This window comes from Achromobacter sp. NFACC18-2 (genome assembly GCF_900108985.1).
Classification (GTDB): domain Bacteria; phylum Pseudomonadota; class Gammaproteobacteria; order Burkholderiales; family Burkholderiaceae_B; genus Achromobacter.
Genome location: NZ_FNYM01000023.1, coordinates 1 through 100,055 on the forward strand (window position 1 = coordinate 1; position 100,055 = coordinate 100,055).

A 100,055-nucleotide genomic window follows, 5' to 3' on the forward strand; every position below is an offset into this window, starting at 1 on the left:
GCCGTGATGCTGGACGCCGCCAGCAAGCACCAGGGCGCGCAGCAGGTCCGCCGCGACCTCACCACCTACGCCGCCTGCCTCGCCTCCAACGAATGGCCGGGACACGGCACCGGCATCCATCAAGTCTCCCTGCCCGCTTGGGCGCTCACCGACGAATAACAGGACCGATCATGTCCCAAACCACCTCCCTCGCGGATCTCAAGAAGACCTCCAAGATGGTCGCCGCCCAGGCCGGCATCGGCCAAGTCAAGGCGTTCATGGAATCGCAGAAAGCCACCCTGGCCGCCGTGCTGCCGCGCCACGTGAGCGCCGACCGCATGCTGAAGATCGCGCTGGGCGCCATGCGCACCACGCCGAAGCTGATGAATTGCACAGTGGAATCGCTGATGGGCGCCGTTGTGCAAGTTTCGCAGTTGGGCCTGGAACCGAACACGCCGCTGGGCCATGCCTACCTGATCCCCTTCGATAACCGCCAGAAGCAAATCACGGAAGTGCAGATCGTGCTGGGCTACAAGGGCCTCATTGACCTTGCGCGCCGTTCCGGCCAGATCGTGAGCATCGCCGCGCATGAAGTCTGCGCCAACGACCATTTCGAATACGCCTACGGCCTGGATGAACGCCTGGAGCATCGTCCGGCAATGGAAGACCGCGGCGAGATCATCGCCTTCTACGCGGTCGCCAAGCTGGTTGGCGGCGGCCACGCCTTCGAGGTCATGAGCAATCAGCAGGTGCTGGACATCCGCGATGCTTCGCAGGGCTGGAAGCAGGCCAAGCGCTACGGCAAGACCGAGAACAGCCCCTGGGGCGCGCACTACGCCGAAATGGGCCGCAAGACCGTCCTGCGCCGCCTGTTCAAGTACCTGCCCGTCAGCATCGAACTTGCCAATGCCGCCGCGCTGGACGAACTGAACGCCCGCGGCGAATCGCAGGCGCTGGACAACGTGCTGGATGGCGACTACATCACGCCCGCGCCGAACGATGACGACGATGCACCGGCCGTCGCCGCGCCCACCTTCGACCCCGCGCCCATCCTGCAGATGATCGCCGCTGCGGCCGACCTGGACGCGCTGGCGCTGGCCGGCGAAGCGTTCCGCGACGCGCCCGACGAGCATTACGACGCGCTGAAGAAAGCCTACGACAACCGCCGCGCCGAGCTGGATCCGGCCGCCTGATCTCCCCTGGGCGGCGCCACCACAACGGAGGCATCCCCGGCGCCGCCCGCCCTATTTCCCTACCTGGAGCAACCCGAGCATGCAAACGTCCTTCCAGCTTGACCGCCAATCCGTGACTTTCACCGCCATGCGAATCCGTCCTGAACTGCAGGACGAGAACCCCTTGCCGGACATCGACCTGTTCTTCAGCGCCCGCATGGGCAACGACTCCCTGGCGCTGCTGGCGCCCGACATGCGCTCGCTGCTCTACAAGAAGGGCGACCAGCAGACCACGGACGGCTCCGAACCTGGCTTGACCGTGCTGCGCTTTCCCGAGCTGGGCCGTCAGCGCATCAAGAAGGAAATCATCGGCGCCGAGGTCACCGTGCATTACGGCGTCGGCGAGTCGAACGGCAAGACCACGGACATCGTGATAGCCGAGGCCATCGTTGATCGCTTCTTCGTGGATCCGATGGAAGGCGGCACGATCATCCTGGGCTGGCGCGTGCGCGGCAAGCCTACCGGCGAAGAAAACGGGCGCCTGACCCTGATTCTGGGCCGCGAAACCACGCTGACGGTGGTGCCGCCCGAGGAAAAGCAGGGCTCGCTGGGCCTGGACCAATAACCCCTTTCCCCAACGCAGCACCCTTAGGAGCAGTCCATGAACAACATCACCTCCCCGCGCACCGATGACGGCGGCATCGAGCAGGAAATTCAGGCCAAGGGCAAGACCGCGCCGCGTGTCACGCCGGCCGACATCGAGGCCAACATCAAGGAGTGCCACTACTTCACCGCGCTGGACGGCGTGGACGGGCATTTTCGTGGCGGCCCCGAAGCCCAAGCCTGCGACGCTACCGCGCTCGGCCTGCTGACCTTCTGCGTGCTGGTGCTGCGCAACGGCTTCACCGTCACCGGCGAAAGCGCGTGCGCCAGCCCGGAGAACTTCGACGCCGACATCGGCCGCAAGATCGCACGCCAGAACGCGGTGCAGAAGATCTGGCCGCTGATGGGCTACGAGCTGCGCTCGCGTCTCGCCGCCCAGGCATAACCCCTTTCGGCCGGCCCGGCGGCGGGACTCCCTCCCCCACCTCCCCAAACCGCTGCCGGTGACCGGCCACCCTATACCGAGAACGACATGCCCCACGCCCGCAAGCCCCGCAACAAGGCGTACCGGCTGCGCCCGGCTCGCCTGCCCATGCTCATCAAGACCCAGCAGACCCTGGCGCCCCTGGAAGCCATCATCGACCAGATGGAGCGCGACGGCACGGTGACGGTCGATCCGCGCGGCGTGCCGGTCTTCCACTGCGTCGCGGACGGCGAGTGGTACGCCAGCGCGCCGGCGATTGCGGGCATGGCGGACTTCTTCGACATGTGGGCGACGCGCCACGACAGCCCGTTCAAGGCCACGGCGCTGCGCCAGCTCGCCAAACGGCTGGACGTTGGCATGCCCATCGACGGCCCGCTGATGGCCGCGCTGCACGCCGAGATACCCGCGCTGCGCCGCATTGGCGCCGGGCTGACGCAGGCCGACGCGTCCGACCTGCTGCGCCAGACGCAGATCCTGGCAGAAATGGAGGCCCGCCCGTGACCGCCGACCCGACCGAAAGCCCCGCCGACCGCGCCTTCCAGCGCCGGATCCTGTGCATCGGCGCCCTCATCACCCTGGCCGCCGCTGCCGCAGCGGCCTACTTCCTCTATCCCATCATCACCGGAGCCTGAGCATGCTGAGCCCGCAGTTTGTCCTCGGACTGAACAACAAGATCGTGGTCGACATCTTCGCCGGCGGCGGTGGCTGGTCCACTGCCTATGAGCAGGCCACTGGCCAGCACGTGCACATCGCCATCAACCACAATGCCGACGCCTTGAGCATGCACGAGGTGAACCACCCGCAGGCCAGGCACTACATCGCCGATGTTTGGGAGGTCTGCCCGCGCCAGGCGACCGACGGCATGCCGGTGGGCTGGCTGCACCTGTCGCCGGACTGCACCGACCACAGCCAAGCCAAAGGAGGGCAGCCGCGCCGCAAGAACATCCGCGCGCTGGCATGGGTGACCGTGCGCTGGGCCGGCACGGTCACGCCCGACATCATCAGCCTGGAGAACGTGGTCCAGATCCTGAAGTGGGGCCGGCTCATCGCAAAACGCGACCCGGCGACCCGCCGCGTTGTGAAGCTGGATGGCACGGTTGCCGGTCCGGGCGAGCGCGTACCCGTTGAACAGCAATACCTGGTCCCCGATCCCAAGCAACAGGGCAAGCACTGGCACCGCCTGGTGGCGATCCTTCGCGGCATGGGCTACATCGTCGAATGGCGTGAGCTGAATGCTGCCGACTACGGCGCCGGCACGACGCGCACGCGCCTTTTCATGATGGCGCGCCGGGACGGCCTGCCGATCGTCTGGCCGCAGGCCACGCACCACAAGAAGCCTTCCAAGGGTCAGCGCGGCTGGCGCCCGGCCGCTGACGGCATCGACTGGAGCATCGAGGGTAAGACGATCTTCGGGCGCAAGAAGCCGCTGGCGGACGCCACAATGCGCCGCATCGCGCGCGGCATGAAGCGGTACGTTCTGGATAGCGCAGATCCCTTCATCGTGCCGATCGCCAACTGGAGCCGCGACGGATCGCATTCCGCGCGGCAGCCGATCAGCACCATCACGGCAAAGCCGCGTGGCGGCGCGCATGCCGTCGTGGCGCCCGCGCTGGTGCCGGCGACTCATCACGGTGCGGACCGTGCTTACGATCTGAGCGAGCCGGCCAAGACGATTACCGCCGCCCACCGCGGCGAGTTCATGCTATCTACCCCGGTTCTGATCCAAGCAGGCTACGGCGAGCGCGAAGGTCAGGCACCCCGCTCGCTGGACCTGCAGCAGCCGCTGGGCACGGTCACGGCCGGCGGCATCAAGCACGCCCTCGCGTCTGGCTACCTTGTCCAGGCCGGGCACGGCGAAGGGAAGCCCGGCGCGCGTCGGTGGTCCTACGGTTGCAAGAACCCGGCTGACCCCGTTGGCACCTTGACCGCCAGCAATGGCGGTTTCTCAGCCGCGACGGCGTTCATGGTCCAGGCGAACGGCGGATACAACGCCACACCGGCCCATGACGTGCGCCGGGCCGCATCGACCATCACGAACAGCGGCAGTCAGCAGCAGCTCATCACTGCGCACCTGACGACGCTGCGCCGGCATAGCACCGGCACCGATGCCAGCGAGCCCGTGGCAGGCATCGCGGCGCGCGGACAGCACCATGGTCTCGTTGCCGCGCACCTGACCGCGATGAGCCAGAACGTCATCGGATCGGACATGCGCGAGCCCGCGCAGACCGTCCTGGCGGGCGCTGCGCGCTTCGGCCTGGTGCAGTACGACCTGGCCCCCGAAGACGAGGCCGGCGCGCTCCAGGTCGCGGCGTTCCTGATGCGCTACTACGGCGAGGGCGGCCAATGGGGCGATCTGCGCGAGCCGGCCAGCACGCTGACAACCCGCGACCGCCTGGCGCTCGTCACCGTCCACATCCAGGGCACGCCTTACGTCATCGTGGACATCCGCCTGCGGATGCTCACGCCGGCCGAACTGTACGACCTGCAGGGATTCCCACCCGAATACATCATCACGCACGGTCACGACGGTCGCCTGTTCACGAAATCCCAGCAGGTCCACATGGTCGGCAACAGCGTCAGCCCGCCGCCTGCGGTTGCGCTTATCCAGGCCAATGCCCCGCACGAACTTCTTTTGAGGAAGGCAGCATGACCGATCACACCCCCGCCGCCGAGGCGGCAGATCAAGAAATCGAAGCCATCATGGAACAGGCGCAGGTATTCGCATCGGCCTGGGCGTTCCTTGGCGGCCCATTCGACAACGGCAGCGGGCTAGAAACGGCCGAACGCGAAAAAGCGAACCTGCGCGCCCTGCTGTCCAAGCTGCGCGCCCCTGTAGCCGATGAGCCGGTGGCCGGACAAGATCGGCTTTTGCGCGCGGCAGCGACCCGAGAAGCAAAGGACGGGATCGGTGCGCTGGACGCCCTGTATGACTTGGCGGTCAAACACGGCGCGAGCAAGACCGCAGCATCAGGGTTTGCTCATGTCGCAAGCGGGGCATTCGCCATGCTTGAGGGGCAAGTCCACGATGAAATACGCCGGCGTTCACTTGTTGCACGGGCAAGCGCCCCTGCAGCCGGGGAGGCGCAGCCGGTAGGGTATATCCATCCAGACACGCTGGCGCAGCTTGCCTTCCCGATGACGCCCTATCGCGAAGTTCCCCTGTACCGTGTGCATCGCCCGCACGTTGAATTCGACGCCAAGCGCCCTGCGGGATTGGTGCCTATTTACACCGCTCCCCCTGCCGCGCCCCAGGCCAGCGAGGCGGTGCGCGATGCCCTGATGGCTTTCGATGAGGCCATGAGCCTCTGCGACGACTTCCCCGAACTGCAACACCATCGGGATGCGCTGTTATTTGCCGTGCAGAAGGCTCGTGCCGCCCTGTCCGCGCAACCGGGCGCGCAGAAGAACGGAGGCAGCGATGCATGAAGCCACGATCCTGGACCCGTGCTGCGGCGGTCGCATGATGTGGTTCGACCGCCAGGACCAGCGCGCCCTATTCGGCGATATCCGCAGCGAGGAACACACGCTGTGCGACGGTCGGGTCTTCAGCATCACGCCCGACCTGAACATGGACTTCCGCGCCATGCCGTTCCCGGACGAGTCGTTCCGGCTTGTGGCATTCGACCCGCCGCACCTTCGGCATGCAGGCCGGGATTCCTGGCTGCGCGCCAAGTACGGCATCCTCGGGGACGATTGGCAGGAGGATCTGCGGCGGGGCTTCGCGGAGTGCTTCCGCGTCCTGAAGCCTGAAGGCGTCCTGATTTTCAAGTGGAACGCCATCCAGATCCGCACACCGCAGATTCTGGCGCTGACGCCGCACAAGCCTCTGTTCGGCCACCCCAGCGGAAAGCGCGCAGACACGCACTGGATGACGTTCATGAAGCCCCACCCCGACCACAAGGACGGAGGCGCAAATGGCGACGTCTAAGCAGGATTGGATCGCACGGTGCCGTGAGAGGTTCATTTCTCACGGGGGGCTGACTGAACCGCACGCTGACGACCTCGCAAGCTGGTGCTGGGAAAACCGCTTGAATGGTCAAGGCCCCGAAGCCGCTGCCGATGAAGACATGAAGCATTGGGATATTTGATGACTGACCAAACCGTCGTCCGCCTGCAAGCAGAGAACCGCGCGCTGGCCGCCCAGCTCCGCGAGTGCGCCGAAACCCTCGGGGCCGACCAGATCGACGAGCAGCGCGCCATGCGGGCCTATGCCGATGCGATGGCGCTGCTGGCGGAATTGCCTCATATATCGCGCACGCCGAGCGGCGTTGCATCATTAAAGGAGCAGTAATGGCACACGCAGCCCAACACCAAGCACCCGCCGCGGCGCCGAAGCTGCTGTATCGACTGCGGGAGGCCGAGGAAGCCCTTGGCCTGTCCCGCACCATGATCTACCGGCTGGTCAAGCGCGGCGACTTGGAAAAGGTCGTGATCGGCGACGCCACCAGGATCACTGTCGCCAGCGTCCAGGCGCTGATCGAAAGGAGCAAACAGAAGAAGGCAGCATGAGCAGGTATCATCTGGCCTTGTCCCCGGCGACCGCCAACCACGCCCCGGATGAGTAGCCAGATGAGTAGCTAGGCCGGGTTTTTGGAAGGCACCACCGCCAAGAACCGCATGAATAAACGGTCTGCAAAAATTATGAAATTAGCCACCTGGAACGTCAACTCCCTGAACGTGCGCCTGCAACAGGTCCTTGACTGGCTCGCCGCCAACCCCGTCGACGTGCTGTGCATCCAGGAACTCAAGCTCACCGACGACAAGTTCCCCGAAGCGGCGTTCAAGGAAGCCGGCTACCACGCGGTCTGGGCCGGCCAGAAGACCTACAACGGCGTCGCGATCATTTCGCGCGTGCCCGGCACGACCATGGTGCGCAACATCCCCGGCTATGAAGACGCCCAGCAGCGCGTGCTGGCCCTGACCTTCCCCAGCCCCGAGGGCGACGTGCGCGTCGTGTGCGCGTACTGCCCCAATGGCCAGTCGGTGGGGTCGGACAAGTACACCTACAAGCTGGAATGGTTCGAGGCCATGCGCAACTGGCTGGCCGAAGAGATCAAGCAGTTCCCGCGCCTTGCCGTGCTGGGCGACTACAACGTCGCGCCGGCCGACGAGGACGTGCACAACCCCGAGAAGTGGGAAGGCCAGGTCCTGGTGTCCGAGCCGGAGCGCCAGGCGCTGCGCTCCCTGCTGGACCTGGGCCTGACCGACTCGTTCCGCCTGTTCGAGCAGCCGGAGAAGTCGTTCAGCTGGTGGGATTACCGCCAATTCGCCTTCCGCCGCAACGCCGGCCTGCGCATCGACCACGTGCTGCTGTCCGCCCCGCTGGTCAAGCGCTGCGTCGCCTGCGTCATCGACAAGGAACCCCGCCGCAACGAGCAGCCGTCCGACCACGCGCCGGTCATTGCGACGCTCGAGTTCGCCTGACGCGGCGATGCGCTGGAACGTGTTGCGCAGGCCTACTGAATTCCTGTATATTTCTGGTCTTGCTTGATTTGGGGCGGTAGCTCAGCTGGGAGAGCGTCGCGTTCGCAATGCGAAGGTCGGGAGTTCGATCCTCCTCCGCTCCACCAAATTCCAGACGGAAAAGCCTTGGACCTTGTGGTCCAGGGCTTTTTTGTTTTATGCGGCCCATCGGGGCCGCGTACTTCTCAGACCTTTAGACCCTGTCCTGATCCAGCCTGCGCACTGCCGCGCTCAGCGTCGAGAAATCGAATTCCTTGCGCCCGCGCAGCACCAGACGGATCAATACCGTCACCACCACCGGCACAAATGCCGCCAGCAGGAACGATTCCAAGAGGAATACCGGCTTGTCCCCCGGCGCGGGAAAGAAGAACAGCCCGGCGATCAGGCCCGCGATCGTGGCGGCCGTGGCGGTGAAGCCGTCGTGCTTGCGGCTGAACAGGCCGTAGAAGACGGGAAAGGCGGCGGCCGAGCACAGCAGGTCGGCCAGCAGGAACAGATACAGCACGCTGTAGCCCTGCGAGGCCACGATCATGACGGGAATCGCCATCAGCAGCACCAGCCAGCGCGCCAGGCGCTGCATGGTGCCGGCCTGGGCGTTGGGCATCAGGCGGCGCAGGTCGACCGCGATGATGCTGGACACGGCGCTGATGGCGGTGTCGGCGGTGCTCATGACCAAGGCCAGGCCGAGTGGGATCAACGCGATGACGAACCAGGCCGGGGCGTGCGGCATGATGACGCTGAACAGCGCGATCGAGCTGTCGCCCGCGGGCGACAGGCCGACGAAGGCCAGGCCGAACAGGCCCATCAGGAAAATGAACGGCGCAGCCAGCGCCCCGCCCAGCAGGAAACCATTGCGCATGGAGCGCGCATCGCGCGCGGCGTAGATGCGCTGCCAGTTGCCCTGGTGGAAGATGCCGGTCAGCAGGATGGCGACGAAGAACGTCAACCCCGCCTTCACGCCGACCGGATCGGTCAGGTCCAGCAATTGCGGCGCCTTGGCCTGCAGCGCCTCGATGGTGGGCACGGCCCCCCCCGCCACTTGCCAGCCGAAAAAGCACAGGATCACCAGCAAGGGCATGATGATGAGCATCTGCACCTGGTCGGTGAAGATGGACGAACGCAGGCCGCCATAGCTGGTGTAAAGCAAGGTCGTCCCCATCACGATCGCGGCGGTGCCCCACAGCGGCACGGGGGCCAGCATGGCGACCAGCTTGGCGATGGCCGTGATCTCGGCCGACAGCGCGATGAACAGGTAGAACAGCATGATGAAGAGCGCCAGCCCGTACATGGGGCGGCCGTAGCGCGCCATCAGGAATTCGGTCAGCGTGTGTCCGTGGGGAATCAGTTCGCGCATGCGCCGTCCCAGCGGGATCATGACCAGGCGCGGCGACATCGATCCCAGCGCGTAGCCGATAATGGCCGCCAGCCCGCCCCACGTGGCCGCCTGGGCGGGCGAAAAGAGAATCCAGGCGCCCAATGTGGAGGCCATCAGGGTCAGGATCGTGCCGAAAGACCCCTGGCTGTTGCGCGCCACGATGTAGTCCTCCAGCGTCCCGCGCTTGCGGCGCGTATAGAGCACGCTGGCGATGGCAAAGCCGCCGGAAAACAGCAGCAGCCACATCAGGGCGGTGGTTTGGGTCAGCATGAAAGTCGGTCCTCCCGCGGACGGCCTGGAGCCGGACGCGCAACGCGGCGGCCCGCCGTGCGGAGGGCCGAATGATGAATGGAATCAGGGAGGGCGCGCGAGACTTGCGGAGTCCTTCCCTTCGCCGGCATTACCCGGATCAGGTTCAAAGGGTTACCGCGTTGGCGCGGAATCTCAGCCCGTACAGGGCTCCCCCAGGAATTGCCGCAAGGTTAGGAGAGCGGCGCGACGATGTCAACGCGGCACGCCCTGGGCGCGCGGCCGCTGGCGCACGCCCGCGCAGCGGTTTTATGCTAAGTTCGCCCGCTTGCGGCGCCCGAGGGCGGGCAGGAAAACGCCCAGGCGCCACGCCCCCGCCATCGCTGCCGCCCCGACGACGCAACCGACGAGCCGATCGCCATGATGCACCTGAACCTGTTCATTTTCGGCTGCGGCCACCACCGCGCGGCCTGGCGCCACCCCGACTCGGCGGCCGAGCGCCTGGGCGACATCCGCTACTACGAGGAACTGGCCCGCACGGCCGAGCGCGGCAAGCTCGACGCCATTTTCTTTGCCGACGGGCAGTCGATGGACAACATCGGCGATGGACCGCGCTGGTATCTGGAACCGCTGACCACCATGGCGGCCATCGCACGCACCACCACGCACATTGGCCTGATCAGCACGGTCTCCAGCACCTTCTTCACGCCCTTTCACGCGGCGCGCATGGTCGCCTCGCTGGATCACATCTCGGGCGGCCGCATGGGCTGGAACGTGGTGACGTCGATGTTCGACGCCGAGGCGCGCAATCACGGCTACGAATCCATGCCGGACCACGACTGGCGCTACGCCCGCGCCGAGGAATTCGTCGACGTCGCGCTGCGGCTGTTCGATTCCTGGGAAGACGACGCGCTGGCCATTGATCGCGCGGGCTTCTATGGCGTGCCCGACCGCCTGCACAAGATCCATCACCATGGCGCGCATTTCCTGGTCGACGGCCCCCTGACCGTGCCGCGCCCGCCTCAGGGCCACCCGGTGCTGTTCCAGGCCGGCGCCTCGGACCAGGGCCGCGATCTGGCAGCGCGGCGCGCCGAAGCCATCTACGCGGTGGCCTACGACCTGGCCGCGGCGCAGTCTTATTACCGCGACATCAAGCAGCGCGTGCGCGCCGCGGGCCGCGATGCCTTCGTGCCCATCATGCCGGGACTGGTGACCTACGTGGGCTCGACCGAAGCCGAGGCCCGCGCCAAGCAGCGCGAACTGGACGAACTGCTGCCCAGCGACGCCTCGCTGCGCCAGTTGGGCATGTTCGTGCTGCAGGACTGCACCGGCTGGGAACTGGATGCGCCGGTGCCGCCCCTGCCCCCCTTGGCCGAATTCACCGGCCCCAAGGGCCGCTACGCCACCATCCTGCGCATCATCGAAACCGAACAGCCCACCGTGCGCCAGTTGCTGGGCCGGCTGGCGGCCGGCGGAGGCCACTGCACGATGGTGGGCACGCCCGAGCAGATTGTGGACCGGATGGAGCAATGGTTCAGGAACGAAGGCGCCGACGGCTTCAACCTGATGCCGCCGTCATTGCCGGGCGGGATCGACGACTTCGTGGAGCAGGTGGTGCCCGTGCTGCAACGGCGCGGGCTGTTCCGCACCGAATATGAACATCGCACGCTGCGCGGCCACTTGGGGCTGGAAAGACCCCAACGCTGAGCCGTAGCCCAGCCTTCATTGTTGCCATTCCGGCAATAGATCGACCCACAAGGCCCCATATTTATATCGCCGCGCGGTCGCTAGAATCGTCCGGGCGGCGACGCGGGGTTCGGCTCAGGCGTTGCGTCCGCTACCCCACAGTCGTATCCCTGGTTTTTTGAATGCAATCGTTCCTGGAATTTCTTGCGCACGGCCTGTTTCATTTCAGCATCTGGCAGATCGTCCTCTTCACGCTCGCGGCCACGCACATCACGATTGCGGGCACCACCCTCTACCTGCATCGCAGCCAGACCCATCGCGGCGTGGATTTCCATCCCGCTGTCGCCCACTTCTTCCGCTTCTGGCTCTGGCTGACCAGCGGCATGAAGACCCGCGAATGGGTCGCGGTCCACCGCAAGCACCACGCCAAATGCGAACGCGAAGGCGATCCGCATTCGCCCGCGGTGTATGGCGTGATGCGCGTGTTCCTGCGCGGCGCCGACCTGTACCGCGTCGAGGCATCGATGGCGTCCACGCTGGAACGCTACGGCCGCGGCACGCCGGACGACTGGCTGGAGCGCAATGTCTACACCCCCCACAGCACCTGGGGCATCCTCATCATGCTCGTCATCGACCTGCTGGCATTCGGCGCCCTGGGCCTGACGGTGTGGGCCGTTCAGATGGCGTGGATCCCCTTTTGGGCGGCGGGCGTGGTCAATGGGCTGGGGCACTTCGTCGGCTACCGCAATTTTTCCAGTCCGGACGCCAGCACCAACCTGTCGCCCCTGGGCCTGGTAATTGGCGGCGAAGAGCTGCACAACAACCATCATGCGCATGCGACCTCGGCCAAGTTCTCCAGCAAGTGGTATGAGTTCGACCTGGGCTGGATGTATATCCGCATCCTCCAGGCCCTGGGCCTGGCCAAGGTGCGCCGCGTGGCGCCCAAGCGCGTGCTGCGCGACCGCACGCAGGCCGGCCTTGCGGCGGACCTGCGCACGCTGGAGGCGGTGCAGACCCACCGTTACGACGTGATGCGCCGCTTTGGCGCGCTGCTCAAGCAGACTGCCTTGCGCGAACTGCGCGAGCGCAGGAAGGTGGACGCGCGCGCCACGCTCAAATGGCGCCGGTCGGTGCTGCGCAAGTTTCTGTTGCGCCAGGAAGCGCTGCTGAGCGAGCCCCAGCGCAGCCAGCTGGACTCCGCGCTCAGCGGGATGGAGCAGTTGCAGCGGCTGGTGGACATGCGGCAGGCGCTGGCCCGACTGTGGGAAAGCTCGTCCGCAAGCAGCGACCAGTTGCTGCAGCAACTGCGCGCGTGGCTGGCACAGGCCAGCGGCAGCGGCATCACTGGCCTGTCCCGATTTGCGCGGGACCTGTCGCGCTACGCCTGAGCGCCGCCGCGGGCGGGCCGGCGCGGCACAGGCAGCCCGTCAGCCGGCCTGGGTGGCCGGCTTGGGCGCCTTGCCGTCAGGCTGCGTCTGGTCAGCGGTTGCCGGCCTGCGGGCCCGCGTGGCGAACCAGTCGTAGAGCACAACGCCGGGACGGCGCACCAGCGCCATGACGAAACCCATGGCCGCCAAGGCGCCGACGACCCAGAATACCCAGGCCGTCATCGCGGCCTCCGGCATGGGCAGGCGCGCGCGCAGGCCGTGCGACGGCTGCCGGCAACGGCGGTCACGGAAGCAATGCAAAAGGCGTAACTGGAGGGATGCGACAAGTCAGGATGCAACATCGGCCCGGGGCTGGTCCCCGCGTCCGACTGAACGAGGTAAGCAGTCATGATTCGGTCTTGCAAGACCGCTGCAACGCGTAGCCAGGCAGCCACGCCATTGCGAAATGAGTTTCAACACCGCAATGTACTCCACATTACCTTGTTACAGCAGCCAGCCAAGCCCGTTTCGGACCTTTTCGGACAAAAGGGAGGGCTGTTCACACGTTCGGATATTTGCCGATGATTTCGAGCACGCCGTTAATGACGAACTGCACTCCCATGCACACCAGCAGGAAGCCCATGACGCGCGAAATGGCTTCGACGCCGCTCTTGCCGATCACCGCCACGATTCGGCCCGCCCAATGCAGGCAGACCCAGAACAGCACGCCCAGCAGCGAAAACACGATGATCGGCGTCACGGCCACGACCCACCTGGCGTAATCGGGCGCGATGGCGGTATCCACCGACGCCGCGCCGCTGATGATCATGGCGATGGTGCCTGGCCCCGCCGTGCCCGGCAGCGCCAGGGGCACGAACGCGATGTTGGGGCTCTGGCGCTCGAGCGCGTCGGCCGCCGCCTCGGCTTCCAGCGCACGCGGCTGGTCCGAGGGGAACAGCATGCTGAAGCCGATGGTCACCACGATGAGGCCGCCCGCGATGCGCAGGCCCGGAATGGAGATGCCGAAGGTATTCATCAGCAGCGCGCCGGCGTAGTACGTCACCAGCATGATGCCGACCACGTAGAACGCCGCCTGGGTGACCTGGCGTTGCCGCTCCTTGAAGGGAATCTGCTGGCCCAGCGACAACAGGAGCGTCATGGAGGTCAGCGGATTGGCCAGCGGCAGCATCAGCGCAAGGCCCAGGCTGACCAGCTTGGCCAGTTGGATCAGTTCATCGGTCATGGAGGCTCGCTAGAGTGGGCGCGGCACGCGCCCGCACAATCGGACCCCGGCCGGCGGGGTGCGCCACGCGCCTCTACCTTACCAGCCTTTGCGCATCATTCCCCCGGCGGATGCCAGCGGCGCGCCGCCAGCGCCAGCAAGGCCTCGTCGGCGCCTGCCGCCGCAACCAGCTGCAGGCCGACGGGCAGGCCGTTCACCCAGCCCGCCGGCAGGCTGATGGCCGGCAGCCCCAGCACATTCCACGGATTGGTCAGGCCCAGCAGGGTCTCGCGCACGCCTGCGCTGCCCGGACCGGCCACGCTGCGCTGCTGCAGCGCGGGCGCGGTGATGGCAACGGCGGGCATGGCCAGGACGTCGAATTCCTGGAACAGGCGCGCGAACTCGGCCTGCAGCCGGGTTCGTTCCTTCAGGGCGCGTACGTATTCCCAGCCCAGCACCCCGCGCGACGCGCGCAGGCGCTCCAGCACTTCCGGGTCGAATTTCTCCGGCTGGCTGTCGACGCGTTCGGCGTGCACTTCGTAGGCTTCGGCGCGCTGGATGGCGCCCAGCGCGGTTTGCAGCGCGCGCGCATGGCGGGTGACCTGCGGGGCCTCGTTCAGCGGGCCGCCGGCCAGGCGCTGCGCCGCCGCGCGCACGCAGGCCGTGACCGCCGCATCGTCCATCGCGAATGGCGCGTTGGGCACCCAGGCCACGCGCGGCGCGTCATCGCCGCCAGCCGTTGGGGCCATGGCGCCCGCGCTCAGCGCCAGCATGAACATTTGCGCGTCCTGCACGCAATTGCCCAGCACGCCGGGATCTTCCAGCGTGGGCGACAGCGGGAACACGCCCTCGGACGCAATGCGGCCATGCGTGGGCTTGAAGCCGACCAGGCCGCACAGCGCGGATGGCACGCGCACCGAGCCGCCGGTGTCGGTGCCCAGCGCCACCGGCACCATGCCCGCGGCCACGGCGGCGGCGCTGCCCGCGCTGGAGCCGCCGGTGATCTGGCTGGTCCGCCAGGGATTGCGCGAGGCGCCCTGCGCGCTGCGATCGCCAGTGGGACCGTAGGCGAATTCGTGGGTCAGCGTCTTGCCCACGACGATGGCGCCGGCCTCGCGCAGCAGCGCCACGCAACGCGCGTCCGCCCCCGGACGGTGGCCCAGGAAGTGGGCCGCCCCCATCGTGGTGGGCATGTCCGCCGTATCGACGTTGTCCTTGATCGCGACCGGAATGCCGTGCAGGGGCCCGCGGACCCTGCCCTGCGCCCGTTCGGCGTCGCGTTCGCGCGCCGCGGCCAGCGCGGCGTCGATGTCCACGTGGACGAAGGCGTTCAGCTGCGGATTGAGCCGTTCGATCGCCGCGCCGGCGTGGCGCACCAGATCCTGCGCGGTGAGCCCGCCGTCGGCCATAGCCTGCTGCAGGTCGGCGACGGTGCGGCCACGGAAGAAGCCGGGCTCGACGGCCAGCGGAGGGACGGAAACACTGCGGTCGGTCATTTGGCGGCTCCAGGTTGCAGCGTCGGGCGGGCGGGCATGCGGGGCCCGACGCCGGGACGCACCTGAAGCATAGCGAACATGCCGACCGCGGTGGCGACCGATGCCGCAATGAACATCACCGAATAACCGTGGCGGGCGGTCAGGTAGCCGGTCAGCGTGGGCGCCAGGATGGACGCGATATTGGCGAAAAAGTGCATCAGGCCGCTGAAGGTGCCGACGCGGTTGGAGGGCGCGGTGTCGATCACCACGGCCCAGTAGACCGAGTTCGGCAAGGCGTTCAGCGCATTGGCCAGCGTCATGAGGGCGATCACGGCGAACACCGACTGCGCCTGCGACACCAGCAGGAAGCACAGCGTGGTGGCCAGCAGGCACCCCGCGGCGAACCAGCTGCGCGCGACTTTCAGGCTGCCCGTGCGTTTGAACAGCAGGTCCGAAATGCGGCCGCCCAGCAGCACCGTGAAGCAGGCGCCCACCCACGGGATCATGCCCATGTACCAGAGCGAGGACAGGCTGTAGCCGAAGTTGTCCTGCAGGTACTTGGGCGTCCAGGTCAGCAACAGGAAATTCACGTACATGAACGAGAAATAGCCCAGCGTGTTCAGCACCAGCGTCTTGCTGCGGAAAAAGCTCCACCAGGGCAACGCCGGCGCGCCGGGCGCCTCGGCTGCGGCGGCGGCCGACTGCACGCGCGACGCCTGGATCTCTGCCAGTTCCTGCGGGGAAACGCGGGGATTGGTTTCGGGGCGGTCGGTGAAGATGCGCATGAAGAACACCAGCACGACCAGCCCTGCCCCGCCCAGCACGAAGAACATGGCGCGCCAGCTGTCGGTCAGCGTCAGCAGGCCCACGGCCACCGGCGCGGTCAGCAAGGCGCCCAGCGGCGTGCTCAGCAGGCCAAAGCCCACCACGAAGCCGCGTTCGCGCGTCGTGGCCCAGTTGGCGATGGTCTTGTTGATGATCGAATACGCCGGTCCCTCGGCGGCGCCGAACAGGATGCGGATGGTGGCAAAGCCCGCCAGCGCGGACCCGCCCAGGAAGGCCAGGCCGAAGTCCCCCGCCCAGGCGGTGGCGATTTCGAAGAGCGACCATGCGATGCCGGCCACGATCCAGACCTTGCGCGGGCCGTAGCGGTCGGACAGCATGCCGCCGAACAGCGCGCCGACCATGTAGCCGTAACCGAAGTAACCCAGCACCGAGCCCCACTCGCCCCGGTCCAGGCCGTATTCCCCGGTGATGTGCGCGGCGGCATAGGACATGGCGCCGCGGTCGATGTAGTTGATCAGCGCCAGCAGCACGACCATGGTGAAGATCCGGTACCTGAACCGGGAGTTCTGGCTTTCAGTTGTCATAGCGTTTCGATCCAATCGGTTTACCCAAACGTTTGGGTCGGGCAATGCTACGGGGTAAAAAACCAAAAATCGATTCGGTGTAAACCCTAGGTTGCCGCCATGCGCGCCCCTGCGCTATTTCCGCGTGTATCCTCCAGCCCCATGAACAAAACGCGCCCCGTCACCCTGCAAAGCCTGGCGCGGCAGCTCGGTTTGAACGTTTCGACCGTGTCGCGGGTCCTGAACGGATCCGAAGACGACGCGCGCGGCGCCGCCGCGCCGGACACCGTGAAACGCATCCGGGCGCTTGCCGCCGAGTTGCACTATCAGACCAATCCCCATGCGGCCAGCCTGAAAACGCGGCGTAGCCGCACCATCGGCGTGCTGGTGCCCCGACTGTCCGACATGGTGCTGGCCACCATCTACGAAGGCATCGACGAAGCCGCGGCCGAACACGGCTACCTGACCTTCGTGTCGAACACCCAGGACGTGCCCGACAAGCAGCGCAAGCTCATCGACATGGCCGTCGCGCGCCGCGTCGATGGCCTGATCCTGGGCGACGCGCACAGCGGTCCGGACGACGCGCCGCCCAATCCGCTGCTGGCCGACCTGGCGGCCCGCGACGTGCCGTTCGTGCTGGTCAGCCGCCACGCCGGCAGCCATTGCGCCGTCACCTGCGACGACATCGAGGGCGGACGCCTGGCTGCCGAACACCTGCTGGCCATGGGCCACCGGCGCATCGCCGTCATGATGGGCGAACCCTTCGCCAGCACGGGCCGGGACCGGTCCAATGGCTTCCTGGACTACTGCTCGCGCCACGGCGTGGAGGTTCCGGCGCACTGGCGCATCGCCAGCCCCTTCGACACCGATGCGGGCCGGGCGCTGGGCGCCCGGCTGCTGGACACGGCCGACCGTCCCACCGCCATCTTCGCCGTCAACGACTTCCTGGCCGTCGGCGTGATGGGCGCCGCGCGCGACCACGGCCTGGAGGCGGGCCGCGACGTCGCCATCGTGGGCTACAACGACACGCCGCTGGCGGGCGCCCTGCCCATCGGCCTGACCACCATTCATTCGCCGATGCACCAGATGGGCCGGCTGGGGCTGGAGCTGCTGCTGCAGAAGCTGGCCGGCGGCCAGCCGCCAAGCCAGCGGCTGGCGCCTTCGCTGGTGGTGCGCGACAGCAGCAACCGCAGGATTGCGGGCTGACGCGCGCCGCGGCTCCCCGGCCCATTGCATCAGCGGGGCTGATCATCAACATCCATTAAACTGATGCAAAACGCGCGGCGGGCCGTGCTGCCTAGCATACGAACGTCCGCCGTCCGCGGCTGTGCCGCGGCGCATCGCCATTGCCTTAGCCCTTGCCACCCCGGAGTTTCCCTTTGAGCGACCTCTATCACTTCAGCCGCGGCGCCGCGCCGCTGCTGATCTCCATTCCCCATCTCGGCAGCCAGATTCCCGACGCGCAGCGTCCGCAGATGACGCCGCTGGCCCTGCAGTCCGGCGACACCGACTGGCACCTGGACACGCTGTACCGCTTCGCCGAGGCGCTGGGCGCGTCCGTGTTGGGCGCGCGCTACTCGCGCTATGTGGTGGACCTGAACCGCCCGCCCAACGATGAAAGCCTGTACCCCGGCCAGACCAAGACCGGCCTGTGCCCCACCCAGACGTTTCGCGGCGAGGCGCTGTACCAGGACGAGGCCGTGCTGACGGACGCGGAACGCGCGCACCGCCTGGACGCCTACTGGAAGCCCTACCACGCCAAGCTGCGCGAAGAACTGGACCGCATCAAGGCCGAGCACGGCACCGTGCTGCTGTGGGAAGCGCATTCCATCGCCAGCGTGCTGCCGCGCCTGTTCGAGGGCAAGCTGCCCGACCTGAACATCGGCACGTCCGACGGCGCCGCCTGCGCGCCGGACATCCTGGCCGCCGTGCAGGCCCGGCTGGACGATTGCAAGGACTACACCTGGGCCGTCAACGGCCGCTTCAAGGGCGGCTACATCACGCGCCATTACGGCGCGCCGGCCGACAACGTGCATGCCATCCAGCTCGAGATGTGCCAGTCCACCTACATGGACGAGACCCACCCGTACGGCTATCGCCCCGACCTGGCCGACAAGGTCATTCCGGTGGTCGAAGGCATGGTGACGGCCGCCTTGCGCCAGACCGTCGCGCGTCCGCGCTGACACCCCGCGCAGACACCGATTGCGCGCCGCGAGCAGGACGCCGCCATGAACCGCTTTTCATTCAGCACCACGGAAAACTATCCCGAGTGGAGCCTGCTGCTGACCTGGGTGGCGGTGGTCGAAGCCGCCTCGGTCTCGGGCGCGGCGCGTCTGCTGGGGTTTTCGCAGGCGGCGGTGTCGCAGCGGATCAAGCAGCTCGAGGCCGCCATGTCGACCGAGCTTCTGGACCGCAGCACCCGCCCGGCGCGGCCCACGCCCGCGGGCGAGCTGCTGTTCGAACACGCCGCGCGCCTGCTGGCGCAGGCCGGCGACATGACCGAGAGCGTGCGCAATCTCAGCCGGGCCAAGCGCAACATCGTGCGGTTCGGCTGCGTGGACTCGTTCGCGGGCACGCTGGGGCCGACGCTGATCCACGGGCTGTCCGGCGCGTCGCGCCAGATCCGCCTGTGGTCCGGCATCACCCCGGTGCTGGACAAGCAGCTGGAAGACCGTCAGCTCGACCTGGTGGTGACCACCAGCGCGTCGGCCGGCAAGCCCACGATCCGCAAGTACAGCCTGTTCAGCGAACCCTATGTGCTGATCGTGCCGCGGTCGATGAACATGGACCGGCTCGACACGCTCAAGGAACTGGGCAAGCGCGCCCAGTTCATCCGCTACAGCGCCCGCTCGTTCATCGGCGCCGAAATCGACCGGCTGGTCGAATCGCACGGCGTGATGATCGAGCGCACCTACGAATTCGACAACACCGATCCGTTGCTCAGTCTGGTCACGGCCGGCCTGGGATTCGGCATCAGCACCCCGCTGTGCATCTGGCAGTCGCGCCACTTCCTGGATCAGTTGCGCGTGCTGCCGCTGGCGCCCTACCTGGGCGCCACGCGCGCGGACGATCCCAGCCTGTCGCGCACGCTGTACCTGGCCGCGCGCCAGCAGGAAGTGGGCAAGCTGCCCGCCGAGGCGCGGGACGTGATCCTGATGGCGATGGAACGCCTGATCCACAAGGAGCTCGCCCCGGCCCTCGGCCTGCCGCCGGCCACGCTCTGGCGCAGCCTGCGGCGCTAGGCGCGCGGTTCAGGGCAGCGAGGACGTCAAGGCCGGCACGGCCTCGAACAGGTCGCCGACCAGGCCGTAGTCCGCCACGCCGAAGATCGGCGCGTCGCCGTCCTTGTTGATCGCGACGATGACCTTGGAATCCTTCATGCCCGCCAGATGCTGGATGGCCCCCGAGATCCCGACCGCGACGTACAGGTCGGGCGCAACGATCTTGCCCGTCTGCCCGACCTGCCAGTCGTTCGGCGCGTAGCCCGCGTCGACGGCGGCGCGCGAGGCGCCCAGGGCCGCGCCCAGCTTCTCGGCCAGCGGATCCAGCAGCTTGAAGTTGTCGGCGCTGCCCAGGCCCCGGCCGCCCGACACCACGGCGCGGGCGCTGCCCAGGTCGGGGCGTTCGGACACCGCGATCTCGCGGCTGACGAAACGCGACAGCCCGGCCCCGGCCACGGCCTCGATGGCTTCCACCGCCGCGTTGCCGCCCTCGGCGGCGGCCGGGTCGAAGGCCGTGGGCCGTATGGTGGCCACGATCACCGGGTAGCCGCTCTTTACCGTGGCGATGGCGTTACCGGCGTAGATGGGACGCTTGAACGTGTCGGGCGCCAGCACCTCGATCACGTCCGAGACCTGCGCCACGTCCAGCAAGGCGGCAACGCGCGGCGCCACGCCCTTGCCCTGCGCCGTGGCGGCGAGGAACACGTGCGAGTAGCCCGCGGCCACGGCGGCCGCCTGCGCGGCCAGGTTCTCCGCAAGGCCGTCCGCAAGCTGCGGCGCCTGCGCCAGCAATACCTTGTCGACGCCGGCGACCCGCGCGGCGGCCTCGGCCGCCGCGCCGGCCTCTGCGCCCGCGACCAGCACATGCACCGGCATGGCCAGCGTCGCGGCCGCGGCGATGGCGTTGAGCGTGGCGCCGTTGAGCGCCCGATTGTCGTGTTCGGCAATAACTAGGACCGTCATCAGATCACCTTGGCTTCGTTCTTCAGTTTGTCGACCAGCGCGGCCACGTCGGCGACCTTGACGCCGGGCGCGCGCGCCGCGGGTTCCTCGACGCGCAGCGTTTGCAGGCGGGACACGGGGTCCACGCCCAGGGCCTGCGGCGTTTCGACGTCCACCGGCTTTTTCTTGGCCTTCATGATGTTGGGCAGGGTGACGTAGCGCGGTTCGTTCAGGCGCAGGTCTGCCGTGACGATGGCCGGCAGCGTCAGTTCCACCACTTCCAGGCCGCCGTCGACCTCGCGCGTCACGCGCGCCGTGCCGGCGCCGATCTCGATGGCGCTGGCATTGGTGGCCTGCGGCCAGCCCAGCAGGGCCGCCAGCATCTGGCCGGTCTGGCAGGCGTCGTCGTCGATGGCCTGCTTGCCCAGGATCACCAGCGCGGGCGCTTCCTTCTGCACAACGGCGCGCAGCAGCTTGGCCACTTCCAGCGGTTGCAGCGCCACGTCGGTCTGCACCAGCACGCCCCGGTCGGCGCCGATGGCCAGCGCGGTGCGCAAGGTCTCCTGCGATTGCGCCGTGCCGCAAGACACGGCCACCACCTCGGCCGCAATGCCCTGCTCTTTCAGACGCACAGCCGCCTCGACGGCGATTTCATCGAACGGGTTCATCGACATCTTGACGTTGCCGATGTCCACGCCGCTCTGGTCGGCCTTGACGCGCACGTTGACGTTGTAGTCAACCACGCGCTTGACCGCGGCAAGTACCTTCATGGGATCACTCCTGCGTAAATGAGATCAATGAGGAATCAATGAGGAATCAATGAGGAATCAATGAGAAATCAAGGCCCGCCCTCCGCCTGGCGGACGGGCGTCTCCGGGTCAGCCAGCGCCGTGCGCGTGGACCGCGATGTCCAGGCCCACGGCGAACGGGGCGTCCGGGGCGGGGGCACAGGCCGGGCCGGGCGGCGCCATGGGATCGGCTTCCGAAGCCGGCGCCCACGCCGAGTCCCACGCCGCCCCCCACGCCGCGCCGATGTCCGCGTCCCACGCATAGTCCCCGCCGTCCAGCACCCAAGGCGCGCCCCCGGGCGCCCCCGGGAACCGGCCGGCGTCCACCGCCACGACGATCCGCGTCACCCGCCGCCCGCCCGCGCCCGCCAGCGAACCCGCCCTGCACGCCGGGCCCGCCGCGCATTCCACCCGCGCCTCGGCCGAGCCGCGCAGCACGAACAGGTTCAGCACCCTCACCGGCCCGCGGACCAGGCGCGACTGCAGCACCTCGTCCCCGGCAAACACGGTGGGCGACCGGGGCCGCAGCGCCACGGCAACACCCTCGCCTTGCAGCGCCACGCCCTCGCCCGACAGCACGACCGACACGCGGTCGTAGCCGGGAAAGCGCGAATACGGTCCGTCCTGCCCGATGTCGGCGATGCTGACGCGCCAGCGCCCGGCCGGGTCGGCGGCCAGCGTGCGCGTGACGCCCCCGCCGTTCTTCCAGGGCTCAGGCGGCAGCGCCAGCCAGCTCGCGCGCACCGGGGCGCGCGGATCAGGAGACCGCGCCAAGGCCGTACTTCCCGGTCAGCAGCGCGCCGCGCTGGAAGCGGCCCAGCTCGTAGGGCGTGAGCGAGACGTCCGTCGCCAGTCCCAGCGCCTCTTGCGCCAGCACGCGGCCCACGGTGGGCGACAGCTTGAAGCCGTGCCCGGAGAAACCGAAGCCCACGATCAGCCCCTGGACGCCGGGCACGCGGCCCAGCACCGGGTTCCAGTCCGGCGTCACGTCGTACACGCCGGTCCAGGACGAGGCCAGCCCCGCGGTCTCATAGGCCGGGAACCGGTCCGCCACCTGCGCACCCACTTCGGCCACGTAGTCCAGCGGAATATCGCCCTGCTCGGCATCGCTGTTCTGCAGCGCTTCGCCCACGACGCCTTCGCTCACCAGCATCTGGTTGCCGCCATAGCTGCGGCAATACAGCATGCCGGGCGAGGCCAGGTCCTTGAAGACCGGCATCGAATACGTGTAGGGCGCCGCGTCGCATTCCAGCGCCAGCACGGCGTGGCGCTCCGGCACCACCGGCATGGAAACGCCGGTCCAGCCGGCGAGCTCCGGCGTCCAGATGTTCTGGGTGCTGATGACCAGCGGGGCGGCGTAGTCGCCCTCGGACGTGGACACGCCCGTCACGCGGCCGTTGTCGATGAGCAGGCGCTGGACGTTGACGTTCTCCCGGATGGTGACGCCGCGGCGGCGGGCGCCGCGCGCAAAGCTGGTGGCCACCAGATACGCGTCGGCAAAGCCCGCCTCGGGCTCATAGCCGATCAGCGCGGCATGGTCGAAGGAGGCAATGGGCAGCAGCTCGCGGGCCTGCGCGGCGTCCAGCAGTTCCAGCGCGATGCCTTGCGCCTGCTGCTGCGCCAACGCGCCGCGCAGGGGCTCCAGCTTGTCGTCATCGGCCGCGGTAATGAGGTAACCGCACTTGACCAGGCCGCAGGAGGCCTCTTCGTCGCCGAGATAGCTGGCGAAGTTGTTGAACACGCTCCACGACCGCTGCGCCAGCTCCACGTTCTCGCGCACTGAATAGTGCGTGCGCAGGATGCCGGACGACTGCGACGTGGTGCCCGCGCCGATGGTCGCGCGGTCCAGCACCAGCACGTTCTTCGCGCCGAGCTCGGCCAGGTGAAAGGCCACCGAACTGCCGATCACGCCGGCACCAATCACGATCACGTCATAACTTTTCACGACAAGGCTCCAAGGACAAGTGCCGCGAGTGTGGACCCGGCATTTCGGAGCCGCCGCAATATAAGCGCCGCGAATACTTAATAAAAGCGCGCCGTGCAGCGCGGCGCCCCCGCGCTGCGCTCAGGCCGCCGCGCCAACGGCGCCGCGCATCGCCTCGGCGTCCTTGCCGGGCGGCAGGCCGAACATCCGGCGGTACTCGCGGGTGAACTGCTGGACGCTCTCATAGCCCACCGCAAACGCCGCGCTGCTGGCCGAGGCGCCTTCCACGGTCATGCGCCGGCGCGCCTCGATGAGGCGCAACTGCTTCTGGAACTGCAGCGGCGACAGCGACGTGGCCGCGCGGAAGTGCTGGTGGAACGACGAGGGGCTCATCCCGGCCACGGCCGCCAACCGCTCGACCGGCAGCGGCTGCGCGAACTCGGCCCGCAGCAGCGCGACGGCGCGCGCGATGCGCTGGGTCCCGCTGCCGGGCCAGCCCAGCTGGCGGATCGCCTGCCCGTGCCGGCCCACCAGCAGCCAATAGTGCATTTCGCGCACAAGCTGGGCCTGCAGCACGGGCAGCGCCGCCGGCCGCTCGAGCAGGCGCATCAGGCGCAGCGCGGCGTCGGCCACCTCGATGTCGGTCTGTTCCATCCGCACCGGCGCGCCGGGGTCCTCGGGCCCCAGCTTCATCTCCAGGGCCAGCTCGGACATCACCGCCAGATCCAGTTCCAGGACCAGCGAAAAATAGGGCTGCACGACGCTGGCGCGCGTGATCTGGCTGACGGTGGGCACATCGGCCGTGATCAGCAGCGAATCGCCCGCCGTGAAATCGAAGGACTGGGCCCCCAGCGCCACGCGCTTGGCGCCCTGCAGCACCAGGCACGCGAGCGGCCGCGATATCGCATGGTCCAGGCCGCTGGGCTGCAGCGCCCGGATGACGGCCAGGCCCGCGATGGGCGTCAGCGCCACGCCGTCCGGACCGGCATGCGCCTGGAGATAGCGGCTGACGGCGGCGAGCAAGGTGTCGTTCATGGGCAGAAATGGCAAGGATTTTCCACGAGGCCATCGTAATGGGTTCTGGTCCGTCCGCACGCACATTTGGAGGATCAGGCCAACAACGCCAACGTTCAGGCAAAGGGGATCCCCCGCCCGCGCCGCAGAATCAAGCCTCCCCCCACCGATCACCAAGGAGCCGATCTATGAGCAAGATTTCTCTCGTCACGGGTTCAAGCCGGGGCCTGGGCCGCAACGCCGCCCTGGCCATCGCCCGCAAGGGCGACGACGTCGTCATCACCTACCAGAGCCGCGAGGCGCAAGCCCAGGAGGTCGTCGCCGAGATCGAGCGGCTCGGCCGCAAGGCCGTGGCGCTGCAGCTCGACGCGGGCAATGTCGCCGCCTTTCCCGACTTCGTGGCGCGCCTGAAGGCCGCGCTGGCCCAAACCTGGCGGCGCGACACCTTCGATCACCTCGTCAACAATGCCGGGCACGGCGACATGGCGCCGATCGCCGACATGAGCGTGCAGGCCTTCGACAAGCTGATCGACGTGCATTTCAAGGGCGTGTTCTTCCTGACCCAGAGCCTGCTGCCGCTGCTGGCCGACGGCGGCCGCATCGTGAACCTGTCCAGCGGCCTGACGCGCGTGTCGGCGCCAGGCTGGGCGGCGTATGCCGCGGCCAAGGGCGCGGTCGAGGTACTGACGGTCTACATGGCCAAGGAACTCGGCCCGCGCAGGATCGCCGTTAACGCCGTTGCGCCCGGCGCCATCGAGACCGACTTCCTGGGCGGCGCCGTGCGCGACACGCCCGAATTCAACCGCGCCTTTGCGGACATGACCGCGCTGGGCCGCGTCGGTGTGGCCGACGACATCGGGCCGATGATCGCCAGCCTGCTGTCCAAAGACAACCGGTGGGTCAACGCCCAGCGCATCGAAGTGTCCGGCGGGCAAGGCATCTGACGCCTGCCGGCCGCGGACGGGCCGCGCCGTGCGGCCCGCCATCCCCCCCCCTGCGAAGGCATGCGCCTCTTAAGCGCTGCTGATGTTGACCATCGCCGCTCCTTATATTCACGCCGCCGCCAGGCGCTCGGGCGAAAGTCTCGTCTGCCGCACCCCAGAGTGCTGGCGACATGGAATCTATCGGTCAATCTACATTCAAGTAGGGGAAAAATATGAACATGAATCGCCGCGCCATGCTGGTGCGCACCGCCGCGCTCGCAGGCGCAAGCGCCCTGGGCTTCCCGATGATCGGCCGCGCCGCGGGCGCGTCCTACACCTACGGCGGCTCCGCGTGGCTGGGCCATTACTCCGCCTACATCGCGCTGAAGACGGGGCTCTTCGCCAAGCAGGGCCTGGACATCAAGTGGCAGAGTTTCGCCACGTCGTCGGACCGCATGAGCGCGGTGATGGCGGGCAACATCGACCTGGCCGGCACCGGCGTGGTGTCCTCGCTGGCGCTGATGGCGGCGGGTGCGCGCCAGTTCCAGGTCATCGCCACCCCGAACAACTTCGGCCGCGCCGAGGGCGTGCTGGTGCGCGACGACGTCAAGTCGGTCGCCGACCTGAAGGGCAAGAAGATCGGCGTCACGTATGCATCCAGCGCCCATGTGCTGCTGCTGGACGTCCTGCGCCAGGCGGGCATGAACCCGGACCGCGACGTGTCCATCATCAACCTGCCGGCCACCAACCTGCTGTCGGCCTACCAGGGCGGCCAGATCGACGCGGCCGTGGCCTGGACGCCGGCCTTCGACCGCATCAAGGCCGTGCCGGGCACCCGCGTCCTGCTGGACGACACCGCGTTCTCGCTCTACAAGCAATACGCCATCACCCCCGGCCCCGACGTGCTGCTGACCCATGCGAAGCTGGGCAAGGAAAATCCGGAAGCGGTGCGCAAGTTCCTGGCGGCGGTGTTCCAGGCCAACGCCATGCTGAGCAACCAGCCCGAGGAAGCCGCCGCGGTGCTGCTGGAACTGACCGGCCTGTCCAAGGACGAGCAGCTTGCCGTCATCAAGCAGACGCAGTGGTACTCGGCCGAAGACCAGAAAGCATTGATGGTGGAACCGGGCAACTTCGTCAACGGCATGCAGAAGCTGGCCGACATGCTGGTGTCGCTCAAGCAGATCGACCGCGCGCCCGCCGTCAGGGACTGGGTCCAGTCCTCGTACCTCTGAACCCCGGACAGCCTGCCTATGTCCTCGCGTTCGTCTTCACGGGAAACACGCCTGCTCTGGGTCAGCGTGTTTTCCCTGCTCAGCTTTCTCTTGCTGTGGGAAGGCCTGTGCCGCGCCGGCGCGGTCGATCCCATTTTCCTGCCCGCGCCGTCCCAGGTCCTGGCGCGGGCGCTGTCCATGTCGGACCAGGGCACGCTGTTCTACAACGTGCTGGCCTCGACGCGCCGGGTCATGGTCGGGTTCCTGGCCGCGGTGATGGTCGCCATCCCGCTGGGCATCCTGCTCGGCACGTCGAAGGTGGCGCGCGCGGTCTTCGACCCCATCATTTCGTTCCTGCGCCCGCTGCCGTCCATGAGCTGGATTCCGCTGTCGCTGTTGTGGTTCGGGATCACCGAAACGCAGAAGTACAGCATCGTGTTCATGGGTTCGTTCGTGCCCGCCCTGCTGTATGTGATGGAGGCCTCGCGCAGCATCGATCCAGTGCTGGTGCGCGCGGCGCGCAACCTGGGCGCCAATCGCTGGCAGGTCATGCGCGAGGTGCTCTTCCCGGGCTGTCTGCCGCAGATCCTGTCGGGCATGAAGATCATCCTGGGCCTGTCCTGGACCTGCGTCATCTCCGCCGAGCTGGTGGCCTCCAAGGAAGGCCTGGGCTTCATGATCATGAACGGCAAGGAATTCTTCCAGACCGACACCGTGGTGCTGGGCATGGTGCTGATCAGTTTCACCGTGCTGGTGACCGATCTGTGTTTGCGGCTTCTTGAACGATGGGTGCTGGCATGGCAGCGATGAACGACACGATGATCCGGCTGACGGATGTCTCCAAGGCCTACGGCGAGGTGACCGTGCTGGACAAGGTCAACCTCGAGGTCAAGCGCGGGGAGTTCCTGGTCCTGCTGGGCGCCTCGGGCTGCGGCAAGTCGACGCTGCTGAACCTGATGGCGGGCTTCATCACGCCCAACACGGGGTCGGTGGAAATCAACGGCAAACAGGTCACCGACGTGACCGCCGCCTGCGGCATGGTGTTCCAGCAGTACGCGCTGTTTCCGTGGCGCACGGTGCAGGAAAACGTGGAATTCGGCCTGAAGATGCGCGGCATGTCGCGCCAGGAACGCGCGCCGATCGCCCGCAAGTTCATCGAGATGGTGGGCCTGAAGCATGCGGCGGACAAATATCCGCACGCGCTGTCGGGCGGGATGAAGCAGCGCGTGTCCATCGCGCGCGTGCTGGCCAACGACCCGGACGTGATGCTGTTCGACGAGCCCTTCGCCGCGCTGGACGCCATGACGCGGCAGGTGCTGCAGGACCAGCTGCTGTCCATCTACGAGCAGAGCGGCAAGACCATCGTTTTCATCACGCACTCCATCGACGAGGCGCTGACCCTGTCCACGCGCATGGCGGTCATGGGTTCCAAGCCGGGACGCATCGTGCAGGACATCCAGAACGACCTGCCGCATCCGCGCAGCGCCGACGTGCAGTTGTCGCCGCGTTTCGTGGACCTGAAGCGCGCGATCTGGGAACGCGTGCAGGAAGAGGTCACGCGCAGCATGGAGCTGACCGCCGACTAGGCGCGCCCCGCTCGGCGTGCCCCACTAGTTGCGCCCCGCTCGGCGCGCCCCACTAAACCCGGCGGCCTTCCTCGGCCAGGAATTCCACCAGCGCGGGCAGGGACGGGTCCATCGGCCGGTTGGCGTGGATGCGCATCACATACCCCCACGACCCGGCCATGCGCAGGTGCGGCACCAGCGGCACCAGCCGGCCGCTCGCCAGGTCTTCGTCGATCAGCGGGGCGCGGCCCAGCGCGATGCCCACGCCCGCCGCGGCGGCGGCCACCACGGTGCTCAGCCCGCTCAGCACCATCGGATCCTGCCAGTCGGCATCGGCCAGGCCCAGCCTGGGGCTCCAGGTGCGCCAGTCGGTCTCCGGGCTGTCGATGTGTTTCTCTTCCAGCCAGCGGTGGCGCAGGAACACGCGCGGATCATTCCGGTCGGCCTCGGCGACCAGCGCCGGGCTGCAGACCGGCACGACCGTCTCGGTCATGAGCGGGATGTCGCCGGGCTCGGCGGTGTGCGGCCCCCGCGCCCGCACGTGCAGGAAGGCCAGATCGATGTCCTGGGTTTTCCAGGCCGGATCCTGGCTGGCGTGCAGATAGACCTGGATGTCGATGTCCGGATGCAATTCGATGAAGCGGCCGATGCGCGGCGCGAGCCACAGCGCGGCCAGCGACGGGTTGGCGGACACATTCAGCGTGTAGCGGCGCTTGCCGCGCGCGGAGGCCCGGACGTTGCGGCAGGCGGTTTCCAAAAGGGTCAAGGCCTGTTGTACGGAAGCCAGCAGGGCGGCCCCGGCTTCGGTGGTCTGCGCCCGGCGCACCGTGCCGCCGCGCAGCAACAGCGGCGTCCCCAGATCCGCCTCCAGCGCGCGCAACTGATGGCTGACGGCGCTTTTCGTGACGTTCAGCTCCGCGGCGGCGCGGCTCAGGCTTCCCAATCGGGCGACGGCTTCGAACGCGCGCAAGGCGGCAAGGGGCGGAGTGCGGTGGGGGGTGTCGGGCATCGGTTGAGTTTATCTCAACCCAAGATTGAAAAATCATCGCTTTCGCGCGCGCGCCGGATCGGGGACCATGCAGGCTCTGGATGGAGTAATGGCTATGTATTTCGATTCGAGGCTGTGGCGCCTGACCGAGGGTCTGCGCGCCGGCATGGCGGGCGGCATATTCCTGGGTCTGTTGGCCCTGGCGGCCGGCATTGCGCGCTACGTGTTCCTGGGACAGTTGCTCGCGCGCGTGTTCGACGGCGCGCCCTGGCAGGACTGGATGGCGCCCGCGCTGTGCGTGGCGGCCATGGTGCTGTTGCGCGCGTTCTTCGACGACTGGCGCACGGTGCAGGCCAATCGCACGTCCGCCGCCATCCAGCACACGCTGCGGGCGCGGCTGTACGACCGCATCGTCGCGCTGGGGCCGGCGTGGTTCGCCAACCAGCGCACGGGCGGCGTCATGCTCACCGTGGTGGACGGCGTGGAGCAGTTGCAGACCTTCTTCGGGCAATACCTGCCGCAAGTGGCCATTGCCGCGGCCGCGCCCTTCGCCATCTTCGCGGTCATTGCGTTCTGGGACGTGCCGACCGCGCTGGTCTTGCTGGCCGCGGCGCTTTTTGCGCTGTTCGGGCCGATGGCGGTGCACATGCTGGACCGGCGCGCCAGCCTGGCGCGCACGCGGTCGCTCAATGATTTCGGCGAAGAATTCCTGGACGCCGTGCAGGGCCTGCCCACCCTCAAGTCCTATGGCCAGGGCAAGGCCTGGGGCCAGCGGCTGGCCGCCCGCGCGCGCGCCTTGTCGGACAACACGTTCTGGGTGCTGTCGGTCAGCCTGCTGACACGCGGCATCAGCGACCTGGGCGTGGCGCTGGGCGCAGCGCTGGCCTTGACGCTGGGCGCCTGGCGCGTGGCCTCGGGCGACATGAGCATCGAGGCGCTGCTGATCGTGCTGATGGCGGGAACCGAAATCTTCCGCCCGCTGCGCGACCTGCGCGCGGTGCTGCACCGGGGCATGCTGGGGCAGTCGGCCGCCGCCAGCATCCACGCGCTGATGGATGCGCAGCCGCTGACGCCCGCGCCGGATGCGCGCGCCGCGCAATCGGCTCCCGCCCGTCTCGCGCCGACCATCGCGTTCGACGGCGTCACCTTCTCGTACACGCCCGAGCGGCGCGCCCACCAGGGCCTGGACTTGCACATCGCGGCGGGCGAGCGGGTCGGCATCGTCGGACCCAGCGGCGCGGGCAAGTCCACCATCGTGCGGCTGCTGCTGCGCGAATGCGTGCCGCAGGCGGGGACCGTGCGCGTCGGCGGGCACGACATCAACACGCTGGACACGCAGGCGCTGCTGTCGCACATTGCGCTGGTCAGCCAGGACATCACCCTGTTCCACGGCACCATCGACGACAACCTGCGCCTGGGTCGGCCGGACGCCACCCATGAACAGGTGCGCGCCGCCGCGCGCGCCGCCAACATCGATGACTTCATCATGGCGCTGCCCGAGGGCTACGCCACGCGCATCGGCGAACGCGGCCTGCAACTGTCGGGCGGGCAGCGCCAGCGCGTGGCCATCGCCCGCGCCCTGCTGCGCGATGCGCCCATCCTGATCCTGGACGAGGCGCTGTCGTCCGTGGACACCGAAAACGAAGCGCTGATCCAGCAGGCGCTGGACCGCCTCATGGCGGGCCGCACGACGCTGATCCTGGCGCACCGGCTGGCCAGCGTGATCGGCGCCGACCGCATCCTGGTGCTGGACCAGGGCCGCGTGGCCGAAGCCGGTCCGCATGCCGACCTGATGCGCCAGGGCGGGCTGTACTACCGCCTGATGCACGAGCAGGCCGCGGCGCACCGCAATCCGGCCGCCGGGCAGCCCGCGGCGGCGCCGCGGCCGGACGCCACGGCCACGCCCGTCGGCGACGGCGGCCAGGGCCCTGCCCTGCGCCCGCTGGACGCCGACGCCGGCCAGGTCGGCTGGCGCGCCACGCTGGGCACCCTGCTGTCGGTGGTGCGGCCCTGGCGCGGCACGCTCATCGCAACCATTCTGCTGGGCGTGGCGCGCGTGGCCGCGTTCATCGGCGTGGGCGTGTTCAGCGCGCTGATCGTCGCGGCCATCCGCGACGGCCGCGACACGTCCGCCTTGATCGCGGGCCTGCTGATCGCGGCGCCGCTGGCCGCGCTCTTTCATTGGCTGGAATCCTGGCTGGCGCACGCCATGGCCTATCAGTTGCTGGCCGACATGCGCGTCAAGCTCTACGACAAGCTGGAGCGGCTGGCGCCCGCGTATCTGCTGCAGCGCCGCTCGGGCGACCTGGTCGCGCTGGCCACGCAGGACGTGGAGATGGTGGAGTATTTCTACGCGCACACCATCGCGCCCGCCATCGTGTCGGTGCTGGTGCCGCTGTCCGTGCTGGGATTCCTGGGCGTCTACAGCTGGCCCGTGGCGCTGGCGCTGCTGCCGTTCCTGGCTTATGCGCTCGTCTCTCCGGTGCGCGGCCGGCGCCGCGTCGACGCCCTGGGCGACAAGGCGCGCGGGGCCCTGGGCGACATGAGCGCCCACACCACCGACACCATCCAGGGCCTGGCCGACCTGACCGCCTTCCAGGCCACCGGCCGCCGCCGCGACCAGTTCCTGAAGGTCGCCGACCAGTACCGCGCGCGACGCCTGGAGATCCTGCGCGACCTGTCGCGCCAGACCGCCTGGTTCGAGACCGCGATGGGCCTGGGCGGCTTGGCCGTGGCCGTCGTGGGCGCCCTGCAGGTGCAGGCGGGCGCGCTGGCCGCCGGCATGCTGCCCTTGCTGGTGCTGATCGCCCTGGCGACGTTCCTGCCGGTGTCGGAGATATCGCAGGTCAGCCGGCAACTGGCCGACACCATCGCGGCCACGCGCCGCCTGCACGTGGTGGCCAACGAACCCGAGCCGGTCGTGGACGGCCCCCTGCCCGCCCCGGTCGCCGCGAACGGCCTGTCGCTCGCGTTCGAGCATGTCAGCTTCGCCTACCCGGGCAAGACCGAGGACACGCTGCGCGACCTCAGCTTCTCGGCGCCCGCCGGCGCCACGGTCGCCATCGTGGGCGCCTCGGGGGCCGGCAAGAGCACGGTCGCCAGCCTGCTGCTGCGCTTCTGGGATCCGCGCGCGGGCACCGTCAAGCTGGACGGCATGGACGTGCGCCAGCTCAAGCTGGACGGCCTGCGCGAGCGCGTGGCGTTGGTGACGCAGGACACCTACCTCTTTAACGACACGCTGGAAGGCAACATCCGGCTGGCGCGCCCCGAGGCCAGCCCCGAGGACCTGGCGCGCGCGCTGGAACAGGCGGCGCTGACGGACTTCGTCAAGAGCCTGCCCGACGGCCTGGCGACGCGCGTGGGCGAACGCGGCATGCAGCTTTCGGGCGGCCAGCGCCAGCGCATTTCGATTGCGCGGGCCTTCCTGAAGAACGCGCCCGTGCTGATCCTGGACGAAGCCACGTCGCATCTGGACACCCTGTCCGAGATGCAGGTGCGCGGCGCGCTCGACGTCTTGATGCGCCACCGCACCACGCTCGTCATCGCGCACCGCCTGTCCACCATCCGCGACGCCGACCTGATCCTGGTGCTGGACCGCGGCACGCTGGCGGAGGCCGGCACGCACGACCAGTTGCTGCGCAGGCAAGGCGTGTATGCGCGCCTGGCCAGCCATCAAGGCGGCTACGCATCCGCGGGCGCGGCCTCGTTGCGCGGCTAGCCGCGTTGAAAAAAACCGACAGCGCCCGCCGTCGCCCGCGCAAGGCCCGTTGATTCGCCCGGACCGCTTCGCTAGAATCGGCAGTTCGGGCCTTCGCCCTTCTTTTTTTCCCCTCACCCACCGACAGGGAGGCTGCATGATGTACCCCATGCCGAACGCCGTCCCGCGCGTGTCCCCGCGACGCCATTAAGTCGTCGCCCGCGCGGCTTCCTCGCCAGTTCCCTATCTGGCGACGGGTCCGCCGCGCCCATCTGAACCCTTGAACGCAGTTGCCGACGCCAGACAGGCGTGCGGCATGTTTTCCCTCCTTTCTTACAAGGAACCTGGCGCGTCTCCTGGCGCCGGGCCATGCCAATGGCTAGAAAAAAAATCGACTTTCGAGGACAGGCCTTCAAGGATGTCCTGGGCTTTACCTTCCGTTATTGGGGCCGGCAACCCCTGCGCATCGCGCTCATCGTGGCGCTGGCGCTGCTGTCCGCCGTGGCCGACGTGCTGACCCCGATGTACGCCGGCCGCCTGGTCGACGCGGTGGCGTCGGGCGCGGCCGGCGACACGCTGGCGTGGGACGCCGCCATCGCGGCCTTCTGGCTGCTGGTCGCGCTGGGCGTGGGCGGCACCTTGCTGCGCCAGGCCGTGTTCCAGAACATCATCACGTTCACCTTGAAGATGATGAACGGCATCGCCTCCCATGCCTTCTACCGCGTGCAGCGCTTTTCGACCGACTGGCATGCCAACAGCTTCGCCGGCTCCACGGTGCGCAAGATCACGCGCGGCATGTGGGCGGTGGACCTCCTGAACGACACGCTGCTGGTGGCGCTGCTGCCGTCCGTCGTCATGCTGGTGGGCGCCACCGCCCTGCTGGGCGCGTACTGGCCCCTGATGGGACTGGTGGTGGGCCTGGGCTCGGTGCTGTATATCGCCGTCACGACGGCCCTGTCGCTGGCTTACGTCGCGCCCGCCGCAAGGCTGGGCAATGCCTGGGACACGCGCATGGGCGGCGCGCTGGCCGATGCCGTGAGCTGCAACGCCGTGGTCAAGGCCTTTGGCGCGGAGACGCGCGAAGAGGCCCGTCTGGAGCGCGTGATCGACAAGTGGCGCCGGCGCACGCGCCGCACCTGGATCCGGGGCACGCTCAACGGCGGCATCCAGGGCGCGATGCTGGTGGCCATGCAGGCGGCCATCCTGGGCGCATCGCTGCTGCTGTGGTCGCGCAACCAGGCCAGCGTGGGCGACATCACGTTCACGCTGACCATGTTCTTCGTCCTGCAAGGCTATCTGCGCGACGTGGGCATGCACATCCGCAACCTGCAGCGCTCGGTCAACGACATGGAGGAACTGGTGTCGCTGGAAAAGCAGCCGCTGGGCGTGGAGGACCGGCCGGGCGCGGGCGACATCGCGGTGACGGCGGGCGAGATCCGTTTCGAGGACGTGACGTTCCGCTATGGCGCGCACGAGACGGCGCTGTACGAGCGGTTCTCGGCGCGGATCGCGCCGGGCGAACGGGTGGGTCTGGTGGGCCACTCGGGATCGGGCAAGACGACATTCATCAAGCTCATCCAGCGCCTGTACGACGTGAACGGCGGCCGCATCACCATCGACGGACAGGACATCGCGCAGGTGAAGCAGGCGTCGTTGCGCAGCCAGATTGCCATCGTGCAGCAGGAGCCGGTGCTGTTTCACCGGACGCTGGCGGAGAACATCGCCTATGCCCGGCCCGGCGCCACGCAGGCGCAGATCGAGCAGGCGGCCCGGCTGGCCAGCGCGCACGACTTCATCGTGGCGCTGCCCAAGGGCTACGACACGCTGGTGGGCGAACGCGGCGTGAAGCTGTCGGGCGGCGAACGCCAGCGCGTGGCGATCGCGCGGGCATTCCTGGCCGACGCGCCGATCCTGATCCTGGACGAAGCCACCTCCAGCCTGGACAGCGAAAGCGAAGTCCTGATCCAGCGCGCGATGGACCGCCTGATGCAAGGCCGCACGACGCTGGTCGTGGCGCACCGCCTGTCGACGGTCCGGGCGCTGGACCGCCTGCTGGTGATGGACCATGGCCGCGTCATCGAAGAAGGCAGCCACGACGCGCTGATCCGGCTGAAGGGCGGCCTGTACCGGCGCCTGTTCGAGCGCCAGGCGCTGGAGCTGACCAAGGGCCTGGACCCTGCCGACCTGCTGGAAGACGGGGCCGCGGCCCCGCCTGACAGGACACAGGTGGAGGACGCCTCGTCTTATGCCTTCGGCAAGTGAAGCCGGCGCGGCAAGCGCAAAATGCCGGGCGCAAGCGGCAGCCGCTCTCCGGTGTTGCACTGTCCAATTTGCGGGGCAAGGTCAGAGGCCTTCGGGCTCTACTTCGGGCTCTAGCTTCTGACCTTCCAAGTTCCGAGGGTCAATGCATACGCGCCAGGCCTTTTTTGCGCCGCGCAGGCTTGCTTCAGGCCGGACGGTTGGCGAAGGTCAGGCGCAGCCCGAAGCCGATCAGCGCGGTGCCGAACACCATGCCCTGGATCTTCTGCGCACGCGGGCTGGCCGCCATCCAGCGGCCCACCGCGCCGCCTGCCAGCGCGCACAACACGTCGAAGGTCAGGCCCAGGCCGACGAGGATGACGCCCAGCACTGCGAACTGCTGGCCGATCGGTCCCTGCCCAGGCGACACGAATTGCGGCAGGAGCACCGAGCAGAACAGCAGCGCCTTGGGATTGAGCACGTTGGTCAGCACCCCGCTCATCAGCGCCGCCCCCCAGCCCGCATGCCGCGCCGCGCCCTCGCCCACCACGGCCGGCGCCGCGGGCGGCGCGCGCAGCAGGCGCACGCCCAGCCACACCAGGTAGCAGCCCCCCACCGTGCGCGCGGCGTCGAAGGCCCAGGGATGGGTCTTGAAGAGGGCCGCCAGCCCCAGCGCCGCCAGCGTCACGTGTGCCGCACGCGCGATCGCCAACCCCGCGGCCACGGCCAGGGCCTGGCCGCGGCCGCGCAACAGGCCGGTTTCCAGCAGCAGGATCATGTCCGGCCCCGGCACCACGTAGACAATCAGCAAGGCTCCCAGAAACAACGCCATATCGGCCATGACCGCGCTCCCACGCAATATTTCAATGGCGGGATTCTAGGAAAAAGGGGCTGGCATGTGCTTGCTATTACTGCTAACTCAATTACCATTTCTGGCATATCAAGCCAATCCTTTCCCACTTAATAGACATTCATGCCAAACCGCCAGCTTGACGCCTACGACCGCCGAATTCTGGAGGCCCTGCAGAAGAACGGCCGGCTTACGAATGTGGAACTGGCCGAGCAGATCGGCCTGTCGCCATCGCCCTGCCTGCGGCGGGTGCGAATGTTGGAAGAAGCCGGCGTCATCCAGGGCTACGAAGCGCGGCTGGATCCGCACGAGGTCGGGCTGGGACTGACGGTGTTCGTGGGCGTGAAGGTCGAGCGCCACCACGAGCGGGACGCCGAGCTGTTCCGCCAGGAGGTCAGCGCGCTGCCGGAAGTGATCGCCGCCCACCTCGTGTCAGGCGAGTCCGACTTCCTGTTGCAGGTGGTGGTGCCGGACCTGCGGGGGTACGAGCATTTCCTGCTGCATACCTTGCTGAAGCTGCCGGGGGTGAAAGACATCCGCAGCAACTTCGCGATCCAGACCGTCAAGCCCCAAAGCCCGCTGCCGCTGGACCACCTGGGCCGATAAGGCCGGCCTTCAAGGCATGGCCGCCGCCGCCCGGTCCACCGCCGCGCTACGCCGGTCGAAGCGGGCCTGCGACATCGCCAGGTAGCGCTCGACGATGGCCGGCTCCGAGGTCTTGGGCGTGCCGCCGGGAAACGGCGGCTTCGGGTCATATTCGATCTGTAGCTGGATGAGCTTGGCCACGTCTTCGCCGCACAGCGCCGCCACCACCTTCAGGCCCATGTCGATGCCCGAGGTCACGCCGCCCGCCGTGAACACATTGCCGTCCACGCACAGGCGCTCATCGCTCGGCGTCGCCCCGAAGCGGGCCAGCAGTTCGCGCGCGCGCCAATGGCTGGACGCCCGCTTGCCCCGCAGCAGCCCGGCCGCCCCCAGCAGCAGCGACCCCGTGCAGATACCGAACAGGTATTTCGCGCCCAGCCCCTGGCGGCGCGTGAAAGCCACCCAGTCCGGGTCGACGATGGCGTCGTCCGTGCCGGGGCCTCCCGGCACGACGAGCAGGTCGCAAGGCGGGGCGGACGCCAGCGTCTGGGTGGGCACGAAACGCAGCCCCCGGTCGCAGCGCACCGGCTCCGCCGTTTTTGCGACAAAGTCCACGGTAAAGCCCGGCGCGTTCGCCAGCACCTCGTAGGGTCCGGTCATGTCGAGCTGGGTCAATCCTTCGAACAAGACGAAATTCACATGCATGACGATGCTCCGTTGAAAACGCCAGCGTCCAGCATAGGCGAGCGCGGCCCCAAGCACACGGCGCATTGCGCGGGGCCGGCCCCGTGCTACCCCGCCAATCCCACCGACATCCCCCCGCACACGTAAAGCACCTGCCCCGTCACGAACCCGGCCCGCGGGTCCAGGAACATCGCCACCGTGTGCGCTACCTCGTCCGGCCGGCCGACGCGGCGCATCGGAATCGAAGCTTCCAGCGCCACCGTCCTGGGCTCGCCCGGCGGATTGGACTGATTGAAGAGTTCGGTCGCGACCGGCCCCGGCGCCACGGTATTCACCGTGATGCCGTCGCCCGCCAGTTCCAGCGCCCAGGTCCGGGTCATGCCCGCCAGCCCGGCCTTGGATGCGCCATACACGGAGCGGCCACCCTTGCCCAGCGCAGCCCGGCTGCCGATGTTCACGACGCGCCCGTATTTCGCCTGGCGCATGCCGGGCAGCAACGCCTGCAACAGCAGGATGGGCGCCACGAGGTTCAGCGCCATCGTCCGCGCCAGCGCTTCCTGCGTGATGTCCTCGATGTTGGCGACCTGGATCATCCCGGCGTTGTTGACCAGGTTCAACACGGGCTGCTGCGCCGCGAGTTCGCGCGCGGCGGCGGTCGTCGCCGCCGCATCGCCCAGGTCGACCGAGCGGAACGTTTCGCCGCGCAGCAACGCCTCGGGCGCCGTGCGGCTGAAGTTGACGACCTGATAGCCGTCTTCGACGAGCCGCGCGACGATGGCGCGGCCGATGCCCCGGCTGCCGCCGGTGACGAGAGCGATGGGCGTGTTCATTGCGCTTTGATCCCCTGGTCCTTGATGAGTCCGCCCCATTTCTTGCGCTCGGTGGTTTCGAACGCGGCAAGGTCCGCGCCAAACAGCGTGCCGGGCTTGGCGCCCATGGTGGCGAAGCTGGCGGCGATGGCCGGCGTCTGCAGCCCGCTGCGGGCGGCGGCGATCAGTTGCTCGACGACCGGCGCGGGCGTATTGCGCGGCGCGTACAGGGCGAACCAGGCAGTAACGTCGAAGCCCGGCAGGCCGGATTCCGCGACGGTGGGCAGGTCGGGCACCGACGGATCGCGCGCGGCCGAGGTCACGGCCACGCCGCGCACCAGGTTGCCGTCCTTGATCTGCGCCAGCGCGCCAGGCAGGTTGTCGAACAGCAGGTCGACCTGCCCGCCCGCCACCGCCGGCAGCGACGCCGATGAGCCCTTGAAGGGCACGTGCAGCATCGTCACCCCGGCCATGGCCTCGAAGTAGGCCCCCGTCAGGTGCACCGACGACCCGATGCCGGGCGATGCGTAGGTCAGCTTCTTGTCCTTGGACTGCTTGGCCGCTTTGATCACGTCCGCGACCGATTTGTAGGGCGATTTCGCGCTGACGGCGATGACGTTGGGCGTGGTCGATACCAGCGCGATGGGAACCAGGTCGCGCTCGGGATCGAAGGGCATGTTGCCGTACAGAAACTGGTTGATGGTCTGCGTGCCGATCGTGCCCAGCCCCAGCGTGTAGCCGTCGGGCTTGGCGCGCGCCACGTAGGCCATGCCGATGTTGCCGCCCGCGCCGGGCTTGTTCTCGACCAGCACGGTCTGTTTCAGGCCGGGTTGCAGCGCGTTGGCGATGGCCCGGCCGAAGAGGTCGGCGCCGCCGCCCGGCGGATACGGCACGACGACCGTCACCGGGTGGTCGGGATACCCCGCCGCGTGGGCGGCGGGCAGCGCCAGAACGGCCAGCGCGGCGAAGGCGATGCGCCAGCCGGCGCGCGGATGCTGCGGTTGCGTCATGGTCTTGTCTCCTATCGAACCCGCTGAATGCGGATTTCTTTTATGGGGCTTTCTTTTATGGGGTATTTCTTTAAAGTACGTAAATACGTACTATGCTCACAAGCGCATCCATAAGAACATACAAAACCGACAGGAGACAAGCAGATGAAACGCTGGACGCAACGCCCCGAAGGTTCCACGTGGGGCGACTTCGGCCCGGACGACGAACTCGGCCGCCTGAACCTGCTGACCGAGGAAAAGGTGCTGCAGGCGGTGCGCGAAGTCCGCGCCGGCAAGGTCTTCTGCCTGTCGCTGCCGCTGGATCTTCCCGGCGGCAACGTGCTCAATCCCCGCCGCCACGCGCCCACGCTCAAGCCCACCTTCCGCGAAGGCACGCCCTACCTGAACTTCGCCATGTCGCAGGTGCAGCCCGAGGCCATCGACGTGCTGTCGGACGACCAGGTCACGCTTTCCATGCAGTACTCCACGCAATGGGACGGCCTGTGCCACGTGGGTGCGATGTTCGACATCCAGGGCGACGGGCAGGCGCGCCGCGTCTATTACAACGGCTACGCGGCGGGCGTCGATGTGTTCGGCGGCGCGGATACGGACAACGCGGTGGATGCCTGCTGCCCGCCGGGCGGGTCGTATGCGCGCAAGCTCAGCGTCAGCCGCTACGCCGAAAAAGGCATGCAGGGACGCGGCGTGCTGGTCGATCTGGCGCGCGCCTTCGGCCCGGGACGCACGGTGGTGGGCCACGACCAGTTGCAGGCCGCGATGCGGGAGCAGGACGCCGTGCCCGAAGCCGGCGACATGCTGGTGCTGCGCACGGGCTTTGCCGAAGCCGTCGTGGCCATGGGGGGCAAGCCCGACCCGCACCGCCTCGAAGAGACGGGCGCGGTGCTGGACGGCGCCGACCCGGCGCTGCTGGACTGGATCACGCAATCGGGCATTGCCGCGATCTGCGCCGACAACTATGCGGTGGAGTCCTATCCGGCGCGCACGTCCGGCCCCGGCCATTCCATCCTGCCGCTGCATCATCACTGCCTTTTCAAGCTGGGCGTGCCGCTCGCCGAGCTGTGGTATCTGAAGGACCTGGCCGGCTGGCTGCACGAACACGGCCGCAGCCGGTTCCTGCTGACCGCCCCGCCCTTGCGCATGCCCGGCGCGGTGGGGTCGCCCGTGACGCCCATCGCCACGGTGTAAGCCATGCCCCTGCCGTACTCGACGTTTTCCGAACACCTGGACGCGCTGGCCGCCCGCCAGCCCGGCGCCGCCGCGCTGATCGACCAGGACCAGCCCATTTCCGTCGCAAACCTGCGCGCGCGCAGCCGGGCGCTGGCCGCGGGCCTGGCCCGCCTCGGCGTGCAGCCCGGCCATCGCGTGGCCGTCTGGCTGCCCAATTGCGCGGCATGGGTCGAATCCTTTCTGGCATGCGCGCACCTGGGCGCGCTGGTGCTGGCCGTCAACACGCGTTTTCGCGCGCTGGAAGTGGCCGACATCCTGGGCCGCGGCCGGGCCGACTGGCTGGTGTACTGGCCTGGCTTCAAGGGCATCGACTTCCAGGGCATCCTGGACGGGGTGGCGCCCGAGGACCTGGCGCGGCTGCAGGGCGCGGTCGCCCTGTCCGGCGCGAACGAGCTCTCTCCCGCCGCCGTGCACGGCAAGCCCGTGCACCGGTATGACGCCCTGCTGGCCTGCGCCGACCCGGCCCCCGCCGCGCAAGGCAACGCGGGCGTGCTGTGCTTCACCACGTCCGGCACCACGTCCAAGCCCAAGTTTGTGCTGCACGATCAAAAGACCCTGCTGCGGCACGGCGCGATGGTGGCGCGGGCCTTCGGCTACGGCGACGACGCCTGCGTGCTGGCCAGCGCGCCATTCTGCGGCGCCTTCGGCTTTGCGACGCTGGTGGGCGGCCTGGCGCGCGGCGTGCCCGTCGTCTGCGCGCCCGTGTTCGATGCGGCGCAATCGGCCCAGGCCGCCGCCCGCCACGCCGTCACCCACACCTATGCAAACAACGAAGCCCTGGTCGGCATGATGCAGGCCGCCGCGCCCGGCGCGTTCTCCCGCGCGCAGTTGTTCGGTTTTGCCAGCTTCACGCCCGCGCTGGACAATCTGCTGGACCTGGCGGGCGAGGCGGGGGTGCCGCTGACGGGCCTGTACGGCTCCAGCGAACTGATCGCGCTGGTGGCCGGCCAACCGCGCGATCCCGCCGAGGGCGACGTGTCGGCCCGCCACCAGCCCGGCGGCACGCTGATCTACCCCGATGCCCGCGTGCGGGCCCGCGATCCCGAAACCGGCCAGATCCTGCCGCATGGCCAGTCCGGCGAAATCGAGATCCGCTCGCCCAGCCTGATGCGAGGCTACCTGGACAATCCCGAGGCCACCCGGGCGGCCCTCACGGACGACGGCTATTTCAAGACCGGCGACCTGGGCTATACGCTGACCGAGCGCCAGTTCGTGTTCCAGACCCGGATGGGAGACTCGCTGCGGCTGTCGGGCTTTCTGGTCAATCCGGTCGAAATCGAACAGGTCGTCGAGACGCTGCCGGGCGTGCGCGCCTGCCAGGTGGTCGGCGCGACGCGCCAGGGCCGGATCGTGCCCTACGCCTTCGTCCTGCTGCACGCGGGTGCGCAGGCGGACCCCGCCGGCTGGACGGCCGCCTGCAAGGCGGCGATGGCGGGATTCAAGGCGCCCGCGGGCTTTACCGTGCTGGAGGCCTTTCCGTCGGTCGAGAGCGCCAATTCGGTCAAGATCCAGAAGCACCGCCTGCGCGAGATGGCAGACGCCATACTCTCGGATTGCGCTTCGTAGCCCCACGCCTCGCCATGACCGCCCGCAAGCTTTTCTCGCACAGCCCCCAGCCTCTCTACCTGCAGGCCGCGGCGCTGTTTCGCAGCCATATCCAGAACCGCACCTGGCGCCCCGGACAGCAGATCCCGCCGCTGGAATCGCTGATGCAGACCTACGGCATCTCGCGCGCGACCATCCGCCAGGCATTCGGCCTGCTGGAAGAAGACGGCCTGATCCGGCGCTCGCGCGGCTCGGGCACCTTCGTCAACGCCGAGCTGCCGGAAACGCCGACCCTGCTCATCCCCAAGACCTGGGCCGAAACCGTCGAACTGAGCAACCAGCTCGGCACGGTGTCGCTGGTGGAGTCCAGCGCCGATTCGCCGCTGCCCGACACGCTGGGCATGCCTTGCCAGGCGGACCGCAGCGGCAGCTTCCAGTACCTGCGCCGCGTCCACACCACCGACGCCGGGCCGTTCTGCTATAGCGAGGTCTTCCTCGAAAGCGGCCTGTTTCGCAAGCATCGCGCCCGCATCCGCAAGAGCACCGTGGCGCCGGTGCTCGACCAGTTCTACGGCGCGCGCATCTCCGAGGCGCGCCAGGTTCTCAACGTGATCGAAGCGGGCCAGGAGTCGGCCGAATCGCTGCAGATTCCGGTGTCCTCGCCCGTGGCCGAGCTGCGCCGCTACGCCTGCATCGACGGCCGCGTGGTGTATTTCGCGCGGCTGGAATTCCCGTTCCGCAAAGTGCGCATGGAATTCGACCTGCTCGGCAGCCGCTGAGCGCATTGCCCACCCCACCAAGGAGACGATCGCCACCCCACGCCATCACCGCCGTCCGACCCCACATGGCGCATCCTCAAAACAGAACAAGCGCCCGCAACATCCGAAAAGAATCCGGCATACAGGGAGACAACCATGAGACATGCCGACAGGACCCGGATTTCATTGCAGTGCCGCAGCACGATCGCCCGATTGTTCGCCACCGCGGCGTTCGCCGCCTCGGCCGGTGCGCAAGCGCAGGCCCAGGCGCCCTCGCCCGCCATTTCTGACGACGTGGTCCGGCTTGGCCTGATCCTGGACATGAGCGGCGTCTACGCCGACGTGACAGGCAAGGGCAGCGCCACCGCCGCCGAAATGGCGATCGCCGACTTCGGCGGCAGCGTGCTGGGCAAAAAGGTGGACTTGCTGGTGGTGGACCACCAGAACAAGGCCGACATCGCCGCCGCCAAGGCGCGCGAGTGGTTCGACACCCAGAAGGTGGACGCCATCATGGACGTGGCGGCTTCCGCGCCCGCGCTGGCGGTGCTGGAAGTGGCGCGGGAAAAGAAAAAGATCGTGGTCTTCAGCGGCCCCGGCACCGAGCGCATCACCAACGACCTGTGCTCGCCGTATTCCGTGCACTACACCTACGACACCTGGTCGCTGGCCAACACCACCGCGCGCGCCACCGTCGAGCAAGGCGGCAAGAGCTGGTACTTCTTGACGGCCGACTACGCCTTCGGCCACACGCTGCAGGCATCGGCCACGGAGGTCGTGAAAGCCAACGGCGGCACGGTCTTGGGCGCATCCCGGCATCCGCTGGGGTCGGCCGACTTCGCCTCGTACCTGCTGCAGGCCCAGGCGAGCAAGGCGCAGATCGTGGGGCTGGCCAACGCGGGGGGCGATACGGTCAACGCCATCAAGGCGGCCAGCGAATTCGGGCTGACCAAGGGCGGACAGAAGATGGCCGGCCTGCTCCTGTACATCAACGACATCCACGCCATCGGCCTGGACGCGGCGGCGGGGCTGACGCTGACGGAAGCCTTCTACTGGGACATGAACGACCAGACCCGGGCCTGGTCGAAGCGCTACTACGACAAGCTCAAGAAAATGCCCAACATGAGCCAGGCCGGCACGTATTCGTCCGTGATGCACTATCTGAAGGCGGTGCAGGCGGCGGGCACGGATGAGCCCACCGCGGTCATGAAGCAGATGAAGGCCACGCCCATCAACGACTTCTTCGCCACCAATGGCCGCATCCGCGAAGACGGCCGCATGGTCCATGACATGTACCTGTTCGAGGTCAAGAAGCCGTCGGAATCGAAGGGGCCGTGGGACTACTACAAGCTGGTGGCAACGCTGCCGGGCGACCAGGCCTTCATGCCGCTGTCCCGGTCCACCTGCCCGCTGGTCAAGAAGTAGCGCGCGCAGCACGGGGCGCCTGCGACCAAGCGGCGTGGCCGGACCGGCGTATTCTTGCGGGGTGAACGACACCCCCAAGGAAACCCGCATGACCACGCCCGCTTCGCGCCCCATCGCCGCCACCATCGCCGCCGTTGTGCGCGACGGCCACGTGCTGCTGGTGCGCCGCGCCAACCCGCCCGACCAGGACCGCTGGGCATTCCCGGGCGGCAAGATCGACGCGGGAGAAAGCCTGCAGGCCGCCGCCGCGCGGGAATTGCGGGAAGAAACCGGTGTGACGGCCGAACCGCTGCACGTCTTTGACGCCGTCGACGTGTTCGACCGCGACGAGGCGGGCGCCCTGCGCCGCCACTTCATCCTGATTGCGGTGCTGTGCCGCTGGCAATCCGGCGAACCGGTCGCGGGCGACGATGCGCGCGATGCGCGCTGGGTGCCCCTGGCCGACCTGGACGCCCATGCGCTGGCGACGAGCTTCGGCGTGGCGGAACTGGCGCACAAGGCGGCGGACCTGATGAGGGAAAGCCTGCCAGGGGAATGACGCACTATCAGTGCCAAGCTGCCAAAGCATCACTTGGCGTCGCCCGAGCTCTCAACCGGACTCAACGCCCGCCGCGCCGCCGATTCTCTGGCGCACGCCCCGGGCGCAACGCCCAGCGGTGGGCATTGGCCAGCAATTGCACCTGCACCTCTGGCGGATAATCTTCCACCGTCGTAAAGGCCGGCACCGCCTTGCCCGGTTGCCCGGCCTCTCGGATGATGCGCGGCCAACGGGGACGCCAGCACAGCAGCAGCGATGCCCAGTGCGACAGACCGAGGATGACGAAGGCCGGCGAGATCAGCAGGCAACCCAGCCATACGACAGGGCCGCTGTTGCGCAGGAATGGCCCCAGGGCGTCGAACTGCGCGGTGAAGGCCGGCCACGGCAAAGGCAGTTGCGAGCTGATGCGCGGTTTCTCGACAGCCGGGACGCCGCCCTCGTCCATGTAGCGCCGGATGAATTCCCATTCGGATTGTAGGTCCGATAGACGACTGCTTTGCCTGCCAATGAAGACCAAGGTGGGAAAGGGCAAGTCTGTGCTGTCACCGGGATACCAGCCCATCACCAGGCTCAGCCCTGCCACTTCTTCGGTCTGAACGCCCTCCCAAGGCAAGACAAGGATGCCGCCGCAACTTGGCGGTCTATGGAGAAAGACTTGGCGCGTGATTCGGTTGAAGCGGATGAGTTGATGGCGGGAGGTAAGCGCTTCAAGCCGAGTTATACGAAGGGCGTATTTGTAATAAAGCCAGAGCAGGACGACAGTACCCACCGTTGTTACCAAGGAGAACACAACGATGCCGATACCCCAAGCTTTATACCCGTCTGGCTCGGCCACCACAGACCACAAGACAGGTGCGTCAAAATCAATCCACATCCCGACTAGAAAATACAAAAAAATCGATGAACAGAGCGTAATCAAGCCGCGCTTGTCCTCCATGCCGCCACACCGCATCTCCAGGTAAGTGTCGTTGCATGCATAGACAGGTCCCATGGATCGGGCATGCTTGAACCGCTTTGCCGCCTGGCGCGCCCGGTCTTCCACGATGCTGTCCACATAGGCGGGCTGGATGATTGGCGTCGCCGGATTCTTAAACTCATCCAGGTTCTTCCTGAACCAGGAATCGGATTTCAGGCAACTTAACCACATGATCCACTCTGCGACGTACATCAGATAACCTCCGACAAGGCGCCATGCAGCGGCTCGCCGCCGGCGACGGCGCCAACGGCGAAGGAAAAGCGCGGATCGGATTGGGCGTGCACGCGGCGCTCCTGCAGCGGCGGCCCTGTGCGTCAGCATCCGCGTCCGGGCCATGTGGGGAATGAGCATCCACTGCCGCGCGCGGGCGTACGCGATATTCGCCTCTGACAGCACTGGACGTCCAAGAACTTGGGTCCAGATCGTGCATGCCAGATTCCGCCGCGTACATAAGAAGGTTCTTATTTACGCTTGCGATACTGATGGACAGGCGCCGGGTAGCGCCGACCCGGTATCGGCCCTCGCCATCTTGCCTGGCCGTCCGCGCCGCGTAACGAAACCGCCGGGACGATGCGTTAAGGTGTAGCCCCACACCCCTTGTCACATCATTCCTGGAGTACCGAATGACCGGATTGTTCATCGTGGTGGCGGCGCTGGCGTTTCTGATGCTGGCGGCGTATCGAGGCTATAGCGTGATCCTGTGCGCGCCCATTGCAGCCATGGGCGCGGTGCTGCTGACGGACCCGTCGGCGCTGGCGCCCGTGTTCTCGGGCATCTTCATGGAGCGCATGGCGGGCTTTGCCAAGCTCTATTTCCCCGTGTTCCTGCTGGGCGCCGTGTTCGGCAAGCTCATCGAGCTGTCGGGCTTTTCGCGCGCCATCGTGCGGGCCGTGCTGCGCCTGATCGGCGCCGAGCGCGCGATCGTCGCCATCGTGCTGGTATGCGCGGTGCTGACCTATGGCGGCGTGTCGCTGTTCGTCGTGGTGTTCGCGGTATACCCGTTTGCCGCGGAGATGTTCCGCCAGGGCGGCATTCCCAAGCGCCTGATGCCGGGCGCGATTGCGCTGGGCGCCTTCACCTTCACCATGACGGCGCTGCCCGGCACGCCCCAGATCCAGAACATCATCCCCACGACGTTCTTCGAGACCACGACCTGGGCCGCTCCCTGGCTGGGCCTGATCGGTTCGGCGTTCACGCTGTGCGCCGGCATCGCCTACCTGGAATGGCGCCGCAAGCGCGCCGCCGCAGCCGGCGAAACCTACGGCACGGACCTGCGCAACGAGCCCGCGACGCCGACCGGCGAACGCGACCATCATCCGTTGATCGCGCTGCTGCCGCTGGTGGTGGTGGGCGTGATGAACTTCCTGCTGACGCGCTGGATCCCGGGGTGGTATCCGGCGGGCTCCGAAGTCGTCCTGCCCGGCCTGCCCAAGCCCCTGCCTGTCAACGCGGACGAACAGGTGGCGCTGTGGGCCGTCATGGGCGCGTTGATCGCGGGGATCGTCACCATCCTGCTGTTTTCGTTCCGGGCCATCAAGTCGCATTTCGCCGAAGGCAGCAAAAGCGCCGTGTCGGGCGCGCTGCTGGCCTCCATGAACACCGCGGCCGAGTACGGTTTCGGCGGCGTCATCGCGGCGCTGCCGGGCTTTCTGCTGGTGGCCCAGGCCTTGAAGGCCATCCCCGATCCACTGGTGGGCGAAGCGGTGGCGGTGACGACGCTGGCCGGCATCACGGGTTCGGCCTCGGGCGGCATGAGCATCGCGCTGGCCGCGATGTCGCAGACCTTCATCGACGGCGCGCTGGCGGCCGGCATTCCCATGGAGGTGCTGCACCGCGTGGCCGCCATGGCGAGCGGCGGGATGGACACGCTGCCGCACAACGGGGCGGTCATCACGCTGCTGGCCGTCACTGGCCTGACGCACCGCCAGTCCTACGGCGACATCTTCGCCATCACGCTGATATCGACCCTGTCGGTGTTCGTGGTGATCGGCGTCTTCTACCTGACCGGCATCGTCTGATCGAAAGCGGCGGCGAAGACGCCCGCCAGCCACTGCGTGAAGACACGCACCCGCGCCGACACCTGCCGGTTCTGGGGATACAGCACCGATACCGGCATGGGCGCGGGCGGCGCGTGGGGCAGCACGATCCGCAGATGCCCCGCCGCCAGTTCGCGCTCGATCCGGTAGCGCGGCACCTGCGCCAGTCCCAGCCCCGCCAGCGCGGCGCTGGTGTAGAGTTCGGCGCCCGTCACGCTGACGACGGAACGCGGGCGCACCTGCACGCTGCGGCCCTCCACCATGAAATCCAGCGGCACGGCGCGGCCCGTGGCGCTGGACACGTAATCCACGGCCCGGTGCCGCTCCAGCTCCTGCAGGCTGGCGGGCACGCCATGGCGCGCCAGGTAGGCGGGACTGGCCACCGTCACCTGCGGCATCTGGGCGATTTGCCGGCCGGCCAGGGTGGAATCCTGCAGGACGCCCGCGCGCAGCACGCAATCCACGCCTTCCCGGACCAGGTCCACCAGCCGGTCGTCTTCGCCCAGGTGCAGCACGATGTCGGGATAGCGCTGCAGGAAGTCCGGCAGGCCCGGCATCACGAAGAACCGGGCAAGCGTGCCCTGCGCGTTGACCCGCAACAGGCCCTTGGGCGCGGTGTCGAGAAAGGCGCCGTCGGCTTCTTCCAGGTCGGCCAGCAGGCGCACGCAGCGCTGGTAATGCGCCTCGCCGTCGTGCGTCAGGCGCACCTGCCGCGTCGTGCGATCGAGCAGGCGCGCGCCCAGCCGGGCCTCCATGCGCTTGATCAGGTTGGTCACCGTGGCCCGCGGAATGCGCAGGTCCTCCGACGCCTTGGAAAAACTGCCGCGCTCCGCGATGCGCACGAACACCTGCATTTCCTGGAAGCGATCCATGCCTATTGCCGCCCGTTGTCCATGGTCTTTGGTCTGTAATCTGAGGTGTGGGGCCTGAGATCCGGAGCCGTAGATCCGGGGTCTGAGATCCGGGGTCTGAGAACCGATCCCATTGTTAAAGCAAATGAAATTATCTTAGCAAAGCAAAGGTAATTATCTTTGCTCAGGAATAGTCGATCATACGTCCCACCCCTTTCGACGGAGAGTTTCCATGAACGACCAAGCCCCCCAGCGCGTTGCCCTCGTCACCGGCGGATCGCGCGGCATCGGCGCCGCCATCGTGCGGCGCCTGGCAAACGACGGCTTTGCCGTCGCCATCAACTGCGCCGCGAGCGAAGCCGAGGCGCAGGCCCTGGCCGCCGAGATCCGCCAGGCCGGCGGACGCGCCCTGGCCGTGCGCGCCGACGTATCCAAGGCGGCCGAGGTCCGCGCCCTGTTCGACGCCGTGCTGGCCGAATTCGGCCGGATCGATGTGCTGGTCAACAGCGCCGGCGTCCTGCAGGTGCTGCCACTGGCCGAGACCAGCGACGAGCTCTATGACAGGACCTTCGACATCAACACCCGCGGCACCTTCAATACGCTGCGCGAAGCCGCCACGCGATTGGCCGATGGCGGCAGTATCGTCAATGTGTCCAGCACCACCGTCGCGCTCAACCTGCCCGGCTACTCGGTCTACATCGCCAGCAAAGCCGCGGTCGAAAGCCTGACGCAGGTCTTCGCCAAGGAACTGCGCGGGCGCCAGATCCGCGTCAACGCGGTGGCGCCCGGCCCGGTCGCCACCGAGCTCTTCTTCAAGGGCAAGAGCCCCGAGCTCATCGAGCACTACACCAAGATGCCGCCCCTGGAACGCCTGGGCCAGCCGGATGATATTGCGGGCATCGTCTCGTTCCTGGCGGGGCCGGACAGCGGCTGGGTCAACGGGCAGATCGTGCGCGCCAACGGCGGCGTGGCCTGAGCAGGCGCCCGCGACGCGGCCTGGCCTATTTCGGCATCGCGTAGCCCAGGTCGCGCAGGTATTGGGTCACGACGGGCTGCCACTTCTGCGGTGAACGGGTAAACAGCAGATGGCCGTTGTTGCCATCGGGCCCCATCCCCATGAAGGTGGCGGCACCGCCCGCGGCGTTGTAGGCGTCCACCCACCGCGTGGGCCAGTCCGCCCCCCAGAAGAGGTCGTTCTCGGCGTAGATCCAGAGCGTGGGCAAGCGGGAAGTCTTGCCATAGGCCGCAAAGGTCTGCTGCAGGCGTTCGGGTCCGCAGGGTTGGCCCGGCGACTTGGCGTCCCCGCCCGCGCCCCCCGCGAAGTTGATGGCGGTACTGACGCCGGGCGGATTCTGCGCCGCCAATGCGATGACGGCGGCCCCGCCCACCGACTGGCCCACCAGCACGACGCGGGAGGGCTCCACGGCCGGGTGTTGCTGCAGCGCCTTGACCACCTGGCCGATCTGGCTGGCGACCCGGTCGAACATCGGCGTGAACTGCCGGTCGTCGCAAGGTCCGCTGTCTTCCAGGTCGGGGCCGCCCGTTTCTCCATAGCCCAGCCGCTGCGGCACGGCGACCACGAAGCCGGCGTCGGTGAAGAATTTGACCGCCTGCGGATACGGCGTGCGGTTCATCTTCGCCCGCTCTGCCGCGCTCGCGCCCCGGCCATGGTTGAGGACCAGCAGCGGATGCTTGCCCGCCGCCGCGGGCACATGCACGCTCACCACCAATTCCCCCGTGACGACGCCGCTGTCCGTGGGCACCGTTACGGGCACTTTCTGCACGCTTGTGCCGCCGCCCGTACCCGTTGATGTGGACGCACAAGCCGTAACCAGCCCGGCCAGGCAGACAAGCGCGAATCGTTCGAGCATGTTCATGTCGTTCCACCTTCTGGATAGGACCACCGTTCAGGGTGCGCAACACGTTACGCCCTCCATCTGGCCTGGACCAGTCGCACGCGCACGGGTGCGGACGGACGATTTCACGGCCCGCGCGGCGCGCTGGGACCGCAGAAGCAACGCAGACACAACGCAGACCCCTCATCCCTACGCATGAACGCGGCGCCCTTGCCGCTTGCGCGCGGCATCGCCCGGAACGCCGCGGATTTGCTGGCCCCCCTCATCCGTTCTACCCATGCGGCCATCCCCTGATGGGGTGAGGCGTCACCGCCAGTTTTGAAATTTTTGATTTGCGCGACCCGGACTTTGATTTACGGAAAAGTCTGGCCAGTTGGACGAGGTTTGCATGAGACGGACTCCGTAAGCCGTGGTTTAGCCTGACCCGGCAGTACTCCGACTCACCTTGATCGATTGGACGAAAGCAATGAATCAACTCATTCATCCGGACTGCCACCCCTTTACCGCAGCAGGCAATCTGAAGCAGATCTCCGCGTTCTACGAGGAGGGACGCCGTGTCATGTGGATGATGCTGCGCGCGCAACCGCGCCCGTGCTTTAACCATGAACTGATCGACGAGATCATGACCCTGGCGCGCGCCGCCAAGGATTCCGGCCTGCCCATCGACTTCTGGGTCACGGGCTCGCTGGTGCCGCAGATCTACAACGTCGGCGGCGACCTGAATTTCTTCGCCGAGGCCATCCGCACCGGCAAGCGCGAAGCGCTGCGGGCCTATGCCCGCGCCTGCGTCGACTGCGTGCACGCCGCGACGCGAGGTTTTGACACGGGCGCCATTTCGCTGGCCATGATCGAAGGCACCGCGCTGGGCGGCGGCTTCGAGGCCGCGCTGGCCCACCACTTCGTGCTGGCGCAGAACAATGCGCGCATGGGCTTTCCCGAGATGGCGTTCAACCTGTTCCCCGGCATGGGCGGCTATTCGCTGGTCGCGCGCCGCTCGGGCATGAAGCTGGCCGAAGAGCTGATCGGCACGGGCGAATCGCACACCGCCGAGTGGTTCCACGGCCGGGGCCTGGTGGACGTGCTGTTCGAGCCGGGCGAGGCCTACAAGGCCACCCGCACCTTCATCGACGTGATGCGGCCCAAGCTCAACGGCATGCGCGCCATGCTGCGCGCCCGCCAACGCGTGCTGAGCCTGACGCGCTCGGAGCTGATGGACATCACCGAGGACTGGGTGGAGGCTGCGTTCTCCATCGACCCGAAGGACCGCGCCTACATGGAGCGGCTGGTGATGGCGCAGAACCGCCGCACGGCGAGCAGTTCGGAGGCCACCGAAGTGGCGACCATGCACTGACCCGGCGATGCGTCGCCGGTTGCATCACGCGATGAGATGCAGCCGGCGGCGCTTGGCCAGCCAGGCGGTGAACTCCTCCGCGGGCATCGGCTTGGCGTACAGATAGCCCTGCTTGGCGTCCACGCCCAGGGTGTCCAGGAAAGCCGTTTCCTCCTGGGTCTCCACGCCCTCGGCGATGACCTTGAGCTCGAGCGTGCGCGCCACCGCGACGATGGCGCGCGCCAGCGCCTGCGACACCGGGTTCTCGTTCACGCCGCGAACGAAGCTGGCGTCGAGCTTGATCGCGTCCAGCGGAATGCGCGCAAGCTGCGACAGCGACGAGTAGCCGGTGCCGAAGTCGTCCAGGTGGACGCGGGCGCCGAGCTGGCGGAACTGCTTGATCAGTTCGATGGCGGCGTCTTCATCGTCGATCAGGCAGCTCTCGGTCAGTTCGATGTCGAGCAGGCAGGGATCGAGGTTCGCATCGTTGATGGCCCGCATGAAATCGCTGACCACGCCCTTGTCGTCGAGCTGGCGGGCGGACATGTTGATGGCGATGCGCAGGTTCAGGCCATCGCGCTTCCAGGCCGCCGCCTGCCGGGCGGCTTCGCGCATGACCCAGACGCCCAGCGGCGAAATGAGGCCTGATTCCTCGGCGTAGGGGATGAAGGTGTCGGGGCCCACCATGCCGCGCTCCGGCGAGCGCCAGCGCACCAGGGCCTCCACGCCGTCGACCTCGCCCGTGCGGCCCACCAGCTTGGGCTGGTAGTAGAGCATCAGGTGGTTCTCGGCCAGCGCCTTGCGCAGATTGGTGTCCAGCCAGACGTAGTCCGCGTTGCGGCGGTCCATCTCGCTCTGGAACACGCGGTACGTGTGGCGGCCCGCTTCCTTGGCGACATACATGGCGATGTCGGCGCTGCGCACCACGCTATCCAGGTCGGCCCCGTGGTCGGGATACATCGCAATGCCGATGGAGCAACTGGTGTAGACCTCGATGAGGCCCTGGCGGAAGGGCTCGCGCAACCGTTCGATGATGCGCTGCGCGGTGGCCTCGAGCTGCCAGGCCTGCGCCTCTTCCTGCAGGACGATGAATTCGTCGCCGCCCAGGCGGGCCAGGGTCTGGCCTTCGGACAGGCAGTTCGAAATGGCGACCGCCACCGCCTTGAGCAGCCGGTCGCCGAAGCCGTGGCCGTAGTGGTCGTTAATGCGCTTGAAATTGTCCAGGTCCAGGAACAGCACCCCGCCGCGCCCTTCCTTGCCGGCCGCCAGCGCGCCTTTGAGCCGCGAAGTGATCGCGTGGCGGTTGGGCAGGTTGGTCAGCATGTCGGTGTTGGCGAGCACGCGCAGGCGCTCCTGCGCCTGGCGTTCCTCGGTGATGTCGGTGCCCGAGCAGATCAGGTAGACCCGCTTTTCGCCGCTGCCGCTGGTGACGAACTTGTTGCGGAACAGGAACAGGCGCGGCCCCTTGACCGTGTTGATGGTGCGCTCGACCTCGTACGACTGGCCCCGCTTGTAGAACTCGGCGATATTGCGGCGCGACGCGACGGCCTCTTCGCGCGTCATGAACATATCGAAGACGCTGCGGCCCACGATGTCCTGTTCGCGCTTGCCGGTGTATTCCTCGCAGAGCTTGTTGAAGCGCTGCACGCGGCCGTTCTGGTCCACGATGGCGATGACCGAATTGGCTTCGGACACGACCGTTTCCGCGAACGACAGGCCTTCGACGAGGTCCTTGGCGACGGAATCGGTGTCGGTGTAGGCGGACGCGGTGCCGGCCCATTCGTTGGGGTTGATCTTGCGCCCGACCAGGTGCAGGTGCAGCAGGTCGCCATACAGCATGATGTCGATGCGCACGCTGGACGTGATGCCCGTCAGGCTGCGCACGGCATCGGCCTGGTCCGGACGCAAGGCCATCGCGATATTGGTGGCGCCTTTGACCGCGGCGAGCTCAATGGCATCGCTATCGGCGGACAAGCGCCAATATGGGCTATACGTACCGAAATGCGTATGCAGGATCGACTTTTCGTCCTGGTTCTCAGTCATTGGTATCCCCCCCGCCGTCCTAAGGCCCGCAAAGCACATTACGGGCTACTGAATTTGGGGTCAACCACCGAGCGGTGCGCCCCGAGGCGATTATTGCGATTTATTGCATAGCGGTCGGCTCGGGTATTGCAACTCTCTGAAATACAGGATTTGTCCCGGCGCACGGGCGGCGGACGGGGAATCGATTATTTCGGTTCTTTTCCGTTGCCATAAAAACGACAACGCCGGAAATCCGTGTCGGATCTCCGGCGCAAGGCGTATATGGCGCGCAACGCGCCGGACGGGGCGGCTTACTCGCCCTTCACGCCGGCTTCGTCGATCACCTTGGTCCAGCGGGCCACCTCGGCCGACACGCGCGCGCCGGCGTCGGCGGGCGTGGTCCAGGTGGCGACGGCGCCCTGGTTCAGCAGCGATGCCTTCACCTCGGGCTTGGCCAGGATCTTCTTGAGCTCGGCGTTGAGCCGCTCGATGACCGGCGCGGGGGTATTGGCGGGCGCCACGATGCCGAACATCGAGCTGACCTCGAAGTCCTTCAGGCCGGCTTCGGCCGCGGTGGGCACGTCGGGCAGCGCATCGACGCGCTGCGGCGAGGTCACCGCCAGCGCGCGCAGCTTGCCGGCCTTGATGTTGGCCTGCGCCGCGGGCACGGTCTCGATCATGCTGAGCACCTGTCCGCCCATCAGGTCGGTCATCGCGGGGCCGCTGCCCTTGTAGGGCACGTGCAGGATGTCGACGCCCGCGGTGCGCTTGAACATTTCGCCGGCCAGATGCTGCGGCGAACCGTTGCCGGCCGAGGCCATGGTCACGTAGCCGGGCTTGGACTTGGCCAGCGCGATGAATTCGGACAGCGTCTTGGCCTGCACCGAGGGATTCACCACGAATACCAGCGGCACCGTGCCCACGATGGCCACCGGCGCGAAGCTCTTTTCCACGTCGTAGGTGACGCGGCCGCGGTACAGCGCCGCGTTGATGGAGTGGCTGGTCAGCGCACCCATCAGCAGCGTGTAGCCGTCGGGCTGGGCCTTGGCCACCTGGTCGGCGCCGATGTTGCCGGCGGCGCCGGCCCGGTTTTCGACCACCACGGTCTGGCCCAGCGCGCCGGTCAGTTCCTGCGCGAGCACGCGGCCGATCACGTCGGTGGCGCCGCCGGGCGGATACGGCACGATCAGGCGCACGGGCTTGTCGGGATAGGCGTCGGCGGACAACGCCGGGGCGGACATGCCGGCGCACAGGGCCAGCAGGGAAAAGAGCACGGCGCGGCGCGGCCGCAGACGCAGGTCTGACATATCAGTCTCTCCAGCCGGGATGGGTATAGGAATGATCGGACGCCCGGTTCGTCAACCGCGCCAGTGTAGGGGGCCAAGCTTGATTGAAGAATCACCATTTTTCTATCGACTGATCTTCCAGACAGATCAATCACAACCCGCTGGATAAACCGCTTGCGGGCCTCGCCACGGGCTGGATATGATGTCGGCCCAGGATTATCAATAATATTATCGGGACTGAAAATGACGGACGAGACCAAGGGCGGCAAGCCCGCCAAGGGCCCCTTTGACAGCGACGGCGCCACCGCGCAGGGCGTCGCCCGCGGGCTCACGAACTACGGCGACAAGGGTTTTTCGCTGTTCCTGCGCAAGGCCTTCATCAAGGGCGCCGGCCTGTCGGACGACGCGCTGGCCCGTCCCATCATCGGCATCGTCAACACCGGCAGCAGCTACAACCCCTGCCACGGCAACGCCCCGCAGCTCATCGAGGCGGTCAAGCGCGGCGTCATGCTGGCGGGCGGCCTGCCGATGGACTTTCCGACCATCTCGGTGCACGAAAGCTTCTCGCAGCCCACCAGCATGTACCTGCGCAACCTGATGTCCATGGACACCGAGGAAATGATCCGCGCGCAGCCCATGGACGCGGTCGTGCTGATCGGCGGCTGCGACAAGACCGTGCCGGCGCAACTGATGGGCGCCGCCTCGGCCGGCGTGCCCGCCATCCAGCTCGTCACCGGCTCGATGCTGACCGGCTCGCACCGCGGCGAGCGCGTGGGCGCCTGCACCGACTGCCGCCGCTACTGGGGCCGCTACCGCGCCGAGGAAATCGACGCCGTCGAGATCGCCGACGTCAACAACCAGCTCGTCGCCAGCGTGGGCACCTGTTCCGTGATGGGCACGGCCAGCACCATGGCCTGCATCACCGAGGCCCTGGGCATGATGGTGGCGGGCGGCGCGTCCGCCCCGGCCGTCACCGCCGACCGCGTGCGCGTGGCCGAGCGCACCGGCGCCACGGCCGTCGCCATGGCGGCGTCGCGCCTGACGCCCGACCGGATCCTGACCGGCAAATCCATCGAGAACGCCCTGCGCGTGCTGCTCGCCATCGGCGGATCCACCAACGGCATCGTCCACCTGACCGCCATCGCCGGCCGCCTGGGCATCGACATCGACCTGGCGGGCCTGGACCGCATCAGCCGCGAGACGCCCGTGCTGGTCGACCTGAAGCCCTCGGGCCAGCACTATATGGAAGACTTCCACGACGCGGGCGGCATGCCCGCCCTGCTGCGCGAGCTGCGCCCCTTCCTGCACCTGGACGCGCTCACCGTGTCCGGCCGCACGCTGGGCGAAGAACTGCACGACGCGCCCCCGCCTTTCAAGCAGGACGTCATCCGCACCGCCGCCGCGCCCATCTATCCGGTGGGCGGCCTGGCCGTGCTGCGCGGCAACCTGGCCCCCGGCGGCGCCATCATCAAGCAGTCGGCGGCCAATCCCGACCTGATGGAGCACGAAGGCCGCGCCGTGGTGTTCGAGGACGCCGAGGACATGGCGCGCCGCATCGACGACGACGCGCTGGACGTGACCGCCGACGATATCCTGGTGCTCAAGCGCATCGGACCGACCGGCGCGCCGGGCATGCCCGAAGCGGGCTACATGCCCATCCCCAAGAAGTTGGCGCGCGCCGGCGTCAAGGACATGGTGCGGATCTCGGACGGCCGCATGAGCGGCACCGCGGCCGGGACCATCGTGCTGCACGTGACGCCCGAGGCCGCCATCGGCGGACCGCTGGCCTATGTGCAGAATGGCGACCGCATCCGCCTGTCGGTGGCCCGGCGCGAAATCGCGCTGCTGGTGGACGACGCCGAGCTGGCGCGCCGCACCGCGGCCCAGCCCATTACCCGGCCCGCCGCCGACCGCGGCTACCGCAAGCTGTTCCTGCAGTCCGTGACGCAAGCCGACCAGGGCGTCGACTTCGACTTCCTGCGCGCGGGCGTCACGCACGACACCGTTCCCAAGAAGTAAGCCATTCTCAGTAAGCCATTCTCGACACGCCCTGCCTCGCCATGAACGCCATCACGCCCGCCGCCCTGCAGGAACCCGCCGCCGACGCCGTCCAGGCGGCCGTGGCCGCGCTGGAAGAAGACATTGTCTTCGGCCGGCTGCACCCCCGCGAACGCCTGACCGAAGACGAGCTGATGGCCCGCTTCGGCATGAAGCGGCATGCGGTGCGCCAGGTGCTGGTCGACCTGGAATTGCTGGGCGTGGTCGAGAAAAAGCGCAACGTCGGCGCGGTGGTGCGCGCGTTTTCCGTGCGCGAGGTGATGGAGTTGTACGCCCTGCGCGAAGTGCTGGAAGTGCACGCCGCCCGCCAGATGCCGCTGCCCGTGCCCGAAGCGCGGCTGGCCGCGCTGGTGGCGGTGCAGCGCGAGCACGACGCGGCGGTGGCCGCGGGCGACGCGCGCCGCGTGTTCCGCAGCAACCAGCGCTTTCACCGCGAATTCTTCGGGCTGCTGGACAACGCGGTGCTGGGCCAGGCCATCGAGGAATACGCGCGCCGCACCCACCCGATCCGCTTCGGCTCGCTGGTGACGGCGGGCCATCGTGAACGCGCGCGCCAGGAGCACTGGACGATGATCCAGGCCTTGCGCGACGGCGACCGGCAGGCGCTGATGACGGTCTGCCGCGACCACCTGATCCCCTCGCGCGACGCCTATCTGGCGTCGCAGCAGGCGTACGCCCAGACCCACGGCGCGACCCTCGCCGCCAGCGCCGCCTCCTGACATCGGCGCAACGCCGCGCGCCCGCGCCGGCAACAATTTGACAAGACCCGCCCCGAATCGGTAATAATAACAATTACTATTTCCCGTAATTCGCATGAGCAGTTGGCCCGCCTCGGCCTGCGAGGCGCCGGCGGCTTGATCAAAAGGTTGGATCTTGAGTACGCCGGGATGCGCCTTCCCCTCCTCCATCGAAACGCTCTATAGCGACCACCACTCGTGGCTGCGCGGCTGGTTGCGCCGCCGCCTGGGCAACGCCGACCAGGCCGAAGACCTGGCCCACGACACCTTCATCCGCCTCTTGAGCAGCGAACGCGTGCCTGCCACGCTGGCCGAACCGCGCGCCTTCCTCACCACCGTTGCCCAGCATCTCGTGTCCAACCACTGGCGCCGCGAAAAGCTGGAGCGCGCGTACCTCGAGGCGCTGGCCCAGGCGCCGCAGGCGGTGTACTGGTCGCCCGAAGACCGGGCCATCGTGCTGGAAACGCTGCTGGAGCTGGACCGCCTGCTCGACGGCCTGCCGGCCCTGGTGCGGCGCGCCTTCCTGCTGTCGCAGCTGGAGGGACGCACCCATGCCCAGGTGGCCGAGACGCTGGGCATCTCGATCCCGACGGTCAAGCGTTACCTCGTCAAGGCCTTGCAGCGCTGCTGCTTTGCCGACCTTACCTTTACCCGATGAGCCGCATGGCCGCCTCGCCCTGGTACCGGAGCACGCGCGATGCCGGCGCCCTGTCGCCCGCCGTGGCGCAACGCGCGCTGGAATGGCTGGTGGAACTGCAGGGCGACGCGGTCGCGCCGGAGACGGTGCGCGAATGGGCGTCCTGGCGCGCCGCGCACCCGGACCATGAACGGGCCTGGCTGCGCATCGAATCCGTCCAGGGCACGCTGCAGCCGCTCGCCGGCGCGGCGGGCGCCGCCATCGCGCAGGCCGCGCTTGCCGCGCCCGCCTGTGCGCAGCGCCGGCGCGCGCTGAAGGCCGTGAGCGTCCTGGCGATCACGAGCGGCGCGGCCTGGGGCGTCGGCCAGGTCACGCCCTGGCGCGAATGGACATCGGACCACCGCACGGCCGTGGGCGAACGCCGCGGCCTGACCCTGCCGGACGGCACACGCGTCGTGCTGAACACGGACAGCGCCATCGACGTGCGCTACGACGCCCTGCAGCGCCGCGTGGCGCTCATCGCGGGCGAGATCCTGATCGCGACGGCACCCGACACGGCTGGGCCGGCGCGCCCCTTCCTCGTCGAAACCCCCCATGGCACGGCGCGCGCGCTGGGCACCGAATACACCGTGCGGCTGCTGGGCGCATCGACCGAGGTCAGCGTCTTCCAGGGCGCGGTCCAGATCCAGCCGCGCAACGACGCCAACCCCGGACTGACCCTGCAGGCGGGCCTGCGCGCGCATTATTGGGCGCGCGGCGTCGACCAGCCGGCCGCGGCCGAGGAAAACCAGATCGCCTGGAAGGACGGCTTCATCGTAGCGCGCGGCATGCGGCTCGATGACTTCATCGCCGAGCTGGGACGGTATTGCCGGGACACGCTCAGTTGCGATGCCGCCATCTCGGGTCTTCGGCTGTCGGGCTCGTTTCCCGTCAACGACGTGGACAAGGTGTTGGCCGCGCTCAGCGCCACCCTGAACATCCGCGTGCAAGCGGAAACCCGCCTGTGGCGCGGGCGGCGCCTGCACCTGATCGCCGGACCCGAGGCGGCACGCCCTTCGGCGCTGTTACAAAAAAGCTGATCCGTTTTGCGATCTGGGGGGTCATGACAGGTGAGCACACAGCAACCTCACCTCTCTGAAAGGCCAGTACATGACCCACGTCCGGGCGCCCAAGCGCCAGTCCCCTCGATTCCTGCGGCGCGCCGCCACGGCGCGCCTGGCCGGACGCATCGCCACCGCCTCGCTGCTGGCGGCGCCGGTCCTCGGCGTTCCAACCGCGGCCCACGCGCAGGCCGCCGCGACCCGCAGCTATGACATTCCCGCGGGCACGCTCGAGGACGCGCTGGGCCGCTACGGACGCGAAGCTGGCATCGTGCTGTCGTTCCGGCCCGATGTGACCGCCGGCCTGCAAAGCAACGGCCTGCGGGGCAACTACGGCGTGCGCGGCGGACTGGACGCGCTGCTGGCCGGCACCGGCATCCGGGTGCTGCCGCAGGCGAACGGCAGCTATGTGCTGGACCGTCCCGCGGGCGCGGGGATCGCGACCACGCAACTGCCCGCCGTGACGGTGACCGCCTCGGCCGCCGATCCCGCCCTGCCCGCGCCCTTTGCGGGCGGCCAGGTGGCGCGCGGCGGCGGCCTGGGCGTGCTGGGCACGGCCGACATCATGGACACACCGTTCAGCACCACCAATTACACCGCGCAGATGATCGAGAACCAGCAGGCCCGCACGCTGGCCGACGTGGTGATCAACGAGTCGTCGGTGCGCACCACGACCTCCAGCGGCGGCTTTTCCGACGAGTTCCAGATCCGCGGCTTTTCCGTGTCGGCCGGCGACGTGGGCCTGAACGGCCTGTACGGCCTGGCCTCCGCCAGCCGCATGCCCGCCGCCATGATGGAGCGCGTGGAAGTCCTGAAGGGCCCCGGCACGCTGATGAACGGCATCGGCCCCAGCGGCAGCATCGGCGGCGGCATCAACATCGTCACCAAGCGCGCGGGCGACGAGCCCCTGACCCGGCTGACCACCACGTACCAGAGCAAGTCGCAGCTGGGCGGCCAGCTCGACATGGGCCGGCGCTTTGGCGAGAACAACGAATGGGGCATCCGCGTCAACGGCGTGTACAACAACGGCGACACGACCATCGACGAGGGCAAGCAGGAGCAAGGCGTGGGCGCGCTGGCGCTGGACTATCGCGGCGCGCGGCTGCGCTGGTCGCTGGACGCCTACACGCAGCACGAGGACATCGACAATTTCCGGCCGCAGATCGGGTTCCAGTCGAACGTGACCTCGCTGCCGTCGCCGCCGTCGGGCCACCGCAATTTCTACCCTGGCACCGAGCTCACGCTCAACGATTCCACCGTCGCCACGCGTCTTGAATACGACATCAACGACCACCTGATGGTCTATGGCGCGACCGGCTACCGCTATGGCACCGCCGAGCAGACGTTCCCGTCCGGCCCCGCCGATGCGCTGGGCAACTTCACGGTGACGAACGCCTACTACGATTCGTACTCGCGCACCTGGACGGGCGACGTCGGCCTGCGCGCGCGCTTTGACACCTGGGGCGTCGGCCACACCCTGACCCTGTCCGCCACGCGCCTGGACCAGGAATCCGGCAACGCCTACGTCACGTCCGGCACCTCGGTGCCGTCCAGCATCTTCCGTCCCGCGCCGCTGCCCCCGGTCACCGCCGACCGCGGCGCGCCGCAGAAGGCGTCCAAGACCGAGCTGACCAGCTACACCCTGACCGACACGCTGTCCTTCGCCGACGACACCCTGCTGATCACGGGCGGCCTGCGCGACCAGCGCGTGGCCCTGGACAACTATTCGACGGCCACCGGCGCGCGCACCAGCTCGTATGACGAAAGCGCGATCTCCCCGGTCGCGGGCATCGTGTTCAAGCCCATTTCCAACGTCTCGCTGTACGGCAACTTCACCTCGGGCCTGACCCGCGGCGGCATCGCGCCGGCCACCGCGGCGAACGCCGGCCAGGTCTTCGCGCCGTACAAGTCCAAACAGTACGAAGCGGGCGTCAAGGTCGACTGGGGCAAGGTCATCACCAGCGCGTCGGTGTTCCAGATCACGCGTCCCAACTCGATGACCGACCCGGACACCCGGATCTACAGCTTCGACGGCGAACAGCGCAACCGCGGCCTGGAATTGTCGGCCTTCGGCGAAGCCATGCCGGGCCTGCGCATGATGGCCAGCGCCACGTTCTACGACGCGACGCTCAAGCGCACCGCGGGCGGGGTGAACGACGGCAACGAGGCCAACGGCGTGCCGAAGAACACCTTCAACCTGGGCGTGGACTGGGACACGCCGTGGGTGCGCGGCCTGAGCCTGAACGCGCGCGTGATCCACACCTCGTCGATGTATTTCAACGCGGCCAACACGCTGACCCTGCCCTCGTGGACCCGCTACGATATCGGCGCGCGCTACAACACCGAGATCCTGGGCCGCGCCGTGGTGTTCCGCGCCAACATCGAGAACCTTTTCAACAAGGACTACTGGCTGGCCAGCGGCTCCTACGCCACGGTCGCCGCGCCGCGCACGTTCCTGCTGTCGGCGCAGATCGACTTCTAGGCGCCACGGACCTCCAGCGGCGAACCGCGGCCGGCGCCGCGGATTGCCCAGCTTGCGCCAACGACAGCCGGCCCCTGCACAGGGGCCGGTTTTTCATTGGCGCGGCGGGGCCGCCACGTATTCCCGCAGGGTCTGCACCAGCGCCACGGCAGCGGGCGACAGGCTGCGGTTGCGCGCGGTCACCAGGCCGATGGAGCGCTCGGCCACCGGCCCGGTCAGGCGCCGCTGCACGATGCCGTTCTGCGCCACCGCCCCCGCCGCGATCTCGGGCAGCGCCGCGACCCCGAATCCGCATTCCACCATCGCCACGATGGTGGTCAGGTGCTCGGCCTCGAAGGCGGGCGCAAAGCGGATGCGGTTCTGCAGGAAAGCCCATTCCGTGTACTGGCGCACGCTGCTCGGATGCACCATGGACACGTGCTCGGCGCCCGCCGTATCGGCCCAGCGCAGCGGCCCCTTGGACCGCGCCAGCGGGTGCGCCTCGGGAATCAGCAGGATGAAACTGTCGGACATCAATGGCACGTAATGCAGGTCCGCATGCTGCGGATCGGCCGCGGTCAGCGCAAAGTCCACCTCGCCGGCGCGGACCAGGTCGAACGCCGGGCCGGACAGCGTATCGCGCACCTTGAGCGCGACGTGCGGATGCGCCTGGCGATAGGCCATCAGCACACGCGGCAGCAGCCGCGCCGCAAGGGACGGCAGCGCCGCCACCGACACCTGCCCCTGCTCCGCGCTGGAAATGCCGCCCACGGCGGCAATGGCGTCGCGAAACGCCGCCTGCAGGGTCGCGGCCTGCTGCAGGAAGACCTCGCCCGCGGCCGTCAGCCGCACCGTGCGCGTCGTGCGGTCGAACAGGCGCACGCCCAGCGCGTCCTCGATCCGCTGGACCTGCGTGGACAGCGCGGACTGCGACAGATGAAGCTGGCCGGCGGCCTGCCGGAAATTGAGGGTGCGTCCCAGCACCAGCGTCGTGTCGATGTCGCGCATCGACAGATTGATCTGCATGATTCGTCCCCCACCTCAAGCATGGATTTATTGATCTGATTGGCCGATCATTCTATTCAAAAATTCTGATTCATCAATCAACCGCGCTTCTCTACACTCGCCCCCAAGCAGGGTTTCAGAACCAGGAGAACAGCATGCAGAAGGACGCAAAGGCGCTGCCCAACCCGGGCGCGGCGCATGCGGTGGTGGTGGGCGGCGGCACGATGGGCGCCGATGTCGCGGTGGTGTTGACCCGCGCGGCCTGCCGCACGACCGTGATCGAATCGAATGCCGACAGGGCGGCCGGCCTGCCCGCGCGGGTGGCCGAAAACCTGAAGACCATCGGGCGCGAGGCGAACGCCGCACTTCTGGCCACCGCGCCCTCGCTGGACGAGGTGGACTGGTCCACAGTGGACCTGGTCATTGAATGCATCCCCGAGCGCCTGGACATCAAGCAGGCGCTGTTTGCCGACCTGGCGCGACGCGCCCGGCCCGACGCCATCCTGGCCAGCAACAGCTCCAGCTTTCCGATCAGCGCGATCAGCCAGGGCCTGGACATCCGGGGCCGCATGCTGGGCCTGCACTTCTTCATGCCGGCCCACCTGGTGCCGCTCGTCGAGGTGGTGCTGGGCGAGGCCAGCGACGACGCCTGCGCCGACACGCTGATCGCCTTCATGCGGCGCTGCGGCAGCGTGCCGGTCAAGGTGAAGCAGGACCTGCCGGGCTTTCTGGCGAACCGCCTGCAGCACGCGCTGTCGCGCGAGGCCTTCGACCTCATCGACCGCGGCATCGCGTCGCCGGAGGACGTGGACGCCGCCGTGCGTTTCGGTTTCGGCTTCCGGTTCCTGGCCGCGGGCCCCGTCATGCAGCGCGACCACGCCGGCATCGACGTGCACGCCGCGGCCGGCGCGACCATGTACCCGACGTTCTGCAACGCCGACCACCCGGCGCGCTGCCTGACCGAACGCGCGGCCGACGGCCGCCACGGCATGAAGACCGGCGAAGGCTTCTATGCCTGGACGCCGGAAACCATCGCGGCCGAACGCGCCCGCTACGACAGGCTGCTGCGCGCCGGCCTGGACCTGATCGCTCCCGAACTGCCGGAGATCCAGCCTTGAACGCTTCCGTCCCGCCGCGCACCGCGCTGGCCGATTCCCCCGTCATCATCACCGTCGCGCCCAACGGCGCCTACAAGAAGACCGCCGACCACCCGGCCGTGCCGCTGACCGCGGCCGCGCTGGCGTCGGAAGCGCGCGCCTGCCTGGAAGCCGGCGCCGCCATGATGCACATGCACGTCAGAAAGCCCGACGGCAGCCATCTGCTGGATGCGCAGGCCTATCGCGATGCGCTTGCCGCGGTGCATAAGGCGGTCGGCGACGAACTGCTGGTGCAGGTGACCAGCGAAGCCGCCGGCGTCTACCAGGCCGCCGAACAGATCGCGATGGTGCGCGAGCTGCAGCCCGAGGCCGTCTCCATCGGCCTGCGCGAGATTGCCGTGCCCGGCATTGCCGAGGCGGACCTCGCCGCGTTCTTCGCGTGGCTGGCCGAGCGCCGCGTGATGACGCAGATCATCCTGTACGACGACGCCGACGTGCGCCGCTGGCTGGCGCTGCGCGCGCGCGGGCTGGTGCCGCCCGGCGCGTGGTCGGTGCTGTTCGTGCTGGGCCGCTACAGCGCGGGCCAGACGTCGTCCGCCTACGACCTGCTGCCTTTTCTCGCGGCCTATGACCACGCGCTGCCCTGGGCCATCTGCGCCTTCGGCCCCGAGGAAAACGCCTGCGTCACGACCGCCGCGGCTTTCGGCGGCCATATGCGGGTCGGGTTCGAAAACAACCTGAAGCTGCGCGACGGCACGATCGCGCCGCACAATGCCGCGCTGGTGGCGCAGGCCGCACAGGGCGCGCGCGCGCTGGGCCGGCCGCTTGCCACCGCCGCCGACGCGCGGCGGATCTACGGGGCCATCGGCTGACCTGCCCGCCCTGTGACGCCGGGCGTTGCGCCCGCCCGGCGTCCCTGCGTCCATTTCCCTGCACCGGGCGCATTGCGCCGTGATGACAGTTTTTCGCTGTGCCGCAACATTGACGCTGCGCAAAGTCCTCTGCTAAAAGTTCCGCATCCGCACGTTCTTCGCAATACCCCTGAAAGTTCCAACTGAGAGGTGGTGTGTGCAAAACGAGTCTGATGGCTATACAAAAGCCCAGGAACTCCGAAGTTTCCTGTTCCTGGCGGCAGTCATGGCCCCGGTGTTGGCGGTTCTCATCGTGGCCGGCTACGGTTTTGCCGTCTGGATCTACCAGATGTTCGCAGGCCCCCCGGGAAGCTGATGCAGCCCCTGCGCCCCCCCTCCCCCCAAGCTCAGCCCTCCTCCGCATCCTGTAGCGCGGCGCCCGAGCTGCATATCGCCAGCATGGTGGTGCACGCCATGCCGCGCCGGCTGACCGACGTGCGCGCCGCGATCCAGGCGATCGCGGGCGCGGAAATCCATGGCGCTTCCGACACCGGCAAGCTGGTGGTCACCCTGGAAGCCTCCTCCACGGACGACATGATGGCGCAGATCTCCGCGATCCAGCGCCTGGATGGCGTACTGGCGTCGGCGCTGGTCTTCCAGGCCGCGGATACGCTGGACGCGATGAATCAGGAGATCGACGATGGCCATCGCCCGTAGGGAATTCATCAAGCAGTCCGCCGTTGCCGCCGCAGCCACCGTGGCCGGCATCCCGATCGTGGGCTACACGCAGAACATCGTCACCGAATCCGAGGCCGCCAAGCTGAAATGGTCCAAGGCGCCCTGTAGGTTCTGCGGGACCGGCTGCGGCGTGAACGTCGCGGTCAAGGACAACCAGGTCGTGGCCACGCACGGCGATTTCAATGCCGAGGTCAACAAAGGCCTGAACTGCGTGAAGGGCTATTTCCTGTCCAAGATCATGTACGGCAATGACCGGCTGACCACGCCGCTCTTGCGCATGAAGGACGGCAAGTACGCCAAGGACGGCGAATTCGCGCCCGTGTCCTGGGACACCGCGTTCGACGTGATGGCCGAGCAGTTCAAGCGGGTGCTGAAGGACAAGGGCCCCACCGCGGTCGGCATGTTCGGATCGGGCCAGTGGACCGTCTGGGAAGGCTATGCCGCGCTCAAGCTGATGAAGGCGGGCTTTCGGTCCAACAACCTGGATCCCAACGCGCGCCATTGCATGGCGTCCGCGGCAGTCGGCTTCATGCGCACCTTCGGGGCGGACGAGCCCATGGGCTGTTACGACGACATCGAGAACGCCGACGCCTTCGTGCTGTGGGGTTCGAACATGGCCGAGATGCACCCCATTCTGTGGACGCGTGTGACGGACCGGCGGCTGTCCGCGCCCAAGACCAAGGTGGCGGTGCTGTCCACCTTCGAGCACCGCTCGTATGAGCTGGCCGACCTGACGCTGACCTTCACCCCCCAGACCGACCTGGCGATCCTGAACTACATCGCCAACCACATCATCCAGACCAAGCGGGTGAACCGCGAATTCGTGGCCAAGCACACCGTGTTCCGCGAAGGCAACACCGACATCGGCTACGGACTGCGTCCGGACCATCCCCTGCAGAAGGCGGCCAAGAACGCCGACAAGGCGGGCGGGTCCAAGCCGATCACCTACGAGGAATTCGCCAAGTTCGTCTCCAGTTACGACCTGGACTACACCGCCAAGCTGACGGGCGTGCCGAAGAAGCAGCTCCAGGACCTGGCCGAGCTCTACGCGGACCCCAAGGTGCGCGTCACCTCGTTCTGGACCATGGGGTTCAACCAGCACACCCGCGGCGTGTGGGCCAACAACATGGTCTACAACATCCACCTGCTGACGGGCAAGATCTCGACGCCGGGCAACAGCCCGTTCTCGCTGACCGGCCAGCCCTCGGCCTGCGGCACGGCGCGCGAGGTCGGGACGTTCTCACACCGCCTGCCCGCCGACCTGGTCGTCACCAATCCCAAGCACCGCGCGCATGCCGAAGAGATCTGGCAACTGCCCGCGGGCACCATCCCCGACAAGGTCGGCGCCCATGCCGTGCTGCAGAACCGCATGCTCAAGGACGGCAAGATCAACGCCTATTGGGTGATGGTCAACAACAACATGCAGGCGGCCGCGAACCTCATGAACGAAGGGTTGCCGGGCTATCGCAATCCCGACAACTTCATCGTGGTGTCGGACGCCTACCCCACCGTCACGACCATTTCGGCCGACCTGATCCTGCCGGCCGCCATGTGGGTGGAAAAGGAAGGCGCCTACGGCAACGCCGAACGCCGCACCCAGTTCTGGCATCAGCTCGTCAATGCGCCAGGCGACGCGCGCTCGGACCTGTGGCAGTTGATGGAGTTCTCCAAGCGCTTCAAGGTCGAGGAAGTGTGGCCGGCCGACCTGCTGGCCAAGAAGCCCGAGTACCGGGGCAAGACCCTGTTCGACGTGCTGTTCGCCAATGGCAAGGTCAACAAGTTCCCCAATACCGAGCTCAACGCCGACTATGAGAATCAAGAGGCCAAGGCCTTCGGCTTCTATGCGCAAAAGGGCCTGTTCGAGGAATACGCGGAGTTCGGCCGCGGCCACGGCCACGACCTTGCGCCCTTCGACACGTACCACGAGGTCCGCGGCCTGCGCTGGCCCGTGGTCAACGGCAAGGAGACGCTCTGGCGCTACCGCGAAGGCAGCGACCCCTACGTGAAGGCGGGCGCGGGGTTCGAGTTCTATGGCAACCCGGACGGCCGCGCCGTGATCTACGCCTTGCCCTACGAGCCGCCCCCGGAGTCGCCGGACGAGGAATATCCGTTCTGGCTGTCCACCGGCCGGGTCCTGGAGCACTGGCATTCGGGATCGATGACGCGGCGCGTTCCCGAACTGTACAAGGCGTTTCCCAATGCGGTCTGTTTCATGCACCCGGACGACGCCCAGGCCATGGGACTGCGCCGGGGCGTGGAGGTCGAAGTCGTCTCGCGGCGCGGCCGGATGCGCACGCGGCTGGAAACGCGGGGACGCGACAAGCCGCCGCGCGGCCTGGTCTTCGTGCCCTGGTTCGACGCCGGACAGCTCATCAACAAGGTCACCCTGGACGCCACCGATCCGATCTCGTTCCAGACCGACTTCAAGAAATGCGCCGTAAAGATCGTCAAGGTCTGAGCCCGGGAGACAGCCATGAAGAATCGCGTCACCGCAATCGCGCTTTGCGCCCTGCTCGGCTCGGCCGCCTGGGCGGCCCCGCCCTTCGAGGTGGTGGATCCGATGCGCGGCCCCACGCCCGTGGCGGACGAGACCGACCCGCCGCTCATCAGCCCCATCGAGAACAAGGACATCAAGCGGATGCGCACGTACTCCATGCAGCCGCCCACCATCCCGCACAAGATCGATGGCTATCAGATCGACAAGAACTTCAATCGCTGCCTGACCTGCCACGCGCGCGTCAACACGGAAGAGACGCAGGCCCCGCCGCTCAGCGTCACGCACTACATGGACCGCGACAGCAACGTGCTGGCCGAGGTGTCGCCGCGGCGCTATTTCTGTGTGCAATGCCACGTGCCGCAGGCCGAAGCCAAGCCGCTCGTGGCCAATGACTACCAGGACATCGACGTGATCCTCAAGCGCCTGACCGCTCCGGCGTCCGACAAGAAGTAAGGGACAGGAGCCCGTCATGGTCAAGCTCATCAAGCGATACTGGAACATCATCCGCCGGCCCAGCGTGCATTTCAGCCTGGGGTTTCTGACCGTGGGCGGATTCATTGGCGGCATCCTGTTCTGGGGCGCGTTCAACACCGCCATGGAGCTGACGAACACCGAGAAGTTCTGCACCGGCTGCCACGAAATGCGCGACAACGTCTACGCGGAACTCAAGGGCACCATCCACTTCACCAACCGCTCGGGGGTGCGGGCGCTGTGTTCGGACTGCCACGTGCCGCACAACTGGACCGACAAGATCGCGCGCAAGATGCAGGCGTCCAAAGAGGTCTGGGGCAAGATCTTCGGCACCATCGACACGCGCGAGAAGTTCGTCGACAAGCGGCTGGAGCTGGCCCAGCACGAGTGGGCGCGCTTCAAGGCGAACGACTCGCTGGAATGCCGCAACTGCCACAACTACGAATACATGGACTTCACCCGCCAGAGCGTGCGGGCGCAGAACATGCATTCCACGTACCTGGCCGACAAGTCCAAGACCTGCATCGACTGCCACAAGGGCATCGCCCACACGCTGCCGCACATTCCGCCTGGCCAGACCTCCCAAGCGACGCCGCCGGCCAGGGCGTCCCAAGAGGTGGCCAATGCGGCCCGCTGACGCGCCGTCCCCGGTGCTCTGCGCGCGCGGACTGGTCAGCCGGCGCGGCGTACCGGGCGGGCCTGCCCCCCTGGATTTCGACCTGCACGCCGGCCAGTTGCTGAACGTGCAGGGGGCCAACGGCAGCGGCAAGACCAGCCTGCTGCGCATGCTGGCGGGCCTGCTGCGGCCGCTGGCGGGCGCCGTGTTCAACGCGGACGGCGACGTCCGGCGCGATCCGGCCGCGCACTACGCGCGCACCGCCTACCTGGGCCATGGCAACGGCCTGTCCGGCGACCTGACCGCGCTGGAGAACCTGCGTTGCGCCCTGCACGTGGCCGGCACGCCGCACGCCGACGCCGCGATCGCCGCCTGCCTGCGCACGTGGCGGCTGGACGCCTGCCTGCATGCGCCCGCCGCCCGGCTGTCGCAGGGCCAAGGCCGCCGCCTGGCGCTGGCTGCCGTGGTGCTGGGGGCCAAGCCCCTGTGGCTGCTGGACGAGCCCGACGCGGGCCTGGACGCAGCCAGCCTGGAGCAACTGCGGCAGGCCCTGGAGGCGCACCTGGCGGCGGGCGGCGCGGCTGTCGTCGCCTCGCACCGGGCGCCGGCCACCTGCGCCTCCCATACCCAAACCCTGAACATGGATGACTACGCGGATGCTGGCTACGCTGTCTCAGTTGGCGCTGCGTGAGATCCGGCTGGCCTGGCGGCGACCGGCCGACACGCTGGGCGCGACGCTGTTCTTCATCGTCACGGGTTCCCTGTTCCCGCTGGCGGTAGGGCCCGAGCCCGCGCTGCTGCTGGCGATGGGACCGGGCGTGCTGTGGGTCTGCGCCTTGCTCGGCATCCTGCTCAGCCTGCAGCGCCCCTTTGCGCAGGACTACGACAGCGGCGCGTTGGAACAGTTGCTGGTGTCGCCGCATCCGCTGCCGCTGCTGGTGGGCGTGAAGCTGGGCGCGCACTGGTTCAGCACCTGCCTGCCGCTCATTCTTGCCAGCCCGGTGCTGGCCCTGCAGTTCGGCCTGGCGCCGCACGCCATCGGCATCCTTGTGCTGTCCCTGCTGCTGGGAACGCCCACGCTGGCGCTGGTGGGCGGCCTGGGCGCGGCGTTGACGCTGGGACTGCGCGGCGGCGCGCTGCTGCCGCTCGTGGTGCTGCCGTTGTACGTGCCGGTGCTGATCTTCGGCGCGGGCGCCGTGTCGGCCACGCACGCCGGTTTGAGCGCGGGACCGCAGCTCTCGTTGCTGGGCGCGGGCCTGTGCCTGGCGATCCTGCTCTGCCCCTGGAGCGCATCGGCGGCGCTGCGCGTGGCGCTGGACTGAGGGTTCCATGCACATCCCCCCATCCGCCTTCGGCTCCCCCCACCCCGCCCCACCACGCGCGCGCTGGCTGCGCTACGCCTCGCCCGCGGTGTTTTACCCGCTGGCCGGCCGGATGATTCCGTTCCTTGCCGTGGGCGCCGCCCTGCTCGCGGCCGCCGGGCTGTACACGGGCCTCGTGGCCGCGCCCGTGGACAGCCAGCAGGGCGAGGTCTATCGCATCCTTTTCATCCACGTGGCGGCGGCGTGGATGTCCATGTTCCTGTACCTGGTCATGGCGGGCTACGCCGCGCTGGGGCTCATCTTCAACACGCGGCTGTCGTTCATGATGATGCGCGCGCTGGCGCCCACCGGCGCGCTGTTCACGTTCCTGACCCTGTGGACGGGCGCGCTGTGGGGCAAGCCGACGTGGGGCGCATGGTGGGTGTGGGATGCGCGGCTGACGTCCGAGCTGATCCTGCTGTTCCTGTATCTGGGATTCATGGCCCTGCAGGCCGCCACCGACGACACGCAGCGCGCGGACCGGGGCGGCGCGATCCTGCTGCTGGCGGGGGTGGTCAACGTACCCATCATCTATTTCTCGGTGCAGTGGTGGAGCACGCTGCATCAGGGCGCGTCCATCAACCTGACTGCCGCGCCCAGCATGGCGCGGATCATGGTCACCGCCATGCTGCTGATGGTCGCCGCCTTCTGGCTGTACAGCGCGGCGGTGGCGCTGGCGCGCGTGCGCGGCATCATCCTGGAGCGCGAGCCCGGCGCCGTGCAGGCGGGCGGCGAGATGGCAGCGAGGCAGACCGGCCCGCGCGGCGCGCGCACGGAGGCAAAATGAGCTGGGAAACCCTGTTTTCGCTGCAGGGCCACGGCCCGTACATCCTGGGCGCCTACGGCGTCACCATCCTGCTGATGGGGTGGGAGGCGCTGTCGCTTTGGCGGCGCGCGCGCCGCGCCCGGCGGCAGCGGGACGAATCCGGCAGTCTCGCCGGCAGGACCCGTCCATGAGCCCGCGCAAGCGCCGCGCGCTCGCCGTCCTGGGCGGCCTCGTCCTGCTGGGACTGGCCACCGCGCTGGTGCTCAACGCCCTGCAATCCAATCTGGTGTTCTTCTTCAGCCCGACGCAGGTGGCGGCCCGCGAGGCGCCCAGCCAGGGGAGCTTTCGCGTGGGCGGCCTGGTTGAACAGGGTTCGCTGCGCCGCGAGGCCGACGGCCTGACCCTGCGCTTTGCCGTGACCGACACAGCCCACGCCGTGCCCGTCGCCTACCAGGGGCTGCTGCCCGACCTGTTCCGCGAAGGCAAGGGCGTGGTCGTGGCCGGCAAGATGGGCCGTGACGGCGTATTCCGCGCCACCGAGGTGCTGGCCAAGCACGACGAGAACTACATGCCGCCGGAAGCCGCCGCGGCGATCAAGCAGGCGGAGGCGCGATGATTCCCGAGATCGGTCTCTTCAGCCTGATCCTCGCGCTGCTGGTGGCGCTGGCGCAGGGCATCCTGCCGCTCATCGGCGCGGCCGCCGGCTGGCAGGCGGGGCTGCGCGTGGCGCGGCCTGCCGCCATGGGCCAGTTCGCCCTTACGGCGCTGGCCTTCGCCTGTCTGGCATGGTCCTTCGTGCACAACGACTTTTCCGTGCTGTACGTGGCCGCGAACTCGCACGCCGACCTGCCGCCCGCATACCGCTTCGCGGCAGTCTGGGGCGGGCACGAAGGGTCGCTCCTGCTGTGGCAGACCCTGCTGACGGCCTGGACGCTGGCCGTGGCGCTGTGCAGCCGGCGGCTGCCTCTGGCCTTCGCCGGCCGCGTGCTGGCGGTCATGGGCTGGATCAGCGTGGGCCTGCTGCTGTTCATGCTGTTCCTGTCCAACCCGTTCGAACGCCTGATTCCGCCCGCCATGGCGGGCCGCGACCTGAATCCGCTGCTGCAGGACCCGGGCATGATCGTGCATCCGCCCATGCTGTACATGGGCTATGTGGGCTTCTCGGTGGCATTCGCCTTCGCCATCGCCGCGCTCCTGTCGGGCGAACTGGACGCGCTGTGGGCGCGCTGGGTGCGCCCCTGGACCCTGGCCGCGTGGACGTTCCTCACCATCGGCATCCTGCTGGGCAGCGCCTGGGCCTATTACGTCCTGGGCTGGGGCGGCTGGTGGTTCTGGGACCCGGTCGAAAACGCCTCTTTCATGCCCTGGCTGGCGGGCACGGCGCTGATCCATTCGCTCATCGTCACCGAGCGGCGCGGCGCGTTCCGCAGCTGGACCGTGCTGCTGGCCATCTGCACGTTCTCGCTCAGCATCCTGGGCACGTTCCTGGTGCGCTCGGGCGTGCTGACCTCGGTGCACGCCTTCGCGGTGGACCCGAGCCGGGGCCTGTACATCCTTGCCTTCATGACGGTGATCGTGGGCGGATCGCTTGCGCTGTATGCCTGGCGCGCGCCCTCGGTCGGGCTGGGCGGCGGCTTTTCGCTGCTGTCGCGCGAATCGCTGCTGCTGTCGAACAACGTGGTGCTGACGGTCGCGGCGGGCTCGGTGCTGCTGGGCACGCTGTATCCGGTCGTGCTGGACGTCCTGGCCTGGGGCAAGATCTCCATCGGCCCGCCCTATTTCGAAGCCGTGTTCGTGCCGCTGATGACGCCTGCCCTCTTCCTGATGGGCGTGGGCCCGGTCGCGCGCTGGAAGCAGGCCGAGGTCCCCGACCTCGCCAGGCGGCTGAAGGCGGCGTTCGGGGTCAGCGTGCTGACGGCGGTGCTGGCGCCGCTGGCCATGCCCGGGCCGCCGCGCTTCGGATCGCCGATGATCGTGCTGGGCCTGTGGCTGGCCGCCTGGCCCATCGCCAGCGCCGCCGCGCACGCGTGGCAGCGCATTACGGATGGCGAAGGCGAGGTGCTGCGGCGGCTGGCGCGCCAGCCGCGCTCCTGGTACGGAATGCTGCTGGCGCACGCGGGCGTGGGCGTCTTCATCGCGGGCGTCACGCTGGCCAACGGCTACGAAGTCAAGCGCGAGCTGCGGCTGGAGGTGGGCGCGTCCCACGAAGCGGGCGGCTACGGCTTCACGTTCGCCGGCATCGGCCCGGCCGCCGGACCCAACTACAGCGCGCAGCGCGCCGTCTTTCGCGTCACGCGCGACGGCAGGCCGGTGGTCACGCTGTATCCCGAAAAGCGCCTGTATACCGTGCAGGACATGGCGCTCAGCCAGGCCGACATCGACAGCGGCTTTTCGCGCGACCTCTTCGTGGCCCTGGGCGAACCGGTGGGCGAGAACGCCTGGACCGTGCGCATCCAGGTCAAGCCCTTCATGACCTGGATCTGGACGGGGTGCATCCTGATGGCGCTGGGCGGGCTGCTGGCGGCGGGCGACGGCCGCTACCGGCGTACGCAGCAGGCCGGAGCCGCCGTCCCGCAGGCCCGCGGCGCGGCTGCCGGGCGCGCCGCGCGGGAGGGCTATTGATGCTGCGCTATCTGCTGCCGCTGGCCGCGTTCCTGGCGATGGCCGTGTTCCTGGCGATGGGCCTGTCGCGCGACCCGCGCGCGGTGCCGTCGGCGATGATCGACAAGCCCGCCCCCGCCATCGGGCTGCCCGACCTGCTGGAACCGGGCCGCACGCTGGACGTGGAATCCCTGCGCGGCAAGGTCTGGCTGCTGAACGTGTGGGCCTCCTGGTGCGGTCCCTGCAAGGACGAGCTGCCCGTGCTGCGCGAGGCCGCGCAGCGCCACGGCATCGCGCTCTACGGACTGAACTACAAGGACAAGCCCGACGAGGCGCGCGCATGGCTGGCGCGCAACGGCAATCCGTACCTCGCGTCCGCCAGCGACGCCGACGGGCGGGTGGGCATCGAATATGGCGTCTACGGGGTGCCCGAGACCTTTGTGATCGACGGCGAGGGCCGCATCCGCTACAAGCACCTGGGCCTCATCACGCCCGAACTCTGGCGCACACGCCTGCAACCTGTCATCGAGGCGCTGCAATGACCGCGCCACGTATCCCGCCCCACCCGCCCCACCCGCCACTGCTGCGCCTGCCGTCGGCCGCGTTGCTGATCGCCGTGGCCACCGCGCTGCTGGGCATGCTCCTGGCCCCGGCGGCCCTGCACGCCGAGCCCGCGCCTGTCCCTGTACTGTCCGCCGACCAGGAACAGCGGGCCGACCGGCTGGCGCACGGCCTGCGCTGCCTGGTCTGCCAGAACCAGACCCTGGCCGAATCCAATGCGCCGCTGGCGCTGGACATGCGCAAGCTCATCCGCGACCAGCTTGCCGAGGGCAGGACCGACGCGCAGATCATGCGCTTCTTCCAGGACCGCTATGGCGACTTCGTCCGCTACGACCCGCCCTTCAAGCCGGCCACCTGGCTGCTCTGGCTAGGCCCGTTCGCGCTGCTGGCGCTGGGCTTTCTGGTCCTGGCCCGCACGCTCAAGCGGCGCGCCGGCATGCGCGCGCCGCTGACCGCCGACGAACGCGAGCGCGCCGCCCGCTTCCTGGATTCCGGCTCATGACCACGCTCTGGCTCGTCGTCCTGGCCCTGCTGCTGGCCACGCTGTTCTGCCTGGTGCCCCCGCTGCTGCGCCGCCCGCCGGGTTCGGACGACGCCCCGGGCTTCCCCCCGGACGACGCGTCGGACGCCGGCGTGCGGGCGTTCTATCTGGCCCAACGCGACCAGTTGCGTCGCGACCTGAACGACGGCGCCCTGACGCCGCAGGCGCACGCCCGTGCCGACGAGGAGCTGCAGCGCGCGCTGCTGCAGGACCTTGCCCTGCGCAGCGGCCCCGGCGCGTGCCGGGGCGGACAGCGTGCGGGAATCGCCGCGGCCTGCCTGCTCACCGTGGCCGTCCCGGTCGCCGCCGTGCTGCTGTACGGACAGCTCGGCAATCCCCGCGCGGCGGCCATGCTCGCGCTGCCGCAAGCAGCCGAGCCGCACGCGGCGCAGGCGGGCAACGACATGGCGCTGGCCATCAACGCTTTGGCCCAGCGCCTGCGCGCCGCGCCCGACGATGTCGATGGCTGGTACATGCTGGCCCGCTCCTACGAGACGCTGGGACGCTACAACGATGCGGTGGCCGCCTACCAGCAGGTGCTGCGGCGGGTGCCCGGCCAGCCTGCCGTGCTGGCCGACCTGGCCGACGCGCTGCTGTCGGCGCGGCAGGGTCGGCCCGACGAGGATTCCATCGCCGCCGTCGCGCAGGCGCTGGAGGCGGAACCCGACCAGCCCAAGGCGCTGGCGCTGGCCGGCATGATGGCGTTGCGGCGGGGCGACGCCGCCGAGGCCCTGACGCACTGGGAGCGGCTGCAAGCCCTGCTGCCGCCGGATTCCGAGGCCGCGCGCCAGATCCAGACCAATATCTCGCAGGCGCGCGCCATGGCATCGACGCCGGGCGCGCCGGGGCCCCCCCCGGCGACCTCGCCCTCCGCTGCGCCAGCGGCCACCGCCGCCACCACTGCCGCCGCCACCACCGCCACCACGCCCGCCGCGCCCGCCCGCATCAGCGGCCAGGCCCGCATCGCCGAGGCGCTGCGCGGACAGGTCCGACCGGCCGACACCGTCTTCATCCTGGCGCGGCCGGTGGACGGCCCGCGCATGCCCGTCGCCATCCTGCGGATGCGTGTGGCCGACCTGCCGCACGCCTTCGTGCTGGACGACAGCACGGCGATGTCGCCGGACGCCACCCTGTCGAAGGCGGGTACCGTGCGGGTGGAGATCCGCGTCAGCCCGTCCGGCAACGCCGCCGCCCAGGCCGGCGACCTGAGCGGCGTGCTCAATGACGTGGCCACGCGCGCCGAAGGCCTGGAACTGGTGGCCGACACCGTCGTGCGCTAGCGGCCGCGCCATTGCCGGCGCCGGCCGCGCCGTGCGATCAGGCCCGCTCGATCCGTGCCGGCAGGCCCTGCCGCACCGCCGCGCCCGACACCCAGTCGATCCACACGTTGGCATGCGCGCCGCGCGTGGCGTCGGCAAAGCCCAGGTCGTTCAGGTTGACGCCCGCCCCCAGCGCCGGATCGTGCGGCATCGGCTTGCCGTCCACCACGTGCGCGCGGGCGCCCAGCTCGGTATGGCCGTAGCCATGCTCGATCCCCACCGCGCCCGGCTGCACGCCGTCTCGCAGCAGCGCCAGCCCCGTCACCGAACCGCCCGGCGTCACGATGCGCACCGCGTCGCCGTTGCGGATGCCCAGCCGTTCGCCGTCCTGCCGGTTGATCGACACCGGGTTGTGCGGATGCACCTGGCGCAGGCGGTTCACCCCGATCGACAAAGAGCTCATCAGGTTGGACTTGAACGAACTCAGCAGGAAAGGCCAATCGTCGCGCGGATATTCGTCCCGCACGTCGCGCCCGTCCGCCAGCCGCGTGGGATACCAGGTCGGACAGCCACTGTAGCGCTCGCCCGTCATCGCATGACGAAAGCCCGCCAGTTCCTCGCTCCACACATGCAGCGGCCTGGCGTAGGCGGCGCGCGTGCGGCGCCCCTGCCCTGCGTCCTGCGTCCACGCGTCATCCATCCGGTCAAAGCGGCCGCCGCGGCTCATCAGCATGGCCACCTGCCGCCACTCGCCCGGCTTCAGCATGCTCTGCAGCAGCTCGCGATGGCGGTCCACGCCGGTCAGCGCCATGTCGTCGTCGCTGGCCTCGCCCACCGGGCGTCCCGCCGCGAACGCAATATTGGCCATGCCGCGCAGGAAGAAGTCCTCGGGCGTGTCCAGCGCATACTTGGCGCCTTCCTTGTCGGAGATGGCGCCCGCGCCAAAGCCCGGCATGCCCAGCCGCTTGGCGCAGGCGATGAGAAAGGTCTCCAGGCACACCGGCTCGCCGCTGGCCGTGCGCGCCACACGCGGTTGCACGGCGGGCCAGCGCACGGTGGACGCCTTCGCCACCACGTCCGCCCAGGGCGCCGACACGCCCCAGCTTTCATAGGTGACCGTGTCCGGCACGATGTAATCGGCCAGCGCATTGGTCTCGTTGATGAAGGGGTTGATCGACACCGCCAGCGGCAGGACGGCCGGATCCTTCAACTTCTCCAGCGCCACCTGCTTGAACCCCGCAATGCCGTAGACCGGGTTGCTCATGTGATTGAACCAGACCTTGGCGCGGTACGGGTAGCCCGCCAGCGCGGACGCCAGCATCTCGGAACTGAGCCCCCCGGTGGCCGGATACCAGGGCGCGGCCGCCGGATACGCCGGCTGGCCGGCCGCCTTCTTGCGCTTGAACTCGCTGGATTTCTCGTACGGAAAGCGGTTGCGCGACAACGACACGCCCTTGGGCGTCGCCTTGTTGGCAAAGCCGGCAATGTTGTAGCGCGGCCCCGCGCCGTAGGGCGGGAACGGACCGGCGTCCAGCACCAGGCCGCCCTCCACGTTCAGGTTGCCCACCAGCGTGTTCAACATGGCGATGGCGTAGGCGGTGTAGAAGCCCGCGCCGCTCATGGTGCCGCCGTGCGCATCGGCCACCGCGCGCTTGCCATGGCTGGTAAAGCGCTCGGCCAGCGACGCGATCTTGGCTGCGGGGACGCCGCACAGCGCGGCGTATTCCTCCAGCGTCTTGCGGCGCGCTTCCGCGCGCAGCAGCGTCAGCGACGAGCACACGCGCAGCGATTCGGGGGCGCCCGCCATGCCCGGGGCGGCAATGGCCTCGTCCACGAAAAGCTCAGCCGGCGTCGTGCCCGTGTGCGGCGCCAGCGTGCCGTCCGCCAGGCGCACGACGTACACGTCTTCCCATTTCTCGTCCGCGTCGACGGGGCGCGCCCAGCCCAGGTCCGCACCGCGCAGGAACGCGCCCTGCCGCGGATGGCCGGGTTCGGCCACCACCAGGTGCGTCGCATTGGTCCACGCCGCCTCGCCCGCCGCCTGCATGGCCTGCGGCCCCGGTTGCGCCAGCATGCGCGCGTCGAAACGTTCGTTGTCCAGAATCCAGCGGATCAGGCCCATGGCCAACGCCAGGTCGCTGGCCGGATTGACGGGCACCCATTCATTGCCCGACCCGGCCGACAGGCTGGACGAGGCCGGCAGCACCGGCGACACGACCACGTAGGTGAAACCGGATTCCTGCGGCCGCACGCGCGCTTCGGCCAGTTGCCGCGCCTGGCGCTGAAACGGATTGCCCGCCTGCGCCGGCGCGGCGCCGATGAACAGCCCGAAGCGCGCGTTGTCCCAGTCCGGCTTGCCGTGCGGCATGCCTTTCAGGTCGCCCAGCGCCGCGCCCGCGCCCACGCGGAAGCTCTGCCCGCAATAGGAGCCGTGATTGCTGAAATTGACCGTGCCGAAGGACTGTCCGGCAAAGCGCTGGATCAGCGGCGTGCGCCCTTCGTTGGAAGCGTCGGTGAAAAGAAATTGGTTCACCTTCGCGCCGTACTCCGGATTGGCCGGGTCCAGCGGCGTCTCGCGGTCGAAGATGGCGCGCAGGCCATCGACGTGGCCTTCGCCGAACAGGTCGCCGCCTTCGCAGACCTCCTGGACCAGTTGTTCGAAGGTGATGGTCTGCCACTTGCCCTCGCCCCGCTTGCCGACGCGCTTCATGGGCTGCAGCACGCGAAACGGGCTGTCCAATTGCTCCAGCATGGCCGAGCCGCGCGCGCACGAGGTGGCCCGCCCCTCCAGGCCGTTGTCGCCGCCCAACTGCGCGTAGACGTCGCGCACCGGCGTCTCCATGGCCGCGGGCCGCGTCGTGGCCAGCGGATGATACGGATTGCCAGCGACGCGCAGGATGCGGTTCTGGGTCGTGTCGACCCGCAGCCGCACGCCGCACTGCGTCCAGCAGCCCAGGCAGCTCGACGGGCTGACGATCTGGCCCGGTTGCGCGTCGAACGCGCCCGTCAGCGGATCGATGCGGAACTCCGGCGTGAGCGAGTTGCCCCGCACGGCATGCGCGGTCAGCACGCCGGCGCTGCCCTGCGACAGACCCTTGACCGCCTTCACGACGGTCTCGCCATACCCCGCGGCAAAGGCCGCCATGCCGCCGGCCACCATGCCGCCGCGCATCACCAGCTTGCGCCGGGCCTCATCGTGCGGCACGTCCGGGCCATCATCCGCCGGGCGTCGCTTGTCGTCTTCGTGTTGCTTGTCCATTGCTTTCTTTTCCATGTTCTTGCGTATCGCCGCCCGTTCAGGCGGCCACGGCGCGGGCGCGGGCCGGAAGGATTTCCATGGCCCACGTCACGGCGGTGACCAGCGCCACGCACAGGCCCAGCACGCCCACCATGCCCAGCAGCCCGTCGCTGCCCCAGGGCATCTCGTACAGATACAGTCCCGCGCCGTACTTGGGCACGCCCTGCACGCTCATGAAGACGACCCAGCGGAAGATCCACGCCGCGCCCAGCATCGTCAGCGCCAGCGCGGCGGACGGCAGGGGCGCGGCCAGCGTGCGCGACGGACGCTGCAACAGCGCGACGATGCAGAACGCAGTCATCACCGCGCCGGCCAGGCTGAGACGCCAGACCGGGAACGCCGCGAACAACCGGAGCGCCGCGTCGAACGACGCATCCAGCCCCAGCATCCCCAGCACCGCCCAGGCGCCCGCACCCAGCGCGATCATCGCCACCGCGGTCACGCTCAGCCGGCGCAGCGCGTCCACCGGCAGCGCCCGCAGTCCGCCCGGCAGCCAGCGCCCCACCAGGAACATCGCGCCCAGCGCGCCCAGCCACGCCGTCAGCGCAAAGTTCAGCGGCAGGAACACGGTGTGCCACAGCGGCCGCGAGCGCAGCACCATCACCTCGGCGCCCGTGTAGACCAGGATGGACAGGGCCGACAGCGCCAGCGCCGCCGCCACCACCCGCAGCCATCCCATCCGCCCCCACCACCAGACCGCGCAGAACAGCAGCGCCAGCGATACGAAGACCGGCAGCAGCAAGGCGCCCAGCCACATCCACGACCACGGCGTGATGTGCGCATAGAAGTGCCAGAAACGCCCGGGCTGATGCAGGTCGGCCAGAAGCGACACCGGCGCGGCAATGGCGCTGACCAGCAGCACCGTCACCGCCGCCGGCAACAACCGGCGCGCGTCGGAATCCGCCCGGCCAAAGGACGCGAAGGCGGCGGTCAGCGCCGTGGTGGCGCTGATGCCGATCAGGAAGAAATACTGCACGGCCCAGGGCAGCCAGGCGGCGTCGTAGACCGGCGTGAGCAATTCGGAGATTTGCATGAGAGTCCTCGTCGATGGCTCAATGGCCGCCGGCCAGGCGCACGCCGGCCTGGCCGTCCACCTGATGCACGAACGCGTCGGGCAGGCCGATGTAATAGACGTGGGGCTCGGTCTTCATCTCGGGCTTGAGCACCTTGATATCGGCCTTGTGCTCGGCCAGCAGGCGCGAGATGGCGCTGTCGGGATCGTTCATGTCGCCGATCACGCGCGCCCCGCCCACGCAGCTTTCCACGCAGGCCGGCAGCAGCCCGGCTTCCAGGCGGTGCTCGCAGAACGTGCACTTGTCCGCCGTCTGCGTCTCGTGATTGATGAAGCGCGCGTCGTAGGGACAGGCCTGCACGCAGTAGCCGCAGCCCACGCAGCGCGCGTTGTCGACCAGCACGATGCCGTCTTCGCGCTGGAAGGTCGCCTGCACCGGACAGACCGGCACACAGGGCGGCTTGTCGCAGTGGTTGCACAGGCGCGGCAGCATGACCATCGAACACGGCCCGCCCGCATCGGGCGTGACCTCGTACTGCAGGACGGTGGTGCGGAACTGCCCGATGGGCGGCACGTTCTCCAGCGAACAGCTCACCGTACAGGACTGGCACCCGATGCATTTGCGCATGTCCACGACCATGCCGAAGCGCTTGCCGGCCATGCCGGGGCGGCGCGGCGGCTGGCCGTTCAAGCCGGGCGCGGCTTGCGCATGGATGGGAATGACGGTGGCGGCGGCGCCCAGGCCAAGCAGCCCTTTCAGGAAGCCACGCTTGCCCGGGAGAGGCGTTTCCGGGGGGCTCGTGGGGGTGTGCATCGTTAAACTCCGAAACATTTAGCTGTTACGGGAATTAACTTATCACTCGCAGTTATATAGAGCCTTGATATCTGTCAATTCGGGGACAGAGTGCGCCGGATCAGGGGGGACTGAACGCCTCGCGTCGGCGACGGCGGGACCGCCGGACCGCCGGACCGCCGGATCGCCGGACGCCGCCGTCAGGCTATCGGCAGGGTCAGCGCCGGCCGCCACGCCGCCAGTTTCTGCTCGAAGCTGGCCGCCGCATGCGCCGGACTCGTCGATGGCAATTCGATGCATTCCAGGTCCGCCCGCGCCAACGCCGGCAACACGTGACGCCGGAACATCGCCGCGGCCTTGCCGCCGTTCAGGCAGACGCGGACGATGGATGGATGGCGGGCGAGGAACGCCGGGAAATCGTTCGGCACCAGCGTCTCGCGCCGGATATCCGCGTCCAGGCTGCCCGGCCGTTCGCAGGCTTGCAGGACATCCCAGAGCGCCACGCCCCGGGCCTGCAGCGCCCGCAGGCGGGCGTCGTACTCCAGGCCCGCGTCAAAACCGAGGATGCGCGCCGCCAGGGGCCAGAATGCGTTGCGCGGATGCGCGTAATACTGCCCTTGCCGCAGCGACGCCACGCCGGGCATCGATCCCAGCACCAGCACGCGCGCGCCCTGCCCCACCACCGGCGCAAACCCCCAAACCTGTTCCTCGCGCCGCGCGGCGGCGCCATCCCTCTGCTTGTCCATGCCGGGGAGCATACCGCCGAAATCCCCGCCGCCCGCTGGGGCCGCCCCATCGTCCGACACATGGAACAGTGCTTATCGCAAGCGGGGTCTACCGGAATCGGCGTTCCGCCCTTATCTTCCTTTCTATGACGAACGGCGCCGATGGCGCCGCGCAACAGGAAACCTCATCATGAAGAAGATCCTCGGCCTGCACGCCAGTCCCCGTCCCCACTGGGTGGGCGACGGCTTTCCGGTGCGCTCCCTGTTCTCGTACAACGACAAGGGCCGCGACACCAGCCCGTTCCTGCTGCTGGACTACGCCGGCCCCGCCGAATTCGGCCCGGCCAGCCAGCCCCGCGGCGTCGGCCAGCATCCGCATCGCGGCTTTGAAACGGTCACTATCGTCTACAGCGGCGAAGTCGAGCACCGCGACTCCACCGGCAACGGCGGCGTCATCGGCCCCGGCGACGTGCAATGGATGACGGCGGCCTCCGGCATCCTGCACGAGGAATTCCACTCCCATGCCTTCACCCGCACGGGCGGAAAGCTGGAAATGGTGCAGCTCTGGGTCAACCTGCCCGCCAAGGACAAAACGGCGGCGCCGGGCTACCAGGGCATCCTCAGCACGGACATCCCCGTCGTGGCCCTGCCCGACGGCGCCGGCACGCTGCGCGTGATTGCAGGCGCCTACGCGGGCCAAACAGGCCCGGCGCGCACCTTCACGCCGATGGACGTGTGGGACGTAAAGCTGGCGGCTGGCAAGTCGGCCACCTTCCCCATCCCCGCGGGCCGCAACAGCATGCTCGTCATGCTGCGTGGAACGGTGCTGGTGAACGGCGAATCGGTCGCGCGCGACGCGCAACTGGCGCTGTTCTCGCGCGACGGGGAAGACATCACCGTCGAGGCCAACAACGACGCGGTGTTTTTGGTCCTGAGCGGAGAGCCGATCGATGAGCCGGTGGTGGGGTATGGGCCCTTCGTGATGAACTCGCAGGCGGAAATTGTTGAGGCGATCCAGGATTTCGATGCCGGGCGGTATGGGCAGATGCATTGAAAAGGAAACATCATGCAGCACGTCGGTTTAATCCTTGAAGATGGCTTCCAGCTGATGGGGCTGGCGGCCCTCTCCGCCTTTGAACTGGCCAACGCGGAGCTGGGCGGCACGGGCTATCGGCTGACGGTCCTGTCCGAGAAAGGCGGCACGATCAGGTCATCGATGAATGCCGGTATCGAAACCTCGCCGCTGGACTTCATCCCCGACACGCTGATGGTGGCCGGGCAATTGGTGCCCCAGGATATTTCGCCGGGGCTGCGTGAATACATCGCCCTTGCCGGCCACCAGGCGCGCCGGGTGGCCGGGGTATGCACGGGCGCCTTCGTGCTGGCGCAGGCAGGGCTGCTCGATGGCCGCACCGCCACCACGCATTGGGCGCATGCACGCACGCTTCAGGCGCGCTTTCCGAAGGTGCGGGTCGAAGAGGACCGCATCTTCGTGCGTGACGGCAACATCTGGACGTCGGCGGGCATGTCATCGGCCATCGATCTGACGCTCGCGCTGATCGAAGAAGACCATGGGTCCACGCTGTCCCGGGCGCTGGCGCGGAAACTTGTCGTCTACCATCGCCGCCACGGGGGCCAATCGCAGTTCTCGGCGATGCTGGCGCTGGAGCCGCGTTCGGACCGGGTCAAGCGCGCACTGGCCTATGCCCGCGAAAACCTGCGCAATCCCTTGTCCGTGGAAGAGCTTGCCGAAGCCGCCAGCCTGTCGCCCCGTCAGTTCAGCCGGGTATTCCGCGAAGAGACCGGGCGATCGCCCGCCAAAGCCGTGGAAATGCTGCGGCTGGAGGCCGCGCGCGTAATGCTGGAAGACGGCCGCCATCCCCTGGAAATCGTGGCGCGCGACACGGGCTTTGCCGATCGTGACCGGATGCGGCGCGCCTTCCTGCGCAACCTGGGCCAACCGCCGGCCAGCGTGAAGCGGGGCCTGATGTCGATGCAAGAGACCAACGCCTGATCGAGGGGCCTGTCATGCCGTGCTGACTGCCCATGTCCGTTTTTGCCGGATCTATGACATTTAAGACTTGGCCAGATCCGCGCATAGTACGTCCATCGAAGGCGCCACCCCGGCGCAAGACAAGGACAAATCATGCAAATGACGGGCAACACGATCTTCATCACCGGCGGCACCTCGGGCATTGGCCGCGCGCTGGCCGAGCAATTCCATGCCCTGGGCAACAAGGTCATCATCGCCGGGCGCCGGCAGGCGCTGCTGGATGAAGTGGCTGCCGCGCATCCAGGAATCGAGGGCGTGGCGCTGGACATCTCCGATGCCGCCGACATCGACCGCGTCGCCGCGCAATTGATCCGCGACTATCCGACGTTGAACGTCCTGATCAACAATGCAGGCGTCATGCCGTTCGACGATCCGTCCGGCCGCATCGATGACGCCGTCTCGCGCCAGATCCTTGATACGAACCTGCTTGGCCCGATCCGGCTGACGTCGGCGCTGATCGAGCACCTGAAGGCGCAACCGCGAGCGACCATCATCCACAACACCTCGATGCTGGCCTACGTGCCGATCGCAACCAACGCGGTCTATTCCGCCTCGAAGGCGGCGCTGCACTCCTACGCCTTGTCGCAGCGGTTCATGCTCAAGGGCACCCGCGTGACGGTCCAGGAAATCGCGCCGCCGTGGGTCGACACCGATCTCATCAAAAAGAGCGGAGATCCCCGCGCCATGCCGCTGGACGCCTTCATCGCCGAAACCATGAAGGGGCTGGCAACCGACGCGCCGGAAGTGTTCGTCGAGGCGATTCGCGCCCTGCGCGATAACCCCGGCAGCGGCGAACATGCGCTGGTCGATGGCTTCAACGCTGAGATCGCGGCCAATCCCATCCCCGTATAAGGCAAGCGGATCGACGCGTCCGCGTTCGCGCGGACTGCATTTTCAGGACAGTTGCGTCGTGATCGCAACGCCTGCGCTGGACTCGCGCGCATCGCGCACCCGTCTTCCCGCAGGCCCACTTTGAATGGAACCAAGACAATGACTTCCCGTATCGACACACCCGCCGCCACCAGCGCTTCGGGCGAAACCGCCGACGTTTTTGCCGGTATCCGCAAAGCGGTGGGCATGGTCCCCAATGCCTATGCGGCCATTGGCGCCTTGAATACGCCGGCGCTCAAGGCCATGCTTTCCGCCGACGCGGTGCTCGCGCGTGGCGTGCTTTCCGCGCAGGACCGCGAAACGGTCAAACTGGTGGTGAGCGCGATCGCCGGCTGCGACTACTGCGTGGCGGCACACAGCCTGGCGGGAAAGGCGTCCGGCCTGCCCGTGGACACGGTCCGCGCCATCAGGGCGCTGGAACCGACGGGCGACGCAAGGCGCGATGCGCTGATCGCGTTTGTACGACGCCTTCAGGAAGGCCAGGGCACGCTCGAAGCCGAGTCGCTCGCGGCGTTGCGCGCAGCGGGCTTTCCGGACGAAGCGGTGGTGGATATTGCACTGGCCATCGCCGTGATCACGTTCACGAATGTCTTTAACCGCGTGAACGACACCACGGTGGATTTTCCGGACCTGAAGTGACGCGACAGGCCGAGCGCAGGCACAAGGCCGGGGACATCCGGGCTGGCGGTCCGCGGCGGCCGTCCGTGCCCGGCGACGCGTTTGACCTAGAATGCCGGCATCGCTTTCATGCGGCGCCGCCGCCAAAGACGTTGTGCCTGCTCCTACGAAGACCGTTCCGCCGGGCCGCCGCCACTCCTGGGTTTGCGCGAGCGTCGCGCTGGCGCTGACGCTATCGATGACGCCTGCCGCCCAGGCGCAGCGGGCGGCCCCCGCCTCAGCCTCTGTCCAGGCCATTCAACCGCCAGGCGGCGCCTTTGAACTGGAAGGCCAGCCGAATTCGAACCTTTACCGAATCAAGTACCGCGGCAAGCCGTACCGGCCGCTGAACGCATACGAGTTCATCCACGTCAGGGCGCTGGGCCCGACCCAGGGCGGCCAGCCGATGCTGCTGGCGGTGTCGAACGATTTCATGGGCGTGGGCACGATCCTGATCGCGGTGCAGAACGACACGCCCCTTGCGCGCGTCCTGAGTCCCACCGTCGACGTGCGCGACCCGGACATGGGCCTGGCGCAGCCCGGGCGTCAGGACCTGCTGCTGTTCACCGCGGGTTCGCGGGCCTTGGTGACGTCGACCGGGCAGGTGCTGTGGTTCGAGCACCTGCTGCCCAAGGAATACCAGCGCTCCAGCCCGCTGCTGGTGTCGGTGTCGCCGGACAATCGCCATGGCGCCCTGCTGCTCGACAACGAGATCCGGCTCAGCGTGGCGGGCGAAGGCCCCTACGCCAGCGTCCCGTTCACCAGGGCGATGCAGCGCGAGGCCTTCAAGCCGGCGTGGGATCAGAGCCGTGCGCGTGCGCGCGCGGCGCTGGACGAAGGCAAGCACATTGACCAGCGCCGCCTCCACGACAACCTGAAGGCGGAATGGATCAACCGGAATTTCCGATGGCAACAAGGCAAGGACGGCTGGCAATTCATCGGCCAGGGCCTGAAGCCCGCCGCGCTTCCCGTGCAATCGAAGAAGGCGCAATGAGATGAGGCCGATTCCCGCGTTTCATTGCTGGCGCTGGCTGGCGCTCGGGTGCGCCGCGGCGCTTGCCGGCTGCGCAACCAACGCCGACATATATGAACGGCACGTTCGCGCCGAAGACGCCAACCCGGCGGACGTGGTGCTGACGCTGGACGTGGCGTTTGCTCAGGCGCCCGACTACGATCCTCAGACGATCGAGTACGGATCGAAGGTAAAGGTGGTGGAATACGCGGGCTATCCCAGCATCGACGTTCCGTTCTACCAGAAGGGCATGGGCCTGGACCTGGGCGTGCTGGGCGATCCGCGGACGTTGCTGGCCCTGCCGTATCCGTCGCCCACGACGCGGACCACGTCCGCGCAACTCAAGATCTTCGGCAAACGCCTGGACGCCACGCACTACCGGTTCGTCGTCTTGCCACGGCCGGGGTGGACCAGCACGAACAGCTTCCAGGTGGAGTTCGCCATCAACGGCCGGCGCGAGGGCATGACGTTCGCCTACAGCACGAAGACAGTGTGCGAAAGCCGCTTCGACGTGACCACGCCGACGTACGGGTTCGGGATGTCGGTCGCGGCGGGCTTCCCGGGCGGCAAGCCCGGCTGCTTGAAGGCCTGCGACGCGCGGCCCGGCTACCCGGGGCATTGCGCCTTCTTTTCCGGCGTCGAATAAACCTGAATCGACCCACGCGTCGCGGGCCTTAGTCCGATATGCAGCGTTCCGGCCCGGCCGGATCGGCACGGTGCCGTTAACGCGGACAGGAGGTCAACCCTCCTCTTTCGTCGTGGCGATCCCCAATTCAGAGGCATACCCCGCCAGTTGCTCGCCAACGTGCTGTCTCAAGGCATCGATGAAGAGCTTGATTTTTGCATCGACGAATTGTCGCGACGGATACAGCGCATACACGTTGCGCTGGTTCGTGTAATACCCCGGCAAGACGCGCACCAGCGTGCCTCGGCGCAGATCCTCAATGGCGGAGAATCCCGCAAGCAGCCCGATACCGGCGCCATCGCGCAGCGCCGTCGCCATGGCGTCCATATCGTTCACGCCAAGATGCCCGCCCGATGGACGGTGGATAAACGCGCCGCCGTCGCCTTCCAGATGCCACTCGTCCGGCGCGTAGTCGACCGTGGTCAGCAAAATGCAATCGTGCCGGGCAAGGTCCTCGGGGGTGCGGACGGGGGGATGCCGCTCCAGGTACTCAGGCGACGCCGCCAGGATGCAGTGGCTGACGCCGATCTTCTGGCTGACGTAGGTGGAATCCGGCAAGGTGCGTGCGATCACGATGCCGACATCGAGCTGTTCTTCAAGCAGATTCGGCATGCGCTGCGACAGCAGCAGGTCCACCGAGACGTCGGGGTAGGTCTTTCTATACGCCAAGGCTGCGCGGGCGACCAGCGTGCGCCCCAGACCGGGTACGGCATGAACGCGCAATACCCCCCGGGGCGAGACCGTTGCGTGGCTCGCTTCGGCCTCCGCTTGCTCGACGTCGCCCAGGATCGCGATGCAGCGGTCATAGAAACGATGTCCCACATCGGTCACGACCAAACGGCGGGTGGAGCGCTGGATCAGCCGGGCATTCAGACCCTCTTCCAGCACCGTGACAGCACGCGAAATATTGCCGACCGTGGTGGAAAGATGGTTGGCCACGGCAGTGAAACTGCCCATTTCCACCACTTTCGCAAAAACCGCCATGTTGTAAAGCTTGTCCATCGTGGGTCCGTCGTGGGTCCGTCGTGGGTCCAGTGTGTTTGCTGCGACTTTTCCTCTGGCAGGGAAAGTCATTCTTCCGTACGGAACTAAATCCGCGCGCCCCTCGCGCCTAGACTTCGTTCCATGGTCAGGCCCCTGATCCCGCGCTTGGTGAACGCAAGCGTGCTTCGTCCCGATGGCTATCTCCCCTTCCCTGCGGGTTGAGCCCATCTGGCGGAAATGGAGCCGGCTGGTATCGAACAATCTTATCGGAGTTTGCAACCATGAACGGCAATTATGATCCGCTTTACCTCTTCATCAACGGCGAATGGATAGGGGCGAGCGAACGCGACACGGCCAGCGTGGTCAATCCTGCCACGCGCAAGGAGCTGGGCCGGGTCCCCCTTGCGACGACGGCGGACATGGACCGCGCGCTGTCCGCGACGCAGCCGGCCTTCGATGTCTGGCGCAAGACGTTTCCCAACGAGCGTGCTCGCGTGCTCAATCGCGCCGCGGCATTGATGCGCGAACGCGCCGAGCACATTGCCACGCAGATGACGCTGGAAGAAGGAAAGCCCCTGGCCGAAAGCCGCGATGAAGTGCTGCGCGCCGCCGAGTACTTCGAATGGTTTGCCGAAGAAGCCAAGCGGATTGACGGCCGTGTCGTGCCCGCCAACCGCCCGGGGGTGCAGCAACTGGTCAAGCGGCAGGCGATCGGCCCGGTGGCCGCGTTCACCCCCTGGAATTTCCCTGCGATCACGCCGGCGCGCAAACTTGCCGCCGCGCTGGCCGCCGGTTGCAGTGTCATCATCAAGCCCGGTGAGGAAAGCCCGGGCACCGCGCTGGCCCTGGCCCGCGCGCTGGACGATGCAGGTTTGCCCAAAGGGGTGCTGCAAGTGATCTTTGGCGTCCCCGACGACGTGTCGCGGCACCTGATCGCATCGCCGGTGATCCGCAAGGTGACTTTCACGGGGTCCGTGCCCATCGGCCGGCTGCTGTCGGCGCGCGCCGCCGAAGGCGTAAAGCCCATCACGCTGGAACTGGGCGGGCATGGGCCGGTCCTGGTGTTTGACGATGCCGACGTCCAGCGCGCCGCGGTGGAGGGCGCTGCCAACCGCTTTCGCGGCACCGGCCAGGTCTGCATCTCGTCCACGCGCTTTCTGATCCAGCGCGGGGTCTATGACGAGTTCCGCGAACACTTCGTCAAGGCCGCCCGCGCGCTAAAGGTCGGAAACGGCCTTGATCCGGATACCCAGGTCGGCCCGTTGGCCAACCCGCGCCAGCTGGAAAAGATGCAGGCGTTGATTGCCGACGCGCTGGCCTGCGGCGGCAAGGTGTTGACGGGGGGCAAGCCCATCGAGGGCGAAGGCTATTTCTTCGAGCCGACGGTGCTGGCGGATGTGCCGATGCACGCCCGAATCATGCACGAAGAGCCGTTCGGGCCGATCGCGGTGCTGATGCCCTTCGATGAGCTGGCGGATGGCTTGCAGGAGGCCAATCGGTTGCCCTATGGCTTGTCGGCCTATGCGTTCACAACCAATGCCCGCACGGCGATCGACGTGGCCGACGGCCTGGAAGCCGGAATGATCGGCATCAACCAATACCGAATCGTCGCCACGGAGTTGCCCTTCGGCGGGATGAAGGAAAGCGGTCACGGTTCGGAGGGCGGCGTGGAAGGCATCGAGTACTACCTCACGCACAAATTCATCAGCCAGGCTTGAACCAGGAGCACATCATGTCGAATATCGATTTCAGCCGTCCCCGCGAAGCGGCGCGCGCCTTCACCCCGGCCCTGTCGGCCTTTGTCGACAACACGCTGTACCCCGATTTCTGGAACGATCCGGCGTTGGCGCCCCGAGACCGCAGCCTGATCACGGTGGCCGCCCTGATTGCTGCGGGGCATACCGACGAATTGCCCGCGCATCTGCGCCGAGCCGTTGAAAATGGGCTGACGCAGGCCGAACTGTCGGCCGTCATCACGCACCTGGCGTTCTACGTCGGATTTCCCGCCGCAATTACGGCCTCGGCGATTGCGCAAGCCACCTTGGCCGAGTCACATCACAACGACCTGAAGGATAAGAAATGAAAGCGATCGTTTTTGAACAGTTTGGCGAAGCCGATGTGCTCCAGGTGGCCGACGTGCCCCGGCCCGACATGCGGCCCGACGATCTGATCGTCCGTGTCCATGCCGCCGGCGTGAACCGCGCCGACCTCACCCACCGCCGCGGCGGCTACGGCCGCCCGAACTTCGGCGACTCGACCATCATGGGCCTGGAGATCGCGGGCGAAGTGCTGCAAGCCGGCAGCGCCGTGCGTGGCTTCAAGGCCGGCGACCGCGTGATGGGCGTGGTGGGCGGCGGCGCGTACGCGGAAATCGCCAGATTGGACTGGCGCATGGCCTTGCCCATTCCCGAGGAACTGGACTACGTCCACGCCGCCGCGATCCCGGAAGTGTTCGTCACCGCACACGAAGCCATGCTGCATCTCGGCCGCCTGAAAGCGGGTGATTCCGTGCTGATCCACGCGGCGGCCGGCGGCGTGGGGTCGGCGGCGGTCCAGCTTGCCCGGGCAACGGGCGCCACCGTGTACGCCACGGCCGAGGCCGGCAAACTGGAGCAGGTCCTGCGGCTGGGCGCCGACCACGCAATCGACTACCGCACCCAGGACTTTTCGCAGGTCGTGGCCGAGCGGACCTCGAACCGTGGCGTGGACGTGGTGATCGACTTTATCGGCGCGCCCAACTTTACGCGCAACATCGCCTCGCTGGCCAACGGCGGGCGGCTGGTCCAGGTGGGTATCCTGGGCGGCGGCGGCCAGGTCAGTATTGCGTTGGAGGACATCCTGTACCGCCATCTGCAGATATTTGGCACGGTCATGAAGTCGCGTCCGCAGGCGGAAAAGCATGCGATGGTCCAGCGTTTTCGCGCGCACTGGCTGGACCGCTTCTCCAGCGGCACTGGCCTGGTGCCTGTCGTGGACAGCACCTATCCGCTGGAACGCGCCTCGGACGCCCATCGCCGGATGGAATCGGCCCAGAACGTGGGAAAAATCATTCTGACGATGACCGCTTGACCTGGCGGCCTGGCCTCACGTCCGCATGCCGATCACGGCATGCGGACGCGCGCCACGCATCACCCCTTCGGGGCGGGCAATGCCTTGAGCAGCGCTTCGTTGAACCGCGTCGAATCCTGCACCTGCGGGGAATGGCCGAGGTCGGGCCAGACGACGAGGGTGGCATTGGGGATGGCTTTGGCGGCCTTGGGCGCCAGCGCGGCGTAGTTGCCCAGGCGCTTGGCCACTTCGGGTGGGGCGGCGTCCTTGCCGGGAGCCGTGTTGTCCTTTTCGCCGATGAGCAGCGTGGTGGGCACGGCGATCTGGCCGAATTCATGGACGACTGGCTGGGTATACAACATGTCGTAAGTGAGGGCCTGGTTCCAGGCGACGCGCTCGCGCCCTTCGCCCTGCAGCATGCCAGCGGCCATGAGGACCCACTTGTCGTAGTCGTCGCGCCATTGGCCGGCGTAGTAAGTGCCGAGCTGGTACTTCTTCATGCCGTCGAAGTTGGCTTTGAGCTCGCGCTGGTACCAGTCGTCGATGCTGCGATACGGCACCCCTTCCTGTTTCCAGTCTTCGAGCCCGATGGGGTTGACGAGCACCAGGGCTTCGGTTTGCGGGCCGTACATGAGCGCATAGCGCGCAGCCAGCATGCCGCCCATGGAGTGGCCGACGATGCTCGCGCGATCGATTTTCAAATGGTCGAGCAGCGCGTGCGTGTTGGCGGCCAGTTGGTGAAACGAAAACTGATAGGCCTGCGGCTTGTCGGATTTGCAAAAGCCGATCTGGTCGGGCACCACGACGCGATAGCCGGCCTGGCTCAGTGCGGCGATGCTGGTCTCCCAGGTGGCGCCGCAGAAGTTCTTGCCATGCATGAGCACAACGGTCTTGCCATTGGGCTTGGCGGCGGCCACGTCCATGTAGGCCATCGAGAGCTTCTGGCCCTGCGTGTCCAGCGAGAGGCGCTTGACCTCGTGCGGATACGCGAAACGCTCCAGATTGGGGCCGTAGTCAGGCACCTTGGGCGCGTCCGCCGCGATGGCGCTGCCCGCAAGCGCGACACCGGCGCAGAACGCAGCCAGCCGAAGAGGTTGTGATCGTGTCATGCGTGTGACTCCTGTTATGGCGCCGGCCCGCTGCCAGCGCTGTACAAGAGGGACAGCAAGAACGGGACCTGGGTTCCTTAGGGGTGTGCGCCGGCCAGTTCGATGTCGGCCACTGGCAGGCCGTTAGGCGCGGTTGCCAGCTCCACCCGGTTGCGCCCCGCGGCCTTTCCTGTATAGAGCGCGGAATCGGCCTGTCGAAGCGCCTCGTCCAGGCCCTGCGCGCCGTGAAAGCGGGATGACACACCGATCGTGACCGTGCAGCGCAGCGGTTCATCAACGCCCGCGACGTTAATCGGCTGGCTTTCGACGCTGGCACGCAATCGCTCCGCCAGTTGCATCACTTCTGCGACATCCGCTTCCAGGATGATGGCGACAAATTCCTCTCCCCCAAACCGGCCTGTCAGGTCGCTGCGACGCACGGTGGCGCGCAGCAGATTGGCGACGTGGCGGATCACCTCGTCGCCCGCCTGGTGACCATGACTGTCATTGATCCGCTTGAAATGGTCGACGTCCAATTCCAGCAGATAGGCGGGTGCGGCATTGCGGCCGTTGAAGTATTGGGTCAAGGCCTCGGAGAGTCCTCTGCGATTGAACAGGTCCGTCAGGGGATCGCGCGCCGCCATATTGCGCAGGCTGTCGGTCAGCCGGCGCAGGACGAGCCAGACAATGGAGGGCGGCACGATGGTCGCAAGGGTCGACATGTAGATGTAGAAAATCATCTGGAAGCGGCTGTCCATGTGCAGCGCGTCCAGGCCGCCGTCCACGATCTTCAGGAATTTCAATGCGTTCAGAACACAGATTCCGCCGATCAGCAACGCGAAAAAGATCATCTCGCCGAACAAGTCTTTGGCGAACGTGCGCCCGCCGTAGAGCACGGTGACGGTCATCGCAAAGAAAAGCAGCGTCGCCGACGCCGCAAGCATGGCGTAGCGCGCCTCCGACCCGCTCTGCGCTTGCACCCACCACTGGGCAACGCCATAAGCCACGCAGAACACAATCAAAGGCCGCCATAACCGAACCTGATGCCCGAAGAACCGCATGGCGCCAAGCACGTACGCAATGGGGGCCGCCAGCGTCAGGCAGTGATTGACGACGCTCATCGCACTCCAGGCGGGGCCGCCTTCAACCAGCTGCAGAATATAGGCCGCCGCCAGCAGCAGATTGCCCACGGCAAAGACATCCATCCCCATCCTGTTGCCAGGCAGGCGACGGCTGATAAGCAAAAACATGCCGGAAAAGCACAACAGGTGTGCGCACAGCATGCCGACTAGCGTGGAGGCAACCATGAGATGAACGTCGAGAGGGAAGCAGATTTCCAGTACCGGCACGATCAGGCCGTGCCAAGCGAAGCATTAACCGAGGAAATGTCAGCCAGGTCAAGGGGAGCTTTTGAATTGGCTGGGGTGGACATGGGCAACCACACCAGCAACACCAGGCAGTGCAAAAATCGTTGCTTAGATTCCCCCGCCACATCGGACGTTCACGATTTCATAGACCTTCAAACTGCGGGGGCCCAGTTAGCCTGGCAGATGGCGCCTAAAGGTTCAGCGCTGTCCGAGAAGAGCATCGCTGCGTCATTCCGGCGTACGCTGAGAAGTGGCGTACGCCCGTCACGCCCGCAGCCGCATTCACGCCATGAGGATCAAAATCATGCCCACCACCCTGCGCGCCCTGCGCTCCGACATTACAAAACTCCAAGTCGACGCCATCGTCAACGCCGCCAACTCCTCGCTGCTAGGCGGCGGTGGCGTCGATGGCGCCATCCATCGCGCCGCGGGGCCGGATCTGGTGCATGAGTGCCGGCTGCTGGGGGGCTGCAAGACGGGCGATGCGAAGGTGACCGGCGCCTATCGGCTGTCGGCTCGCTACATCATTCATACCGTGGGGCCGGTCTGGAGAGGCGGCGACAGCGGGGAGCCGGCGTTGCTGGCAAGCTGCTATCGCCGGTGCATCGATCTGGCGCAAGACAGGGCGGTCGCCTCGATCGCCTTTCCCAGCATCAGCACGGGCATATATGGCTATCCCATCGATCTGGCGGCGCAGGTGGCGTTCACCACCATCCGCGAAAGCCTGTCGCGGGATTCGCCTGTGCAGGAGGTCATCTTTTGCTGTTTCTCGACCGAAGACCTGCTGCACTATGAGCGCCTGTTGAACGCCCCGCTTGCCTGACGCGTCCCTAGTCCAGGCGCCGCCACACGCTCGCCAGCCAGGGCTGCTGTTCGCGCGGCAGGCCGTCGGGCCGGTAGTAATGCTCAAGCTCCTCGAATCCGGCCGCTTCCATCAAGGCGCGCCAGACGTCCAGGTCGTGATAGGCCCCATAGCGCCCGCGATTCCATCCTTCCTGATTGCCGCCCCGGGGGTTGGAGCTGAACAGCACGCCGCGCGGCCGCAACGCCGCCCGCAGTTCGCGCAGCACGCGGGGAAGCTCCTGCCCGGGCACATGAAATAGCACGGCGTTGGCGAAGATCCCGTCGAACCGGGCCGCCGGAAGCTGGAGTTGCAGAAAGTCCTGCTCCCAGACCTCGCATCCGCTTGCCGCGCGCGCCATCTGCACGAACCGCGGTGTGCCGTCCACGCCCACGGGCCGATGCCCCATGGCCAGGAAGGTTTTCAGGTCGCGCCCCGGACCGCAGCCCAGGTCCAGGATGTCGTAGGGCGGCTGCCCTTCGATGTGCCGCAGCAAGGCCGCGATGTTCTGGCTGACATCGTGGTCCCGCGTGCCGGCTTCGAACGACTCGGCGTTCTCTTCGTAGTGGGCCAGCGTCAGGGAGGTAATCTTGGCGAGGTCTTCGGGGTCCAGGTGCATGGGGCGATTGTGCATGAAATGGCGTGGGCCGGCGAGGCGGCGGGCGTCGTTCAGGGGAACCGCGACTGCCGGAAAGACGGCCGTCCCAGCTCAGGGAAACGGCCGCGCCTTGATGAAATCGATCAGGGCCTTGAGCGGCGAAGGCACCAGGCGGCGCCCGGAGTAGTAAAGAAACGGCCCCGAAAACCGCGGCCACCACGGCTGCAGCACCGGCTCCAGCGCCCCGCTTTCGAAGTGCGGACGCAGCCAGTCCTCGAACAGATACATGACGCCCACGCCGGCAATGGCCGCATCCACGGCGAGGTCCACCGCGCCGCCGATCTGCACGACCAGCGGCCCCGTGGCGTCGATGCGCACCGATTCCCCGTCCCGCTCGAATTCCCAGGCCGGCATGGCCCCGCTGGGAAAGCGGCCGCGCAGGCAGGCGTGCTGCATCAGGTCGCCGGGATGCGCGGGACGCCCTCGCCGGTCCAGGTACGCAGGCGAGGCGCCGGCCGCAAAGCGCTGGACGCGCGGACCGATGGGCACCGCGATCATGTCCTGTTCCAGCCGGTCGTCGTAGCGGATGCCAGCGTCGCAGCCGGCCGCAAGCACGTCGACAAAGCTCTCTTCCGCCACGACCTCCAGGCGGATGTCGGGATAGGCCGCCAGGAAGTCGGGAACGAGGGACGGCAGCACCAGCCGCGACGCGCTCAGCGGCACGTTGAGCCTGAGCGTGCCCGCCGGCTTGTCGCGAAAGCCGTTGACGGCGTCCAGCGCCGCCTCCACTTCCGTCAGCGCAGGCGCCAGCCGGCTCAACAGTTCCTGCCCCGCTTGCGTCAGCGCCACGGAGCGCGTCGTCCGGTTGAACAGGCGCACGCCAAGCTGCGCCTCCAGCCGGCGCACCGTGTCGCTGAGCCGCGAGGCGCTGGTGCCCGTGGTCCGCGCCGCCCCGCGGAAACCCTGGGCGCGCGCCACCGCGACGAAGGCATGGAGGTCATCGAGATCGGTCGACATTGTTCAGAATTCCGTACAAGCCGTCCGGATTGTATTGGCTTATCAGCGTATGCCGGAAGCTCTATCGTGTGTCCGTACCCACATTTCACCGGAACAGGAACCCCACATGTCCCATCTCCAAGACAGCGGCACTTACCCCCTGGGCTCGCGCCAGGTCCATCGGCTCGGCTACGGCGCGATGCAGCTCGCCGGTCCCGGCGTCTTCGGACCGCCCAAGGATCGCGATGCGGCGATCGCCGTGCTGCGCGAGGCCGTGGCCGCCGGGGTCAACCATATCGACACCAGCGACTTCTATGGCCCGCACATCACCAATCAGCTCATCAAGGAGGCGCTCGCCCCCTACCCCGACGACCTGGTGATCGTGACCAAGGTGGGCGCGGTGCGCGGGGACGATGCCTCCTGGAATCCCGCCTTCTCGCCCGAGCAACTGACCCGCGCCGTCCACGACAACCTGCGCAACCTGGGCCGCGACGTGCTGGACGTGGTCAACCTGCGCGCCATGTTTGACGTGCACGGGCCGGCTGAAGGTTCCATCGAGGAGCCGCTCTCCGTGCTGGCCGGCCTGCAGCAGCAAGGGCTCATCCGCCACATCGGCCTGAGCAACGTCACGCCGACCCAGGTGGCCCAAGGCCGCCGGATCTGCGAAATCGTCTGCGTGCAGAACCAGTACAACGTGGCCCACCGGGGCGACGATGCCCTGATCGACGACCTGGCCCGCGAGGGAATCGCCTACGTGCCGTTCTTTCCGCTGGGCGGCTTCAGCCCATTGCAGTCGTCCATTCTCAACGATGCGGCAGCGCGGATCGGCGCGACGCCCATGCAGACGGCGCTGGCGTGGCTGTTGCGGCGGTCGCCGAATATCTTGCTGATACCGGGCACGTCATCGACCCGCCATCTGCGGGAGAACATGGCGGCGGGGTCGTTGCGGTTGCCGGAGGATGTGGCGAGGGCGCTGGACGGGATCGGCGCGAGCGAGCCGGCTTAAATCGGGCCACGCGCAAAGCAACCGCCTCCCGTAGTTTTCTGGAAATCCAATTCTGCGGGCGCGGAGTGCCGTTGGCTGGCGCCGGGTCAATAGACAGTCGTTGCCTCAGTGCGCGAGCATCAGACCAAGGCGGACGCCAATCCAAACTCAATGGACTTGGTAGGTTAGCGGATCGAGAAAGCTCGTCAGACCAGAATCCATGCCTCCTCATCGTCGCAAATTCTACGTAGCAGCCCGGCGACTTCCATACCTTTCAGAAGCCTTGTGCATTCCACATACACGTCGGATTCGCTATCAACCTCAGGCTTCTTAGAAATCAAATATTCGGAAATTCTGTGGGCGTCCACCACTCCTCTCAAAGCAATGTGATTATGGACATCAATAACAAGCCCTCGCTCGCTCTCAAATCTTATCCCCACACCGTGGCGTCTATATATCCAATTTGCCTCCGCCGCACCAAGGACACCGTTCCGAGGACAGTCCGTCAAAAATTTCCAATCAGTTATTTTTGAGTTTTTCTTGAAAAACTCGCATTGCAATGTTGACTGGCACGAAACATACTCTTTGACCAGTTCAACGAATTCCTGGCAGATCATCATCGACATCGGTTTACCCTCTCGGCTCTCGCCATTTCGGCCTCATACTTCAATTGTTCCGCTTCCTCAGGAGACACCACAGTGATGTGTACCGGAGTCGTTGATACGCCCGCCTTGATTGCGGCTTCCGCTCTGTGATGTCCATCGATGATTACCAGCGCACCGTCTCCCAAATCCGCGACCTCGATAGGAGGAAACGAACCGAATCCGCCTTGAGCACGCATCGCCGACGCATATCGCTTAACCTTATTTCCCGTCATTTCGCTCGGTCCTTGGCGTGACTGCAATTGCCTCGGATTTACCAGTGTCGAACATCGGCTGCTTAGCCCGAACGGATCAACCCAGCCCACCGGGTTATCCGCATATTGGTAAACATTCAACCCACCCGCAAACCCGATCGGATCCTTCGATATGAACCGCCCGATCTGCGGATCATAGTAGCGATGGCGGTTGTAGTGCAGGTCCGTTTCCGGGTCCAGATACTGCCCTTGGAATCGGATCGGATTACGTATCCCTGCCGCGCGGGCGGCATCTGTGATGGCTTCTTTTGCGGCGCCCCACGCGTGGTAGTGCGCGCTCCACGCAATCTCGCCTTGCGCGTCCGTCAGTTCCTGCGGCGTGCCCAGGTGATCGCAGTGATACCAGGCCATGGCGTCCACCGGGTCCGGGTCGGGCGAGGTTGTCCATAGCGGGTCGCGGTCGATGTCGTAGGCACCCGCGTAAACAGGTTGCTGATGCAGCAATACGGGTTTGCGGCTGATCGCCTGGGCCAGCGGGACGAAGCTGCCGGGTTCGTAGAGGTAGTGCGTGGTCCGGTCGTCGTAGCCTTCCCATGCCAGGGTGTCGCCATCCCAGCCGTAGAGTGTCGTGCAGCAACCCGACGTGCGATTCGCGCGGGCTTGCTCTTCTTTGCGCTGCGCGGGCGTCATGCCGGGCCGTTCGCGCCAGTGCGCTTCGGATTGCTTGAGCAAGCGGCGGCCCAGTGCGTCGTACTGGTAGCTCACTTGCAGGCTGTTGTTGCTGTAGCCCGCCAGGCGGTTGAAGAGATCCCATTCGAAGCGCGAGCGCTGGCCGTTGTGCAGCTTCTCGACGAGGTTGCCGCGCGCGTCGTAGGTGTAGTGGGTGCCGGCGTATTCGCGCAGCATGTTGTCCAGGCGCGCGGAACGCTGGCGGTAGGTGTAGACGGGGCCGGCCATGCCTAGGGTGCTGGCGTGCGCCGGGTCGCTGGACGGGTCGAGGAGATTGCTTGCCGGGTCGAAGGCGAAGGTTTCCTTGCCGAGGCTGCTGGTGGCTTCGAGTAGACGTCCCACCGGGTCGTAACGGTACGCGAGGGGGCCTCGGCGGCTGTCCTGGATTGCTTCCAACTGGCCCGCCGCATCGTAGCGGTAGCCGCGGTGGATTAGGCGTTGCGCGCCCCGCGCGATGTTCTGCGCATTGAGGCGCCCCATCGCGTCCCACGATTGCGTCTGCGCCAGGCCATTGCCTTGCGTGCGGCTGGTCTCGCGATGCAGGTCGTCACGTTCGATGCTGACGAGCTCATGGTCGTCGAACATCAGGCCGTGGACGTGGCCAGAACCATAGGTCAGCACGTTGACGCGATGACCATCGGGGCGGCGCGTGGCGATGCGTTGGTTCAGTTCGTCGTACTCGTGCTTCCAGACCGCCACGACTGGCTGCGCCAGGGCCAGATAGTGCTGATGTTCGCGGGTCAGGTTGCCGGCGGCGTCGTGGAACCATTGGAGCCGGCAGGCGGCGTTCTCGGCGAGGATCAGGCGGCCGTTGCCGTCGTAGGCGTACCGCTCTGTCTGCGCCTCGACGCGAACCCGCGCTGAGCGTGAGGACGCGGGTGCTGACGTTTGCGTGGCCGTTTGCGCCGACGTACGCGCCGCCGCTTGTGCTGCGGTCTGCCCCGCCACTTGCGCTGACGGCGCATACGGCCGCGCCAAACGCTGGGTCACGCGCCCCAGCGCGTCGAACGTGAACTCGATGACCCGGTCGCCATCCTGCGCCGACAGCAACGTGCCGCTGTCCGGGTCGTAGCGATATCGGGTGGCCACGTCATCGAAGCCTCGCTCCTCCAGCAGTCGCCCTACCGGGTCATAGACGAATCTCGCCTGCCGGTCGTTCTCATTGGCCAGCGCGGTGAGCCGGCCCAGCTTGTCCCATTCGTATTGGAGCGTCCGGCCCGCCGCGTCCAGGCGCTGGGCAAGTAAACCGGCGCCGTTGTACGTCCATTGCGTGCGCCGCCCCAACGCGTCGATGTGGGCCAGCAACCGCCCCTCGGCGTCGCGTTCGAAGTGTTCGACCGTCTGGTCCGGGTGCGTGACG

The 100,055-nt window shown here is 67.6% G+C and carries 95 protein-coding genes, 1 tRNA gene and 1 riboswitch; of the genes, 64 read left to right on the forward strand and 32 right to left on the reverse strand.

Annotation, left to right across the window (positions count from 1 at the left end):
- Positions 1-170: 170 nt before the first annotated feature.
- The 12 genes from recT (at position 171) to BMW75_RS26475 (ending at position 7,808) form a co-directional block, all read left to right on the forward strand.
- Positions 171-1,172 (forward strand): recombination protein RecT, encoded by a 1,002-nt coding sequence (recT, locus tag BMW75_RS26425; protein WP_092582509.1) that lies wholly within the window; start codon positions 171-173, stop codon positions 1,170-1,172.
- A 79-nt stretch (positions 1,173-1,251) separates the two neighbouring features.
- Entirely contained in the window at positions 1,252-1,776 is a 525-nt protein-coding gene (locus BMW75_RS26430; protein ID WP_092582510.1) for a hypothetical protein, read from the forward strand.
- Between the two features lie 36 nt (positions 1,777-1,812).
- A complete protein-coding gene (locus BMW75_RS26435; protein ID WP_092582511.1) occupies positions 1,813-2,199 on the forward strand; it encodes a Gp49 family protein in 387 nt (128 codons plus the stop codon).
- Positions 2,200-2,286: 87 nt separating this feature from the next.
- Positions 2,287-2,739: a hypothetical protein gene (locus BMW75_RS26440; protein ID WP_092582512.1), complete on the forward strand. Its 453-nt coding sequence runs from the start codon at positions 2,287-2,289 to the stop codon at positions 2,737-2,739.
- Positions 2,736-2,870 (forward strand): hypothetical protein, encoded by a 135-nt coding sequence (locus BMW75_RS29900; RefSeq protein ID WP_256381728.1) that lies wholly within the window; start codon positions 2,736-2,738, stop codon positions 2,868-2,870. The genes BMW75_RS26440 and BMW75_RS29900 overlap by 4 nt, the downstream gene beginning before the upstream one ends.
- 2 nt (positions 2,871-2,872) lie before the next feature.
- Positions 2,873-4,888 carry a DNA cytosine methyltransferase gene (locus BMW75_RS26445; RefSeq protein ID WP_092582513.1) on the forward strand — a complete coding sequence of 672 codons (2,016 nt, stop codon included), beginning with the start codon at positions 2,873-2,875 and terminating at the stop codon, positions 4,886-4,888.
- Positions 4,885-5,664, forward strand: a complete 780-nt coding sequence (locus tag BMW75_RS26450) for a hypothetical protein (protein ID WP_092582514.1) — start codon at positions 4,885-4,887, stop codon at positions 5,662-5,664. The genes BMW75_RS26445 and BMW75_RS26450 overlap by 4 nt, the downstream gene beginning before the upstream one ends.
- Positions 5,657-6,166, forward strand: a complete 510-nt coding sequence (locus BMW75_RS26455; protein WP_175493273.1) for a class I SAM-dependent methyltransferase — start codon at positions 5,657-5,659, stop codon at positions 6,164-6,166. Before BMW75_RS26450 ends, BMW75_RS26455 begins: the two co-directional genes overlap by 8 nt.
- 159 nt (positions 6,167-6,325) lie before the next feature.
- A complete protein-coding gene (locus tag BMW75_RS26460) occupies positions 6,326-6,529 on the forward strand; it encodes a hypothetical protein (protein WP_092582515.1) in 204 nt (67 codons plus the stop codon).
- Complete coding sequence (locus BMW75_RS26465; RefSeq protein WP_092582516.1) at positions 6,529-6,747, forward strand: helix-turn-helix transcriptional regulator; 219 nt, start codon at positions 6,529-6,531, stop codon at positions 6,745-6,747. Before BMW75_RS26460 ends, BMW75_RS26465 begins: the two co-directional genes overlap by 1 nt.
- A gap of 132 nt (positions 6,748-6,879) precedes the next feature.
- Positions 6,880-7,662 (forward strand): exodeoxyribonuclease III, encoded by a 783-nt coding sequence (xth, locus tag BMW75_RS26470; protein ID WP_092582517.1) that lies wholly within the window; start codon positions 6,880-6,882, stop codon positions 7,660-7,662.
- 70 nt (positions 7,663-7,732) lie between these two features.
- A tRNA-Ala gene (locus tag BMW75_RS26475) sits at positions 7,733-7,808 on the forward strand.
- 86 nt (positions 7,809-7,894) lie between these two features.
- On the opposite strand, the gene BMW75_RS26480 is transcribed toward BMW75_RS26475, so the two are convergent.
- Entirely contained in the window at positions 7,895-9,346 is a 1,452-nt protein-coding gene (locus tag BMW75_RS26480) for a sodium:solute symporter family protein (RefSeq protein ID WP_092582518.1), read from the reverse strand.
- A gap of 99 nt (positions 9,347-9,445) precedes the next feature.
- A riboswitch (TPP riboswitch) is annotated at positions 9,446-9,552 on the reverse strand.
- A gap of 193 nt (positions 9,553-9,745) precedes the next feature.
- Between BMW75_RS26480 and BMW75_RS26485 the strand changes: the two genes are divergently transcribed.
- Both BMW75_RS26485 and BMW75_RS26490 read left to right on the forward strand, forming a co-directional pair.
- Complete coding sequence (locus BMW75_RS26485) at positions 9,746-11,032, forward strand: LLM class flavin-dependent oxidoreductase (RefSeq protein WP_175493274.1); 1,287 nt, start codon at positions 9,746-9,748, stop codon at positions 11,030-11,032.
- 161 nt (positions 11,033-11,193) lie between these two features.
- Positions 11,194-12,399: a DesA family fatty acid desaturase gene (locus tag BMW75_RS26490; RefSeq protein ID WP_092582520.1), complete on the forward strand. Its 1,206-nt coding sequence runs from the start codon at positions 11,194-11,196 to the stop codon at positions 12,397-12,399.
- Between the two features lie 39 nt (positions 12,400-12,438).
- Here the strand turns inward: BMW75_RS26490 and BMW75_RS26495 are convergent, their stop codons facing one another.
- The 4 genes from BMW75_RS26495 to BMW75_RS26510 form a co-directional block, all read right to left on the reverse strand.
- Entirely contained in the window at positions 12,439-12,621 is a 183-nt protein-coding gene (locus BMW75_RS26495) for a hypothetical protein (protein WP_139208602.1), read from the reverse strand.
- Between the two features lie 316 nt (positions 12,622-12,937).
- Complete coding sequence (locus tag BMW75_RS26500) at positions 12,938-13,621, reverse strand: MarC family NAAT transporter (RefSeq protein ID WP_092582522.1); 684 nt, start codon at positions 13,619-13,621, stop codon at positions 12,938-12,940.
- A 95-nt stretch (positions 13,622-13,716) separates the two neighbouring features.
- Positions 13,717-15,096, reverse strand: coding sequence for an amidase (locus BMW75_RS26505; protein WP_092582523.1), 1,380 nt, complete (start codon positions 15,094-15,096; stop codon positions 13,717-13,719).
- Complete coding sequence (locus tag BMW75_RS26510) at positions 15,093-16,445, reverse strand: MFS transporter (RefSeq protein WP_092582524.1); 1,353 nt, start codon at positions 16,443-16,445, stop codon at positions 15,093-15,095. The genes BMW75_RS26505 and BMW75_RS26510 overlap by 4 nt, the downstream gene beginning before the upstream one ends.
- Positions 16,446-16,586: 141 nt before the next feature.
- Between BMW75_RS26510 and BMW75_RS26515 the strand changes: the two genes are divergently transcribed.
- The 3 genes from BMW75_RS26515 to BMW75_RS26525 all read left to right on the forward strand — a co-directional run bounded on the left by BMW75_RS26515 (position 16,587) and on the right by BMW75_RS26525 (position 19,666).
- Complete coding sequence (locus BMW75_RS26515; RefSeq protein ID WP_092582525.1) at positions 16,587-17,630, forward strand: LacI family DNA-binding transcriptional regulator; 1,044 nt, start codon at positions 16,587-16,589, stop codon at positions 17,628-17,630.
- Between the two features lie 173 nt (positions 17,631-17,803).
- Positions 17,804-18,607, forward strand: a complete 804-nt coding sequence (gene hutG / locus BMW75_RS26520) for an N-formylglutamate deformylase (RefSeq protein WP_092582526.1) — start codon at positions 17,804-17,806, stop codon at positions 18,605-18,607.
- A 45-nt stretch (positions 18,608-18,652) separates the two neighbouring features.
- On the forward strand, positions 18,653-19,666 hold the full coding sequence (locus BMW75_RS26525; protein WP_092582527.1) for a LysR family transcriptional regulator: 1,014 nt from the start codon (positions 18,653-18,655) through the stop codon (positions 19,664-19,666).
- A gap of 9 nt (positions 19,667-19,675) precedes the next feature.
- Here BMW75_RS26525 and BMW75_RS26530 read toward each other — a convergent pair whose 3' ends face one another.
- The 5 genes from BMW75_RS26530 to BMW75_RS26550 all read right to left on the reverse strand — a co-directional run bounded on the left by BMW75_RS26530 (position 19,676) and on the right by BMW75_RS26550 (position 24,349).
- The gene (locus BMW75_RS26530) at positions 19,676-20,608 is read right to left on the reverse strand and encodes an electron transfer flavoprotein subunit alpha/FixB family protein (protein WP_092582528.1); all 933 of its coding nucleotides are present in this window, start codon (positions 20,606-20,608) and stop codon (positions 19,676-19,678) included.
- The gene (locus BMW75_RS26535; protein WP_092582529.1) at positions 20,608-21,357 is read right to left on the reverse strand and encodes an electron transfer flavoprotein subunit beta/FixA family protein; all 750 of its coding nucleotides are present in this window, start codon (positions 21,355-21,357) and stop codon (positions 20,608-20,610) included. Before BMW75_RS26535 ends, BMW75_RS26530 begins: the two co-directional genes overlap by 1 nt.
- A gap of 108 nt (positions 21,358-21,465) precedes the next feature.
- A complete protein-coding gene (locus tag BMW75_RS26540; protein ID WP_092582530.1) occupies positions 21,466-22,149 on the reverse strand; it encodes a HutD/Ves family protein in 684 nt (227 codons plus the stop codon).
- Complete coding sequence (locus tag BMW75_RS26545; protein ID WP_092582531.1) at positions 22,133-23,320, reverse strand: NAD(P)/FAD-dependent oxidoreductase; 1,188 nt, start codon at positions 23,318-23,320, stop codon at positions 22,133-22,135. Before BMW75_RS26545 ends, BMW75_RS26540 begins: the two co-directional genes overlap by 17 nt.
- 120 nt (positions 23,321-23,440) lie before the next feature.
- Positions 23,441-24,349 (reverse strand): AraC family transcriptional regulator, encoded by a 909-nt coding sequence (locus tag BMW75_RS26550; protein WP_371467727.1) that lies wholly within the window; start codon positions 24,347-24,349, stop codon positions 23,441-23,443.
- Between the two features lie 152 nt (positions 24,350-24,501).
- On the opposite strand from BMW75_RS26550, the gene BMW75_RS26555 reads away from it, so the two are divergent.
- The 4 genes from BMW75_RS26555 (at position 24,502) to BMW75_RS26570 (ending at position 28,033) form a co-directional block, all read left to right on the forward strand.
- Positions 24,502-25,257, forward strand: a complete 756-nt coding sequence (locus tag BMW75_RS26555) for an SDR family NAD(P)-dependent oxidoreductase (protein WP_092582533.1) — start codon at positions 24,502-24,504, stop codon at positions 25,255-25,257.
- Between the two features lie 212 nt (positions 25,258-25,469).
- Entirely contained in the window at positions 25,470-26,468 is a 999-nt protein-coding gene (locus BMW75_RS26560) for an aliphatic sulfonate ABC transporter substrate-binding protein (RefSeq protein WP_175493275.1), read from the forward strand.
- Positions 26,469-26,486: 18 nt separating this feature from the next.
- Positions 26,487-27,257, forward strand: a complete 771-nt coding sequence (locus BMW75_RS26565; protein WP_076521480.1) for an ABC transporter permease — start codon at positions 26,487-26,489, stop codon at positions 27,255-27,257.
- Complete coding sequence (locus BMW75_RS26570; RefSeq protein WP_175493276.1) at positions 27,245-28,033, forward strand: ABC transporter ATP-binding protein; 789 nt, start codon at positions 27,245-27,247, stop codon at positions 28,031-28,033. The genes BMW75_RS26565 and BMW75_RS26570 overlap by 13 nt, the downstream gene beginning before the upstream one ends.
- 52 nt (positions 28,034-28,085) lie before the next feature.
- Here BMW75_RS26570 and BMW75_RS26575 read toward each other — a convergent pair whose 3' ends face one another.
- Positions 28,086-29,021, reverse strand: a complete 936-nt coding sequence (locus tag BMW75_RS26575; protein ID WP_092582535.1) for a LysR substrate-binding domain-containing protein — start codon at positions 29,019-29,021, stop codon at positions 28,086-28,088.
- 94 nt (positions 29,022-29,115) lie between these two features.
- Here BMW75_RS26575 and BMW75_RS26580 point away from each other — a divergent pair, with 94 nt between their 5' ends.
- Positions 29,116-32,718 (forward strand): ABC transporter ATP-binding protein/permease, encoded by a 3,603-nt coding sequence (locus BMW75_RS26580; RefSeq protein ID WP_092582536.1) that lies wholly within the window; start codon positions 29,116-29,118, stop codon positions 32,716-32,718.
- Positions 32,719-33,072: 354 nt separating this feature from the next.
- Positions 33,073-34,959: an ABC transporter ATP-binding protein gene (locus BMW75_RS26585; protein WP_092582537.1), complete on the forward strand. Its 1,887-nt coding sequence runs from the start codon at positions 33,073-33,075 to the stop codon at positions 34,957-34,959.
- Positions 34,960-35,143: 184 nt separating this feature from the next.
- Here the strand turns inward: BMW75_RS26585 and BMW75_RS26590 are convergent, their stop codons facing one another.
- Complete coding sequence (locus tag BMW75_RS26590; RefSeq protein WP_092582538.1) at positions 35,144-35,776, reverse strand: LysE family translocator; 633 nt, start codon at positions 35,774-35,776, stop codon at positions 35,144-35,146.
- A gap of 132 nt (positions 35,777-35,908) precedes the next feature.
- Here BMW75_RS26590 and BMW75_RS26595 point away from each other — a divergent pair, with 132 nt between their 5' ends.
- A complete protein-coding gene (locus tag BMW75_RS26595; protein ID WP_092582539.1) occupies positions 35,909-36,391 on the forward strand; it encodes an Lrp/AsnC family transcriptional regulator in 483 nt (160 codons plus the stop codon).
- 9 nt (positions 36,392-36,400) lie between these two features.
- On the opposite strand, the gene BMW75_RS26600 is transcribed toward BMW75_RS26595, so the two are convergent.
- From BMW75_RS26600 to BMW75_RS26610, 3 genes are all read right to left on the reverse strand, one after another.
- Complete coding sequence (locus tag BMW75_RS26600) at positions 36,401-37,075, reverse strand: DJ-1/PfpI family protein (RefSeq protein ID WP_092582540.1); 675 nt, start codon at positions 37,073-37,075, stop codon at positions 36,401-36,403.
- Positions 37,076-37,161: 86 nt separating this feature from the next.
- A complete protein-coding gene (locus BMW75_RS26605) occupies positions 37,162-37,884 on the reverse strand; it encodes an SDR family NAD(P)-dependent oxidoreductase (RefSeq protein WP_092582541.1) in 723 nt (240 codons plus the stop codon).
- Positions 37,881-38,873, reverse strand: a complete 993-nt coding sequence (locus BMW75_RS26610) for a Bug family tripartite tricarboxylate transporter substrate binding protein (RefSeq protein WP_076521491.1) — start codon at positions 38,871-38,873, stop codon at positions 37,881-37,883. Before BMW75_RS26610 ends, BMW75_RS26605 begins: the two co-directional genes overlap by 4 nt.
- Before the next feature lie 144 nt (positions 38,874-39,017).
- On the opposite strand from BMW75_RS26610, the gene BMW75_RS26615 reads away from it, so the two are divergent.
- The 5 genes from BMW75_RS26615 to BMW75_RS26635 all read left to right on the forward strand — a co-directional run bounded on the left by BMW75_RS26615 (position 39,018) and on the right by BMW75_RS26635 (position 44,363).
- Positions 39,018-40,058 (forward strand): cyclase family protein, encoded by a 1,041-nt coding sequence (locus tag BMW75_RS26615; protein WP_092582542.1) that lies wholly within the window; start codon positions 39,018-39,020, stop codon positions 40,056-40,058.
- Between the two features lie 3 nt (positions 40,059-40,061).
- Positions 40,062-41,666: an AMP-binding protein gene (locus BMW75_RS26620; protein ID WP_092582543.1), complete on the forward strand. Its 1,605-nt coding sequence runs from the start codon at positions 40,062-40,064 to the stop codon at positions 41,664-41,666.
- Between the two features lie 14 nt (positions 41,667-41,680).
- On the forward strand, positions 41,681-42,424 hold the full coding sequence (locus tag BMW75_RS26625) for a GntR family transcriptional regulator (protein WP_076521494.1): 744 nt from the start codon (positions 41,681-41,683) through the stop codon (positions 42,422-42,424).
- Between the two features lie 135 nt (positions 42,425-42,559).
- The gene (locus tag BMW75_RS26630; RefSeq protein ID WP_092582544.1) at positions 42,560-43,825 is read left to right on the forward strand and encodes an ABC transporter substrate-binding protein; all 1,266 of its coding nucleotides are present in this window, start codon (positions 42,560-42,562) and stop codon (positions 43,823-43,825) included.
- An 88-nt stretch (positions 43,826-43,913) separates the two neighbouring features.
- A complete protein-coding gene (locus BMW75_RS26635; protein ID WP_092582545.1) occupies positions 43,914-44,363 on the forward strand; it encodes an NUDIX hydrolase in 450 nt (149 codons plus the stop codon).
- Between the two features lie 61 nt (positions 44,364-44,424).
- Here the strand turns inward: BMW75_RS26635 and BMW75_RS26640 are convergent, their stop codons facing one another.
- A complete protein-coding gene (locus BMW75_RS26640) occupies positions 44,425-45,531 on the reverse strand; it encodes a hypothetical protein (protein ID WP_092582546.1) in 1,107 nt (368 codons plus the stop codon).
- Between the two features lie 431 nt (positions 45,532-45,962).
- Here BMW75_RS26640 and BMW75_RS26645 point away from each other — a divergent pair, with 431 nt between their 5' ends.
- Complete coding sequence (locus BMW75_RS26645) at positions 45,963-47,357, forward strand: GntP family permease (protein ID WP_076521501.1); 1,395 nt, start codon at positions 45,963-45,965, stop codon at positions 47,355-47,357.
- Here BMW75_RS26645 and BMW75_RS26650 read toward each other — a convergent pair.
- On the reverse strand, positions 47,336-48,247 hold the full coding sequence (locus tag BMW75_RS26650; protein ID WP_092582547.1) for a LysR family transcriptional regulator: 912 nt from the start codon (positions 48,245-48,247) through the stop codon (positions 47,336-47,338). The two genes, BMW75_RS26645 and BMW75_RS26650, sit on opposite strands and share 22 nt — an antisense overlap.
- A 211-nt stretch (positions 48,248-48,458) precedes the next feature.
- On the opposite strand from BMW75_RS26650, the gene BMW75_RS26655 reads away from it, so the two are divergent.
- On the forward strand, positions 48,459-49,202 hold the full coding sequence (locus BMW75_RS26655) for an SDR family oxidoreductase (protein ID WP_092582548.1): 744 nt from the start codon (positions 48,459-48,461) through the stop codon (positions 49,200-49,202).
- Positions 49,203-49,227: 25 nt separating this feature from the next.
- Here BMW75_RS26655 and BMW75_RS26660 read toward each other — a convergent pair whose 3' ends face one another.
- On the reverse strand, positions 49,228-50,010 hold the full coding sequence (locus BMW75_RS26660; RefSeq protein ID WP_175493277.1) for a dienelactone hydrolase family protein: 783 nt from the start codon (positions 50,008-50,010) through the stop codon (positions 49,228-49,230).
- 538 nt (positions 50,011-50,548) lie between these two features.
- On the opposite strand from BMW75_RS26660, the gene BMW75_RS26665 reads away from it, so the two are divergent.
- Positions 50,549-51,433, forward strand: a complete 885-nt coding sequence (locus tag BMW75_RS26665) for a crotonase/enoyl-CoA hydratase family protein (protein WP_092582550.1) — start codon at positions 50,549-50,551, stop codon at positions 51,431-51,433.
- Positions 51,434-51,457: 24 nt separating this feature from the next.
- On the opposite strand, the gene pdeR is transcribed toward BMW75_RS26665, so the two are convergent.
- Complete coding sequence (gene pdeR, locus BMW75_RS26670) at positions 51,458-53,455, reverse strand: cyclic di-GMP phosphodiesterase (protein WP_076521506.1); 1,998 nt, start codon at positions 53,453-53,455, stop codon at positions 51,458-51,460.
- A 290-nt stretch (positions 53,456-53,745) separates the two neighbouring features.
- Positions 53,746-54,741 (reverse strand): Bug family tripartite tricarboxylate transporter substrate binding protein, encoded by a 996-nt coding sequence (locus BMW75_RS26675; protein ID WP_076521507.1) that lies wholly within the window; start codon positions 54,739-54,741, stop codon positions 53,746-53,748.
- 222 nt (positions 54,742-54,963) lie between these two features.
- Between BMW75_RS26675 and BMW75_RS26680 the strand changes: the two genes are divergently transcribed.
- The 5 genes from BMW75_RS26680 (at position 54,964) to BMW75_RS26700 (ending at position 61,734) form a co-directional block, all read left to right on the forward strand.
- Positions 54,964-56,739 (forward strand): IlvD/Edd family dehydratase, encoded by a 1,776-nt coding sequence (locus BMW75_RS26680; protein WP_092582551.1) that lies wholly within the window; start codon positions 54,964-54,966, stop codon positions 56,737-56,739.
- A 41-nt stretch (positions 56,740-56,780) separates the two neighbouring features.
- A complete protein-coding gene (locus BMW75_RS26685; RefSeq protein WP_092582552.1) occupies positions 56,781-57,497 on the forward strand; it encodes a GntR family transcriptional regulator in 717 nt (238 codons plus the stop codon).
- A gap of 154 nt (positions 57,498-57,651) precedes the next feature.
- Entirely contained in the window at positions 57,652-58,173 is a 522-nt protein-coding gene (locus BMW75_RS26690; RefSeq protein ID WP_092582553.1) for a sigma-70 family RNA polymerase sigma factor, read from the forward strand.
- A gap of 5 nt (positions 58,174-58,178) precedes the next feature.
- Complete coding sequence (locus BMW75_RS26695; RefSeq protein WP_092582554.1) at positions 58,179-59,231, forward strand: FecR family protein; 1,053 nt, start codon at positions 58,179-58,181, stop codon at positions 59,229-59,231.
- Between the two features lie 70 nt (positions 59,232-59,301).
- Positions 59,302-61,734 carry a TonB-dependent receptor gene (locus BMW75_RS26700; RefSeq protein WP_175493278.1) on the forward strand — a complete coding sequence of 811 codons (2,433 nt, stop codon included), beginning with the start codon at positions 59,302-59,304 and terminating at the stop codon, positions 61,732-61,734.
- A gap of 93 nt (positions 61,735-61,827) precedes the next feature.
- Here the strand turns inward: BMW75_RS26700 and BMW75_RS26705 are convergent, their stop codons facing one another.
- On the reverse strand, positions 61,828-62,739 hold the full coding sequence (locus BMW75_RS26705) for a LysR family transcriptional regulator (RefSeq protein ID WP_092582555.1): 912 nt from the start codon (positions 62,737-62,739) through the stop codon (positions 61,828-61,830).
- Between the two features lie 134 nt (positions 62,740-62,873).
- Between BMW75_RS26705 and BMW75_RS26710 the strand changes: the two genes are divergently transcribed.
- The 16 genes from BMW75_RS26710 (at position 62,874) to ccmI (ending at position 76,098) form a co-directional block, all read left to right on the forward strand.
- Entirely contained in the window at positions 62,874-63,836 is a 963-nt protein-coding gene (locus tag BMW75_RS26710) for a 3-hydroxyacyl-CoA dehydrogenase family protein (RefSeq protein WP_092582556.1), read from the forward strand.
- The gene (locus tag BMW75_RS26715; protein WP_092582557.1) at positions 63,833-64,687 is read left to right on the forward strand and encodes a beta-keto acid cleavage family enzyme; all 855 of its coding nucleotides are present in this window, start codon (positions 63,833-63,835) and stop codon (positions 64,685-64,687) included. The genes BMW75_RS26710 and BMW75_RS26715 overlap by 4 nt, the downstream gene beginning before the upstream one ends.
- A 196-nt stretch (positions 64,688-64,883) precedes the next feature.
- Entirely contained in the window at positions 64,884-65,042 is a 159-nt protein-coding gene (gene napE / locus BMW75_RS26720; RefSeq protein WP_076521519.1) for a periplasmic nitrate reductase, NapE protein, read from the forward strand.
- On the forward strand, positions 65,042-65,383 hold the full coding sequence (locus BMW75_RS26725; RefSeq protein WP_092582558.1) for a chaperone NapD: 342 nt from the start codon (positions 65,042-65,044) through the stop codon (positions 65,381-65,383). The genes napE and BMW75_RS26725 overlap by 1 nt, the downstream gene beginning before the upstream one ends.
- Positions 65,367-67,862: a periplasmic nitrate reductase subunit alpha gene (gene napA, locus BMW75_RS26730; protein ID WP_092582559.1), complete on the forward strand. Its 2,496-nt coding sequence runs from the start codon at positions 65,367-65,369 to the stop codon at positions 67,860-67,862. The genes BMW75_RS26725 and napA overlap by 17 nt, the downstream gene beginning before the upstream one ends.
- Before the next feature lie 15 nt (positions 67,863-67,877).
- Positions 67,878-68,354, forward strand: a complete 477-nt coding sequence (locus BMW75_RS26735; protein WP_076521524.1) for a nitrate reductase cytochrome c-type subunit — start codon at positions 67,878-67,880, stop codon at positions 68,352-68,354.
- 16 nt (positions 68,355-68,370) lie between these two features.
- The gene (locus tag BMW75_RS26740; RefSeq protein ID WP_076521526.1) at positions 68,371-69,009 is read left to right on the forward strand and encodes a cytochrome c3 family protein; all 639 of its coding nucleotides are present in this window, start codon (positions 68,371-68,373) and stop codon (positions 69,007-69,009) included.
- Positions 68,996-69,679, forward strand: coding sequence for a heme ABC exporter ATP-binding protein CcmA (gene ccmA / locus BMW75_RS26745; RefSeq protein ID WP_092582560.1), 684 nt, complete (start codon positions 68,996-68,998; stop codon positions 69,677-69,679). The genes BMW75_RS26740 and ccmA overlap by 14 nt, the downstream gene beginning before the upstream one ends.
- Complete coding sequence (gene ccmB / locus BMW75_RS26750) at positions 69,645-70,310, forward strand: heme exporter protein CcmB (RefSeq protein WP_076521529.1); 666 nt, start codon at positions 69,645-69,647, stop codon at positions 70,308-70,310. The genes ccmA and ccmB overlap by 35 nt, the downstream gene beginning before the upstream one ends.
- 7 nt (positions 70,311-70,317) lie before the next feature.
- Positions 70,318-71,136: a heme ABC transporter permease CcmC gene (gene ccmC / locus BMW75_RS26755; RefSeq protein ID WP_092582561.1), complete on the forward strand. Its 819-nt coding sequence runs from the start codon at positions 70,318-70,320 to the stop codon at positions 71,134-71,136.
- Positions 71,133-71,306: a heme exporter protein CcmD gene (gene ccmD, locus BMW75_RS26760; RefSeq protein ID WP_092582562.1), complete on the forward strand. Its 174-nt coding sequence runs from the start codon at positions 71,133-71,135 to the stop codon at positions 71,304-71,306. The genes ccmC and ccmD overlap by 4 nt, the downstream gene beginning before the upstream one ends.
- Complete coding sequence (gene ccmE / locus BMW75_RS26765) at positions 71,303-71,731, forward strand: cytochrome c maturation protein CcmE (RefSeq protein WP_076521533.1); 429 nt, start codon at positions 71,303-71,305, stop codon at positions 71,729-71,731. Before ccmD ends, ccmE begins: the two co-directional genes overlap by 4 nt.
- Positions 71,728-73,737 (forward strand): heme lyase CcmF/NrfE family subunit, encoded by a 2,010-nt coding sequence (locus BMW75_RS26770; protein WP_092582563.1) that lies wholly within the window; start codon positions 71,728-71,730, stop codon positions 73,735-73,737. Before ccmE ends, BMW75_RS26770 begins: the two co-directional genes overlap by 4 nt.
- Positions 73,737-74,258, forward strand: coding sequence for a DsbE family thiol:disulfide interchange protein (locus tag BMW75_RS26775; RefSeq protein WP_092582564.1), 522 nt, complete (start codon positions 73,737-73,739; stop codon positions 74,256-74,258). Before BMW75_RS26770 ends, BMW75_RS26775 begins: the two co-directional genes overlap by 1 nt.
- Before the next feature lie 68 nt (positions 74,259-74,326).
- Positions 74,327-74,779 (forward strand): cytochrome c-type biogenesis protein, encoded by a 453-nt coding sequence (locus tag BMW75_RS26780; protein WP_371467757.1) that lies wholly within the window; start codon positions 74,327-74,329, stop codon positions 74,777-74,779.
- Positions 74,776-76,098 carry a c-type cytochrome biogenesis protein CcmI gene (ccmI, locus tag BMW75_RS26785; protein ID WP_092582565.1) on the forward strand — a complete coding sequence of 441 codons (1,323 nt, stop codon included), beginning with the start codon at positions 74,776-74,778 and terminating at the stop codon, positions 76,096-76,098. Before BMW75_RS26780 ends, ccmI begins: the two co-directional genes overlap by 4 nt.
- A 37-nt stretch (positions 76,099-76,135) precedes the next feature.
- On the opposite strand, the gene BMW75_RS26790 is transcribed toward ccmI, so the two are convergent.
- The 4 genes from BMW75_RS26790 to BMW75_RS26805 form a co-directional block, all read right to left on the reverse strand.
- Positions 76,136-79,336 carry a tetrathionate reductase subunit A gene (locus tag BMW75_RS26790; protein ID WP_092582566.1) on the reverse strand — a complete coding sequence of 1,067 codons (3,201 nt, stop codon included), beginning with the start codon at positions 79,334-79,336 and terminating at the stop codon, positions 76,136-76,138.
- Between the two features lie 37 nt (positions 79,337-79,373).
- Positions 79,374-80,408: an NrfD/PsrC family molybdoenzyme membrane anchor subunit gene (nrfD, locus tag BMW75_RS26795; RefSeq protein WP_092582567.1), complete on the reverse strand. Its 1,035-nt coding sequence runs from the start codon at positions 80,406-80,408 to the stop codon at positions 79,374-79,376.
- A gap of 19 nt (positions 80,409-80,427) precedes the next feature.
- Positions 80,428-81,201: a sulfate reduction electron transfer complex DsrMKJOP subunit DsrO gene (gene dsrO / locus BMW75_RS26800; RefSeq protein WP_092582568.1), complete on the reverse strand. Its 774-nt coding sequence runs from the start codon at positions 81,199-81,201 to the stop codon at positions 80,428-80,430.
- Between the two features lie 179 nt (positions 81,202-81,380).
- Positions 81,381-81,926, reverse strand: a complete 546-nt coding sequence (locus BMW75_RS26805) for a DNA-deoxyinosine glycosylase (RefSeq protein WP_092582569.1) — start codon at positions 81,924-81,926, stop codon at positions 81,381-81,383.
- A 169-nt stretch (positions 81,927-82,095) separates the two neighbouring features.
- On the opposite strand from BMW75_RS26805, the gene BMW75_RS26810 reads away from it, so the two are divergent.
- The 6 genes from BMW75_RS26810 to BMW75_RS26835 all read left to right on the forward strand — a co-directional run bounded on the left by BMW75_RS26810 (position 82,096) and on the right by BMW75_RS26835 (position 87,164).
- Positions 82,096-82,959, forward strand: a complete 864-nt coding sequence (locus BMW75_RS26810; protein WP_092582570.1) for a pirin family protein — start codon at positions 82,096-82,098, stop codon at positions 82,957-82,959.
- A gap of 12 nt (positions 82,960-82,971) precedes the next feature.
- Complete coding sequence (locus tag BMW75_RS26815; RefSeq protein ID WP_092582571.1) at positions 82,972-83,919, forward strand: GlxA family transcriptional regulator; 948 nt, start codon at positions 82,972-82,974, stop codon at positions 83,917-83,919.
- Positions 83,920-84,051: 132 nt separating this feature from the next.
- Positions 84,052-84,810: an SDR family oxidoreductase gene (locus BMW75_RS26820; protein WP_092582572.1), complete on the forward strand. Its 759-nt coding sequence runs from the start codon at positions 84,052-84,054 to the stop codon at positions 84,808-84,810.
- A 138-nt stretch (positions 84,811-84,948) separates the two neighbouring features.
- Positions 84,949-85,488 carry a carboxymuconolactone decarboxylase family protein gene (locus BMW75_RS26825; protein ID WP_092582573.1) on the forward strand — a complete coding sequence of 180 codons (540 nt, stop codon included), beginning with the start codon at positions 84,949-84,951 and terminating at the stop codon, positions 85,486-85,488.
- Positions 85,489-85,621: 133 nt separating this feature from the next.
- A complete protein-coding gene (locus BMW75_RS26830) occupies positions 85,622-86,500 on the forward strand; it encodes a hypothetical protein (RefSeq protein WP_254792132.1) in 879 nt (292 codons plus the stop codon).
- 1 nt (position 86,501) lies between these two features.
- Positions 86,502-87,164, forward strand: a complete 663-nt coding sequence (locus tag BMW75_RS26835; RefSeq protein WP_092582575.1) for a hypothetical protein — start codon at positions 86,502-86,504, stop codon at positions 87,162-87,164.
- A 93-nt stretch (positions 87,165-87,257) separates the two neighbouring features.
- Here the strand turns inward: BMW75_RS26835 and BMW75_RS26840 are convergent, their stop codons facing one another.
- Positions 87,258-88,205, reverse strand: a complete 948-nt coding sequence (locus BMW75_RS26840) for a LysR family transcriptional regulator (protein ID WP_092582576.1) — start codon at positions 88,203-88,205, stop codon at positions 87,258-87,260.
- A 263-nt stretch (positions 88,206-88,468) separates the two neighbouring features.
- Here BMW75_RS26840 and BMW75_RS26845 point away from each other — a divergent pair, with 263 nt between their 5' ends.
- Genes BMW75_RS26845 through BMW75_RS26855 form a run of 3 tightly spaced genes read left to right on the forward strand, consistent with a single transcriptional unit; the run spans position 88,469 to position 91,256 of the window.
- Positions 88,469-89,905: an NAD-dependent succinate-semialdehyde dehydrogenase gene (locus BMW75_RS26845; RefSeq protein ID WP_092582577.1), complete on the forward strand. Its 1,437-nt coding sequence runs from the start codon at positions 88,469-88,471 to the stop codon at positions 89,903-89,905.
- A 14-nt stretch (positions 89,906-89,919) separates the two neighbouring features.
- Positions 89,920-90,270, forward strand: coding sequence for a carboxymuconolactone decarboxylase family protein (locus BMW75_RS26850; protein ID WP_092582587.1), 351 nt, complete (start codon positions 89,920-89,922; stop codon positions 90,268-90,270).
- Positions 90,267-91,256, forward strand: coding sequence for an NAD(P)H-quinone oxidoreductase (locus tag BMW75_RS26855; RefSeq protein WP_092582578.1), 990 nt, complete (start codon positions 90,267-90,269; stop codon positions 91,254-91,256). Before BMW75_RS26850 ends, BMW75_RS26855 begins: the two co-directional genes overlap by 4 nt.
- A gap of 59 nt (positions 91,257-91,315) precedes the next feature.
- Here BMW75_RS26855 and BMW75_RS26860 read toward each other — a convergent pair whose 3' ends face one another.
- Both BMW75_RS26860 and BMW75_RS26865 read right to left on the reverse strand, forming a co-directional pair.
- Positions 91,316-92,344, reverse strand: a complete 1,029-nt coding sequence (locus BMW75_RS26860) for an alpha/beta fold hydrolase (RefSeq protein ID WP_092582579.1) — start codon at positions 92,342-92,344, stop codon at positions 91,316-91,318.
- Positions 92,345-92,421: 77 nt separating this feature from the next.
- Positions 92,422-93,630 carry a GGDEF domain-containing protein gene (locus BMW75_RS26865; RefSeq protein ID WP_092582580.1) on the reverse strand — a complete coding sequence of 403 codons (1,209 nt, stop codon included), beginning with the start codon at positions 93,628-93,630 and terminating at the stop codon, positions 92,422-92,424.
- A 364-nt stretch (positions 93,631-93,994) separates the two neighbouring features.
- On the opposite strand from BMW75_RS26865, the gene BMW75_RS26870 reads away from it, so the two are divergent.
- Positions 93,995-94,513 carry an O-acetyl-ADP-ribose deacetylase gene (locus tag BMW75_RS26870; protein ID WP_092582588.1) on the forward strand — a complete coding sequence of 173 codons (519 nt, stop codon included), beginning with the start codon at positions 93,995-93,997 and terminating at the stop codon, positions 94,511-94,513.
- A gap of 7 nt (positions 94,514-94,520) precedes the next feature.
- On the opposite strand, the gene BMW75_RS26875 is transcribed toward BMW75_RS26870, so the two are convergent.
- Complete coding sequence (locus BMW75_RS26875; RefSeq protein WP_092582589.1) at positions 94,521-95,150, reverse strand: class I SAM-dependent DNA methyltransferase; 630 nt, start codon at positions 95,148-95,150, stop codon at positions 94,521-94,523.
- A gap of 90 nt (positions 95,151-95,240) precedes the next feature.
- On the reverse strand, positions 95,241-96,146 hold the full coding sequence (locus BMW75_RS26880; protein ID WP_092582581.1) for a LysR family transcriptional regulator: 906 nt from the start codon (positions 96,144-96,146) through the stop codon (positions 95,241-95,243).
- Positions 96,147-96,252: 106 nt separating this feature from the next.
- Between BMW75_RS26880 and BMW75_RS26885 the strand changes: the two genes are divergently transcribed.
- Positions 96,253-97,131, forward strand: coding sequence for an aldo/keto reductase family oxidoreductase (locus tag BMW75_RS26885; RefSeq protein WP_092582582.1), 879 nt, complete (start codon positions 96,253-96,255; stop codon positions 97,129-97,131).
- 185 nt (positions 97,132-97,316) lie between these two features.
- Here BMW75_RS26885 and BMW75_RS29315 read toward each other — a convergent pair whose 3' ends face one another.
- Both BMW75_RS29315 and BMW75_RS26890 read right to left on the reverse strand, forming a co-directional pair.
- Entirely contained in the window at positions 97,317-97,736 is a 420-nt protein-coding gene (locus BMW75_RS29315; protein ID WP_139208603.1) for a DUF6896 domain-containing protein, read from the reverse strand.
- Positions 97,727-100,055, reverse strand: a 2,329-nt coding sequence (locus tag BMW75_RS26890) for an RHS repeat-associated core domain-containing protein (RefSeq protein WP_175493279.1), incomplete at its 5' end; no start/stop codon positions are given. The genes BMW75_RS26890 and BMW75_RS29315, both read right to left, overlap by 10 nt.

What these genes read in the sequence shown, in the direction of transcription:
- recT (WP_092582509.1), top strand. Translation starts at nt 171, where the DNA reads ATGTCCCAAACCACCTCCCTCGCGGATCTCAAGAAGACCTCCAAGATG.
- BMW75_RS26455 (WP_175493273.1), top strand. Translation starts at nt 5,657, where the DNA reads ATGCATGAAGCCACGATCCTGGACCCGTGCTGCGGCGGTCGCATGATG.
- BMW75_RS26625 (WP_076521494.1), top strand. Translation starts at nt 41,681, where the DNA reads ATGACCGCCCGCAAGCTTTTCTCGCACAGCCCCCAGCCTCTCTACCTG.
- BMW75_RS26590 (WP_092582538.1), bottom strand. Translation starts at nt 35,776, where the DNA reads ATGGCCGATATGGCGTTGTTTCTGGGAGCCTTGCTGATTGTCTACGTG.
- BMW75_RS26870 (WP_092582588.1), top strand. Translation starts at nt 93,995, where the DNA reads ATGCCCACCACCCTGCGCGCCCTGCGCTCCGACATTACAAAACTCCAA.
- BMW75_RS26460 (WP_092582515.1), top strand. Translation starts at nt 6,326, where the DNA reads ATGACTGACCAAACCGTCGTCCGCCTGCAAGCAGAGAACCGCGCGCTG.
- BMW75_RS26790 (WP_092582566.1), bottom strand. Translation starts at nt 79,336, where the DNA reads ATGGACAAGCAACACGAAGACGACAAGCGACGCCCGGCGGATGATGGC.
- BMW75_RS26480 (WP_092582518.1), bottom strand. Translation starts at nt 9,346, where the DNA reads ATGCTGACCCAAACCACCGCCCTGATGTGGCTGCTGCTGTTTTCCGGC.
- BMW75_RS26645 (WP_076521501.1), top strand. Translation starts at nt 45,963, where the DNA reads ATGACCGGATTGTTCATCGTGGTGGCGGCGCTGGCGTTTCTGATGCTG.
- BMW75_RS26485 (WP_175493274.1), top strand. Translation starts at nt 9,746, where the DNA reads ATGATGCACCTGAACCTGTTCATTTTCGGCTGCGGCCACCACCGCGCG.
- pdeR (WP_076521506.1), bottom strand. Translation starts at nt 53,455, where the DNA reads ATGACTGAGAACCAGGACGAAAAGTCGATCCTGCATACGCATTTCGGT.
- BMW75_RS26525 (WP_092582527.1), top strand. Translation starts at nt 18,653, where the DNA reads ATGAACCGCTTTTCATTCAGCACCACGGAAAACTATCCCGAGTGGAGC.
- BMW75_RS26450 (WP_092582514.1), top strand. Translation starts at nt 4,885, where the DNA reads ATGACCGATCACACCCCCGCCGCCGAGGCGGCAGATCAAGAAATCGAA.
- BMW75_RS26840 (WP_092582576.1), bottom strand. Translation starts at nt 88,205, where the DNA reads ATGGACAAGCTTTACAACATGGCGGTTTTTGCGAAAGTGGTGGAAATG.
- xth (WP_092582517.1), top strand. Translation starts at nt 6,880, where the DNA reads ATGAAATTAGCCACCTGGAACGTCAACTCCCTGAACGTGCGCCTGCAA.
- BMW75_RS26725 (WP_092582558.1), top strand. Translation starts at nt 65,042, where the DNA reads ATGCAGCCCCTGCGCCCCCCCTCCCCCCAAGCTCAGCCCTCCTCCGCA.
- BMW75_RS26530 (WP_092582528.1), bottom strand. Translation starts at nt 20,608, where the DNA reads ATGACGGTCCTAGTTATTGCCGAACACGACAATCGGGCGCTCAACGGC.
- nrfD (WP_092582567.1), bottom strand. Translation starts at nt 80,408, where the DNA reads ATGCAAATCTCCGAATTGCTCACGCCGGTCTACGACGCCGCCTGGCTG.
- BMW75_RS26580 (WP_092582536.1), top strand. Translation starts at nt 29,116, where the DNA reads ATGTATTTCGATTCGAGGCTGTGGCGCCTGACCGAGGGTCTGCGCGCC.
- BMW75_RS26655 (WP_092582548.1), top strand. Translation starts at nt 48,459, where the DNA reads ATGAACGACCAAGCCCCCCAGCGCGTTGCCCTCGTCACCGGCGGATCG.
- BMW75_RS26615 (WP_092582542.1), top strand. Translation starts at nt 39,018, where the DNA reads ATGAAACGCTGGACGCAACGCCCCGAAGGTTCCACGTGGGGCGACTTC.
- BMW75_RS26605 (WP_092582541.1), bottom strand. Translation starts at nt 37,884, where the DNA reads ATGAACACGCCCATCGCTCTCGTCACCGGCGGCAGCCGGGGCATCGGC.
- napA (WP_092582559.1), top strand. Translation starts at nt 65,367, where the DNA reads ATGGCCATCGCCCGTAGGGAATTCATCAAGCAGTCCGCCGTTGCCGCC.
- BMW75_RS26680 (WP_092582551.1), top strand. Translation starts at nt 54,964, where the DNA reads ATGACGGACGAGACCAAGGGCGGCAAGCCCGCCAAGGGCCCCTTTGAC.
- BMW75_RS26495 (WP_139208602.1), bottom strand. Translation starts at nt 12,621, where the DNA reads ATGACGGCCTGGGTATTCTGGGTCGTCGGCGCCTTGGCGGCCATGGGT.
- BMW75_RS26435 (WP_092582511.1), top strand. Translation starts at nt 1,813, where the DNA reads ATGAACAACATCACCTCCCCGCGCACCGATGACGGCGGCATCGAGCAG.
- BMW75_RS26860 (WP_092582579.1), bottom strand. Translation starts at nt 92,344, where the DNA reads ATGACACGATCACAACCTCTTCGGCTGGCTGCGTTCTGCGCCGGTGTC.
- BMW75_RS26535 (WP_092582529.1), bottom strand. Translation starts at nt 21,357, where the DNA reads ATGAAGGTACTTGCCGCGGTCAAGCGCGTGGTTGACTACAACGTCAAC.
- BMW75_RS26640 (WP_092582546.1), bottom strand. Translation starts at nt 45,531, where the DNA reads ATGTACGTCGCAGAGTGGATCATGTGGTTAAGTTGCCTGAAATCCGAT.
- BMW75_RS26510 (WP_092582524.1), bottom strand. Translation starts at nt 16,445, where the DNA reads ATGACAACTGAAAGCCAGAACTCCCGGTTCAGGTACCGGATCTTCACC.
- BMW75_RS26770 (WP_092582563.1), top strand. Translation starts at nt 71,728, where the DNA reads ATGATTCCCGAGATCGGTCTCTTCAGCCTGATCCTCGCGCTGCTGGTG.
- ccmI (WP_092582565.1), top strand. Translation starts at nt 74,776, where the DNA reads ATGACCACGCTCTGGCTCGTCGTCCTGGCCCTGCTGCTGGCCACGCTG.
- BMW75_RS26575 (WP_092582535.1), bottom strand. Translation starts at nt 29,021, where the DNA reads ATGCCCGACACCCCCCACCGCACTCCGCCCCTTGCCGCCTTGCGCGCG.
- BMW75_RS26560 (WP_175493275.1), top strand. Translation starts at nt 25,470, where the DNA reads ATGAACATGAATCGCCGCGCCATGCTGGTGCGCACCGCCGCGCTCGCA.
- BMW75_RS26600 (WP_092582540.1), bottom strand. Translation starts at nt 37,075, where the DNA reads ATGCATGTGAATTTCGTCTTGTTCGAAGGATTGACCCAGCTCGACATG.
- BMW75_RS26505 (WP_092582523.1), bottom strand. Translation starts at nt 15,096, where the DNA reads ATGACCGACCGCAGTGTTTCCGTCCCTCCGCTGGCCGTCGAGCCCGGC.
- BMW75_RS26705 (WP_092582555.1), bottom strand. Translation starts at nt 62,739, where the DNA reads ATGCAGATCAATCTGTCGATGCGCGACATCGACACGACGCTGGTGCTG.
- BMW75_RS26695 (WP_092582554.1), top strand. Translation starts at nt 58,179, where the DNA reads ATGGCCGCCTCGCCCTGGTACCGGAGCACGCGCGATGCCGGCGCCCTG.
- BMW75_RS26710 (WP_092582556.1), top strand. Translation starts at nt 62,874, where the DNA reads ATGCAGAAGGACGCAAAGGCGCTGCCCAACCCGGGCGCGGCGCATGCG.
- BMW75_RS26850 (WP_092582587.1), top strand. Translation starts at nt 89,920, where the DNA reads ATGTCGAATATCGATTTCAGCCGTCCCCGCGAAGCGGCGCGCGCCTTC.
- BMW75_RS26740 (WP_076521526.1), top strand. Translation starts at nt 68,371, where the DNA reads ATGGTCAAGCTCATCAAGCGATACTGGAACATCATCCGCCGGCCCAGC.
- BMW75_RS26465 (WP_092582516.1), top strand. Translation starts at nt 6,529, where the DNA reads ATGGCACACGCAGCCCAACACCAAGCACCCGCCGCGGCGCCGAAGCTG.
- BMW75_RS26880 (WP_092582581.1), bottom strand. Translation starts at nt 96,146, where the DNA reads ATGTCGACCGATCTCGATGACCTCCATGCCTTCGTCGCGGTGGCGCGC.
- BMW75_RS26610 (WP_076521491.1), bottom strand. Translation starts at nt 38,873, where the DNA reads ATGACGCAACCGCAGCATCCGCGCGCCGGCTGGCGCATCGCCTTCGCC.
- BMW75_RS26775 (WP_092582564.1), top strand. Translation starts at nt 73,737, where the DNA reads ATGCTGCGCTATCTGCTGCCGCTGGCCGCGTTCCTGGCGATGGCCGTG.
- BMW75_RS26650 (WP_092582547.1), bottom strand. Translation starts at nt 48,247, where the DNA reads ATGGATCGCTTCCAGGAAATGCAGGTGTTCGTGCGCATCGCGGAGCGC.
- BMW75_RS29315 (WP_139208603.1), bottom strand. Translation starts at nt 97,736, where the DNA reads ATGTCGATGATGATCTGCCAGGAATTCGTTGAACTGGTCAAAGAGTAT.
- BMW75_RS26885 (WP_092582582.1), top strand. Translation starts at nt 96,253, where the DNA reads ATGTCCCATCTCCAAGACAGCGGCACTTACCCCCTGGGCTCGCGCCAG.
- BMW75_RS26875 (WP_092582589.1), bottom strand. Translation starts at nt 95,150, where the DNA reads ATGCACCTGGACCCCGAAGACCTCGCCAAGATTACCTCCCTGACGCTG.
- BMW75_RS26490 (WP_092582520.1), top strand. Translation starts at nt 11,194, where the DNA reads ATGCAATCGTTCCTGGAATTTCTTGCGCACGGCCTGTTTCATTTCAGC.
- BMW75_RS26500 (WP_092582522.1), bottom strand. Translation starts at nt 13,621, where the DNA reads ATGACCGATGAACTGATCCAACTGGCCAAGCTGGTCAGCCTGGGCCTT.
- BMW75_RS26825 (WP_092582573.1), top strand. Translation starts at nt 84,949, where the DNA reads ATGACTTCCCGTATCGACACACCCGCCGCCACCAGCGCTTCGGGCGAA.
- BMW75_RS26820 (WP_092582572.1), top strand. Translation starts at nt 84,052, where the DNA reads ATGCAAATGACGGGCAACACGATCTTCATCACCGGCGGCACCTCGGGC.
- BMW75_RS26855 (WP_092582578.1), top strand. Translation starts at nt 90,267, where the DNA reads ATGAAAGCGATCGTTTTTGAACAGTTTGGCGAAGCCGATGTGCTCCAG.
- BMW75_RS26620 (WP_092582543.1), top strand. Translation starts at nt 40,062, where the DNA reads ATGCCCCTGCCGTACTCGACGTTTTCCGAACACCTGGACGCGCTGGCC.
- BMW75_RS26835 (WP_092582575.1), top strand. Translation starts at nt 86,502, where the DNA reads ATGAGGCCGATTCCCGCGTTTCATTGCTGGCGCTGGCTGGCGCTCGGG.
- BMW75_RS26430 (WP_092582510.1), top strand. Translation starts at nt 1,252, where the DNA reads ATGCAAACGTCCTTCCAGCTTGACCGCCAATCCGTGACTTTCACCGCC.
- BMW75_RS26515 (WP_092582525.1), top strand. Translation starts at nt 16,587, where the DNA reads ATGAACAAAACGCGCCCCGTCACCCTGCAAAGCCTGGCGCGGCAGCTC.
- BMW75_RS26700 (WP_175493278.1), top strand. Translation starts at nt 59,302, where the DNA reads ATGACCCACGTCCGGGCGCCCAAGCGCCAGTCCCCTCGATTCCTGCGG.
- ccmA (WP_092582560.1), top strand. Translation starts at nt 68,996, where the DNA reads ATGCGGCCCGCTGACGCGCCGTCCCCGGTGCTCTGCGCGCGCGGACTG.
- BMW75_RS26630 (WP_092582544.1), top strand. Translation starts at nt 42,560, where the DNA reads ATGAGACATGCCGACAGGACCCGGATTTCATTGCAGTGCCGCAGCACG.
- BMW75_RS26440 (WP_092582512.1), top strand. Translation starts at nt 2,287, where the DNA reads ATGCCCCACGCCCGCAAGCCCCGCAACAAGGCGTACCGGCTGCGCCCG.
- BMW75_RS26805 (WP_092582569.1), bottom strand. Translation starts at nt 81,926, where the DNA reads ATGGACAAGCAGAGGGATGGCGCCGCCGCGCGGCGCGAGGAACAGGTT.
- dsrO (WP_092582568.1), bottom strand. Translation starts at nt 81,201, where the DNA reads ATGCACACCCCCACGAGCCCCCCGGAAACGCCTCTCCCGGGCAAGCGT.
- BMW75_RS26665 (WP_092582550.1), top strand. Translation starts at nt 50,549, where the DNA reads ATGAATCAACTCATTCATCCGGACTGCCACCCCTTTACCGCAGCAGGC.
- BMW75_RS26555 (WP_092582533.1), top strand. Translation starts at nt 24,502, where the DNA reads ATGAGCAAGATTTCTCTCGTCACGGGTTCAAGCCGGGGCCTGGGCCGC.
- BMW75_RS26595 (WP_092582539.1), top strand. Translation starts at nt 35,909, where the DNA reads ATGCCAAACCGCCAGCTTGACGCCTACGACCGCCGAATTCTGGAGGCC.
- ccmD (WP_092582562.1), top strand. Translation starts at nt 71,133, where the DNA reads ATGAGCTGGGAAACCCTGTTTTCGCTGCAGGGCCACGGCCCGTACATC.
- BMW75_RS26815 (WP_092582571.1), top strand. Translation starts at nt 82,972, where the DNA reads ATGCAGCACGTCGGTTTAATCCTTGAAGATGGCTTCCAGCTGATGGGG.
- BMW75_RS26685 (WP_092582552.1), top strand. Translation starts at nt 56,781, where the DNA reads ATGAACGCCATCACGCCCGCCGCCCTGCAGGAACCCGCCGCCGACGCC.
- BMW75_RS26845 (WP_092582577.1), top strand. Translation starts at nt 88,469, where the DNA reads ATGAACGGCAATTATGATCCGCTTTACCTCTTCATCAACGGCGAATGG.
- BMW75_RS26865 (WP_092582580.1), bottom strand. Translation starts at nt 93,630, where the DNA reads ATGGTTGCCTCCACGCTAGTCGGCATGCTGTGCGCACACCTGTTGTGC.
- BMW75_RS26570 (WP_175493276.1), top strand. Translation starts at nt 27,245, where the DNA reads ATGGCAGCGATGAACGACACGATGATCCGGCTGACGGATGTCTCCAAG.
- BMW75_RS26635 (WP_092582545.1), top strand. Translation starts at nt 43,914, where the DNA reads ATGACCACGCCCGCTTCGCGCCCCATCGCCGCCACCATCGCCGCCGTT.
- ccmB (WP_076521529.1), top strand. Translation starts at nt 69,645, where the DNA reads ATGCTGGCTACGCTGTCTCAGTTGGCGCTGCGTGAGATCCGGCTGGCC.
- BMW75_RS26810 (WP_092582570.1), top strand. Translation starts at nt 82,096, where the DNA reads ATGAAGAAGATCCTCGGCCTGCACGCCAGTCCCCGTCCCCACTGGGTG.
- BMW75_RS26675 (WP_076521507.1), bottom strand. Translation starts at nt 54,741, where the DNA reads ATGTCAGACCTGCGTCTGCGGCCGCGCCGCGCCGTGCTCTTTTCCCTG.
- BMW75_RS26445 (WP_092582513.1), top strand. Translation starts at nt 2,873, where the DNA reads ATGCTGAGCCCGCAGTTTGTCCTCGGACTGAACAACAAGATCGTGGTC.
- BMW75_RS26735 (WP_076521524.1), top strand. Translation starts at nt 67,878, where the DNA reads ATGAAGAATCGCGTCACCGCAATCGCGCTTTGCGCCCTGCTCGGCTCG.
- BMW75_RS26565 (WP_076521480.1), top strand. Translation starts at nt 26,487, where the DNA reads ATGTCCTCGCGTTCGTCTTCACGGGAAACACGCCTGCTCTGGGTCAGC.
- BMW75_RS26585 (WP_092582537.1), top strand. Translation starts at nt 33,073, where the DNA reads ATGGCTAGAAAAAAAATCGACTTTCGAGGACAGGCCTTCAAGGATGTC.
- ccmE (WP_076521533.1), top strand. Translation starts at nt 71,303, where the DNA reads ATGAGCCCGCGCAAGCGCCGCGCGCTCGCCGTCCTGGGCGGCCTCGTC.
- ccmC (WP_092582561.1), top strand. Translation starts at nt 70,318, where the DNA reads ATGCACATCCCCCCATCCGCCTTCGGCTCCCCCCACCCCGCCCCACCA.